Raw genomic sequence first — 115,343 nt, 5'->3', positions numbered from 1 at the left:
AACTTTCTCTAACAGCTCTAGCAGCATGTTCTGGTTCTAAGTAGCTATCAAAACTACAATTAGGCACATTTACCTTAGGTAAGGTAAACTTATTATCAATCCACATGGACAACTCTTGCGCCAACTTTCCAGCACTAAGCGCCGAATCTCTTTTTTGAGCACTCAGTTTTGTCATTGCGCGAAAACTCACAGCTTCTGTTGATAAAGAAGGGATATCTCTATCAAGAAAAAACTCTATGGGATAACCAAGAACAGCTGATATCCTCTCCATGCTATCACTTGCAATAGGCTCAAAAATACCTGCTTTTTCATAATTAGAAATTGTCTTACTAGTTAATCCTGCCTCCTCAGCTAACGCCCTTTGTGTCAAGCCTCTCCGCTCTCTGGCTATACGCAAACACTCTGAATTAAACATGGTACATACTTAACCTACTTTGGAAATATCAAGTTCAATATCCTGGGTAAACTGTGGTGTATCTCTACCTTGGATAATCGGTTCTGGTTGGTGAATATCTAATATCAAACGTGTAGAAAAACTATTTACTATATTCCTATCATTATAAGAAATTGGTCTCGAAAGTTCGGCTCGAATACCAACACGCCCATATTCGTCAGTCTTATCGAAATCATACAACAAAAACCATAAATCTAATCCAATTTTATTAGGTAAAGGTGGGGTAATGTCTTCATTCGAAAGGCCAAAATCTATTTTTAGTTGATTATCGTTCAGTTCTAATATGCCTTGACCAGGATTATTATTGCGAATAAGCCCCATTAAATCACAGGTAAAATCCCCTTTTTTCATACGGGATTCTGGATATCCATTAATAAGCCCCGTTTGATTACAGCCACGACAAATATAAATTGCGTGATTTTTATCAACCGTCAATTCAACATTTCTTAGAGATAATCCTTTATATCCCCTAGATGCAAGAATATCCCTAGCTCCACTCACTGCTTCTCCATAAAAATACTGCCCTCTAGAAATTAAAGGGTGATTTCGCGTTGTTGAATAACGCCCGGATAGACCCCGTTCAAAAATGCGGGTAAGATCGTGAAGACTAAGATTCATAGATTGTAAGTAAGATTCCACCACATCAGAATCTGACAACACTGTAGGTTTTGTAAGATTAAATGCTTGCATCAAATTAGCCTCGCTATAATTTTCTATTTTTTATACCTCATTTGAGGTTAAAAAACAAGAAAATAACTGGATAAATTCACAGAAAAGCATTTGTCTTGTAAAATAGAATTGAAATTTAGGAAGTCTTAATACAACCCCGTTATACTCACGAGGTTTTCAATAGATAAGTCATGTAACATTAAAATCATTATTAACACAATATATTGTGCTTTGTAATTACGCAAGACTATAAATGTTGTGTTTTCTAATTATTTTATCCATATCTAATTTTACGTTATCAACCGATAGACACCCCTCAATAAATCCTTCCGCTGTCTGCAATCGCTTAGCCACTTCATTATGAGAAATACCGAGTTTTGAAGCCATTGAGCGTAAAGGATAATTCTTCACATAGTACATAATAACCAGCTGAAATAAGTAACTATTATTTACCTTTAAATGTAATAGCGCTTTATTTATTTTTAAACCATCATCATCTGAACATTGCTCTCGGCTTCGTCTTGAACTTGGAATTAATCCTTTAAAACCTGCGGCAATTGATGAGTAATCGATACTATTTCCCTCATTAGCTGACCACGCTCCCCAACGTGATAAAACTTCCTGCATATCTCTCATACAGACTTCTCCAAACCATTTGTTACCTTGTTGCCTATTAATTAATCAATTACACCTTCATCTCTCTTTCTCGTTTTAATTGCCTGACCTTCTCTCTGTATTTATCTCGTATCTGGATATAATCTTCGCGTCGCCAATTCGGAAGCTCATGAGGCCCTCGTAGCCAATCAACTAATTCTTGACCAAATTTTTCGATAAGTTTTTCCTCATACTTTTGACTTACACTGGCATTTTTATGCGTAAACCGCCCTGCTCCACCATTACATGATTTACATTGCTTATATGCATTACGTTCATCAAATCTCAGCTCAGGGTGTGAACCCACAGATAAGAAATGGCCACAATCCCATTGTCCTCCATGTAAATCTGGAGGATTAGTTTCACCACAACTAATACAAGGCTCATCATGATCTCTGAGCCTGATATATTGATTAAACGCAGTTTGAGCTTGTTTGATAAAATATGAGGTAGGTTTTACTGCTAACTTGCGGGCTTTGAGTTTGTCTCTTGCTTTGATTTCCTTTTCTCTTTGTGCCTTTTTGAGTTTTACTAACGCTTTTTCTTTTTCCTTATTCCTTCGTTTTATTGCCAGTTCTGCGCCGTGTTCTGGGCAACACCACCAAATATTACTGTATTTAGGATGAAACCATTCTCTACATATTTTACAGCGCCGTCGCCTTAGCGACTTCATTATGTTTTCCTTTGATTTGTCCATCAGCAATTATTCCTCTTGATTTCTTTTCAAATTCATATATTCAGAATTGCTAGGAATGATGATCGGAATTCCCTTCTCAATGCACCATTGTTCATGTTTCTCCATCATGTAAAGCATCCTTGCCTTATCCATCTTGCTGGTTTTTTCACGCTCACCGTTTTCATTGCGCCCTAACCAATGTCCAACGAAATATTCATGCGTTTCCTCATTAGTAATGGGCTTTGATAAAACGATTTCACCGACACCATTTTTAATATCGATAACAACGCCACGTGCACGTAACCACTCGCCTGTGGTTTCCATCCACATACGCCATGTTTTATTCATTGGTATGGTTCTTAAATCACGCCACTCGGTGATTTTGATGCGATAGCGTTTACCTGTTGTCACGATTTCGGAGAGCACTTTGAAAATACTGTTGAGATTGGATTTATGGAGACAGATATCATCTGTCACGAGGTCTCCTTTTTACTTTCATGAGTTAAAACGATTTTTCACAATACCTTTTAGGCTCTCGTTTCGGTTGAGCGCGATAAGCAGCCATATATTGATCGACCGGTGTAATACTCAATCCTTGTTGGTCAACATACACGGTGCCTGTTTTACCGTGTCGATTAAGCCTTAAAATCATTTCGGTCAGCGTTTCATCCGCATTATCGTGGTACACCGCATCACGATAAATGCCTAACCAATAATCACAATCTTGCTCGATTTGTCCTGTGTCTCTTGAATCACTTGGTACGGGACGTTTATCTGCCCTGTTTTCTAATCCTCGATTCAGTTGCACAAGCAACACAACCACCGTATTGAGCTCTTTTGCCAATATTTTTAGCCCCTTAGTGATTTCACCATAGGCAATATCATTACGGTCAGCTTTTCCCGCTTGCATCAGAGTGAGGTAATCGACACCAATAAACCCAATATCACCGACTTTGCGTTTGATTTTCCGACTTTCAGAGCGAATATGCTGTAAGGACATGCCTGGTGTATCATCCACCCAAATATTCGGCTCATCTTTAAGGCGACCGATGGCACTGCAAAGCCTATCCCATTCATGCTCTTCTAACTTTTGGTAAAATTTATCTGAATTAATTTGGGTTTGTTGGGCTAGTGTCCGTTCAACAAGCTGTTTGTCTGTCATCTCCATGCTGAACAGCAATATAGGCTTACCTTATTGTGAAACATTTTTTGCCATTTCAGTGAGAACGGTTGTTTTTCCCATCTTAGGACGAGCACCAATCACGAACAGTGAACCGATGACAATCTGTTTCGGGCTTAATAGGCGGTCAAAATCTTTAAATCCCGTTTTTAATCCTCGATGTTTCTCTGGGTTATCTTGTCGGTCACAAATGTCGGTAAAAACATCATCCAACACATCATCAATTCGGCGTAATCCTGTTTTTCTCCCCATTTTTCCAAACGACGTAGCTTCATCAAGCAAGCGTTGTGCCTGTTCAATTTTATCCGTAAAACTTAACTCACTTGGCACCATCATGAGATTTTGAATTTCAACCGTCTTTTCGATAACAAAACGCTGTGCAGAACACTCTCGAATTTTTTTCGCATAAGCCATAATGTTAGCAATACTCGGTATTTCTCTTGCTATTTCAGCGAGATAGGCAAAACCACCTGATTGATTAATTCGCCCTTTTGACTCCAGACAATCCGTCACCGTCATAATGTCTATTGGCATACGTTGGGTATACATTTCTCGCAGGGTGAGATAAATAGTTTGATGGTGTTGGGCATAAAAATCTTCAGGTTTTAGCAGTGAGAAAATTGATTGAGCATTGTCACTTTGCGGGTCGAGCAGGAGTCCTCCAATAACATTTTGTTCCGCCATCAAATTATTCGGAACTTGGTTCATCACAGTGCTCCCTCCCTTGTTTTGAGTACCGTTTCTGGTCTGAGTAAATAATCAAAATTCGCTCGCCAACCCCGATTATTTTCTCCAAAGTACCAAGCACTCGCTGTTTCCATAAAATAATCAAAATAATTTTTAGCTGATTCGACTGTAGGCTCTTTAAGCTCTTTCAGGAATTTGGATATTGCTCGTTTGCGTTTGTCATTCAGTGATTCGGCATTGGGTAATCTATCCCCTGCTGATTCGTTGAAGGCTTGCATGATTTCCTGATAAGGAATGTTAGTTTGTCGATTAATTGAAATCTGCTTTGCAGGTTTCAAGTCGTCAGACGATAATTTTTTAGGGTTAATTGACTGGTTAAAAGACTGACTGGTTCTGGGTAAAAATTTTTGACTACCCCCTAGTCCAACCGTTTGACTACCGTGGTCAAATTCTTTGACTACCTCTGGTACAGAATTTTGACTAGGTGGTACTGTATTTTGACTACCGTCATCAAGAGATTTAGCCTCCAAATCCAGAATATATAAATTGGAAGTATGCCCCTTATCAGTTTTTCGCGTAACTTTACGAACAAACCCTTTTTTACATAAACTTTTAATGTGGTTTATCGCACTTTGACGGCTAATTTCGCAATGACGTGCAATAGTTTCATAAGAAGGAAAGCACTCACCTTTATCATTGGCATTATCGGCAAGTTTCAGCAGCACCATTTTTTGCGCTGTACTCCCTACCTGTAATTGCATGGCTTTTGCCATTAGAAGCATACTCATTTTCGCTCTCCTAATAACTTATCTCGATGTGCTTTCCTTAATTTTGCGTCTTTCAATGCTTCCTTTAAACGCTGACAACCGAGTGGAGTTATTTCTTGTAATAGCCTATTTCTCATGATGTTTTTATGCTCATCACAGCCATTAAATTCATGATTTATTCTTTGTCTCATGGTATAATTTCTCCATTCCAAAGCTGTATCAAAAAAGGGAAACCGAAGTTTCCCCTTGTGATAAAAACTGGATATTGATACAGTGTATTTGTACGTTAAATGGTGAATTCCATTGAACAACACGCCTCGTTTGTTGCCGCAATCGAGGCGTTTTCTTTTATTTTCATTTGAGAAAGTTCACCCATTTGTTTCCACAAAAATCGGTACTCTTCTTCTGAGATTTTTCGTTCTCCTTCCATCACAAAATCAATAATTCCCGATGCGACAAGTGTTTCGCATATTTCAGGATATTTTTCAGTTCGACGTAGGATTGTTGAATCATGGACACCTAACGTTCTAGCCACAGCAGATTGAGTTTTATTTCTCAATGCTTGCAATGCTTGCAATGCTGATGCGATTAGGTGATTAGAGATAAATTGATTAAATTGTTTGCGTGTATTTGCGCATTCCATTGTTTAAAGTCCTTATGAGTTAACTAAGGGACAATAATGATCCGTGGCTCATTCCGTATGAGTTGATATTGGGGGAAAAGTTGTCGCTTTATCAGCGACTCCGTAGCAGTCAAAAACTGCGATTGTTAAAGAGCGAATAAAACTATACAGTTTCTAATTCAGGCCAAATTTTATACCAATCGTCCGGCCTTAAATCTCTGCGTGTAACTGCACCATTTGTTGCTATTTCAATTTCAACACAACGTTTAGGAGAAATAGCACTAACACCAGATGCCATTTGAGAAAGGAAAGACTTCGAAACACCTAATTGGTCAGCTAATTCTTTAGCACCACCCCACTCAAGTGAATCTATATATTTTTTTAACTCCATATTTACTCTCCATTAGTTTCAAATATGGAGTTTATTAAACACTAAACAAAACGTCAAGTATTTGCTTGTTTAGTCATTACTAATCAAAATAAAGGTATGGAAATAAAAAAATTAAGACAAATAAAGCTCTCACAGTGGTTTAAAGGTAAAACCCTGCCCACTAAAGAGAAAAGCTATATATCTCAACTGATGAGTGGTAAATCATCGTTTGGAGAGAAGGCAGCTCGTCGTCTAGAAAGAGACTATGGGATGCCTATTGGTTATCTGGATACCCAAGATATTCAGGATGATGAGGTTGAATTCATAGGTAAAGTACCATCAGGTTTAGTCAAAGTACGTGGCGAAGCATTTCTAGGTGTCGATGGTGCTGTTGATATGATTGAAGCCCATAGTGGATGGTTAAAAATATACAGTGATGATGTTGATGCATACGGGCTTAAAGTTAAAGGTGACAGCATGTGGCCTCGCATTCAATCAGGTGAGTATGTTGTCGTTGAACCGAATACATCAGTAAAAACAGGTGACGAGGTATTTGTACGCACGATTGATGGTCACAACATGATAAAAATCTTTAATAAGACTAGAGATGGCGACTATCAGTTCACCAGTATCAACAACTCACATAAACCAATAACGTTATCACCAGATCAAGTAGATACAATTCATTATGTCGCAGCTATAGTTAAACCTATCAAGTTTATTGATATCTGTGAAAAAACAGGTAAAACACTTTTTTAGTAGCCTCATAGCATCTTTAGAAAGATGTTGTGATGTATAAGAAATAATAGGTATAACCAAATTGATATTTTATTCAGTTAAATACATACTCAAATAAAGAGAATAGCGTATAACATATCAAGGCATACAATGACACAGGCATTTATAAACAACAATATACTTACATGGGCGAGATGCAGAGCTTCTCTCTCTGTGGATTATATTGCTGAAAAATTCAAAAAGCCTGTTGATGTAATTATTGCATGGGAAGAAGGTAAAGAACCTATCTCTTTTGCACAAGCGCAACGATATGCAAATATAACAAAAATACCGTTTGGGTATTTATATCTCAATACGCCACCAGAAGAAAATCTACCAATCCCAGATAGGAGAACTGTGGGAAGTAGAAATAACGAGGTGAGTGTAGCACTAAAAGACACTATTAGTGATGTGTTAATTAAACAAGATTGGTATAGAGATTATGCCTTATCCAATGGGATACCTGAAGTTGAGCTAATTGGTAAGCTCCCACCTAATAGTCACCCTAAGCAAATTGTAGCTACAATAAAAGAATACATTGACCTTCAAATTCCGCCAACTAGAGGTAAATGGAGGGATTTTTTCTCCGTATTAGTAAAAAAAATAGAGTCTCTTGGAATTCTAGTCATGAGAAGTGGTGTTGTAAAAAGCAATAATACAAGACCTATTAGTGTTGATGATTTTCGAGGGTTCTGTATCGCAGATAAGATAGCACCAGTAATTTTTATTAACACTAACGATGCAAAAGCAGCACAAATATTTACTTTGGTTCATGAGTTATCTCATCTGATTCTCGGCCAGTCCGCAATATCTGATCTATCTATAAACTCTCGAGAAAAAGAAGAGATGATTTGCAATGCTGCTGCTGCTGAATATTTAACTCCAGAAATAATATTTTTAGAAAAATGGAATAATAGTATATCTCTTGAAGAAAATATTGATATGTTGAGAGATATTTTCAGAGTTAGTAGCTGGGTAATAGCTAGGCGAGCTGTAGATTTAAAACTGATAAGCAAACATGAATATACACAATACGTAAGTATAATAAATGAAAAAAGTACCTCTAGTGGTGGCGATTATAATCGCAACCAAAAAGTGAGAACTAGTGAGCGTCTTACTATTGCCGTGATTACTCAGGCGTTAGAAGGAAAAATACTTTTAAGAGAGGCTCAAAGTTTAACAGGAATACAGCCAAATAAACTATATGCATTTGCTCAGAAGGAGTTCGGGCTTTGAGCTATCTAATTGACGCAAATATATTTATTCAAGCTCAAAATGATTATTATTGTTTTGATTTATGTCCTGGTTTCTGGGAATTTATGGGTTCTAAATTCATAGATGGACAATTAATAAGTATTCGAAATGTCTTTGATGAATTACAAAAACGAGATGATGAAATATGTTCTTGGTCAAAAAACATAAGGCATTGTTTCCAAAGCATTGATGATCAGGAAACTCAAGTACATTTTCGTGCTATTGCAAATTATGTTCAAAAAGAATATACACCAAGACATAAAAATAGCTTACCCCATATACAAAACTTTTTATCCGTTGCAGATCCATGGATCATAGCAAAAGCAAAAGCAACAAACTCCATTGTGGTTACTCACGAAATTAGAGATAAAAACAATAGTTGTAAGCCAAAAATACCTGATATTTGTGATTATTTTAATGTTAAAACTATTAGAACTAATGAGCTTCTAAGGAATTTTCAAGTCCAATTCATTCTCTCGCAACAATAATATAGCCCTTTCAACTTAGGATAGGGCTTTTCTTTTTCATCTTCCATTCATCCAAAAGTGATCTGCGCTACAATCTAAGTTTTTTACAAATAAATTTGCTTAACATTCATGGTTTTGTTAACCATTAACTAAATAGTGTTTAGTAAATACTTGACCTGTATTTTAGTATTTAATAAACTAAGAACATCAACGGAACACAGCACGTTGATGTTCTTTAACAACGATGGTGGCGAGCTGTGTATTAGCTACCAGAACGGCGACGCTGATAAAGCGTCAACCTTCTCAGAAGGTTTTCGGATTGGTGTTTCATTATTTTATCACCAATCACTAAAGCCAACTGTTTGGAGGATATATGGCAACTATAAAAGTGAAGAAATCACGCAAACCAGACTTTTTACGTGGTAACTCTGCAAATAGACGTCATGCCAGACGGAAAGTCGAAGCCATTGCAATTAGAGATATTGAGATGCAACTAGACTCAATATTTCAACTAGAAACTAAAAAATTAAACCGCGTTGAAAAGACACTATCGCTAAGCCACATTCCTGTGACTAGAAGTATTGAACCTAAGTATCAATCATCACCTGATAACTGTTGTTTACCAAACATAGTTATGTTTTCGAGTGTTAGAACAAAAAAATCAAAGGACAAATTTTGTGTCACTGCAAGATAAATTAGAAACCACCTTATATTGGATGATCAGTATATCAAATTAATTGAATGATTGACTTTCATCTCATATTTTATATGAAGGAGATACTATAATCTAAGCTATTTTATTCTAACGATGTGGTTCAATAATGAAAAAAAATATTCTCGACATAATTAATAGTGCCAATAGGGTTTTAGAGCACACTACATCTATATTAGAATCATTAAATGAAAACTTAGCAAAACTTAATTCCTCAATTGAAGCATTCAGTTTGAAACGAGCTCATAACCGACCAATAGAATATGAGATAAAAAATATTAAATGTTTACTCAAATCAAATGAGTTTAACAAACAACAATTACCTCAATATATGAAAACATTGTCGGATATAAAATCCTTTAAAAAGGAATTTGAAGATTTGGATAAAGATGTAAAAAAAATATATTTAGAAATGATACCAAAAGCTAACTCAATAGATGATGAAATATTAATTATTGAAAAAGAAATTTCAATTTTGAGCAGTAACATCCTTACTGACTCTGAGGTAAATATACTTATTGATAAAATTATAGAATTAAAAAAATTACTTAAAGAGTAATATTTCCATAACTTTTATTATCTTAATTATCAAAACATCATAAATGGAAAATAAAAATGACTCAACAAGATACTTCTGTCGTTATTAACTTCAAATTAACTTTAAATCATATTGAAAATAAACCACATCGAGTAGAAGTAAACACTCAAATAAATGCTTCAGATGAAATCCCTGAGTTAGCTATATTACTAAGCGACTTCTCAGATAATTCGATTGGAGAAAATGCGATCAAAGCGGCATTAAAAAAAGCCGTTTTAAATACCTTAGTAAACAAAGTTAAACATTAATAAAAATATTTCCTCTCGTCTAAATCTTTTTTTCGCCAACACCAGAATATATTAATCACTATCACTTGATTAGTGAGGGTTTTGCACATCCAGAGGTAAACATGAACATTGATAAATACACACTTTGTTTAGCCCAAAGCCAAGCAAGGATCGCCCGTTTTCTCAAAAATAAACATGAATGGAATAAGGCCAATCAGACATTAAAACAGGCTTATAGCATAAAACATCAATACAACGCAAAGGTATGCAAAGAAATAAATATCCCAATGAATAGGCTCTATGGATAGAGGTAATTTTTTGTGAATAATTTTAATAATCAAATATACCCAAATGATAAATACCCTCGACTAAGTTCATCTACTCCGAAAAGGAATTTCAAGGAAGTTCTCGCTCATGCAATAGCTATTATTGAAGGAGAAATACCTAACAATTCGCCTAGCATAGCTGAACAGCGACTCGCTATGACGCTTTGGTATATGAATTTAGATGCATCCAAGAATCACCCTCCTCTTCCTGAGCATATTCGAGCCCAACGAGATTCAAAAAGGACATATGTACCTAGTAATAAATTTGAAGTCGATTACTACGGAAGTGATCGCCGTCAAGGTCAATATTTAGGGGATTAATATGACTGCTGTATACAAAGCTATTAGTAATGTTGCTAGAGAAATGGCTGAAACGGGCATTAAAAAAGGAAGTGTAAACCAACAACAAGGATTTATGTTCAGAGGAATTGACGCGGTATATAACGCCCTTGCCCCTGCTCTAGTTAAGCATGGATTGCTGATTCTTCCACGGATCATTGAACGTACCGTCACGGAAAGACAAACACAAAGAGGTGGCTTGTTATTCTATGTCGTAGTGAAAGCTGAGTTTGAATTTGTTTCTGTTGAAGACGGAAGTAAACACACGGTTGTGACTTATGGTGAAGCGATGGATAGCGGAGACAAAGCCACAAACAAAGCCATGTCTATTGCATATAAATACGCAGCTTTCCAAACATTTTGCATACCAACCGAAGAAACAGCAATCGATGCGGATGCAGAAGTTCACAATGTAGTACCGAGAACACCAGATCAAATATTGAAAAATTTTACTAATTCAGCAATGGCTATTACAGATCTCAATATTTTGAAAAAAGAATTTGGTGAAACATGGAAGTTACTCAGAAAAACGCCTGAACAATCAAAAGCAAAGGAAGTATATAACATCAGAAAATCAGAATTGGAGGTGATGTAATGGCAAGTAAAGGTGTAAATAAAGTCTTATTGGTAGGACATCTAGGTCAAGATCCTGAAATGCGTTATCTCCCAAATGGCGATGCGGTCACTAATATTACATTAGCCACCAGCGATTCATGGAAAGATAAACAATCAGGTGAAGCCAAGGAACGTGTTGAATGGCATAGAGTTGTGATATTCGGAAAACTTGCCGAAATCGCTGGTGAATATCTGCGTAAAGGTTTACAAATCTATATCGAAGGCCAATTACAAACACGTAAATGGCAAGATCAAAATGGACAAGACAGATACAGCACGGAAGTTGTAGTGAATATTAATGGCTCAATGCAAATTTTAGGTAACAACAATCAGGCAGGAAACCAGAAATCACAACCATCACCTCATCAACACGAATGGAGCCCACAACAATCTCCTAAACATAATGAACCCCGAATAGACTTTGATGATGATATTCCTTTTGCACCGATTGGATTACCTTATCCTCATATCGCTATTCATATTATTTAAAATACTGCTTAACAGATTACGCTAATTAATATTTATTTAAATTGAGTATAAATAACGTGGAGAGAAAATATGTCAAGAATGGTGACTCTTGAAGCGTGGGCAAGGTTGGAATTTGGAGATGCCTCTCCTTGCATGACGGTATTACAAAAATACGCAAAGAATAACCTTATTGCACCACCCGCAATGAAAGTTGGCCGCAAGTGGATGGTTGATAGAGAAGCTCGTTATGTGGGCTATCTGTCTCTCCCCCAAATTCCTACTAAATCAACGGAACGACTTAAGAGGATAATTACAGATGGCTGCCCGACCACGAACCCATAAAATTATTATCCCTAATCTATATCGAAAGCTAGATAAACGTAACGGCAAAATTTATTGGCAATATAAACATCCCATCACCGGTACATTTCATAGCTTAGGCACTGACGAACAAGAAGCGAGAGAAACTGCCATTCAGGCCAATACAATTATTGCTGAACAACATACTCGACAGTTATTAAGTATTAATGAACGGTTATCAAAAATCAAGACAAACAAGTCTGAAATATCTGTCGATATATGGATGGATAAATATTTAGATATTCAAAAAGAAAGATTAGATATCGGTGAATTAAAAATTAATTCTTATCGACAAAAAATGAAACCTATTAATTTATTCCGTCAATATTGTGGTACGAAAATATTAAAAGAGATAACCGCATTAGATATCGCTGAAATAATAGATTCCATCAAAGTATTAGGACATTCAAGAATGGCTCAAGTCGTTCGCATGGTGCTTATTGATGTATTTAAAGAAGCTCAGCATGCAGGCTATGTTCCGCCTGGTTACAATCCTGCGAAAGCAACTAAACAACCACGGAACAGAGTGAAAAGAGAACGCATGACATTGGACGAATGGCGCACTATTTACCAGCAAGCTAAGAACCACCCTCCTTACTTGCAATGTGGCATGTTGCTGGCCTTAACCACAGGTCAGCGGATCGGTGATATCTGTAAAATGAAATTCTCTGATATTTGGGATGACATGTTACATATACAGCAAGAGAAGACGGGCAGTAAGTTGGCCATCCCTCTCTCGCTAAAATGTGAGGCTATCAATCTCTCCTTACGGGATGTCGTTGCTCAATGTCGTGATGCTGTTGTAAGTAAATATCTCGTGCATTATCGGCATACCACCGCACAAGCAAAACGAGGCGAGCAAGTCACACCAAATACGTTAACCACAACATTTAAAAAAGCGCGAGATAAGTGTGGGTTAACTTGGGAAAAAGGTACGGCACCAACTTTCCATGAACAACGATCTTTATCCGAGCGGCTTTATCGTGAGCAAGGAATTAATACACAAAAATTATTGGGTCATAAAACACAAAATATGACTGATAAATACCACGATGATAGAGGCAAAGAATGGCAAATTATTGCTGTTTAATTGAACAGTTTTGGGGAAGAGTTTTGGGGATATTTTGGGGAAGAATTTTATAGTACAAAAAATAAACGGGAACCAATAAGCTCCCGTTAACTATTTATAAAATCAACAATTACATATGTTTGATAATCGCGTCACCAAACTCGCTACATTTCAGCAGCTTAGCGCCTTCTAACTGACGTTCGAAATCATAAGTGACAGTCTTAGCGGCAATCGCGCCTTCCATACCTTTAATGATTAAGTCAGCGGCTTCAGTCCAACCCATGTGGCGTAACATCATTTCCGCGGAAAGAATAATTGAGCCTGGGTTAACTTTATCTTGGCCTGCATATTTAGGTGCTGTGCCGTGTGTTGCTTCAAATAAAGCACACTCATCACCAATATTTGCACCTGGAGCGATACCTATACCACCAACTTGAGCCGCTAATGCATCAGAAATATAGTCACCATTTAGGTTCATACATGCGATAACATCATACTCTGCTGGGCGTAACAGGATTTGTTGTAAGAATGCGTCAGCGATAACGTCTTTAACGATGATCTCTTTACCTGATTTTGGATTCTTGATTTTAACCCAAGGACCACCATCCAATAATTCACCGCCAAACTCTTCGCGTGCTAGCTCATAACCCCAGTCTTTAAAGGCACCTTCGGTAAATTTCATAATATTACCTTTGTGTACCAGAGTCACTGAATCACGATCGTTATCAATCGCGTATTCAATCGCTGCACGAACTAAGCGCTTAGTCCCTTCTTCTGAACAAGGTTTGATACCAATACCGCAATCTTGTGGGAAGCGGATTTTGGTAACACCCATTTCATTTTGCAGGAATTTAATCACTTTATCGGCTTCTGCCGAGCCTGCTTTCCATTCAATACCCGCATAGATATCTTCTGAGTTCTCACGGAAGATAACCATATCAGTCAGTTCAGGTTGTTTTACTGGGCTTGGCGTACCTTTATAGTAACGCACTGGACGTAGACAAATATAAAGGTCAAGTTGTTGGCGTAATGCAACGTTTAATGAACGGATACCACCACCAACTGGGGTAGTAAGAGGACCTTTAATAGAAACACGATATTCACGGATAAGATCTAAAGTTTCTTCTGGTAACCAAACATCTTTACCATATACCTGCGTTGATTTCTCACCGGTGTAGACTTCCATCCACTCAATTTTACGTTCTTTGCCGTAAGCTTTCTCAACTGCTGCATCAACAACTTTTAACATTGCTGGCGTAACATCGATACCAATACCGTCCCCTTCGATATAAGGGATAACCGGATTATTTGGAACAACAAGCTTACCTTTAGCATCTAGTGTAATTTTAGCGCCATTAGCCGGAACAACTACTTTGCTTTCCATTTACCTCTCCTTTCATGTAAGCGCACGCTTTGTTAATTTTTTGTAAGAGACCTGTCAATACTACTTGATTATTCAGCTAACGCCAATCGCTTCTCTTTTAAGGTATAATCAATCTCCCATTTTTTACAAAAATTAACTATGCCAAATCAATTTAAAAACTCGACTAAGACAAGAAAACACCATGCACCTTCAACACAGAGAAAATCAGTACGCCCAAGAGGTGAGCGCAAAGTGGTTATCTTTAATAAACCCTTTGATGTGCTAGTGCAATTTACCGATGAAAGCGGTAGAAAAACGTTAAAAGATTTTATTCCTATTTGTGATATTTATGCAGCAGGACGCTTAGATAGAGACAGTGAAGGACTTTTAGTCTTAACAAATGATGGTAAATTACAAGCGAAATTAACACAACCAGGTAAAAAAACAGGGAAAATCTACTATGCTCAAGTAGAAGGCATTCCTAATAATATCGACTTACAACAATTTCGGGAAGGATTAGAACTTAAAGATGGCAAAACATTACCTGCACAAGTCGAATTAGCTGAACAACCCGACTGGTTATGGGAAAGAACCCCCCCGATTAGAGAACGCCAAACTATTCCGACATCTTGGCTAAAAATCACCTTATTTGAAGGTAAAAACCGCCAAGTTAGACGAATGACGGCTCATATTGGTTATCCAACGTTACGCCTGATCCGCTTTAGTATAGATAATATTACATTGGATAATCTATTACCTGGTGAATGGAAGGAGATTGATTTTGTTTAAACCCAATGTCACTGTCGCGTGCATTGTTCATGCAAAAAATAAATTTCTGGTTGTTGAAGAAACGGTCAATGGAAAAGCAACGTGGAATCAGCCTGCGGGCCATCTTGAAGCAGATGAAACCGTTATTCAGGCAGCTCAGCGTGAATTATGGGAAGAAACGGGATTAACACTCCCAGTTCAATACTTTCTTAAATTACATCAATGGATTGCTCCGGATAAAACCCCTTTCTTACGTTTTCTTTTTCTCATTGAAGCACGAGAACAATTTGAAACACAGCCCCATGATAGCGATATAAATTGTTGCCACTGGCTTAGCGCAGATGACATTATCCAAAGCCAACAATTAAGGTCGCCTTTAGTGAGAGAAAGCCTGTTATGTTATCAACAAGGCGAACGCTATCCTCTTTCTATTTTAAGTAGCTTTGGTGCGCCTTTTAACTAAATGACAGAAAAGCAAAAAAGAAAGCATCAAAAACAGAGTAACACTTGATGCACCTATGCTAGTGATATGGTAAAGTATGGCGCTTATTTTTCCGCAGTGAGATCCAGTCATGTCAGATAACAGCCAAAAAAAAGTCATCGTAGGAATGTCCGGTGGCGTAGATTCATCCGTCTCAGCCTATCTTCTTAAGGAACAGGGATATCAGGTCATTGGTCTGTTTATGAAGAACTGGGAAGAAGACGACGATACAGAATATTGCTCAGCCTCTACTGATCTTGCCGATGCGCAAGCTGTGTGCGATAAGCTTGGTATCGAACTTCATACCATCAATTTTGCTGCTGAATATTGGGATAATGTTTTTGAGCATTTTTTATCTGAATATAAAGCAGGTCGTACTCCTAACCCTGATATTCTATGCAATAAAGAAATAAAATTTAAAGCATTTTTGGAATATGCAGCAGAAGATTTGGGTGCTGATTATATCGCAACAGGCCATTATGTTCGCCGTCGTGATATCAATGGCAAAAGCCAATTACTTCGTGGTGTCGATAATAATAAAGACCAGAGCTATTTCTTATACACATTAAGCCATGAGCAAATCGCACAAAGCCTTTTCCCTGTTGGGGAAATGGAAAAACCTGAAGTGAGAAAAATTGCTGAAAAACTTGATTTAGCAACAGCAAAGAAAAAAGACTCAACCGGTATTTGTTTTATTGGTGAACGCAAATTTACCGATTTCTTATCGCGCTACCTTCCCGCTAAACCGGGTCCAATCGTCACCGTTGATGGTGAAACTATTGGTGAACATCAAGGACTGATGTACCACACATTAGGCCAACGTAAAGGTTTGGGTATTGGTGGAACAAAAGATGGCGGTGATGATCCATGGTATGTCGTTGATAAAGAACTTGAGAACAACATTCTTGTTGTAGCCCAAGGTCATGAGCATCCAAGACTAATGTCTGTGGGTTTAATTGCTCAACAGTTACATTGGGTATCAAGAGAGCCAATCACTGAGGCGTTTCGCTGCACTGTTAAAACACGATATCGCCAACCTGATATTGCGTGTACAGTAACGCCATTAGGTGAAGATAAAATTGAAGTCCGCTTTGATTATCCTGTTGCCGCTGTAACACCGGGGCAATCAGCCGTCTTTTATCAAGGCGAAGTCTGTTTAGGTGGCGGTATTATTGAAACTCGTATTCAGGAGTAGACGTGGCTAAAGATTTTCGTGATATAACCCTTGCTCTGGCAGGCATCTGCCAAGCAAGTCGTCTTGTTCAACAAATTGCTTACCAAGGCAATGCGAACGAGAATGATGTTGAAGTCATGGTTAACAGTATTTTTAATATCAATCCAACTTCAACACTAGATGTTTATGGTAATCAAATCAGCCATCTAAAGTTAGGGTTTCAGACATTAAAAGCCATTCATCAAGCAGTGAGACGAGAAAAATTAACGCTTGAGTTGATGACCTATCAGCAAGGTTTAATTAACTTAGAACGCTTAATCGGTCGAAATGATGATTATAGCTCGCGTTTATCACAAAAAATTTCTCAATTAGAGCGTCAAAAAAGCTATTTTGAGCCTATGTCTGAGGGAGTATTTAATGCCCTTGCTGGTGTTTATGTTGATGCCGTAAGTCCTGTTGGCCCTCGTATTCAGGTTCATGGCTCTATTGAACTGCTAAAAAACCCTATTATTCAAGCTAAAGTGAGAGCATTGTTACTGACAGGTATTCGTAGTGCTGTGCTCTGGCGTCAAGTGGGTGGTCGTCGTTTTGACTTTTTATTGCATCAAAAGACTATCCTACGACAAGCTGATGATTTTCTCGCTCAATGTTAATACTTTAATTCAACCTGGGAGTTGCCAACAATGGAATTATCTTCGCTGACAGCGATTTCACCGATTGACGGTCGTTACGGTAGTAAAACTTCGTCGTTACGTTCTATTTTTAGTGAATTCGGTCTTCTGAAATTCCGTGTACAGGTAGAAGTTCGCTGGCTGCAAAAGCTGGCATCTTGCGCCGACATTAAAGAAGTTCCCGCCTTTGAAAAAAACGCAAACGATTACCTTGATGCGATTGTCGCTAACTTCAATGAAGAAGATGCTGCACGTATTAAAACTATCGAACGCACCACTAACCACGACGTAAAAGCTGTAGAATATTTCTTAAAAGAAAAAGTGGCGACCATCCCTGCTTTACATCAGGTTTCTGAATTTATTCACTTTGCTTGTACTTCTGAAGATATTAATAATCTGTCTCATGCCATTATGCTAGAAACAGCCCGCCAAGAGATCCTGCTACCTGCATGGCGTGAACTTATTGATACAATTAGTAAAATGGCGCAAGAATACCGTGAGTTACCACTGCTTTCACGTACGCATGGTCAACCCGCGACACCTTCAACGGTTGGTAAAGAGTTCGCTAACGTGGCTTATCGTATGGAGCGCCAATATCGTCAACTTACCCAAGTTGAAATCTTAGGTAAAATCAATGGTGCTGTCGGTAACTATAATGCACATTTAGCGGCTTATCCTGAAATAAACTGGCATCAATTTAGTGAAGAATTTGTGACTTCATTAGGTATTACATGGAATCCATACACTACTCAAATTGAACCCCATGATTATATTGCAGAACTTTTTGATTGTATTAGCCGATTCAATACTATTTTGATCGATTTCGATCGTGATATTTGGGGCTATGTGGCACTGAACCACTTCAAACAAAAAACAATTGCAGGTGAAATTGGTTCATCAACCATGCCACATAAAGTGAACCCAATTGACTTTGAAAACTCTGAAGGCAACCTAGGGTTAGCCAATGCGGTAATGGGGCATCTGTCTAGTAAGTTACCCCTTTCTCGCTGGCAACGTGACTTAACAGACTCGACAGTGCTGCGTAATTTAGGTGTAGGTATGGGGTATGCGCTCATTGCTTACCAATCAACAATGAAAGGCTTAAATAAGCTTGAAGTAAATGAAAAACATCTCCGTGAAGAGCTAGACTGTAATTGGGAAGTATTAGCTGAACCAATTCAAACGGTAATGCGTCGTTATGGTATTGAGAAACCTTATGAAAAACTGAAAGAATTAACACGTGGTAAACGTATCACCGAACAAGATATGGCTATTTTCATTGATGGTTTAGAATTACCAGAAAACGAAAAAATACGCTTAAAAGCAATGAAACCTGAAAGCTATATTGGTTTCGCAACTCAGCTTGTTGACAAATTAAACTAATTAATTAGTTTCAAAAGGCAGATAATTTCTGCCTTTTTTTATCACAAAAAACAAAGAAAGCTATCTACAACCTAAACACTTTACAGGCTACAGTGTTTTTTAGGTGATAGATTGTCTATGATAACCTCATATTTTTATCTGATAGATTGACTATCATTTCCTATATTTATTTTACAACGGTATATTTTTACCGATTGTACTCAAGGTGGAATAATGCGGATCTTAATTATTGAAGACAATATCTTACTTCGCCATCACCTATCTGTGCAATTTCGAGATGCAGGCCATCAAGTTGATGCCGCAGAAGATGCCAAAGAAGCAGATAGTTTTATTACACAAGGTACACCTGATGTTGCCATTGTGGACTTAGGGTTACCTGATGAAGATGGTATTAGCCTGATCCGTAGATGGAGAGAAAATAATATTACGCTACCAATAATGGTCTTAACAGCGCGTGAAAGTTGGCAAGAAAAAGTTTCCGCCTTAAATGCGGGGGCGGATGATTATGTGACAAAACCCTTTCATTTTGAGGAAATTGTTGCGCGTATTCAGGCATTAATGCGAAGAAACATGGGAATTGCTTCACAAACTCTCTCGATTGCTCCTTTTGAGTTGGATTTATCACGGAAAGAGTTCATGATTTCAGGTGAGCAAATCAAATTGACTGCATTTGAATACACTATATTAGAAACATTAATGCGCAATCAAAATAAAGTGGTTAGCAAAGATGCATTAATGCGTCAGTTATATCCTGATGCCGAACTAAAAGAAAGCCATACTATTGACGTACTAATGGGGCGATTACGTAAAAAAATCTTAGAAAAATACCCAGACGATGTTGTGGTAACAGTGCGCGGGCAAGGCTACCGACTTGATATGAAACCTTAGTATGAAACCTTAGTATGCAAAAAAAACAGCGCTCTCCTTTTTCATTACGAACACGATTTTTACTTGCGACTAGTGCCATTATCTTGGCACTCACGCTCTCTTATGGGCTAGTGGCAATTGTTGGTTCCATTGTGAGCGTTGATAAAACAACCTTCATGTTGATGAGGAGTCAAAGTAACCTTTATTACAGCTTAGCTCAGTGGAATAAAGAAAAGCTGAGCATCGAGTTCCCCACGAATCTCAATAACAATAATACTTCATTGGTGGTCATTTTTGATGATAAAGGTAATGTATTATGGACACCTTCAGATTTACCTAACGCCATTCCAGATAGCATTAAACATAAGTGGCGCCATGAGGAGGGCTTATTTGAAATTTCAGTTGATGTAAGAACAACTCGTTTAATGTTACAACAGTTACCTCAATATCGTGTTTATCTTAAACGACTTGAAGAATATTCAAGTAATGAATTTTTAACTCACTCTGTCGTCATAAACCATTATCCTGCGGCTGATAATATGCCTTATATGGCAATCGCTGTTATTGACCCTATTCCTCAACGTATGCAAAAAGTCAGTCAGGTTTGGGACTGGTTTTTATATATTATTCTTGCAAATTTATTTTTAGTTGTACCTTTAATTTGGCTTGCTGCACACTGGAGCTTAAGGCCAATAAAACAAGTGATCGAACAAATCAGTGCATTAGAAAAAGGCACACGTAATGATTTGGATGAAAATCCGCCAACAGAATTAAAAGGTGTCGTCCGTAATTTAAATGTGTTATTACGCAATGAACGAAGCCGTTATAACAAATATCGCACGAGTTTATCTGATCTTACCCATAGTTTAAAAACCCCCCTTGCTGTGTTGCAATCAACATTACGCTCTTTACGTTCAGGTAAGCAGATGACGATAGAACAAGCAGAACCGATTATGCTTGATCAAATTGAGCGAATCTCACAACAAGTAGGATATTATTTACATCGAGCATCCATTCATGGTGATCATGATATTACCACACGTAAACTCCATTCATTATCAGGATTATTGGATAATCTTTGTAGTGCATTAAGCAAGGTTTATCAGTCAAAAGGTGTTGATTTAACGTTAAACGTCTCTCCTGAAATCATGTGGTTAGGTGAAAAGAATGACTTTATGGAAGTGATGGGGAACATTCTTGATAATGCTTGTAAATACTGCTTAGAATTTGTTGAAATCAATGTTAGCAATAATGAAAATAGTGTAACGATTATTATTGATGATGATGGCCCAGGTGTCAGCCTTGAAAAAAGAGAGGCTATTTTCCAACGAGGAACAAGAGCAGATACTCTGCGTCCGGGACAAGGTTTAGGCTTATCTATTGCGGTTGATATTATTGAACAATATAGTGGTGAGATTAGCATTACAGATAGCCCTCTAGGTGGTGCTCGTATTACCGCCATTTTTGCTGAACAACAACTCACCACTGAGCGCGAATAGCCTTATTTATTGAAAAAAAACTGTTTTCTTTTAAATTCCCCGCTTAATACACGACATTACGTATGATATCTGTTCAGTTATGATAGCGTTACTCGTGGTTACTCACATTGCTCAAAGGAATGTTTAGCAGGAAGTTAGAATTCATTATATTATGATTTTAGGCTTCCCGAATTCAGGATATACACAATGGACTATAAACTTAATTTAGATTGGCAATCATTTCTCGAAAGCCATTGGCAAAAGCGCCCTTTATTAATTAAAAACGGCTTCTCACGTTTTGTTGATCCTTTATCTCCTGACGAACTTGCTGGTCTTGCAATGGAAGATGAAGTAGATAGCCGTCTTGTTAGCTGTCAAGACGGACAATGGGGAGTCAAACACGGGCCTTTTGAGCACTTTGAAGGCCTTGGTGATAAAGACTGGTCTTTACTCGTACAAGCCGTCGATCACTGGCATTTTCCTAGTGCGGCATTAATGAAACCATTTCGTGTATTACCCGATTGGCGCATTGATGATTTAATGATCTCTTATTCTGTTCCTGGTGGTGGTGTAGGCCCACACCTTGATCAATACGATGTCTTTATTATTCAAGGACAAGGTCGTCGTCATTGGCGTGTGGGTGAAAAAATTCCGATGAAACAACACTGCCCTCACCCTGACTTACTTCAAGTTGACCCTTTTGATGCCATTATTGATGAAGAATTAGAGCCGGGTGATATTCTTTATATCCCACCTGGATTCCCACATGAAGGCTATGCAATTGAAGAATCGCTGAACTATTCAATAGGCTTCAGAGCACCTAATGCACGTGAACTTTTCAGTGGTTTTGCTGACTATGTATTAGCAAATGATTTAGGTAGCTACCGTTATAGCGATCCTGATTTAACACTGCGTGAAAATTCTGCATTAGTACAACATCAAGAGTTAAATAAACTTCATGACATGATGGAGGATTTACTTGCTCAACCAGAAGTATTTCGTCATTGGTTTGGTGAATTTATTTCTCAATCTCGTCATGAACTTGATCTTGCAGTTCCAGAACCTTTATATGAAAACGCAGAGATTTATGATTTACTGCAACAAGGTGAACAACTTCATCGTTTAAATGGTATTCGAGCTCTTCGTGTTGGTGATAACTGTTTTGTTAATGGTGAATTAATAGATACTAACCACATAGAAGCTGCAGATGCGCTTTGCCAATATGATTATATTGATAAACAACATTTGGGCGATGCATTATCTGATCCAAAATTTGTTCGTCTATTAACACAGTTGATCAACCAAGGTTATTGGTACTTTGAAGATTAATAACCAATAACTTTAAATTATAAAGCCCTATCATATTAATAATAGGGCTTTTTATTATAAATTTATTTTTAGTCAGTATATATCTATCATGCCCTTTTCTAACGTATTAAATAACTAACGGCTTCTTTTAAAAGCACTCTTGTATTATGAAAGAAAAAAGGAATTGCAATAAAAAAGGCACTTTGTAAGAAAAAGAGTAATAAAGTGTGCTTGCTGTTTGAAGTAAACAAAGAGAATAAAACTACAAAAGTAATAAATAAATAACTAGAAATAATAATGAACGATTGTTTTTCAGACCTTTGAATTAAAGTTTTACTTTCATTACTAATGATATTCTCTTTTTTGTTACTTATATTAATTTGTTTTTCAATTATGGGATTCACTAACTTCCCCGATGTCGCATCCATTCTACCATCCTTATATTATCATTTTACAATAATTATAGATGAAATTAACTTACTCTAATTTATCAATCTATTACAATAAAATAGCGTATATTTTAAGTTTGAAAAACTCATAATTAATATTCTTATTATTATGAAATAACTCTATTTTAGCTTAAGTAACTCCACTCGATTTATTTCAAATTATTTTTCAGCCATTTCCCCTATTTTATTTTACCAATCTCCCCTAAGATAAAATCAGATTTTACAGCATGACCTTTTTTCAACAATGGAGCTGGCTATGAAAAAAATTATTTTTTTAATTGTTGCCTTTGTTTTACCCACTGCTGTATTTGCAAAAACAGTTGAAACATCAGAAATGAAAGCACCACCAACACAAACGGATATTATTTTTGTACTAGATAAAAGTGGCTCGATGCAAGGGTATGAAAAAGATACTATTGGGGGATTTAATACTATTTTAGCAGAAAATAAGGATCGACCTGAAAAAGTCTATATCACCACTATTTTATTTGATAGCAATGCGTCGAAATTACATAATCGCGTTGATATTAATAAAGTCAAAGCATTAACCTCAAAAGAGTATTTTGCCAGTGGTAATACAGCCTTATTAGATGCTGTAGGCAGTGCCATTACAGAAGGAAATAAACCCAATTCGCCTTATAAAAATGTAATGATGGTTATTATTACTGATGGTGAAGAAAACAGTAGCCACGAATACTCGCTCGAAAAGGTAAAATCATTAATTAACTCAGCAGAAAAAGAGAAAGGTTGGGAGTTTATCTTTTTAGGTGCCAATATTGATGCAATCAGTGCAGCTGAAAGTATTGGCATAAAACCCTCTAACTCAACTCAATATATTCAAGATGCGAAAGGTTATGAAAATGCTTATGAATCTGTAAATAAAGCTGTTCAATCTAAAATTGAAGGTAAAGAATTAAATGAAGACTGGAAATCTTCTGTTGAGCAAGATTACAAAGATCGTAAATAAAAAAATATCACGGATGTCATCATACTAAAAAAATAATAGTCGATATATATCGACTATTATTTTTTCTTATTTAGCACGCTGTCATTAATTAGCTAATGACTTTTGCCTTTTCTCTTTCAGCGGTAATTTCAGCGATACGCATAATGACACTCACCGCAGCTTCCATTCCTTCTAAAGAGATAAATTCGTGTTTACCATGGAAATTATAGCCACCTGTAAAAATATTAGGGCAAGGTAAACCACGGTAAGAAAGCTGAGCACCATCTGTACCACCACGAATAGGCTTGATATTAGGCTCAATATCACAATCAATCATTGCTTGTTTCGCAATTTCAATAATGTGTGGAAATTGAACAACTTTATCATGCATATTGTAATAGCTATCATCAATAGTCAGCTCAATATAACAATCTGGGTGTAATCCTTTACCTACTTTTTCAGCAATCGCAATCATATTCTGTTTGCGTTTTTCAAATAAGTTACGATTAAAATCGCGGATAATATAATGCATCTCCGCTCTTTCTACCGTACCTTTAATTGTTTGCAAGTGGTAGAAACCTTCATAACCATCAGTATTTTCTGGTGTTTCATCAACAGGTAATTCTTGATGAATACGAGAAGCTAACCCTAATGCGTTTACCATTACCCCTTTTGCACTGCCAGGATGAACATTATTACCAACAATTTTGATATTCACGGATGCAGCATTGAAGTTTTCATACTCCAGTTCACCTACACCACCACCATCAACGGTATAAGCCCAGCTAGCACCAAATGCATCTAAATCAACATAGTGCGCACCACGACCAATTTCTTCATCCGGAGTGAACGCTATGCGAATTTCACCATGTGGTCGATTCGTTTCTTTTAACCGCACCATTGCAGTAATAATTTCAGCAATACCCGCTTTATCATCAGCACCCAGCAGTGTTTTTCCGTCTGTGGTAATTAATGTTTTACCAATCATAGAATGTAAGATTGGGAACATGACGGGTGACAACACTTCATCACCAATACCTAATGCAATATCACCACCGCGATAATCTTCAAGTACTTGTGGTTTTACATGCTTACCTGAAAAATCAGGCGATGTATCAAGATGCGAAATAAAGCCAATCACAGGCACTGGCCAAGAAACATTGGATGGTAAACTTGCCATTACACATCCTTTGTCACTGAGTGTTACATCAGTAAAACCCAGTTTTTTTAATTCATGAGCCAATGCCTTTGCAAGTTTTAGCTGGCCATCACTACTTGGCGACATTTTTGAAGATGGTTTCGATTGTGTATCAAAATTAATATATTCAAAAAAACGTTCTAATAATTTATCCATTTTGCCCCCTAAGATCTCTCTAAGAACAATAATAGGGAACTCTATAAAATAATTATTGCGTCAAATCAGCTTTAGGATCATTAATTAATTCAAACAATTTATGAACATATTCATCAACAACCTGACTGGCTGGTCCATAATGTTTTTCTTCAAACTGGCTTTCAACCAAACTTGGCTCAAGATTGAGCTCAACAGTATGTGCACCTGTTAATCTAGCTTCATGCACAAAACCCGCAGCGGGATATACATTGCCAGAAGTCCCAATAGAGATAAATATATCAGCTTCCGCTAATGCACGATAAATCTCTTCCATACCTATTGGCATTTCACCAAACCAGACAATATGTGGACGTAATGGTGAGGGAAATTGACAACAATGACAGTGATCGGTTGTTTCTAAGTCACCTTTCCATTCAAAAACTTGACGAGATTGAGGGCAACGTACTTTGAGTAACTCACCATGCATATGCAAAATATGCTGATTACCTGCTTTTTCATGTAAGTTATCAATATTTTGAGTTACTAATAGAAAATTTTCTTTACCGAGATATTGCTCAAGTTTCGCTAATGCATAATGCGCAGCATTGGGTTGAATTGAAGGTTGTTGCAATTGGCGACGGCGTTCATTATAAAATTGCTGAACTAACTGGGGATTGCGTTGATAACCTTCAGGTGTTGCAACATCTTCAACGCGATGCTCTTCCCATAATCCATCTTCTGAACGGAATGTTTTAATTCCTGATTCAGCAGAAATACCCGCCCCTGTTAATACGACAACTTTGGGTAAATTCATTTCATGTTCCGTTTTATCGGTTAAATGAAAATAACGACAACGTGAATGTTGTCTGCGTAAACTTTTAATCTTACGAAACTTCCTAAGCCGACGATGACGAAGTTTAAGTTTCATCATTACAATCCTTGGTTTTCAAGTTTAAATACCGCGTTTTTGATTTCTCTATTTTAAGTGTTTTTTCTTTTTTGTATGTCAATAAACTTATTGTCCACTTAAAATTCTTGCAGGATCTAGTTTAGTGGCTCGACGAGCAGGATACCAACTTGCTATCAGGCTTAAGATCACAGTGGTAATAAATACAGAGAAAACATCTATCAAATGTACTTCTGAAGGTAGAAAATCAACGAAATAGACATCGCCAGATAACACACTATGCCCTGTTAATGACTCAATAACAGAAACTAAAGGTGTTAAATTATAAGCCACTAAGACACCAAAAATAACGCCTGCAATACACCCAATCATACCTGACAATAAGCCGTACCATAAAAAGATATTACGTATATGGCTATCTCGTGCCCCTAATGTACGTAAAATAGCAATATCACTGCTTTTATCTCGCACTGCCATAATCAACGTTGAAACAATATTAAAACAGGCCACACCAATCACTAAGATCATGGATAAATACATAATGCTACGGATCATCTGGATATCGCTATACATATAGCCATAGTCACTTATCCAGCTTTTTGCATAAACATATTCTTTACTGTTTAAACCTGCGCTATGAATAATTTCATTAGCTAAAAAAGGATCAACTGTTTTGACTTCAATTCCCGTAATACCTTGCCCATAATCCATATATTGTTGAGCATCCGCTAAAGGAATCAACGCTAATTGATGATCGAGCATTCCACTCAATTTAAATATACCACTGACTTGTAGACGAATACGTTTCGGTTGTAATAGCTTAGTTGGATCATCATTATTGGGGATTAATACCGTTAACCAATCGCCCTGTTTAATCTTTAATGCCTCAGCAACACCTTGCCCAATAATAATTTGTTGCTTACCCGCATTAAAATTTTGCCATGCATTATTTTGCACATATCGAGGTAATAAACTGATATCACCCTGTTTTTCAGGTGAAACACCCATTACTTGTACCGCTTTTAGATCTGTGCCTTTCTCTAGCAACCCTGTTAATAAGATATAAGGGGCAGCCGCCACAACACCGGATGTATTTTCGATACGAGGTAATGCGGATTGCCATTGTACAAAAGGCTGTTCTACCGAATAAATTTGACCATGAGGTACGACAGATAAAATACGGTTTTTTAATTCACGTTCAAATCCATTCATGGCACTTAAGCCAATAATGAGCACAGCAACACCAAGCATAATGCCCAATGTGGAAATAACAGAGATTAGCGAAACCATTCCCGCACGTTTTCGTCCTCTTGAAAAACGTAAAGCGGTCACTAAAGTAAGTGGCAATTGCGCCATTATTTCACTCCTGAAATCACGTTTTGTGGCTCTAATTGACCATCTTTCATTTCAAGTTGTCGCTGAAAACGTGCCGCCAGTGACAAATCATGCGTAACGACCAGAAAAGCCGTTTGCTTCTCTTTATTTAACTTAATTAATAGCTCAAAAATTCCTTCTGCATTTTTCTGATCAAGATTACCAGTAGGTTCATCAGCAAGCACTAATGCAGGGTCGTTAACCAATGCCCTTGCTATTGCAACACGTTGTCTTTCCCCTCCAGAAAGCTCTGAAGGACGATGGTGAGCACGCTCTTTTAACCCAACCGCTTCAAGTAAAGACATCGCTTTCTCTTTCGCTGTTGCGACACTAACGCCCCCAATCATCAATGGCATTGCCACATTTTCAAGTGCGGTAAAATCAGGTAATAAGTGGTGAAATTGATAAATAAAGCCCAATTGTGTATTCCGTAAATCAGCTTTTTCTGAAGAGGAGAGTTTATTCAGTGATTGTCCTCTAAAAAAAACTTCACCTGATGTTGGAGAATCTAAGCCACCCAATAAATGCAATAAAGTACTTTTACCTGATCCTGAACTTCCTACAATTGCTAAAAAATCACCTTTCCCCATCTTAAAAGAAACTGATTTCAGTACCTGAGTTGAAATTGAACCATCTTGGTATTGTTTACAAAGGGAGTGACAATCCAATAAACAATCTTTGTCAATTTGCATTTGTTTTTCTGATGCCATTGGTTGTTTAAAAGAAAAATTACTCATAACGTAGCGCCTCTGCTGGCTGAATAGTCGCGGCCCGCCAAGACGGGTATAAAGTCGATAAAAGGGAAATAACAATGGCGGCAAAGCCAATCATAAATACTCTTCCCCATTCAAGGGTTGCAGGTAATTCCACACCTTGCGGAATAAGTCCCACTGCGGGCATAATGATGTTTAATTGGCTTGATAGCAGAGCCCCTAAAAGCCCACCAGCAACCGCACCTAGCATACCCGCACCTGCGCCTTGTAACATAAAGATAGACATAATCTGAGAACGCTTTAAGCCCATTGTTTGCAAAATAGCAACTTCTCCTTGCTTTTCCATAACCAACAATGAAAGCGAGGTAATAATATTAAACGCTGCTACAGCAATAATTAAGCTTAATAATAACCCCATCATATTTTTTTCCATTTTAACGGCTTGGAAAAATTCACCTTTACGCTCGCGCCAGTCTTTCCAGCTTAAATTGTTGGCTAAAGGCTGGGCACTGTATTTATCAATATTGAGGGGATCAGAAAAGAAAAGACGCCATCCTGTTATATTACCTGGTTGATAACGCATTAAACGCGCCGCATCTTGTTGATTGACTAAAATTTGAGAGGCGTCTGCATCGCCACCACTTTGGAAAACACCTTTAACCGTAAATAATCGTTGGCTGGGTAATCTTCCCATCGGCGTCAATTGGCTTACACTGGGCACAATAAGGCGGATATTATCGCCTTCTTTCGCCTTGAGTTGTTTGGCTAAACCACTTCCCAAAATCACACCATATTCACCCGCTTTAAGCATGGAAAAATCCCCATAACGAATATGTTTCGTTAATGGTTCATCTTGTGCTTTTTCCACACCTAACATAACACCCACACTGATGTTATCTTTACTTTGCAAAACAACATCACCTTCGACTAAAGGTACAACATTTATGATACCTTCTCGCGTCAATAGATTTTCAGCTATAGTAGATTGTCGGGGTAATTGCCCGTTAGGTGATGTCACTATTGCTTGTGGGATATAAGCAAGAATACTTTCTTGTAGTGAGCGTTCAAAGCCATTCATGACAGAAGTCACTGTGATCAGTGCCGCTACACCTAACATTATCCCTAAAGCAGATAGCCATGAGACGAAACGACCGAACTTATCGATCGCACGACCCCGCATATAACGGAGCCCTATATAAAATGAGACAGAATTGTACATGAAATCTGTGCTGTTCCTGTTGCTAATGCGAAGTGTTCAGGGATAATAAAGGGTAGTCTTACTGAATGGAACCACTCTATTCCCAAACTGTGGTTTTTCTTTTATCTTAACCTGCCCGCCAGTTTAAGCTTTAGCGATTACGCTGAAGATGTGTTGGGAGTTAACTACAACAAAGAGTTCACATTACACGCTTATGTCCTCAGAATATCGTTATCAACTTCCTGTAAAACAAGGGGATACTCGCCAGCTAGGTCAACTGACGGGTGCCGCTTGTGCTCTAGAATGTGCCGAGATCATCAAACGTCATTCTGGATTAGTCGTTCTTGTTACTCGTGACATGCAAAATGCATTACGTTTACAAGATGAAATCCGTCAGTTTTGTGATTATCCAGTAGAGACATTATCGGATTGGGAAACACTGCCTTATGACAGTTTTTCACCTCATCAAGAAATTATCTCAAACCGCCTTTCTACGCTATACCGTATCCCATCACTTCTCAAGGGAATTTTAATCTTACCCGTCAATACGTTAATGCAGAAAGTCTGCCCTACAGATTATCTCGCAGGTCATGCGCTGGTAATGCAGAAAGGAGAGGTACTTTCTCGTGATAATTTGCGTAAAACATTAGATGAAGCGGGATATCGCCATGTAGAGCAAGTATTAGAACATGGTGAATATGCCACACGAGGCGCATTGCTTGATTTATTTCCTATGGGAAGTGAATTTCCTTATCGTATTGATTTTTTTGATGATGAGATTGATAGCTTACGTACTTTTGATGTTGATACACAACGAACATTAATAGAAGTTGATCAAATCAATTTATTGCCTGCCCATGAATTTCCCACTGATGCTAATGCTATTGAACTCTTTCGTAGCCAGTGGCGAGAGCGCTTTGATGTAAGGCGTGATCCTGAACATATTTATCAACAAGTCAGCAAACACATTTTGCCCACAGGAATTGAATATTGGCAATCACTGTTTTTTGAACAACCTTTATCTCATTTATTTGCTTATTTTCCTAAAAACTCCCTGATCATTACGCAAGATCTACAAGATTGTGCCGATAAATTTTGGCAAGACATCAATCAGCGTTTTGAAAGCCGTCGCGTTGACCCAATGCGTCCTTTACTTCCCCCTGATGATATTTGGCTCAATGTTGATACTTTTAATAAAGAGCTTAAACAGTGGCCTCGTATTCAACTTAAAACTGAAACATTGCCAGAAAAAGCAGGTCAAACTAATTTAGGTTATCAACCACTTCCTGATTTATCGATTAATGCTCAAAGCAAGTCACCTTTAGATAACTTACGCCGATTCCAAGAGCAATTTTCAGGCAGTGTTATTTTCTCTGTTGAAAGTGAAGGCCGACGCGAAACTGTACAAGAGCTTTTATCACGAATAAAAATAGCACCTAAACAGATCATTGAATTATCTGATGCTAAAAAGAAAGGTTTTTACTTTATCATTGGCGCTGCTGAACATGGTTTTATTGATAGCCATCGTCAATTGGCGATGATCTGTGAAAGCGACATGTTGGGTGAACGTGTCAATCGCCGCCGCCAAGATAATCGCCGAGCCATTAATACTGATACCTTAATCCGTAACCTTGCTGAATTAAGCATTGGACAACCTGTTGTGCATCTTCAGCATGGCGTTGGTCGCTATCAAGGTATGACAACCTTAGAAGCAGGCGGTGTGAAAGCAGAATACCTAATGTTGAGTTACGCAGGTAATGACAAACTTTATGTTCCTGTTTCCTCACTTCATTTAATCAGTCGTTATTCAGGTGGTGCTGACGACAATGCCCCATTACATAAATTAGGGGGTGATGCCTGGGTAAGAGCTCGCCAAAAAGCCGCCGAAAAAGTCCGTGATGTCGCTGCTGAACTGTTAGATGTATATGCTCAACGTGAAGTAAAAACGGGCTTTGCCTTTAAAATGGATAAAGAGCAGTACCACGCTTTCCGTCAAAGTTTTCCTTTTGAAACCACACCAGATCAAGAAACGGCAATCAATGCCGTATTAAGTGATATGTGCCAAGCCATTTCAATGGACAGATTAGTCTGCGGTGACGTGGGTTTTGGTAAAACTGAAGTGGCAATGCGTGCTGCATTCCTCGCAGTGAACAATAATAAGCAAGTTGCCATTTTAGTCCCAACCACCCTGCTGGCTCAGCAACATTTTGATAATTTCCGTGATCGTTTTGCCAATTGGCCCGTTAATATTGAGATGATCTCACGGTTTCGTAGTGCAAAAGAACAGCAACTCATCACAGAAAAACTGGCAGAAGGTACGGTTGATATTGTCATTGGTACACATAAGCTACTTCAGCCGAGTATTCAATGGAAAGATTTAGGGTTATTAATTGTCGATGAAGAACACCGTTTTGGCGTTCGGCATAAAGAGCGTATTAAAGCGATGCGTGCTAATGTGGATATTTTAACACTAACAGCTACCCCTATCCCACGTACGCTAAATATGGCAATGAGTGGTATGCGCGATCTTTCCATTATTGCTACCCCTCCTGCGCGGCGCTTATCCGTCAAAACCTTCGTGCGTGAATACGATGATTTAGTGGTTCGTGAAGCCATCTTGCGTGAAACTCTGCGTGGCGGACAAGTTTATTACTTGTATAACGATGTTGAAAATATTGAAAAAGCCCGTGAAAGACTGGCTACTCTCGTTCCTGAAGCTCGTATTGGAATTGGGCATGGGCAAATGCGTGAACGTGACCTTGAACGTGTAATGAATGATTTTCATCATCAGCGTTTTAATGTCCTTCTTTGCACAACTATTATCGAAACAGGGATTGATATTCCCAGTGCAAATACCATTATTATTGAGCGTGCCGATCACTTTGGTTTAGCTCAATTACACCAATTACGAGGTCGTGTGGGACGTTCGCATCACCAAGCTTATGCTTATTTACTAACACCACATCCTAAAGCGATGACAAAAGATGCTCATAAGCGTTTAGAGGCTATCGCTTCACTTGAAGATCTGGGTGCAGGTTTTGCATTAGCCACTCACGACTTAGAAATTCGAGGTGCAGGAGAGCTATTAGGTGAAGAACAAAGTGGTCAAATGAATACCGTGGGTTTTTCACTTTATATGGAATTGCTAGAAAGCGCAGTAGAGGCGCTCAAAGAAGGCAGAGAGCCATCACTTGAAGATCTCACAAACCAGCAAACTGAAATTGAATTAAGAATGCCAGTCTTGTTACCTGATGATTATATTCCTGATGTAAATGTTAGACTCTCATTCTATAAACGAATTGCGAGTGCCATTGATTTAAATGAACTTAATGATTTAAGAGCTGAATTAATTGATAGATTTGGTAAGTTGCCTGATGCAGGCCGTTATTTACTGCGTAATGCCGCCATTCGCTTAAATGCGATGAACCTAGGTATCACTCGTATTGAAGCGCATGATAAAGGTGGATTTATTGAGTTTGGTGAGAAAAATAAGGTTGATCCAAGCTACTTAATTAGCTTACTTCAAGAACAACCTGCTATTTTTCGCTTAGATGGTCCATCAAAATTGAAGTTCGTCATTGATTTGATTGATCGAGAAAAACGACTCACTTTTATTGATGATATGCTAACTGCTTTTGATGATCATAAGGCTAAATAACCATACTTTAGTGGTTATTTAGCACAACAAAAAGGCGTAACTGAAGTGTGATTTTACTTCTTCATTACGCCTTTTTTATATTGCTAGAGTTAATCTTTACGACAAGGAATTTTTTCATTCATAGAACAATAAGGTTCTTGTTCTAAAATCAACCGACCATCCGCATCTAAAGCAATCACTTCACCCGGTTTAAATGTGGTGCGTACTTTGCCCGGTGTTCCATCAATTGTATAAAGCACATCATAACCAACAATTCTGCGCTCTTGACGATAAATCGGAATACACTCTTTGAATTGAGGGTAAGGGAAATTTGCAATATTGCTATTATTGAGCGCTTCAATCATATAAAACACGCGACATTCTTGTTCCGCGGGATGAAATCGTGATAATTTTTCTGGTGTAAAAGGCGTGGGTAAACCGATTCTATGGCAATACTCTTCTGTTACAAAAACTGTCGATTTAATCGGCGTAGCTGAAACGACATGAGCGAATTGAGGCTGGGGAAATACCCACCTCCATGCAATAAATGAAAGAATAGCTAATACAATGATTAGTCCTATCAGTGTGTACTTTCTGACATCAACACTCACTTTTACCCCTTTTTATTTGTTTTATCCTTAATTGCTACAGATACAGAACAAAGCCACTTTTTTACGATAACTGGCTAATATATTTGATATTCAATAAATGAATGCATTTATCTGATAGCTTAATTCAACGTCCTTGCTGATTAACATAATAAGTAAACTACGTATTTATGACATGTTAAATACACCACTTATTTCTGTTTTAATTACTTAATTAAATAAATACCTACCATATCCTTAAGATTTACCCATTATATTAAAAGTGATCTTAATTTATTTGGCTGACAAGTATAGACACCGTTATGCTATTTATAATACATCATTATGATAACACCAAGTTAACAATTGTCGCTTAAAAACTGTCAATATTTTATTTTTAAGTCATATTATAAAAATTACTTTCAAGATTTATGAAAACATTTTATCTCATTAAATTGGAATAAAAATAACACCTTAAGCTTATGCCTAATGGATTCTATTCATTATTTGTCTAATTCAAATCTGCGAAATACCATAACACTTTATTTGATAAATTAATGAATTAAACATCCTTTTTTATTTAAGAAAAGTCTTAAATAATTTACCGTAATAATAAAAAACAAATTCTATCTTTAATATTATTAGTTTAGCCTTAATAATAAAATTATATTTATCATTACCCTATTAAGCGTTAGAGTTATTGGTTATTTTCGGTATAAACAGATAAATCATCTAGTGCTTTATGCTAAGATTATTTATCTTATTTAGATATTCTCATTTAATTATTTAATTTAAAAGAAAAAATAGATAAAAAACCCTCATATAAGATGAGGGCTTTAAAAGATAACTTTTGTTTTATCACCAAAACAAAAGATAAATTAATGAAGTTTTAGCTTGGGCTTGATCACTCGATTGATTGATCCGACCAACATCATGAGCCCCGTTTTGATGTAACCATGCAACGCAATTTGATGCATACGATATAAAGAGATATAAACAATACGAGCAATTCGCCCCTCAATCATCATGTCACCTTTCATCAAATTACCCATTAAGCTTCCTACGGTACTAAATTTAGACAAGGAAACTAATGAGCCGTGATCGGTATACACATAATCTTTTAAAGGTTTATCTTTTAACATTGCTAAAATATTGCCATAACAACGACTTGCCATTTGATGTGCAGACTGTGCTCTAGGTGGAACAAAACCCCCTTCTTTTCGGGGGCAAGAAGCACAATCACCAATTGCAAAAATAGACTCATCTAATGTTGTTTGTAAGGTTGGTTTAACTACCAATTGATTTATACGGTTAGTTTCTAACCCTGCAATATCCTTCATAAAATCAGGCGCTTTAATACCCGCAGCCCATACCATCAAATCAGCATCAATATGCTCACCCTCTTTGGTATTTAATCCATCATCATCTGCACTAGTGACCATTGTTTTGGTCATGACTCTTACACCCAATTTCGTTAATTCATTGTGTGCTGCACTTGAAATACGTACAGGTAAGGCCGGTAAAATACGTTCTCCGGCTTCAACTAACGTAATATTGAGTGCAGAAGGTGCTAGTTTTTTTAATCCATAGCTATTGAGTTGACGTACAGCATTATGTAATTCAGCCGAAAGTTCAACGCCCGTAGCACCACCACCAACGATCGCAATATTAACTTTACGATCCTCTTCTTGAGCATGGGTATCTGCAGAATATTTTAAGAATAAATTCAGCATTTCATTATGGAAACGATGAGCTTGCTGAGGACTGTCTAAGAAAATACAATTTTCTTTAATACCCGGCGTACCAAAATCATTTGATTTACTGCCCAACGCCATGACTAAAATGTCATAATCAAGTGTACGTTCTGGTACGAGTAACGCTTGTGCTTCATCATATATAGCCGCTAGCGTAATATTTTTTTGCTCGCGATCAAGCCCAGTTAATGAACCTAATTGAAAGTTGAAATGATGGTTATAGCCATGCGCTAAATAACTTAATGCATCAACCCCATCATCTAAAGAGCCTGTTGCTACTTCATGTAAAAGTGGTTTCCACAAATGGCTATTATTGCGATCGACTAAGGTAATTTCTGCTTTTTTGCTGCGACCTAATTTATTGCCTAATTTAGTTGCAAGTTCTAAACCGCCTGCACCACCACCGACAATAACAATTTTTGTTAATGACATTTAGCGTCACTCCATAAAGATATTTACTGTTGTTATTTAAATAGCCTTGGTGAAATCTACTTATATAACGACAGTTAAATCGTTTCGGCTGTTATTTTGTTTTCAAACAAATTAATTGGGAAGATGGTCATACCAAAGTTGATTTATATCAAAAAAATTTGAATATTCATATCTCTTTTTTGAAGAACCGAGGGGTAACTCGCCTTTTTATGACGATAAAATAACTCTATTAAAGAGGTAAGTATCGATTTTATTCAAGATATACAATTAATTAAATATAAAGAAGGTATAAAGAAATAGGGATAGAACGTGATCATTTACGTGATAAAAGATCACACGTAAACAAATGGTAAAAAATGAAAGATCACACAAAAACAGGGGACTTTAGGCTTATAAGATAAAAAAATGGATGGAAAAATTCCACCCATTTTAAACTCACTTATTCAGTCTTAATTTTTGCTATTGAATGCTTTAATTTTAAACAAATGTTCAGAAAGGCTCTTAAATTTATGTGTCTGCACTTCATCCCAAATCACAGAATAATAAGGTGATAATTCATCAGCAGAACGCTGACTGTCTAAAACTTCATCATTTCGGGATAAAATGACTAACGCATTGTCTTTGTTCTTAGAGCGAAAATCTTTTATGCATTTCGTTGTAATATCTAAATATTCTTCAGGCCTGTCGATTTTATCTGTCATATTTTCGTAAGGAAAAAGATTAGGATTAACCATCACCTGACGAATATTACATAAGAAACCAATACGCTCAGCCCAATATCCACCTAATCCAACACCACAAATTAATACAGGATCTTTCGTGGATTTAATCACTTTATCCGTCTCTTTTAGTAAGTGTTGCATGTCATGTCGAGGATGCAACGTACTGTAACTAAGAAAACGAACATCAGGATCAATAAACTGTAGCTGTAAAACCTTCTCATGATTTCCAGGACTTGTGGAATCAAAACCATGTAAATATATAATCATGCGCGCTCCTGCCATTGCTCCTGTAATTGGGTCAGCAACTGATTCGCTTGTTTCCAACGATCAGAAGTTTGTAGCTCACTCAATGTGTAACGACCTCGGTGATGGTACAATGTGGAAATTCGTTCTGCTTTGACAGAGGACAGGTTATCTAACACACTCACCGCCCCTTTTCGGTTATTACACACTAAAAGCATATCACAGCCAGCATCCAGTGAACGTTGTGCTCTTTCTGCATAACTTCCCATAATAGCTGCGCCTTCCATCGATAAATCATCAGAAAAAATAACGCCTTGGAAGCCTAATTGTTCACGTAAAATGGATTTCAGCCAGTAGGATGAACCACTAGCAGGACGCTCATCAACCTGAGAATAAATAACATGCGCTGGCATAATGGCATCTAATAACTGGCGTTGAATAAAATCTTTAAAAATTGACATATCGCGTTGGCGAATATCATTTAAAGCGCGATCATCGCGAGGTGTTTCTTTATGAGAGTCCGCTCTTACCGCACCATGTCCAGGGAAATGTTTGCCTGTTGATTTCATACCCGCAGAACGCATACCTTTAATAAAGCTTTCTGCCATAGTCATTGCAATCTCAGGTGAATCATGGAAAGAACGTTCACCAATAGCAATACAGTTATGCCCTAAATCGAGAACAGGTGCGAAGCTGATATCAATATCCATAGCAATCATTTCTGACGCCATTAACCAGCCAGCTTCTTGTGCTAAATGGCTTGCTTGATAACTTTCATTTAATGCCGCGTAAGATTGTGCTGCTGGTATGCGCGTAAAACCGTCACGGAATCGTTGTACTCGACCCCCTTCTTGATCAACTGCAATGACAAGACGCTCATGAGACGCATCACGGATTTGGCGGACTAATTCATTTAATTGTTCAGCATTGTGGAAGTTGCGGGTAAAAAGGATTAATCCACCGACAAGAGGGTGCTTTAAAATTTCACGCTCTTCACTATCGAGTTCATACCCTTCAACATCAAGCATTACCGGACCCATAACATTCCTCTCTTTGTAATTTTGACAAGATAATGTCGTTAATTCATCAGACTAAAATAGTGACGTAAAGGTTCAGACATTATTAAAAATGATTCATCTTTTGTTTGCTGCCAACGGACTTCATACCACATTAGCATCATATAAAAAATGAATGGTTCTCTTGAAAGAATACGTTCTCTTAACTCTTCTATAGAATAAAAAGAAATCTCTTTTGACTGCGTATAATGACAATGATACGAACAATAATAATCCAAAAATGTATTTTGTTGGATTTCATTTAATTGATTTGTGGCAAAGAACGTCATTAACGAGTCTGCGGTATCAATATCGGCAGCATATTCCCAATCAATAAATTTTATACCTGAATTACCAAGAAGAATATTCTCAACGTGTAAATCCATGTGAGCTGGCGCGTACTTTATGAGATTACACCGAGGTTGGCGTAAAAAATACTGTTGTAAGCCTAACCATCTCGCTGATAACCGTTTTTTATCTATACCCTGCCAATAAACAGATAACTCGTGGTTTAAATTAAGAGGAAATCCTAGCGGTGTTTGTTGATGTAATGTGGCTATTTTTTCAGCAAGGGGCTTTAAATAAGTGCTAAAAAGTGATTGATGAGTAAGATGTTTGCCAGGCAACCAATAAAGAAAAAACCACTCTTTATAACGTGCAGCAACTTTAGGTGATAAATTAGAGCCGGCAAGCTGCTTTAAAATGACATACTCTTTTCTTCCATGTACATAAAGCGCTTTTTTTTCATCACCATAATAGCGAGCGACCCAATCAATATCTGCATATTGTACGCGAAAAGCGCCACCGCCAGATCCTTCTAATGCAGCAACTTTCCATTTACTTAATGCCATTGCAGGGAAAAGCGCTTGCAAGGCATTAAGCAAACTTAGGTAATGCGGATCACTCAACTTGATGACGCCCAGTCCAAAGAATTTCACCAGAAGAAACCGACATTAACTGCATGCTGATGACGCGATTATCTTTTTTACCATCAACCGTTGAGAATAAAATATAATCTGCTTTTAAATAGCGAGCTAAGCCAATTGCGGCACTACGAAGACCAAGGCTGTCTTCTCCTGATAGACCTAGCGCTTTTCGTGCTGACATCATTTGTGCATAAGGTACCGTTTGTAACGCGCTAATACTATTAACTGATTCGATAATCGTATTGGCGGCATTAACTGCTTGGATATTTCCACCTGAGTTATTTTTAACATTATCAACAACGATTAATTTACCCGGTTCTAAATCGTCAGTAACTGCCATCTCTCTTATTAAAGGTGTCACTGCCGCATTCCAATTAATGCTAGTGATTTTAGGGGGTGTTGGCACTACTTCAATTGGTGGTTCTATCGGTTTAGAGGGTTCCTCTACTGGCACTGTAGGCGTAACAGGCTCTATAGGGACAGGCGGTTGTTGTGGCAACATGGATGGACAACCTGCTAATAAAAATACAGACATCGCCACAAATAGAAGTCTTTTCATACTCGCGTTACCTTATCCTAAGTAAAGAGATAAACTCTGACATAACTAATGGTTTTATCTGGCACATCAGCGCTAATTTCCATATCACCATCACCCAGAATAGTTACATCATTTACATGCCCAGCAGGCGATATTTCAAGCCCTTGTTCGTTATACCAGTAAAAACGATAACGGATAGAGACAGGATAAGATTGTGTATTTGATAGCATTACTGTCGCTCTTGTACCATTAGCATGGTGGTCGAGTGTCGGTTGCCCAGCCACAATACCCACGACTAATACTGAGGGCTCCATAATAATGGCCTGCTGACGATTAAAATAGAGTTTATTATCTGAATGAGATGATAAACATCCAGAAAGCAATGTCGTCATACATACAGCAATAAGTAATGCGTAAATAGCCTTACCTTGTCTTATCATGTATTACTTCCTGTTATCTTACTTTTAGCATCATATTGATTATTGGCTTAATAATGGCCCCAATGATTTACCACCCAGTAAATGCATATGGATATGGAAAACTTCTTGTCCACCATGTTTATTGCAGTTCATCACTAAACGATAGCCATCTTCAGCAATACCTTCTTGTTGGGCAATTTTTGCAGCAACCACAAAAAGGTGTCCTAACACTTGCTCATCTTCCGCAGTCACATCATTTACGGTGGGGATCAATTTATTAGGAATAATCAAAATATGTGTGGGTGCTTGAGGCGAAATATCACGAAATGCGGTAACTGTATCATCTTGGAAAACGATGTTAGCCGGAATTTCGCCACGAATAATCTTACTGAAAATTGTTTCTTCTGCCATTTCTATCACCTTATTATCTATTTTAATTCCTGAACAACTTAATTAAGCGGATAAATTTTGAATATGAAAAAGAGTAGCAAAATTACGTGTTGTTTGTTGTGCTAACGCTTCAACACTCACGCCTTTTAATACAGCCATATATTCAGCGACATCACGGACATAAGCGGGTTGATTTTCTTTACCACGATGCGGCACGGGTGCTAAATATGGCGAATCTGTTTCAACTAAAATTCTATCCAGTGGCACAATGCGTGCGGCTTCTCTAATTTGTTCTGCATTTCTAAATGTCACAATGCCTGAAAAAGAGATGTACATTCCAAGATCAAGTAATTTAGTCGCGGTTTCTTTATCTTCAGTAAAGCAATGTAATACACCACCACAATCTTGTACTTTCTCTTCTTTTAAAATCGACAAGGTGTCTTCACGAGCACTGCGTGTATGTACGATAACGGGTTTGTTGACTTGTCGACCGATACGAATATGCTCACGAAAAATATCACGTTGTAATGCCGCATTTTCTTGTTGGTAATAGTAATCTAACCCTGTTTCACCTAAGGCAACCACGTCGGGGGCTGCCGCTAAGCGTGCTAACTCTTCAACGTCATGACCTTCGTCTAAATTTAAAGGATGGATACCGCAAGAGAATGCGATATTGTCACGTTTTCCGATAAGCTCACGCATATTTTTGAAACCGGGCAAAGTTGTTGCTACAGCTAACATATATTGAACATCACGCTGCTGTGCTTTTTCGACAACATCATCAATATTTTTATGTAAATTTTCATAATCTAAGCTGTCGAGATGGCAGTGTGAATCAACTAAAAACATAACGTACTCTCATTTATCTGATATGACTTATAGATGTTATTTATTACAGCTAAACCGCAATTAATTTTATATGACGGATTAATTTCGTGTTACTAACTGATTTTCCCAATCTAGCAGTTGTTCTGCCAGTAATAATTCTTTGTTTAAGGCAGGAATAGTCATTATTTGATAACGACACTGTTTCCAGCCATCAATTGTGGTTAACAATACAGATGAAGGCCATTGTGATAATGCCATAATTAAAGGCTGTTGATCTTGGTTAACACAATAGGCTTGTGCATTTGTTTGATATTTTAATGCATCAAGTAACAGTGATAATAACCAGTACAATCGGCGATCAATATTATCTTGATTTAATTGTGGTAAAAATACATATAAATCATGTTGTTGTAAGCTGGTTTGTAACGCTTGACAGAAGGTATTTCTTTCTTGCCATTCATCTTTTAATAATGACAACGCCAAAAGAGGAGCTTGTTGCGATAAATTAAGCGCTGTTACCCCATTGGCATAAGTCATATTCGGTAACTGTTGCTGTAACCAATGTATTGCCGGCTGAATATCTGGCGTTGATAAATGGTAACAGAAACAACGACTACGTAATGTCGCTAATAAAACTTCAGGCTGTTGGCAATTCATTAAAAAATAAGTATTTTTAGGTGGCTCTTCTAACGTTTTTAACAATGCATTTGCTGCAGCTTCAGTTAATGCTTCGACATTTTTTATCCAAACCACTCTGGCACCACTTTGTTGAGCATGGTGTTCTAGTTTTTCAGTGATTTTTCTGACCGCTTCAATACCCACTGATGACTTACCTTTTTCACTTTGTAAAATATGCCAATCAGGGTGTGTTTCAGCAAGCATCAAGCGACAGCTATGGCACTCGTTACAACTTTTTAATCCCTGTTTATTCTGACACATTAACCAACGACTTAAGCCATAAGAGAGTGCCTCTGCCCCCATCCCTTCTGTTGCATGTAAAAGCAGAGCGTGATGACCTCGCCCTTCTTGATACATACTAATAAGTTGCCGATATGCCTGATTTAACCAAGGATACCAATTCATGATACTTTATTTTCCTGCTGGACTAACCATGTGGTTAGCGTTTGGCGGATATCTGCTTGTACTTTTTCGATAACTTGTGATGCATCAATGGTGATAATAGTCTCATCACCTTTAGCTAAGGCCTGATAACGCTCACGAGTACGATAAAAGAAGTCCATCGATTCTTTTTCAATTCGGTCTAACTCACCACGAGCCCTTGCTCTCGCTAAACCAATAGCAGGATCTAAATCAAGGTATAACGTCAAATCAGGGCGAAAATCACCAAGAACCGTATTACGAAGTGACAGCATAAGATCTTTATCCAAACCTCGTCCCCCACCTTGATAGGCTTGCGAAGAGAGATCATGCCTATCACCAATCACCCATTTCCCCTCGGCAAGGGCAGGTTTTATCACATTTTCGATAAGCTGAACGCGTGCGGCATATAACATTAATAATTCGGCTTTATCTGTAACTTTTTCGCCTTCAATACCTTGTTTGATAAGTTCACGCAATTTTTCTGCGAGCGGTGTGCCACCAGGCTCACGAGTAAATGCTAAGTTAGTAATGTTTTTTTCTTTTAATGTATCAATAACGGTTTGAATTGCACTGGTTTTTCCAGCGCCTTCTAATCCTTCAATTACAATAAATTTACTGTTGTTCATAATTATCTTTGTTGTAAGCGTCGATATTGTGCGACGGCTTTATTGTGTTCATTAAGTGTGGTTGAAAATTTATGACCACCCGTTCCATCAGCAACAAAATAAAGATAACGCGTATCCGCCGGATGTGCAGCAGCTCTAATTGAAGCAACACCTGGCATTGCTATTGGTGTTGGCGGTAATCCATCAATTTGATACGTGTTATAAGGGGTATAACCATTTAAATCACTACGATAAATCGTGCCTCTATATTTATCACCTAAACCATAGATGACCGTTGGGTCGGTCTGTAATCGCATGTTAGTTTTTAATCGATTAACAAAAACAGACGCGACTTTTGTTCTTTCCGCATCAATGCCCGTCTCTTTTTCAATGATTGATGCCATGATAAGCATCTCATAAGCCGATTTATACGGTAAGTCACTATCGCGTTTAATCCACTCTTCTTCTAATGTTTTTTCCATTTGTTGATAGGCACGTTTTAAAATTGCGACGTCTGTCGTACCCGCTGTGTAATGGTATGTATCTGGTGCAAACCAGCCTTCTAAATTCACTATTTCAGACTTTATTCCTATTTCTTGACGCAATTTATCGCTATCCATCGTATGAGCGATAATACTCAATTGAGGTGCTTGTTCAAAGATAGATTGCCAGTCTTTTAAACGGCTACCTTCAATAAAGCGGATTGTAAATTGAGCCTCTTTACCACTCTTGATGAGTAACAAAATATCTCGCAGTGTCATACCTTTTGTTAAACGGTAGGTTCCTGCTTTAAATTGGCTTAGTTCTGGTTTCGCTTTTAATAACATCTGAAAATAATCGCTTTCATTAAGCAGATTATTTTTTATTAATAGTTGCTCCATGGCAACACGCCCTGTTCCTGCTGGCACAGTCAGTAGCATTTCATCTTGTTTTACAACAATATTTTCTTCTAGGCCTCGAATATGTTGCATCATATACAATGCAACTGCACCAAGGCTAATCAATAAGGCAAAAAAAACTATCCATACTATTTTTTTTATCTTCATTTATAACTCATCAAATTCTATTTAAGTGACAAACAGTGTTGTAAAACAACATGATAATACTCTCTACAAGGATACTGATAGCACTTATCATCTGAAAAAGTAATGCGTGAAACTGGGATCACTGGCATCAAGCTATTTGTTAACCAAATTTCATCCGCATGATAAAGGGTTTCCGGTTTCTCTCTCACAATATCAATTTTCCAATGATAATTTTGAGCTATTTGAAAAATCGATTGGCGCATAATGCCATTTACGCCTGAATCTGTAAGATCAGGCGTAAAAAGAGTCTTTCCTTTACGCCAAAAAAGATTAGCAGCATTCGCTTCAACTAAATATCCTTCATTATCACACACCAATACATCATCAAATTCTGTTTTTTCTAAATGATACTTGATAAGCACTTGTTCTAAGCGGTTTAGATGCTTAATACCGGCTAACATGGGATTTCTCCCTAGAGTAACAGGACTAAGACCGAGCGAAACACCTTTATTTTGCTGGTGGCGATAATGTTCAGGATATGATGATAAAGAAGTTATTACTGTTGGTGTAAACAACCCATTAGGAGAATAGCCTCGGCCGCCATAACCACGACTGATAATCACTTTAATAACACCTTTTACTTGGGTATCTGAGGCGATATCAATAATATGGCGTTCTAATTCAGACCAATTAGGATAAGGCAAAAAAAGTACATCACAGCCTTGTTTTAAGCGGTTGATATGTGTAGACAATAAGGTGGGCTTTCCTTTTTCAATAGCCAGTGTAGTAAAACAACCATCACCAAATTGTATTGCTCTGTCACTTGCATCAACATTTTGCTGCTGTTGTCCGTTTACCCAATGCATCTAACACACCTTACATCTATGTTATTGATATCAATCTGCACATGATAAAACAACTGGCAGTAAAAGGACAAAATAAAAGACCCAGAATAATCCTGGGCCTTTAGGCATTTTTCAATTTTCTACAAAAAACGGTTTATACGCGCTTAAAGAGAATTGAACCATTAGTCCCACCAAAGCCAAATGAGTTACACAGAGCATATTCCATGTTCTCAACTTTACGTGCTTTATTGGGAACGAAATCAAGATGACATTTTTCGTCTTGATTATCGAGGTTAATAGTTGGAGGGACGATTTGATCGCGTAGCGAAAGAATAGTAAAGATAGACTCAATCGCTCCAGCAGCACCTAATAAGTGACCTGTCATCGATTTTGTTGAGCTAACTAACACCTCAGTGCCTTTGCCAAATACGTTTTCAACCGCTTGTGCTTCAGCCACATCACCGGCATTTGTTGATGTTCCGTGTGCGTTGATATACCCCACGACTGATGAAGCAATACCTGCATCTTTCAGTGCGTTTGTCATCGCCAACGCACCACCTTCGCCATTTTCTGCTGGTGAAGTCATGTGATAAGCATCACTGCTCATACCAAAACCAACCACTTCAGCATAAATTTTAGCGCCACGGTTTTTAGCGTGTTCGTATTCTTCTAAAACGAGAACACCCGCACCATCACCTAACACGAAACCATCACGATCTTTATCCCATGGACGGCTAGCCGCTTGAGGGTTATCGTTACGTGTAGATAATGCACGAACTGCACCAAAGCCACCCAAACCTAATGGTGTGGTTGCTTTTTCAGCACCGCCTGCGAGCATTGCATCTGCATCACCATAAGCGATAATACGTGCAGCATGTCCAATATTATGAACACCTGATGTACATGCAGTTGCGATAGAGATTGTAGGGCCACGAAGACCATACATAATGCTTAGATGTCCTGCAACCATGTTAATAATAGTTGAAGGTACAAAGAATGGGCTAATTTTACGAGGTCCACCATTTGTCATTGACGTGTGGTTTTCTTCGATAAGGCCTAAGCCACCAATACCAGAACCAATAGCAGCTCCAATACGACTTGCATTGGCTTCTGTTACTTCAAGACCTGAATCCGCCATGGCTTGCACACCAGCTGCAATACCATATTGAATAAAAAGATCCATCTTGCGCGCGTCTTTACGCGAAAGATTATAATCTTCATGATTGAAATCTTTAACCAATCCTGCGAATTTAGTCGCATGATGACTGGTGTCAAAATCTTCGATAAGGCCGATACCACTCTGTCCGGCACACACCGCTTCCCAAGAAGCTTCTGCGTTATTACCGACAGGAGATAACATGCCTAGTCCGGTCACAACTACACGACGCTTAGACACGCTTATCCTCCAAGGAGGGAAAAAGTTTAGGATTAAAAATATAGGCGGTCGAGTGACCGCCTAGATTAGCAAGCTTATTTACCTGCGTTTTCAACGTAATCAATAGCAGCTTGAACTGTAGTAATTTTTTCTGCTTCTTCGTCTGGGATTTCGATATCGAATTCTTCTTCCAGAGCCATTACCAGCTCAACTGTGTCAAGAGAATCAGCGCCTAAGTCATCAACAAATGAAGCCGAATTTACAACTTCTTCCTCTTTAACACCCAGTTGTTCTACAATGATTTTCTTAACGCGTTCGTCGATAGTGCTCATACTATTAAATTTCCTATCAAAACTCGCTTGCGCGATGATTTTCTTAGTTTATAAATACAGGAAAAGATCTAACCAATCCCGACTGTGTGGACTACTTTATTCGCTATATTTTGCATTATATTGTACGCAAAAAGCAAATATAAAGACGTCCCCATAATTAGATCATGTACATGCCACCATTGACATGCAATGTTTCACCCGTGATATAGCTTGCTTCATCAGAAGCTAAGAAAGCTACAGCACTGGCAATCTCTTTGGCATCACCTAAACGGTTAGCAGGAACTTGAGATAAAATACCTGCTTTTTGGTCTTCTGTTAATGCTCTAGTCATATCAGTTTCGATAAAACCAGGTGCAACAACATTCACCGTAATGCCACGGGAAGCAACTTCGCGTGCTAATGATTTACTAAAACCAATCACACCCGCTTTTGCCGCCGCGTAGTTTGCCTGTCCTGCGTTACCCATGGTTCCAACAACAGAACCAATGGTAATTATACGACCATAACGTTTTTTCATCATAGCACGCATAACTGCTTTAGACAGACGGAAGACTGATGAAAGATTTGTGTCAATAATATCTTGCCACTCGTCATCTTTCATGCGCATCAACAGGTTATCACGAGTAATACCTGCATTATTGACCAAAATATCAATTTCGCCAAATTCAGCACGCACATCTGCTAAAAATTTTTCGATAGAGTCGTTTTCTGTGACATTTAACACAAAACCTTTACCTTTATCGCCTAAATATTCGCTGATAGCTTGCGCACCATTTTCACTCGTTGCGGTGCCAATTACGATTGCGCCACGTGCAACTAAATCTTCTGCAATCGCACGGCCGATACCACGGCTTGCACCAGTAACTAGCGCTATTTTTCCGTCAAATCCCATGAGATCCCTCAGTCATTTCTTAATGCAGCATCCAATGATGCGATATCATTAACTGCTGTAGCATTCATTTCTTTAGAAATTCGTTTTGTTAAACCCGTTAATACTTTTCCTGGGCCGATTTCTAATAGTTGTGTGATACCTTTTTCAGCAATAAGCTCAACCGTTTCAGTCCAACGAACGGGATTATAAAGCTGACGAACTAACGCATCACGGATAGCATTAGCCTCGGTTTGTGCTTTCACATCAACGTTGTTAACGACCTGAATTTCAGGCTGTTTAAATTCAATTTCTTGTAATGCAACTGCAAGTTTATCCGCTGCAGGTTTCATTAAAGCACAGTGAGAAGGTACGCTCACAGCTAATGGTAAAGCACGTTTAGCACCCGCTTCTTTACATAAAACACCTGCGCGCTCTACGGCGTCTTTGTTACCCGCGATAACAACTTGACCAGGAGAGTTAAAGTTTACAGGTGAAACAACTTGCCCTTGTGCCGCATCTTCGCATGCCTTTGCAATAGCATCATTATCCAGACCAATAATGGCATACATTGCGCCTGTACCTGCAGGTACAGCTTCTTGCATAAGCTGTCCGCGTAATTCTACTAGTTTAATTGCTGCTGCGAAATCAATAACACCCGCACAGACTAAAGCAGAATACTCGCCAAGACTGTGACCTGCCATCATTTGTGGCATTTTGCCTTGTTTTTCTTGCCATACACGCCAAACAGCAACGGATGCTGCTAATAATGCAGGCTGTGTTTTCCACGTTTTGTTTAATTCTTCTTCAGGGCCATTTTGGACGAGATCCCAAAGAGAGTAACCCAATACATCAGATGCTTGAGCAAATGTTTCAGTCACTATCGGATAGTGCTCTGCAAGTTCTGCTAGCATTCCAACAGCTTGCGATCCCTGTCCAGGGAAAACCATTGCAAAATCAGTCATGTTTATTTTCCTGATAATATTAAAAACGGATAAGTGCAGAACCCCAAGTAAAACCTCCACCAAACGCTTCTAGTAAAATTAACTGACCACGTTGGATACGATTATCTCTCACAGCTTCATCTAACGCTGTTGGGACTGATGCTGCTGACGTATTGCCGTGGCGATCTAATGTCACCACTACTTTATCCATTGTCATATCCAGCTTTTTCGCTGTCGCTGAAATAATTCTTAAATTTGCCTGATGAGGCACAAGCCAGTCCAGTTCAGATTTATCAATATTGTTAGCGTCAAGTGTCTCATCCACTATGTGGGCAAGTTCACGAACTGCGACTTTAAAAACTTCATTTCCTGCCATTGTAACGTAAGCAGGTAACTCTTCATTTTCTCTACTCTGGTAAGGCAATGCTAATAAATCGCCAAAACGTCCATCTGAATGTAAATGGGTAGAGATAATGCCGTTTTCTTCTGATGCACCCACTACTGCGGCACCGGCTGCATCACCAAATAAAATAATAGTACCGCGATCTTCAGGATCTAAAGCATGGGATAATCTGTCTGCACCGATAACAAGAGCATGCTTGACAGAACCTGCTTTAATAAATTGATCCGCAATACTTAATGCATAAACAAAACCTGAACATGCCGCAGCAACATCAAAGGCAATACAATCACGGATACCCAGTGTATTTTGAATTTGACATGCAGCACTCGGAAACGCATGTGAACCCGATGTTGTTGCAACGATAATCAAACCAATATCTTGTCTATCAATGCCTGACATTTCTAATGCATTTTCAGCGGCACCTGCCCCCATTACGGCAACGGTTTCTTCTTCTGTTGCAATCCGACGTTCATGAATACCTGTTCGGGTAACAATCCACTCATCAGATGTTTCAACCATTTTTTCTAAATCGGCATTAGTTCGCACTTGTACAGGCAAGTAACTACCAGTACCTAAGATTTTTGTATACATTCTATCAATCGCTCTTGGGTAATACTGTTGTCAGTCGTGAAGCGATCCGTTCTGGGATTTTTCGCTCGACGGCATGAACAGCCTGTTCTATTGCTGCTGTAAACGCGCGTTCATTTGCGCCACCATGGCTTTTAATGACGATACCGCGTAATCCTAACAGAGAAGCACCGTTATACTGGTCGGGGTTCATGTGTCCAAAACGCTTAATTAGCCGTTTTTGTAACCACTTCTTCAATATTTTCATCCACCACGACGTTTTTTTATTTTCGGTAGTAGAAGATTTAATCAATGAAAGGAAAACTCTAATAACCCCTTCCATTGTTTTAAGGGAGACATTACCTGCGAAGCCATCACACACCAGAACATCAGTTTTGCCTGTCAGTAACTCATTACCTTCAACATAACCAATATAATGAATATTAGGTGTCGATTTTAATACTGTAGCGGCTTCGCGGATATTATCTAATCCTTTACTCTCTTCTTCACCAATATTTAAAAGGGCAACTTTAGGTGAATCAATTCCTGCTATTTCTTCAGCCATCACTGCACCCATAATCGCAAACTGTACCAGCATTTTGCTATCACAGTTAACGTTGGCGCCTAAATCAAGAACAACTGTCTTACCTTTTTTCTGGTTAGGCAATATTGACACCAGCGCAGGACGTTCAATTCCATCAATTGCATTAAGCCGAAGTTTTGCTAATCCCATTAATACGCCAGTATTACCTGCACTTACACATGCTTGTGCTTCACCTGTTTTCACCAGATCAAGTGCCACTCGCATTGAAGTTCCTTTACTCGCCCTAATGGCTTGTGAAGGTTTAGCATCATTGGCGACAATATGCTCTGCGGGTATAACGTGTAAACGGGAGATTAGCTCGGCATTTTGATTTGCAAGCAGAGGAGAGATAGAGTCTGGTTGACCTACCAGCAATATTTTTAAATGAGGATTAGATGCCAGCGCCCGCAAACAAGCAGGCACTGTGATGCGAGGACCGAAGTCCCCGCCCATCGCATCTAACGCTATGGTTAGATTTGTCAAGGTATCAACGAGCTATAAAGCTAATTACTTGTTGATAACCTTGCGACCACGGTAGTAACCGTCAGCAGTTACATGGTGACGCAGGTGAGTTTCACCAGAAGTTTTGTCAACTGAAACTTGAGTTACTGTCAGCGCGTCATGAGAACGACGCATACCGCGTTTAGAACGAGTTGGTTTGTTTTGTTGTACGGCCATTGACCTTACTCCTTAGTACTTTTCTTTAAACTGGCTAATACGGCAAATGGGTTTGGTTTCTCTGATAATTCCTCAGGGAGTTCACCAAACACCATATCCGCGTCGGACACTTCACAGTGTTCAAAATCATGTACCGGAACTACCGGCAAGTTGAGGATTATTTCATCTTCAATCATCGCCAGCAAATCTATTTCACCAAATTCGTTTACACCGACTGGTTCATATCCTTCCGGTAATGCCTCGGCCCGTTCATCACTGACAACAGGGCTAAAACAATATGTTGCGTGAACATGATAGGGAAAATGGCCACCACAACGCTGACATTCTAAAGTAACATCCACATCGGAATGTCCTTTAATCACGGCAAGACGCTGATGGTCTATATCAAATGATAAAGCCACATCAATATTACTGTCCACACTGACCACTGATTCAGCTAAGCGGCTTACTTGCTCTGGAGAATAATGACCGTCATAGTCTAAACTCTTCTGAGCGGCTCGCAGCGCATCAATGGTCAGGGGTAATTTTACCTTTTGCATAAGGCGCGCATATTATCTTTGTAATGGAATATAGTCAAAGAAAAAGGCGGTTTATCTACACCTTTCCACCAAAATTCGCTTTATCAGCGGCGCATAGTTTAGAATGTCAGGCATCATTTTGCTACGGATTTTAAAAAAAATATGTTGCCACTCGTTCTTGCGTCTACTTCACCCTTTCGAGCTCAGTTGCTGAAAAAGCTTGGAATGCCTTTTATACAGGCGTCTCCAGAAATTAACGAAACCCCAATGCCCACAGAGTGTGCACACGATCTTGTTACTCGCTTATCCTATGAAAAAGCCAGCGCTTTACAAGCTAAATTTCCACATCACCTTATAATTGGTTCTGATCAAGTTTGTGTGCTGAATAAAAAAATCACGGGCAAGCCCCATAATTTTGATAATGCTTTTACACAATTAAAACAAGCATCAGGGCAATGTGTCTCGTTTTATACCGGATTAACAGTATATAATAGCTTAACTTTAGAGCATCAAACACATTGTGAATTATTTCAAGTCTACTTTCGCCATTTAACAGATGATGAAATTACCTGCTATTTAAATAAAGAAATGCCTTTCAATTGTGCCGGAAGTTTTAAATCAGAGGGGTTAGGTATCACCCTTTTTGATAAGTTCGAAGGGGATGATCCAAATTCTTTAATTGGTTTACCACTTATCCGATTGAATAAAATGTTACTCTCGCAAAGAATAAACCCATTATTTTTCTCTGATGATCAAAAATAATTTGCTCATCTTATTTTTAATCTTATGTAGCGATAAAGCGTATTATGAATAAACTAACATCAGTCTTAACAGCATTAGTGATGGCAGCAGCATTAGTAAGTTGTTCTGATGAAAAAGATACTGAGATATCCACAACTAAGACGGCTAGCACAGCAAGTATTCTTCAAGACAGTGTAGTTTCAGATAAAAAAGACGACAACGTGTCCTCATTTAAAAAGAATTTTGTCAGCAGCTGTCTATTAGGTTCAGGCATTACTGATGATGCACTGATGCCTCAAATTATCGAAGTGTGTGGATGTACTTACGATAGCATCATTAAAAATTACGGTATTACAGAGTTTATCCGTGTTGACATGGAAATGCGTAAAAACGGTTCTAAATCACTCCCTAAAGAGTGGGACATTGATAAAATTGTTGAGCAATGCATGACTAAAGTAGAGGGCTAATCGTGTTTTAGTTTGCCGTTTTTTTTCAGTCCATTTAAGCAATACGCCCAGCTAATTGGGCGCATTGAACTTTCGGATTTTCTGCCGCAATAAAAATGAGCGGCTTAAGATTTTTGACTACGTAATACTTGTAAACAATGACGTAATTGATTATCCATAGGCGCTTCAATTCGCATTTGTTCGCCCGTTGATGGGTGAGTAAACGTTAAAGAACTTGCATGTAAAAATAAACGATTAAGTTTTGTTCCTACCAATTGAGTATCAAAATTACGATCACCATAGCGATCATCAAATGCAATAGGATGACCTGCATGTAATGCATGAACACGAATTTGGTGTGTTCTTCCTGTCACAGGACTGGCTTTTACCAGCGTAGAAAACTCAAAACGTTCTTCCACTTTAAAACGTGTTTCTGAAGGCTTACCTTCATTACTTACTTTCACTATACGCTCACCACTTTGTAAAATATTTTTCAATAAAGGAGCTTGCACGACTTTAGCATGAGATTGCCACTCTCCGCGTACTAATGCTAAGTAATCTTTTTGCATCTGTTTTAAGCGTAATTGCTCATGTAATGCACGTAATGCCGAGCGTTTTTTCGCAATTAACAATACGCCAGAGGTATCTCTGTCAAGACGATGCACTAGCTCTAAAAACCGAGCTTCTGGGCGTAATGCACGTAATCCTTCAATAACACCAAAGCTTAATCCACTTCCACCGTGCACTGCCGTACCTGATGGCTTATTAATCAGCATTAGGTGATCATCTTCATATAAAATACAATTTGTGAGTGCTGCAACTTTATCTAATTTTGGTGAAACCGCAATTTCTTCTTTTTCAGCTACTCGTACCGGTGGAATGCGAAGGATATCACCCGCATTCAATTTATATTCTGGTTTAATTCGCCCTTTATTAACCCGAACCTCCCCTTTACGGATAATTCGGTAAATCATACTTTTTGGTACACCTTTTAAGCGTGCCAGTAAAAAATTGTCGATACGCTGGCCGGCTTCATCGCCATCAATGGTGACGAACTGAACTTGATTAAATGATTTCATAGTGGCGATTCTTGGGCTCTCTTAAAATAAAAATTACAAATAACTTAATGGTGCGCAAAATAACATCAATTCTGCCGTCTATTTTAACCTGAATAATGGGAAAAAGACGAAACATTAGCTAATCTCTCATATTTATACAGAAAAAGTCACCAAAGCGGAAAAGTCATCTTGCTATCACCCTAACACCAATGGAATAATGCAGACTCTCCTGATTATGTTTATCAGGTATATTTATGAAAATTTTGTTTGTTTGATTTTCAAAATGCAGCAATGGCGTAAGACATAGTCGAAAATCAAACAATTTAGTATGCCACAAATACATCGCTTATTGAGTTGAAACATCGTGTTCAATTAAAGAGTGCTGAATTTTTGAACTAAAAATCAGACTCACCGAGATATTGCACCTCTATACAATCGACAGCCGTGAGGTTGACGCATTTGTAAAAGACACGAGGTCATCGGTTATCAATAGTGTAATTACGTATGTTAGTGGCACATTATAAAACGTGAAAATAACGAGTAAGTCACAATATGAAAAGAATGTTAATTAACGCAACTCAGCAGGAAGAGTTGCGTGTTGCCCTTGTGGATGGGCAACGCTTGTACGATCTGGATATCGAAAGCCCCGGTCATGAACAGAAAAAAGCGAATATCTATAAAGGTAAAATCACTCGAATTGAACCCAGCCTAGAAGCCGCTTTTGTTGATTATGGTGCGGAACGTCACGGTTTCCTTCCTATTAAAGAAATAGCCCGCGAATATTTTCCTAGTAATTATCACTCCCATGGTCGTCCTAACATCAAAGATGTCTTAAAAGAAGGTCAGGAAGTCATTGTTCAAGTTGATAAAGAAGAGCGTGGTAATAAAGGTGCAGCATTAACGACCTTTATCAGCCTTGCCGGTAGTTATTTGGTATTAATGCCAAATAATCCTCGTGCAGGTGGTATTTCTCGTCGTATCGAAGGTGAAGACCGTACTGAACTCAAAGAAGCCTTATCAAGCCTTGAAATTCCGGATGGAATGGGCCTGATTGTGCGTACTGCGGGTGTGGGTAAATCAGCCGAATCACTACAACAAGACTTAAGTTATCGTTTAAGACACTGGGATGCCATTAAAAAAGCGGCAGAGAATCGCCCAGCACCTTTTTTAATTCATCAGGAAAGTAATGTTATTGTTCGCGCATTCCGTGACTATTTACGCCCTGACATTGGTGAAATCTTAATCGACAATGCTAAAGTTGTTGAAATGGCGCGTAGTCATATCGAAGCAATTGGCCGTGGTGATTTTGCCAGCAAAATTCGTCATTACACAGGTGCAGTTCCTCTGTTTAGTCATTACCAGATTGAATCACAAATTGAATCTGCGTTTCAGCGTGAAGTACGTTTACCTTCCGGTGGTGCATTAGTTATTGATACTACTGAAGCATTAACGGCTATTGATATAAACTCCTCGCGCTCTACTCGTGGTGGTGATATTGAAGAAACTGCCTTTAATACTAACCTAGAAGCCGCTGATGAAATTGCTCGTCAATTACGCTTGCGTGACCTAGGCGGATTAATTGTTATCGACTTTATTGATATGACGCCAGTGCGCCATCAACGTGAAGTTGAAAACAGGATGCGTGAGGCTGTACGCCAAGACCGTGCTCGTATTCAAATTGGACGTATTTCTCGCTTTGGTTTATTAGAGATGTCGCGCCAACGTTTAAGCCCTTCATTGGGTGAATCTAGCCATCATGTTTGTCCTCGTTGCTTAGGCACAGGAACCATCCGTGATAACGAATCACTGTCTCTTTCTGTGCTACGTCTGATTGAAGAAGAAGCGCTGAAAGAAAATACTCATGAAGTGCATGCTATTGTGCCCGTTCAAATCGCCTCTTATTTGCTTAACGAAAAACGTAAAGCCGTTACTGACATTGAACTGCGTCAATCTAACGTTAAAGTGATTATTGTCCCTAATGACCAAATGCAAACCCCTCATTTCTCTGTTGTTCGTGTACGTAAAGGCGAAGAGATTACGTCGCTTAGCTATAATTTAGCGCAATTCCACGAAAATCAGTCAAATGAAGCTGAAGATGATGTTGTTGCAGAGCGTAAAGCACCTGAACAACCGGCTATCTCAGCCTTTGGATTACAAGAAGAAGACACAACTGAAACGGCAAAAAACAAAAAAACGCTGCCTACCCAAGCTGCCCCTGTTAAATCAGAACAAGTACAAAGCGCAGGTTTCTTTGCTTCTATTGCAAAATTCTTCTCTAACTTATTTGGTAGTGAACCAGAACCAACTGTGACTAAAGAACAGCCACAGGAAAATAAGAAAGAGAGTAATGATAATCGTCGTGATCGTCGTAACAACAATAATCGACGTAACAACAATAATCGCCGTGATCGCGACAACGACCGTAATCGTGATAACGACCGCAATCGTGATAACGACCGCAATCGTGATAATGACCGCAATCGTGATAATACGAACAGCGAAGATAACCGTAAAAATCGCAATCAGAAACCGCAAAATGCAGTAACAACTGAAGCAAATAGCGAACAAGAGATTGCGGAACGCGAAGCTCGCCGTCAGCAACGTCGTGAACAGCGTGCAGAACAACGTCGTCGCCAAGAAGAAAAACGCCAACAACAACAAGAAGCCGCTAAAACACAAGTTGCTGTTGCTGAAAATGAAACAGATGCTAAAGACAGCGTAGAAGAGAAGAAGGAAGAACCTCGTCGCCCTGCCATGCAACGTCGGACTCGCCGCCAGTTAACGCAATCTATTCGTGTTACTGACAACGATAGTGCTTTACCTGTTGCACCTGTAACAACAGAAAAACCTGTTTCTGAGCCACCCGTTGCCACAACACCAACTAAAGCTGTTTCTACTGAAAAAGTAGCCCCTAAAGCCGTAGTTGTTGCAAATGTTGAAACAAATGAAACGCAAGCAGTAAAAGCGGTATCTGATACCTCAAAATCACACGATGACAGTAAAAATGAAGATAACAACGGGCAAGATAATGTGATGCCTCGCCGTTCTCGTCGTTCACCTCGTCATTTGCGTGTAAGTGGTCAACGTCGTCGCCGTTATCGTGATGAGCGTACCTTAACAGTATCACCAATGCCTCTAGCTATGGCGGTTGCCTCTCCTGAACTAGCTTCAGGTAAAGTGTTTATTCGTTATCCTGTGACACCAATAAGCGATGCGGCATTTGTTGAAAACACCAATGAATACTTTGGTGAAAAGAACATCATTACTCATGCTGATCCCCAGATGGTCGCTATTGCACCAGCTGTTTCAGAAGTCATTGTTGCTGATATTGCTCAGACAGAAACAGCTGAATCAACTTACTCTGTCACTGTGAGCACTGAGTCAACAACTGATGCTGATGCTGTTGCTGAGATTGTCGCTATAGCACCGCAATCAGCATCAACAGACGTCAATGAAAACACTGTTGATGAAAGTGTTGTCGATAATGTGATTAATGAAGTAAATACAGAAGATCACGTCACCCGTAAAGAAAATATTTCAGCCGTATTAAATACAACTGAAGCTTATATGCATGAAGCTTCACAACAAGCTGAAAACGTTGTTGAGACGAAAGAAGTTGCACAAATGGCCACTACAGCAGTAGAAAGTGATCAAAATGAAACATCGGCTCTTGAATCACAACCTGTTGTTACACCAATTGCAACTGAAGAAAACGCTGAACCGTGCAAAGAAAGTCATGTTGAAGACGTTGTTGAAGCTGTTATTGAAAATAAACCTGAAGAAAATGCAGAACCTGTAGTAGAAGCGGAACCAGTAAAAGAAAGCAAACCTGCTACTGTCGTTATTCGTCAAGAGCCTATTGTGCGCCAACTACGTGCAAGCTCACCAATGACAAAAGCACCAGCGTCTGATAATGCTCCTGCAGAAATCGAAATCAAAGCATGGGACGCTCGTCCTGCTTTTGATAAGAAAGGCCGTACAGGTGCGGGTGGACATAGTTCGACTAATCATGCTTCTTCGGTCATGACTAAAGCTGAAAGTCAAAAATGATAATAAAGTGTTATTAAGAATATCTTAATAATACTTCTAAATTGAGAACCCACTTTTTAGTGGGTTCTTTTTTTTGGGTAACTATTAGCAAATTAACTTAGTGCTTATTAAGCCAAAAATAAAAAAGCCCCTAAATATTCAATTTAGAGGCCTTCAATTTCTTATACTTAGTAAAGCAATTAGTCTTTTAGATCAGGAAGATTTTTAATTTCCCCCATCGCTTTTAATTGCTTAGATAATTCACGGCGCTCTTTAGACAGATCGGCATTTTTAATAATGTAATCGTCAACACGATCATCATAGTCACTACGCATATTTGCAATAATACCAAGTACATCTTCAATCGACATACCAGGCTTAATATATTCACTTAAGTTGTCTAATAAAAGAACACGCTTTTGGTTATCACGGATCTTTTTCTCATTGTCAGTGATCTCACGACGGATTTTGTTTTTACGACGATACATACGCACAAACTCCAGTACGTTTTGGAAAGACGGCTTGTTTGCGTTATCCATTTCCTACACCTTTACAATTGATATTTAAGATAAATAGCTCTGTTTAAGATTATCGCTTAATCGTGTCAATAAACAAGCAATGTTTACAAATTTAATTGATTTTGCTTAATTAACAATTAATTAGAATGACATGTATTAATAAATATAGTCAACATTGTTTAATGAGTAAATATACGTTCATTAATGATAAAAAAATGGCTACACATTTTTATCGGTAGCCAAAATTGACACTACAAAGGATAAATCAAAAAGCAATTAAACGGGTTGAGTTTTATTTTGATCTTCATGCTGCAATACATCAAATGGCAATAAAGCTTTTGAATCTGAGCATAAAAAGACAGCGGAAAGAAGTGTTGTTCCAGCCACAATACATCCCATCACCATATAGGTTGGTGCAAAACCATAATGATCGTATCCATAACCTGCTAATGGCGAAAGTAATGTCGCTACAATAGAACTTACACATTGGAAACCCACTAAATACAGTGTTGAAGATAAACGTTTATCAAAATGTTGACTGTTATATTTAAAAATTGAAATTAATAAAATCGGTAACTCAACGGCATGTAATAATTTCATACAAGAAATTAAGATTGGCCCTTCAACTAATCCCGAGCCAATAATACGTGCGGCCATAACACTACTTGCCAGCAATAAACCATTTTTAGCCCCTATTCTATTTACCAAGAAAGGGGCAAGAAACATGCCACCAGCCTCTAAGAATACCTGTAATGAATTCAGGTATCCGTACATTTCATTTCCCTGCTGTAATGTCGCAAATTGTGATGAAAAAAACACTGGAAACTGTTGGTCATACACACCATAAACACACGTTCCAATCACAAATAAAATAAGGGCCCAAAAACGAGGTAATGAAAGTAAATTGAGTGCGTCTTTTATTGTAATTGCCGACGTTTTACCATGTTCTAATTGATTAAAGGCGTCGGACTTACCTGTTTTTAACAAAGCTAAAAGAATTAAGAACACAACCCCAGAAATAGAGGCCATGACAAAATTGTAATTAGGGTCGATATTAATATTGTGTCCAGCAATAAATGTCGCGGATGCCCAACCTAGTGATCCCCACATTCTCGCCCTACCGTATTCAAAACCACGAATACGACTAACACGCTCTGTATATGACTCTAATACGCCAATCCCTGCATTAAAGGTCATACCGACATATAAGCCCCCTAAAATGGAACCCATAAAGATATTCCAGCGTAATATTGATGCAAAACTAAGAAAAAATGGCCCTGAAAGAATCAATAAGATGGCGATCACTAATAATAAATTTTTTCTTAATCCTAATTTATCTTGAATAAAGCCATATAAAGGTTGAGCACATAATGCAATCAGAGAAATAGCAGAAAATATTAATCCTGTGTCAGTCGCTCTTAACCCGACATACTGGTTTAGCCAAATAGAGACTAATGAAAATGATGAAGACCAGGTAAAAAAGAAGAAAAATAACAGTGCACTTAAGATCGCATAGTATTTTTTTGAGTCTTTGTTCATTGGTTAAGCGCCTTATAAAGTCATTCCACCCTTAAATGTTAACGTTAACTTTTAAGTTAACAAACAATTTTATCGCTTTAATGTGATATGAAGCACATAAGTTAACGTTAACAATTTGAGTTACGTGTTCTAGATCCACTTTTACTTTTATTACCGTTATTCACAATAAAACGCACAAATAGGTATCATATATTTCATTTTCTTTGGTTTCCTTTGCTAAAATAGCTGTATCTTTCATAACTATATTCAAGCCATGCTAACTGATTTAAACCACCTAACACTCGCCGTCAATAATGTGAATAAAAGCTTTGCCTTTTATACTGAAATATTAGGTTTTAAGCCCCTTGCTTTATGGGATAACGGCGCTTACCTACAACTAGGCTCCTTATGGTTATGTTTATCTCACGATAAACGCCATATTACTGAAGACAGTGATTACACCCATTATGCTTTCAGTTTATCTGCAAATAATTTTGAAGCCTTTAAACAACACCTTTTATCTCATGGTATTACTGCATGGAAAGAAAATAAAAGTGAAGGCGATTCATTCTATTTTTACGATCCTGACCATCATAAACTTGAAGTCCATGTGGGTGATTTAAAAAGTCGCTTAGAAGCTTGCCGTCAACATCCTTATTCCGGTATGCAATTTTTCGACGAAGACTAAAAAAGTATCAGGACTAATCAGCGAAGATAATACTATGGATATATTGGGTTTTATTATTACTTTACTGCCTATCATTATCTCGCCGGGTGCAAGTTTTACAATCGCTTTAGACAATACCCTAACCTATGGTGTAAAAGGGTTATTGATCACGATTATAGGCACTGCATTAGGCATTATTACTCACGGGATTTTAGTAGGATTGGGAATAACCAAACTCTTAGTTTCGTCCCCCTCTGCTTTTATAGTGTTAACTCTCCTTGGCAACTTATATTTAATTTATCTTGGCATTTCACTGATACGCTCTGGATTAAAAGCGGCTAAAAACACCACTATTATTCATCAAAAAGCCTCTATTAAAACCGCTTATATTGCTAATGTGCTTAACCCTAAAGCAATTATGTTATACCTCGTGGTTGTTTCCAGCTATGCAGGGTCAACACCAACATTAGTTAATTATCTTGCCTTATCTTCCATTCATATTTTAATGATGACCATCTGGCTGATTGCTTGCTGTGGTTTTATTTTATTGTCATCACAAAAAATCAATATTATTACCATGAAAAAAGTAATCAATATTAGTGGTGGCACACTCCTACTTATCCTTACTGCCACACCCTATATTAAACACTACATAAGTGTGCTTTGATCTGACATTTCACGTTTACCGCGTTATGGTTTACCATAGTCTTAATTAAGCCCAATACAACTCATTGAGTAATGATTTAAAAAATCATCAATAAACTTACGGTAGGAAACCTTGTCTAATTCAGCGAAAACGCCCACATTTTACGTTCATGACTACGAAACCTTTGGCACACGCCCCGCACTGGATCGTCCAGCACAATTTGCAGGTGTTAGAACTGATATGGATTTCAATATTATTGAAGATCCTCTCGTTATTTATTGCAAACCTAATGATGATTATCTACCCCATCCAGAAGCTGTGATGATCACAGGAATAACACCACAAATTGCGGCAAAAAATGGGATGGTTGAAGCAGAGTTTACTCGCCAGATCCATCAAGCTTTTAGCCAACCTAATAGTTGTATTATGGGTTATAACAACCTTCGTTTTGATGATGAAGTCACTCGTAATATCCTTTATCGTAATTTTTATGATCCTTATGCTTATAGCTGGCAAAAAGGAAATTCGCGTTGGGATTTACTTGATGTTTTACGTGCTTGCTATGCGCTGCGCCCTGAAGGTATTGTTTGGCCTGAAAATGAAGACGGTTTTCCAAGTTTCCGTTTAGAGTTATTAACCAAAGCCAACGGCATTTCTCATGAAAATGCGCATGATGCGATGTCTGATGTTTATGCCACCATTGCGATGGCAAAAAAATTAAAGCAAGCTCAACCAAGAATGTTTGATTATTTCTTTAATTTACGTGATAAACGCAAAGTGCAGGCGCTAATTGATATTCCCGCAATGACACCGATTGTGCATGTTTCAGGTATGTTTGGTGCCGCGCGTTCTAATTTAAGTCTTGTTGCCCCATTAGCGTGGCACCCTGATAATCGTAATGCGGTTATTGTTTGTGACTTAGCCGCAGATATATCTCCTCTATTAACTCTCGACTCAGACCAATTACGTGAGCGTTTATATACACCACGTAGTGAATTGTCAGTTGATGAGCCACCTGTTCCAATTAAATTACTGCATATTAATAAATGTCCAATTGTGGCACCACAAAATACATTGAGACAGCAAGATGCAGATAGAATTGGTTTAGATATTGATGCTTGTTTAACAAACCAAGCGATCTTGTTTTCTCATCCAGAAATACGCAATAAAGTCGTGGAAATATTTGCTCAACAAACGCCTTTTGCTGTATCCGATAATGTTGATTCACAAATTTATAATGGTTTTTTCAGTGAGAATGATCGTAGTGCGATGGAGATCATTCGCTCAACACAACCTCAGAATTTACCCGCTTTAGATTTAACGTTTGAAGATGCAAGAATGGAACCGCTATTTTTCCGTTATCGTGCAAGAAATTACCCTTCAACACTTAATTATGACGAACAACAACGTTGGTTGGCGCATAGAAAAGAGATGTTAACGCCAGAAAAACTCACCGAATATATTAATATTATTCAGTTATTAGCTGAAGAACATGCTGATAACGAGGAAAAATTAAAACAGCTACAAGAGCTTTATTTATATGCTCAAGAGATTGCAAGTTAATTGATAAAATAAAAGGCGGGTTTTAACCTGCCTTTCTTGTTGCTTAAATAAGCTCAGTATAAAACTATTATTCTTTATTCTCTGTATTAGCATCATTATGAGCATGTCCACAACCACACTCATCTCCCCAATATTTTAATTTTGAGGTTTTACCAATACCTGGGTTCATGCTATTGGTTGGATCGTTATGTTTATAAAATGCTTTTAATTGAGGCTTAGCATAATACATATGACCCACGTTATGCTCTGCGGGATATTCTGCTCCACGTTGATCTAATAACGCCAGCATTTCTGCTTTTAGCGCCTTCGCATCAACACCTTTTTTAATAATGTAATCTTGATGCATAACGTGGCACATAAAATGACCACAATAGAGTTTATAAAGTAATTTACTCTCTATTTCTGGTGGTAATTTTTCAAACCAATCTTTGTCATTACGACGCAATGCAATATCTAATGGCAATACATCTTCAACGTCATTCACATGAACAGCATGATAACGAACAGCAGCACCAGCGGCAGCAAAGCGATGTAAGAATGCTTTATTACCTTCCTCTTCTGTACATTCAAAATAATCACCTGAAGCTTGTTTAAAGTATTCTTTTAAATAGGTAGATGCCTCTTCAATACCCTCATCAGCCATTCTTAACATTAAATGATGTTCATATTTATCACGGAAATCTGTCATACGCTCAGGTAAATGAGCTGGCCATAATTTGCTCATAAACTGCATGATTCTATCGGCCATATTTTTAGGTAAAAAAGGCACTTTATTTAATACCGCATCAACTCGCCCTTTTACAGCAAATAGAGTTGGCATTTTATCTGTGCCTAATTTATCTATTACTAAAAACGTATCTTTCCCATACTCCTCAGCCATTTTATAATAGCTTCTGTGCATATATTCCCCTGCGACAGGAAGTGTTTTAAAATGACTTAAAATATGACGGCGAATATCTTCAAGTTCATCTGGATTATTAGTCCCAATATAGAAAACTTGGGTGTGATGATCTGCAGGAAATGTATCTAATCGTACTGCAAATACAGATAACTTACCTGCACTACCCGCCGCTTCATACAAACGACGTTCATCATTATTAAAACGAGAAGGTGTATTGGCATCAACATCACGTATACGTTCATGGTATTCATGATCAGACGCCAATTTTTCTGTCGCTTGTATTTGTTTCTCGTGATAATGACGATTATCTAAATTCGTTAAAATCTCTTCAGGTGTTTCACCTAAATCAATTCCTAAGTGATTAACTAATTCGGCCTCACCATTTTCATTAACACGAGCATACAGCGATAATTCTGTATAAGCAGGTCCTCGACGCACTAAAGCTCCGCCGGAGTTATTGCAGATCCCACCAATAACAGAAGCGCCAATACAAGACGAACCAATAACAGAATGAGGTTCACGTCCTAATGGCTTTAATACTTTTTCTAAATGCCACAGCGTACTACCAGGAAAGGCAATAACTTGATTATGCTCTGAGAGAACCTGTATTTTATCTTGACGTAATGTACTAATAATCACGATATCTCTATCATAATCATCGCCATTAGGTGTCGAACCTTCTGTTAATCCCGTATTCGCCGCTTGCATAATAATAATTTTATCAGCTTCAACACAGATTTTAAAAACACGCCACTGCTCTAATAGATTAGCAGGAAATACAACCGCTAATGCCTTACCTTGTCCTGAACGAAACCCTTTACGATAGCGTTCCGTTTTATGTGCTTGTGTTAATACCTGCTTTTTACCAACAATACTTTCAAGCTTACGAATAAAGTGTTGATTTACAGAGCTATTACTCTCATTCATATTCCCTATCCTATTCCTGTCTTGTCTGATTTATTTTTACTTTGCTCGTTTTTATTATTTCTTATAAGACTACGTGCAAAACATCAACTTATCATTTATACAAGTATTTTTGTACTGCTATCCACATTTGCTAAAAAAATAATATTTTCTTATCTTTAATCACTTTCATTATTTAAAGATAATTTTAGTATTACGTATCAAATTAGAGTGCAGATAAACTTTAATTTATTCTTTTAGCATCAATTTTTCACTTCCTAACTAACTCCACACTTGGAGATTTCGATTTTTATCACTATTTTTCTTGTAAACATGATTAAATCACACTCCCAAAACTTCACCATCACAATAATTAAATCCAAATAATTATTACATACAGAAACAATACTTCTCGCATTATAAACCCCACGGTAATTATAAATAAAATCATTAATGAGAAATCATTAAAAAAGAATAAAACAAAACCAATCAAACAGTTATGAATATTAACAGAATAATAAAATATCAAAAATCGATAAATTAATTCTATTTAATTACATTATCAATAATAAACTATCCCCTCTTATATTATTTTCATAATAAAACATTAAGCACAATCTAAAAGTATAACTATTATTTAATTGATTATTATTTTAAATATTTGGAGATAACGTGAAGAAGACTGTCGTTGAATATATTTTAAACCGTTTATATGATTTAGGAATCAGTGATATTTTCGGTGTTGCGGGCGATTATGCTTTTCCTATTGAAGACACTATTTGTAATAGTAGCCATATGCGTTGGATTGGTAACTGTAACGAATTAAATGCAGCTTATGCGGCTGATGGCTATGCTCGAATTAAAGGTATGGCCGCGCTATCAACAACATTTGGTGTCGGTGAATTAAGCGCAATTAATGCTATAGCGGGTTCTTATGCAGAAAATCTACCGATCTTTCATTTAGTCGGTATGCCAACAAGTGGTGTACAAAAAAGTAAGCGTCTCGTTCACCATACATTAGGTAATGGCGACTTTGATATTTTTTATCAATTAGGCCAACGTCTTGCTTGTGCTCATGCAATATTAACACCTGAAAATTGTATCGCTGAAATAGAGCGTTTAATTACCACAGCATTAAAAGAACGTCGCCCTGTTTATATTGGTTTACCGTCTGATTATGCCATGATGCCAGTGATAGAGAATACATCAGTTACAATACCTAAAAAGCCAACAAGCGACAAAAAGGCACTAGAAAAAGTCGTATCAACCATTATTGAAAAGCTTATACACAGCAATAGTATTTGTGTATTGCCTGGTATTTTATCCTCACGTTTAGGCTTATCAGATAATGTTCAACTGTTTATTAATAAAACAGGCTTACCTTATGCCACTATGTTTATGGATAAAAGTATATTAAGTGAGTCTAATCATCAATATATTGGTATGTATGATGGTAAATTAATGACACCTGATGTCAGAGAATTTGTCGAAAATAGCGAATATGTAGTAGGAATTGGTGCAATAATGACTGATTTTAATACAGGCAGCTTTACTGCTGATATTAAACCAGAACAATTTATCAGTATCATGCCAGAATATGTTGTCATTGATTCTGTTATCTACTCTTCTATTTACATGGAGGATATTCTCTCAGAGCTAACAAAACGACTACCAAATAAAACTTATCATCAGATAAAAGCCAAGGGATTAGGTGACGCTATTTTCTCTAATAATGGTGAAATTACAGCTCAATATCTCTATCCTCGATTAGAAAAATTCTTTAAGCCTAACGATATTATTATCGCTGAAACAGGCACTTTCTCAATGGGATTAGGTTTCGCCTTATTACCAGCAGCTGCACAATTTCATAATCAAACATTATGGGGTTCTATTGGTTGGGCAACACCTGCATCCTTTGGTGCCGCCCTTGCAGCACCTGAAAAACGGATTATCTTAATTACGGGTGAAGGTTCACATCAACTCACAGTACAAGAAATTAGCCAATTCGTTCGGTTTGGATTAAAACCAATCATTCTTGTTTTAAATAATGATGGTTATTTAATCGAACGATTATTATGTGATTATCCAGAAGCCTATTATAACGATCTGGCACAATGGAATTATCACTTATTACCTAAAGCCTTTGGTGCAAAAGATTGGCATTGTGAAAAAGTCACAACAATTAATGAGTTAAATAAAGCACTTGAAGTTGCTGAATCGACAGAAAGTGCATCTTATATAGAAATAGTAACAGAACGATATGAAGCCTCTGAATTAGCACAAAAATTAAAAGAGTCTAAAGATTCTCTCTATTCATTCTAAATTATGCTAAGCATAATACATTAATATAAATAAAAACCTAACGGATAAATTGAGTTAGGTTTTTACACTATTTTCTCATACCAACATTCTTAATATGATAAAACAAAAATGTTCAATATTTTCACACTACATCATAAAATAATAATATTCTTTTTTTACATCATCCCTATCCAAAAAAAATATATTTATCCATAAATATTTATTTTTTGACACTTTAAAACAAAATTTTATTTTTATAGTCTCAATAAAGTCATCTATTTTGAGATATGCTAATATAAACCACTTTATTATTTAATAAACTCAAAAAAACATGTATTTACACTAGAAAATTAGATTTATATTTTAAAATTAACAAGGATGACTTATGTTAAAAAAAATAGCCTTTTTAAGCATTATATTGGTTCTCAGTGGGTGTGACTTATTTGCAAAGAAAATAGCCTTTACTATCGATAACCCTACTGATGAAGCCATTACAGTTCAAGTCGATAATAATACTTATACCTTATCTCCTCGAACATACGAAAAAATTGAATTAATAAAAGGAACACACGCGGTCACCTACCAAAATGAAACTGCTCATTTTTACCTTTATGAAAATAGTCGAGGTGGGATGATCAATCCTACAATGTCACCTTATTACATTAACTACGTTTTCTATAAAGTTGAAAATGACGGTTTAGATTATGAAAAAACAGCTAAAGAGATGCTATTTTCATATAAAAACACAGACACCATACAAGGTGTTTTATATTCCGGATATTTTCTTAAATTTGATAACCTTATTGTCGAAAAAATAGGTGATACCTATGAATGGGTTGTTGACGTTAATGAAGATTATTTAGATGGTTATCGTGCAAAATCAGCATTACTTATTACTGGTAAACTTTTCCGTGAAGATGATTATATTAAATATATCAAGGCTAATGACGGTATTACGATAACACCAGCTACAGATTACCAACAAACAAACAGAACAGTAAAAGATGCCTATCTTTTTTATCCTGCGATTCAATTAACGACAGATTGCCAACAACTGAATGATTTTATTAAAATATTTAATAATGATTTAATCAAATATCAAGGTGTTAATACAACTGATGATGAAAGAAAAGTATTAGCAGAAAAACTACGCTATTACTCTATTAATTATTTTTCAGCAAAAAAAGAGTGTAAATCTGATTCTTATAAAATGGATCGCGCTTTTGATAATCAACTTAAATTTATTTTAAGTCGTTTTGTATTGGTTTTAAAATAGTCAATTAAGTAAAGATGGTCCTATTCGAGTTAAGACATATCACCGAACTCACTCTAGTGCGCCTAAATTTGCCAATAATAAAATTGACGGTTACAGCGCTGAGGTTCCGATTGATATTCCTGACGATCGTTTTATTTCCGTGCGTGTACAGATGCCAGAACAATCAATCTATAAAGTGAGCATGTGCAGATGGAAGAAGCGCAGAAAGCGGAAGAGGAACGCAGGCAAAAAGAAGAAATACTTTCTATTGATTGTTAATTTTATACGTGAATCGTGAATATAGAGGAGTTTGACTCCTCTATATTAATATAATAACTATTTATATTGCAGAGTATAAACAACACTACTACTTACTTTACCTGCGGTAGTTTCACCGATTGCATAGTATTCGACAGCATAAGGTAGTGTTGCTTTCTTATCTTTTATATTCACATAAGTAGTATCAGTGACTTGTTTAGTATTACCTACTTTTATAGGAGTAAAACCATTACTACCATCCAATAACTGCAATTGAACAAACGTTGCACCAGTTGGTGATGTATCCATATTTTTTAAGCGACCAACTGCTTGGTCAACAGTAGCGCCTGTCTCAAAGAAAGCAGAAACTTTTCCATGAACAAATGCATTGACAGCCGCTCGAGTGACGACAGCATTCTCCTCAAAATTACAATCATAAAGGTTCATATTAAAAGAGGTACGACCCGTTACTTGTCCTGCTTGAGATAAGGTATTTGTACTCACTGTTGGCAATATAATGAGAGCATTAGGACCTTGACCTTCTATATCAACCTTACAACTTGTGTCGGTCAATTCGCCATTGAAATTTACAGTACCCGTATTGTCAGCAGAAAAGACGGTGCATGTCGTTAAACTTAATACAACTATTAATGATGTATTTAGAAACGTTTTATTCATGAAATACCTCTGTGTTTATAATTAAATATAGCCATGCGATAGCATATAAACTCTTATTAATTAAAGAAAATTGGTTATTCCAATATAATATTATTAAGCGATAGTTTATTTCTATAAAAGTGTAATTTAAAAAAACATCAATAAATACAGCCTGATACAATTATCATCTGCAAGTTAAAAACAAATTAATTATATTACTAACTTAACACTCTAATTTATATTTACATATCAATATAAAAACCCAAATATTATCTTTATAAGACTATTTGTATAATTTCAAATTACGTAAACTACCCTTAAAAAGAGTTATTTTTTCTTATAAATGGTCATTTGATATATAAGATCACATTAAATTAAGATGATTCTTAAGTTAATTTACCAACTCCAGTGCATTAACCTTCAATATTGCCCATCACACCTTGCGTAAATGTGGTGATAGCTTGGATTGCACGGGTGTATTTACCCCCCGTGCCAAAGTCGGATCGGTTGGTATAATCCTGTAAGGCTTGTTGAAAGAGGTGATTCTGAATCGGCTTTCGCTTGGTTCGTGCCACGAAGAGTATCAACCGTAGTTGCTAAGTCGATAACTAACCACCAGTGCTTGATGATTTATGAGTTGAAACTAAAAGTTACTCCCTCACTCGCCAAGCCGGACAGTGGATTATCCGGCTAACTGAGGGGAGATAAATAGAACCTACAATTTATTTTTTTGATAGAACGTCAAAGATGGCCCGTAATCTGATTCTGAGTTATAAAGTTCAATTACAAATTCTTTTGTTGGAAATACTTTTTTGAGCGACATTTCCCAAGAACACTGCATTACTTTGTATAACTGCAAAAAAACCGAATCCGATATATCATCTAAATTACCAGTGAATAGGTCATATAAGTACACATGATTTAGCATCTTTTCTATTGCTGCTCGATGCTCTTATCTAATCAACGTTCCCCATTTTATGGATATAAACGGTTTTACTCTTATCTCAACTTTTGTTCTTATATCTTCTAAGACTATTTCAGAATATAAATATTCACCAGCCATATCTTCTTTTATCATAAATTTATTTACACTTTCACTGAGGTGCCTTGCGATTTCATTCCCATTAAATTCTAATACTGTTTGTATCCATCCTTCTAATATACTAAAAGAAAATACTAGGTGAACTCCATTATTATCTGTAAATTCATATGCAAAATGCCGATCCAAATGATCAACTAATGTCGGTTCACTTTCAAAAAACGAAAGTAGAGCTAAATCATCAGGATGAGATTCAATAAACATTATTTTCTTCCTTCTTTTGGTATTGTTGTTACAAACCGTCGAGTTCCATCAGGCATGATTTCAAATGATGTTTCTAATTTTGTTACTTTACCTGACGGACCAAATAATAATGATTCCCTAACTTCATATTTACCATAATTATCACTATATACTTTTATAATGTTTCCTTGTGTCTTAGGTACATTTGAGAGGTGAACCATTAAAAATTTAGCACCTTTTTCATCTGTTGAAATACCTAAACGCCTCATAGATTGTTCTAATTGAGTCGAACGAGCTGCATTGGCAACGCCTGCGCTATTATCGCTGATTAAACCGCCGATAATCCCTGAAGTTAACGTTGCCCATGCACTTATATTCTGCTTTTCAGTCTCAGTGAGTTCTTCGGGAGTTTTGCCATAAAGTGAGTGCGATAAAATACCCACTGTTTCCCCTGTCATTGCGCCAGAGGCCTGTACTACTGCATTCTCACCTTTTGCCAGTGCAAGGCCTGCATTCAGTAAGCCGTGCGCTATCGTGCGCTGAATATCACTTTCAACACTGTTACCTTGAATTTGGTTTTTCACTTCATTAGCAAGATAAGGCGCGGAACCATTAGCAATCGCGGTAACAATATTGTTGCCCATTACACCTTGCGTAAATGCGGTGATGGCTTGGATTGCACGGGTGTATTTACCCCCAGTACCAAAGTCAGATTGGTTGGTATAATCCTGTAATGCTTGCTGGAAGAGGTGATTTTGAATATCACGCTCAGTAACGTTATCGTTAGTTTCTGAAAGAGCTTGATAGAGATTGTCGTAAGCCGTATCACAAAGATTATCGAGTTTTGAATCGGCTTTCGCTTGGTTCGTACCACGAATAGTATCAACCGTGGTGGCTAAGTCGATAACTTGCGCAACTAACGAAGGTAGTCCCTATTGCTAAGCGCGATTTTAGTGTAAAAACACAGACAGCTAAAGTATAGGAGGTTAAAACCAGACACTATACAGTGGGTTATACCCCTAACCGAGGTACCCGCCCCAACCCGAAACTGGCTTTCAGTGGTAAGTGGTTGAGTGAGCTAGGGTTTGAGGTAGGTAGCCACTACCCCCTCACCCGCCAAGCTGGGAAGTTGATTATCCGATTGGCAAAGAAGTAAGGGGTTAAGGGAGATCCCTGTGAATGCAGGGATCTATTATCAATAAAAATTATCGTCTAACTGACCTTCTGATTTTAATATCTCTAAAAATCTTTTATAGGCGGTTTCATCTAATTCAAGCAAGTCATCTAATAATGATTCTTCGATTAAAGCCCAATGATATACGCCAGAACCAGCACCATCATTTTGGAAGTAAATTAATGTACCAATAAGTTTCGATTCTATTAGATCAACCTCTGATAAATCATAAACAGACAATCCACCATAACCTTTAGGCAAACCAAGACATAATGATTTATTGTTTATCCAATAAATAGCAAACACATCAATCAGTTCACCGCTCGATTCTTGTATTCTCATTTAATATTATCCTTTATTGTATCTACAACTTGTTTCGGATCTTGTTGAACCCTCTGAGGTGTAGTAATTTTCATATCGTAAGCTTTACCAGTCGTTGAGTTATACTGGTAATGCATTGTTATAGTTTGACCATCTGGGAGTCTATGTTTCGCTTCCATTTTTTGGAATCCAGCTGATGTAGGAAAACGAGGATCATTATTAAGCCCAGGTAACTCTTTACCTTGTAGTGGCTTAGATTGAACTGATTTCCAAAATGTTTGCTCATTCAGATCTCGGGGAATAGCAGTTTGCAGACCAGGCTTCGCAGTTGATATTTTTTCTGCATTTATAATCAGCTGTTTATTATAAACTGAGTTAACTTCTTTCTGACCAAGATTTTTAGTATTGTTTGAATTCTCACCAATTCTATTTAGCGCATTTTTTTCTGATTCTAACTTGGTGTTATTGATTCGTTTATCTGTTGTTCCACGATTACCTTTACCACTTCCACCATTAATCATTCCGGGAAGTGCCATCGCTATCAAACCGGCTGCTTCTGGTTCAAGCCCCATTGCCTCAAATCGTTTAGCCCACTGATGTTCGACTGTGATCCCTGTCGCATCCATACTCAACATATACACTGCAGGCAGATAATCACGAAATTCATCAGGTAACGATTTGTCTGCTGCAAGATGTTTTATTGCTGTATCGAAAGCATTCCATTGCTCAACTAAATAGCCATACTTTTGCCGACACTGCTCTGGCGAGGTTGAACAAATCTGCTTTATTTCTTCCTGTTGCTTGACATTGGTATCTACCATATCACGAATAATTTTCTGACATTCATCACCAACACAATTTCTTGCCTGATGGGCAAAATTTTCTAATTGATTCGTACTCAAAAAGTTATTCTCAACCACCACCTTCCCTGCTTGAGCAGCATTGGCAACGCCTGCACTATTATCGCTGATTAAACCGCCGACAATACCGGAAGCTAACGTTGCCCATCCACTTATATTCTGCTTTTCAGTTTCGGTGAGTTTTTCGGGGGTTTTGCCATAAAATGAGTGCGATAAAATACCCACTGTTTCCCCTGTCATTGCGCCAGAAGCTTGCACTACTGCATTCTCACCTTTTGCCAGTGCAAGGCCTGCATTCAGTAAGCCGTGCGCTATCGTGCGCTGAATATCACTTTCAACACTGTTACCTTGAATTTGGTTTTTTACTTCGTTAGCAAGATAAGGCGCGGAACCATTAGCAATCGCGGTAACAATATTATTGCCCATTACACCTTGCGTAAATGCGGTAATAGCTTGAATTGCACGGGTGTATTTACCGCCCGTACCAAAGTCGGATTGGTTGGTATAATCCTGTAAGGCTTGTTGAAAGAGGTGATTCTGAATATCACGCTCAGTAACGTTATCGTTGGTTTCTGAAAGGGCTTGATAGAGATTGTCGTAGGCCGTATCAGAAAGATTATTGAGTTTTGAATCAGCTTTCGCTTGGTTCGTACCACGAATAGTATCAACCGTGGTGGCTAAGTCGATAACTTGCGCCCCAATTTCGCCCACTAATTGTTGTTTTTGTTGACGATTTTGCTCTTTTTCTTTATCGAAAATCTTATTTAACGTGCTGTGAGCATTATCCGTATCTTGGCTTAATTGCGCGATATCTTGCTGTTGATTGTCGCTATCACGCACTGTCCATGTCCCTTGTGATACCGCAGATTGAGTGGTGTTTTCAGCGCTGTCACTATGGTTGCCTGCCATCGCTAATGCATGCCCCATATTCGCCAGCATATTCCCTTCAACGCCACCTGAAGTACTTACACCACCAGATTGATGCTCAACTTTATATTCTGCATAGTTATGGATATCACTAAAGCCTAATGTACCTGTATCTAACTGATTATTTTAGCTTCTGCTGTAACTGCACTTAAAAGATAAGGACTAAGGTATTAGTGAAAATATCGACTTCCCCCGTGGTGGTATTGGTGGTGCAGTTTTTGATTGCGGTAACCAAGGTAATGGAAGGCTCCGCTTGCAGTGCGCCAGAAAGGTTATTGCCAGATAATACGGTTAATGCATTTATTACAAATGAAGATAAATCCAACTTAGTCCATAACTGACTATCAGTGATAAGAGTATGAATAGGTTAGGGTTATAGGTTAGAACACACTACACCCTCTCTTACAAAACTGGACCGTTGTGAAGTGGTCAACTAAATCTGGGCATCAGAAAGTGTGTAAGGTAAATACACCGAATTATTTACAATACCTGTAAGTTGACGATTAAAAAAGAAATCCCAACACTTTGAAATACTTTCCACCGTTGGGATTTTCTTTAAAACTCATCAATAAGGCATTCCATACGAACCTTCTAGTGATTCATATAACTTTACCGCCACGTCACCTTCCGCAATATATTCAACATCAATGGGTTCTAGCTGAATTTGAGGATTAGTATAATCTGCTTCTAAAAATTGACGATACTGTTCCAGCACATAAAGAATTTGTTCAATTGTGAGTATAACCTGCTGTTCAATTACATACTCACAACCGATAAAAACTTTATCTTGTACAGCTAAAACCCAATGGGCGTTCCCCATACCGAAGCAACCATCTGCTAATTTTCCTTCAATAAAATCAGAAAAATTTCTTATCCAAATATCAATTGAGTTAATAGAATATTGGATATCATCGGACAACCAAGCAGCTATTTCACAAACTCCATAACCTTGTTTTGGTATTCTTCTAATATCTTCATTAGTGTTCATACCAGATGGAGCATAATGTTGATGGAATTGGCTCCATCTTAAGTATATTTTTCTGCTATACATATCATTGTTTCCTACCATTATATACTGGCCAAGCAGTTGCACCTGTTCCATCGGGTTTTCCATAATACCCTTCAATTTTAACTCCCGAGGACGATACCCCTTGCCATACTTCCTTTCTAAGAGAATCTGGTGATGAATTTTTAAATGCACTCTCTATTTCCTGAGCGGTTTGTCGCTTAGACCAATGTTCAGGGAAAAATGTTGTTTCACTTTGCTTTTTTATCCATTTTCCTGTTACTTCATTTCTTACTGATATATACCCTTTTGAGACACCATTTATATCTGGTATAGCTGTCCATTTATCAACCCTTACATTTGGATCTCTTAAATAATGGCCTCCACCTGCTTTTTGAAAACCATTTTTATATACTTTTACTTCTCCATTAAGAATATGATCCATTCGTATATAGGCTGTTTTGAAGCCATTGCCACCTTGCTCCTGAATTAATTCTAAAGGCGTAGATGATGGTTTAAAATCATGTAGATATTCACCGCCTTCCCACTTCGGAATTGACTGCCCACCTTTAACAAATGCCAAATAGGTTTTTGCTGCTATAAATTGAAGAGCTTTCGCTGTTGTAGTCGGTGGAGTACTTCCCACTATTTCAGCTGCTTTTTCTAGTGTCATCTCTTGTTGTGTTAAAAACACATCAAGCGGTATACCCGTAATATTTCCCCATGCAATCATTATCCCCAAAGCCGGATCTTGCCCCTCAGGGTGAACTCCTTTCGTCGCTCTTGTTAACGCAGTATTGATGTCCTCTATACTATTATCATTTTGTGCCATCGAAATAGCCAGTGATGACATGGCTTGCCCATAATCGGCCATTCCTGAAGGCAGATCTTTAGGACCAAATACATTATTCTCAACCACCACTTTCCCAGCTTGAGCTGCATTGGCAACGCCTGCACTATTATCGCTGATTAAACCGCCGACAACCCCTGAAGTTAACGTTGCCCATGCACTTATATTCTGCTTTTCAGTCTCGGTGAGTTCTTCGGGAGTTTTGCCATAAAGTGAGTGCGATAAAATACCCACTGTTTCCCCTGTCATTGCGCCAGAGGCTTGCACTAAGGCATTCTCACCTTTTGCTAGAGCAAGACCGGCATTCAATAATCCATGCGCTATCGTGCGCTGAATATCACTTTCAACACTATTACCTTGGATTTGGTTTTTCACTTCGTTGGCAAGATAAGGCGCGGAACCATTAGCAATCGCGGTAACAATATTGTTGCCCATTACACCTTGCGTAAATGCGGTGATGGCTTGGATGGCACGGGTATATTTACCGCCCGTACCAAAGTCGGATTGGTTGGTATAATCCTGTAATGCTTGCTGAAAGAGGTGATTTTGAATATCACGTTCAGTAACGTTATCGTGGGTTTCTGAAAGGGCTTGATAGAGATTGATCGTAATTTAGATTTGAAAAACTAGCACCAGAGAATTAGTCCATAATTGCAAGTCCAAAACTGACTATCAGAGGTAATTGGCTGAGTGAGTTAGGGTTTACGGTGGGTAGCAACATCACTCTCACCCGTCAAACCAGACGGGTGATTATCCGAACGGCTAAGAGGAAGTGATAACATTAACGAAGATCCCATTGTAAGTTGGGATCTTTAGCAATTAAATAATGATAAGCTCACCATGTCGATCAAAAGGCACATTCAGATCATAGTGACGAGTATAAGCATTAACTATATGCCTTAAATAACTATTTAGATCCCATTCAGTAGCTTCTATAATTTCTTCATTCTCATCATATTGATAAATGATATTAGGTGTAACTGATGCTGTTAAAACAAAAAAATATTGAGTATAACTTTCCACTGCAATAAAAAATGGTTTTTTATCTAATAAATCATATTGTTGAATAGCAGAGAGTTCCTCTCTCATTCCTGATTGCATCAATATACTTCCTCTTATTGTTTTTTGATTTCTATAAAAAAGAAGAGGATCATCGCCAAAAAGACCACCACTACAACGCCCTATACTCGTTAAAAAATCATATAACTGATCTTTCACTTCGATATCATATAAACGTTCGATTTTTTTTATTTCATCATCAGAATAACCTCGCATATAGCTAACATCAATAGGTAATTCTGGATAAACTGAATGTAAAAATTCGATTAATTTTATATTCATAGTATTATTAATTTCGTCCAAAGCTAAACTCAAGGTGATATATTAAAAATAAAACTTTTACCAAATAGTGTAAAATCATTATATTTTATTTTCCTTTATATAGAGAATTCCAAAGCCAATCCCTGCGGGTATACCTCCGCCTATGCTAATTCTTAACGCTCGTTTAAATTCAATTAAACTAAGTGAAATAGGTCTTTCTGCATAAAAATAAAAGAATAAATCTATGCTAATATAAGTAACTATTGCAACAATCAATAATGATAAAGTAAATAAAATCATTAATGCTATAATAAGTACAACAATATGAAATATTCTTTTCATTGTTATTCTCCAGTTTCATTAATTATGTCTTGCATATAACTTGCACTAACTTCCGCAGCCCCGCTATCACCAATATTACCTACTCAAGAAAAAATTCTAATTTCGGATACTTCCTGCATAATATAAGACTTTCCCTTAACTGCTGGCTCTGAATATTTTATCAATACTTCATTCAACTCAGGATCATTATCTTTTGTTATTATTTTACCAATCCAATTAGTTACAGGTTTTACTATAAAATTACCTAATCTGTCCACTTTCCCTGTTATATTGGTTTTTCCATAATATCCTTCAATTTTAATTTCAGGAGTTAAGGATTGATGTACTCTGTGGGGCTTAATAGTTATATCTATCAATACCCCCTGTAATTTAAGAATTAATTTTATTAGCCATTCTGTAAAATCACATTAGTGCCTTTTATATTCTAAATAGTTAACTAAACAAATTACGGCTCCTAAAAACAATCCCATTACTCCTCCTATTTTTAATGCATCAATAAAATCATTTAATTCCCAAACAAACGAGTTTTTTTCAAAATATAACATTAGTTTAACTAGAAGTTTAATTAATATTATTGTCAAAAAAACAGTTACACACATACTCAAAGACCAAAGTAAAAAGTATATAAATATTTTCATTTCTCATCCTTTGATTTTAACTCTTCTGTAATTATTTTATTCGCACCTTCGGAACCAATAGCTCCAATTGTACTTCCAACAATACTTGGTACTACTGATACACTCGGCGGAGCTGTAATTGATGGCATTACAACTAATGGGCGATCTTTAAGCCCACTAGACCAAGGATTAAATTTATTATCAAAATGATGAGTTAACCATTTTGTACTTCCATACCCTCACTCGCCAAGCTGGACAACTGATCATCCAGCTGGCTGAGAACGAGTAAACTGATTGAGGTAAAAGATTAAAACTTGTCGGCATAGTCACTGTTTAAATAGCCACTATGCCATTATTTTTATAGATCTTTGTACCTATCTGGAAGGTATCTTCTATTCTCCATTGATTTTATTAGATTTTTTAGATCTGCTAAGTAATGTGATAACTCTTGTTTATTTGAGCATTCCGTTTTTTCATATATTTGCTCATCAGATAAATGAGTTAAAACGTAATTTAAGCAATCTGTATAAATTACAACTTCCGATTCAGATAAACGAATATCAAATAAAGTTACATCTGCTTCTGGTATGTAATTAATTTTTAGTGTATCCATCTTACCACCTCACATAATCAGAAAATTTTTCTTTAAATTCATCTAGTTTTTCATTACTAGGTCTATTCCATCGACCATCTCTAATACGTTGAGCCGTATTTTTGTCGCTATTTTTAAATGACGTGACCACTTCGCCATCAGGCTCAATTAGATGTATTCTTCCATCATTACCTTTTACAACCCAACGACCATCATCTTGTATTAATATATCGGAAGGTCTCGATTTCTGAACATCATTAATGACGGAACCAACTGGCCGACCCTCTTTATTTCTGATCCCCGCATGTTCACCTTGCGTAATTTTGTCCAGATAAGCAAGATCATCTAACGTTGGTTTTTCAGGTACTGGTGTTTCTGTAAAGTTATCTCTTGGCTTAGGTATCTGGTCACCACCAGTATCTGTCCAAATTTGGACTGATATTTGCTCTCCTCCAGTATCAGTCTGCCCTTGGTCTGGTATCTGATTGCCACCCGTATCAATCCTATCTTGATCTGGTATTTGATTACCACCAGTATGTGATGGTATACCAAGCCTACCACCCCAAGGTTCAGAGCCAAATATTAACCTTGCGAGCCCTTTGTTATGAATTATTTGTTCATCAATATAAGCAACCTGTTCCGGTGAAAGGTTCCTCATGGCTTTTATATCACCATTTCTGGCAGCAGCTCCAGCATCCATGGCTTCTTGAATTTGCGCTGATGTTAAACCAAAATTTACCCCTAATTGCATAAGACCATTTCGACAGGTCGCATTTTTCATGCACCATTCATAACCCTTTTCTAGGCCTTTAATGATTGGCTTAGCAGCACCTATCGCATTATTCTCAACCACCACCTTCCCTGCTTGAGCTGCATTGGCAACGCCTGCACTATTATCGCTGATTAAACCGCCGACAACCCCTGAAGTTAACGTTGCCCATGCACTTATATTCTGCTTTTCAGTCTCGGTGAGTTCTTCGGGGGTTTTGCCATAAAGTGAGTGCGATAAAATACCCACTGTTTCCCCTGCCATTGCGCCAGAGGCTTGCACTACTGCATTCTCGCCTTTTGCCAATGCAAGGCCTGCATTCAGTAAGCCGTGCGCTATCGTGCGCTGAATATCACTTTCAACACTATTACCTTGGATTTGGTTTTTCACTTCATTAGCAAGATAAGGTGCTGAACCATTAGCAATCGCGGTAACAATATTATTGCCCATTATACCTTGCGTAAATGCGGTGATGGCTTGGATTGCACGGGTATATTTACCGCCCGTACCAAAGTCGGATTGGTTGGTATAATCCTGTAATGCTTGCTGGAAGAGGTGATTTTGAATATCACGCTCAGCAACGTTATCGTTGGTTTCTGAAAGGGCTTGATAAAGATTGTCGTATCAAAAACATCCCATTGCTCAAACAGATAAGGAGTGAGTAGGTATAAAAACTTAAGGAGATCTCGGCATTACGCTAAAATCTCCTCCGTTATATTATTACTTTGTGTACATTTTCGGGAAATACTTGTTGATTTTATCGTTATCCAATACTTTATCGAGAGTAAAATCTACTGTATCAGAAACGGCTATTCCATGACGTAATTCTTCAGGAAAGTCATAGATTGAAGCGTATATCGTTGGTACTAAGTACCTAAAATAATCACCCATTTTAGTTTTTCCAGTAAAACCAACAGGATAATCTTCCCCTTCCACATTCCCTTCTATACCGTGATATATAAAAAAGCCTTTTCTAGATGGCATATTAATTTCATTAAGTTCTCCACTAAGATGCCTATTTACCCAATATTCAATATCTTCTCTATATTTGAAATCTCGATATACAAGAGATGAGTATAAATCAAGAATAGTTTTTCCATTTTTATTTTCAGGATATGTAGTGTATTTTTCTGATTCTTCCCACTTAAATTCATTAAGTTCATCTAATAAATTTTCAAAGTTATTAATTGATAAAAGAGAGTTAGGTAACCAACCCCAGCAATTATTAACCATTACAGCTATCTTTCCATTTTTATCCATTGCAAACCAAGTATAAATAGTACCAAAACCGGGTTCCCAATGACTGTTTGATGTATTCATTATTTTATTTCCTTTGGCCATGTGACTTTACAATTATCACATGTTTCAATAATTATCTTTTCTGAGTTTAAATTTCCATTCTCTTGACTAGATGCTTGCCTAAATGCTTTAGGTCTTAATGCATCAGTAAATTTAATATTTCCAGGTTTAGCACCTTGGCGAACCAATGAATCTGCCGCCGATACCTCAGCACATGCACCAACTTTATTTTTACAAAAATGAGTAAACTCACCTATTTCGACTCCTAACTGTTTCTTAATATAGTCTACTGTTGTTGGATGTAGCGAATCTGCAGTAATTTCTTTATTGCTATATCCTACGGCTGTTTTACCTGTTTTAGAATCGTAAGCACCAATCATTGTTGCAATTTTTTCAGCTTGAGTATTAGATTTAAACTTACCTATTTCATTGATAAGTTCTTGATGAGCCTTAGTCGCAAATATTTGTTCTTCTTTGGTTAAATAATTACCAAACTTCGAAGATTCATTTCCTTTCTGACTTGCTTCTAAATTCTTTTTCAGAGCATCTTCTATTTCATGTTCACTCTGAGTGATCTTATCCAGATAAACAACATCATCTAACGTTGGTTTTTCAGGTAGTGGTGTTTCTGTCAAGTTATCTCTTGGTTTAGGTATCTGGTCACCACCAGTATCAGTCCAAATTTGGACTGATATTTGATCTCCTCCAGTATCAGTCTGCCCTTGGTCTGGTATCTGATTGCCACCCGTATCAATCCTATCTTGATCTGGCATTTGATTACCACCAGTATGTGATGGTATACCAAGCCTACCACCCCAAGGTTCAGAGCCAAATATTAACCTTGCGAGCCCTTTGTTATGAATTATTTGTTCATCAATATAAGCAACCTGTTCCGGTGAAAGGTTCCTCATGGCTTTTATATCACCATTTCTGGCAGCAGCTCCAGCATCCATGGCTTCTTGAATTTGCGCTGATGTTAAACCAAAATTTACCCCTAATTGCATAAGACCATTTCGACAGGTCGCATTTTTCATGCACCATTCGTAACCCTTTTCTAGGCCTTTAATGATTGGCTTAGCAGCACCTATCGCATTATTCTCAACCACCACTTTCCCGGCTTGGGCGGCATTAGCAACGCCTGTGCTATTATCGCTGATTAAACCGCCGACAATACCGGAAGTTAACGTTGCCCACGCACTTATATTCTGCTTTTCAGTTTCGGTGAGTTCTTCGGGGGTTTTGCCATAAAATGAGTGCGATAAAATACCCACCGTTTCGCCTGTCATTGCGCCAGAAGCTTGCACCAGCGCATTCTCACCTTTTGCTAGAGCAAGGCCGGCATTCAGTAATCCATGAGCTATCGTGCGCTGAATATCACTTTCAACACTATTACCTTGGATTTGGTTTTTCACTTCGTTGGCAAGGTAAGGCGCGGAACCATTAGCAATCGCGGTAACAATATTGTTGCCCATTACACCTTGCGTAAATGCGGTGATGGCTTGGATGGCACGGGTATATTTACCGCCCGTACCAAAGTCGGATTGGTTGGTATAATCCTGTAATGCTTGCTGAAAGAGGTGATTTTGAATATCACGTTCAGTAACGTTATCGTGGGTTTCTGAAAGGGCTTGATAGAAATTGTCGTAAGCCGTATCAGAAAGATTATCGAGTTTTGAATCAGCTTTCGCTTGGTTCGTGCCACGAATAGTGTCCACCGTGGTGGCTAAGTCGATAACTTGCGCCCCAATTTCGCCCACTAATTGTTGTTTTTGTTGGCGATTTTGCTCTTTTTCTTTGTCAAAGATTTTATTTAACGTGCTGTGAGCATTATCGGTATCTTGGCTTAATTGCGCGATATCTTGCTGTTGATTGTCGCTATCACGCACTGTCCATGTCCCTTGTGATACCGCAGATTGAGTGGTGTTTTCAGCGCTGTCACTATGGTTGCCTGCCATCGCTAATGCATGCCCCATATTCGCCAGCATATTCCCTTCAACGCCACCTGAAGTACTTACACCACCAGATTGATGCTCAACTTTATATTCTGCATAGTTATGGATATCACTAAAGCCTAATGTACCTGTATCTAACTGATTATTTTTTGCATCGGCTTTACTGCTGATCACCGCACCATCAAGCTGGGTATGTTTACCCACGGTAAGATCAAATCCTTGATTGCCTGCAAATAAGCCGGTTTGTTCTTCCACTGAACGGTATTTACTGTCCATTTTATCGCGACTAAACGAGATATTGGCTGAACCTCCCGGTGTGCCCATCACATTGACACTACCACCCACACTTTCACTCGATTGCTTCGATTTGTAGTCATCAATGGATTGCTGGCTTTCAAGGTGTAAATCCCCACCCACTTTCGCAATAACTTTATCACCTTGAGCTTGTGCGCCTTTTAGGGTTGTATCTTGACCGCTTTGTAAGGTGAGTGTTTGCCCTGCATTCAACGTGGTATTGGTGTAATAAGTATGATCCCCCTCTTCAAACCCCTTACCTCGGCTACCATTGGCATTAATATTAACGCCAACACCGCCAGAGCCCACCGTCACACCAACGCCAACAGACGCACTTTTACTTTCGTTTTTACTATCTGTTGTTTCTTGATTTTTTGCCGACTGTAAGGTGATATCACGGGTAGCAATCAACGAGAGATCGTTGCCAGCTTGCAGTTCACTGCCCGTAACAGTGATATTACCGGTTTCTTTACCTGTTGCGGTGATAGCGAGGTTTTCACCTGCACTTAAACTACTGCCTTGAGCAATATTTCGTTGGTGTATGGTTTCTGATCCAGAAGAACTTTTACCATAAGCAACATTAGCGCCAATTAACGTTGTGCTTTCATTATCTGTACCTGATTGGGCATTATCTAACGCCACAGCACCCACTGCTTGAGCACCAGAAAGCCCAGCTTTGATACTTTGTAAGGTACTAATTTGGCTATCGTCAGTTTCTTTGGCAGCTTTGTATCCCGCAATAGCGCCATTGATAGCACTTCCTGCCGTACCGCTTAGGGCAACCGTCACACCACTTTGTTTACTTTTAGTTCGACTTAATTCGGTATAGCTATTTTCAGAAGAAGAAATATCAACAGAATCCCCAGTAAGAGATATCTCCTTTTTGGCAATCATTTCACTGCCATCTATAGTGAGATTATCACCCGAATTTATACGAATATTACCCTCAGTACTGCCGATTACACTGCCTTTATAGGTAATCGCATCACTGTTATTCAGCTGTTCAAAGGTTGATTTCCCGACAGTAAAACCAATCCCCCCAGTACCGCCAATTCCTGATTTTTTGATCTTTTCTTCATAAGATTGAAACTCTAATTCTTGTGCCGTTGTTAGTGATAATTGATGACCGGCATCAAGATTAATATCTTGTGTCGCAATAATTTCACTACCTTGTGCCGTTAAATTATTGCCCGCAGAAACCGAAATTTCATTCCCTTTTAATAGAGAGCCTGTTGCTTGTTTATGATGAATTTCAGCATGTGTAGTGCGTGTTTCCGATGAACCAAACGATTTATCTTTTGTGACACTATGGGCAATTTGATCAATTGAGGAGTACCCGCTTTTTAGCGAAATATCATTTCCTGCATGTAATCCTAACAGTCCCGTGGCTTGAATATCTGTTGCTGTAAGATGAATATCTTCACCCGATTGCAATGCAATATCCCCCCCATAAAGGCGAGAGCCTACCTCTTCTTGCGTGGTTTTATGCAGATAGTTTTTACTATCCCAATCTATATTTTCTTGGCGAACCGTATTGATAGTTCCTAACTCAATATTTTCACCTGCATTTAATAAAACTTGGCTATGACCACCGGCTAAAATATCTGTTGCCGTCAGTTCTAAGTTACGTGTTGCCTTTAATGCAATCTCACCATCAGGCTCTGTTAAATAAATGGCAGCACCACGATTTATCCATTGATTAACTTCGTCACCCTTTGTTGTTGCGGTACTAATAAGAGAATGACCCGCTTGCAAATTAACACGACTTTGCCCTGCAATTTGACCACCTTCATTTTTAATATCGTGTAACGCGGTTAAATCAACGGTTTTTCCTTTTATAAGGCCTTGGTTTATTAAATTATCTGTTGATGCCTGTAATCCATTTTTACTTAAAATAGTTCCTTGGTTTTTCAGCTCTGGAATATTATTTAAAATAACTTCGCTACCTGAAAGCAATGCACCACTATTTTGTAAATCACCCGGTAATACTCTGGCATAAACTTGTGGTACCAACACTTTTTCAACAGAACCATTGGGTAGAGTGATTTCCCTACTGCTTAATAGCACCATATCAGCCGTGATCATGGCCATTTGCTCTGCTGTTAGCGTTACACCCGGTTTAATACCAAACTCTTCACTAAAGCGAATACCTGCATCCATCAATGCATGATATTGCTGTTCATTATCATTGTGCCCGTCTAAATATTGATTTCCGGTCAATTGGATAATTTGATCGCGGACTATGCGTTGCTCATAAAATCCATCACCAATGCGTTTATGCGTATTATTATGATCAATCGAGAGCGCATTTTGCATATAATCTGAACTTAACCACGCTCTTTTATTGGTGAAACGAGAGTCTGTTTCAACAATATATTGGCTATCGGTTCCTTTATTTAAGTTAAATAAACGATTTTCAGGTAATTTCAATATTGGCGCTATTGTTTGAATATTAACCTCAATATTTTTATTTTCTATCGGTTTATCCAATTGAGGTACTGTAATAATTTTACCAATAGGCTGTTGCACTAAAGGCTGTTTATCTACCTGTTTTATTTCAGGTAGGGTTAAATTTGGCTGATTAATTTCAGTCTGTTTAATTTCAGTAATAGATACGTCATCACCTACTTTTAAAACTTTATTTTCAGCCGTTTTTTGCTCAATAGTTCCATCTAGTTTTTTGGTTTCTGTCTGCCCTGATAAGATAAAATCATTCTGTTCAGATAATAAATCATCTTGATGTTGTGTTAACGACAATTCATTAACTAATTTTTCGGTGCCTTTATCTAATGTAATAGAGGCAATATTTTCAGTATGAACATCAACACTTTTTTCTTTAATACTTAAAAGACCAAACTTTGGTTTAGTCGATATAATAACTTCATTAGTTTCACTTGCCTCAGGACGTTTATCTGACGTTTGATTGCTGTTTTCTTTATATTCTAATAAGCCCAATGGCAAATCAGTCACTACCTCAAATGGCCCATATTGAGTACTTGAAGTCGAACTGCTTTTTTTCTTACGTCCAGCCTTACGCTTACCTGGACGTTTATGCTGTATTGCTGTTCCTTCGTGGTATTCAATATGTTGCCCAGCTGTTTCCTGATTATTAATATGCATTCCATCAATAATCAGTTTTCCACCTGCAATAATATGACTGTCTATATTGTTTAAATTATCACCTTTTAGTGTAATATCCTTACCCGCTAATATTAATGCAGGATCACGGTGTAATAATTTAGATTCTTCGGTAATGATATTATATTTAAATTCATAAAAATCTTTATATTGTCTACCATTAACATGTAATAAATGTTCACGAGTGTTTATGTTGTACCCGATTTTTTCATCATCAGCGTCAAATTTATCACTACTGTAATCAACACCAAATTGATACATTGGAACTTCAGACACTTTTTCGGGATCACTTATTTTTAAATAGAGATCACGGTTATTAATTTCTGAAATATGAGCAAATAAATTGCCACTGGCTTCAATTGAAGCACTTTCATTATTAAGAACATCAGCCGCGATACTTTTTTGCGGATTTTCGGTATCAAACCCAGCAATTACCATGTCATCGCCACTATAAATCAAAGCATGATTACGATTATTTATCGTATTACTGAAAAGTTGTAAATTTTCACGAGAGGCTAATACAGGTGCAATTTCATCAAATTCTGCATTATTATCTAATCGTTGGCTTTTTATATAAATATTATCGCCATATATACGGCCACCAACTTGGTTATAGATTGTCGTTGCAGTTAAGGAAAGTTTACCTCCAAAGGCATCAATCAACCCTGTATTGTACAGATTATCTGAAACAGTAATTGTTAAATGCTTGGCACTAATTTCACCATTATACTTGTCATTATTATCAGGGCTTCTTGCAATACGAGTCGGTATTACCTCATTATTTTTTATAGGCTCATGATTGGTAAAGTTCATTGCTTGAAGTGAAAGTTGATTACCAGCATAAATAAATCCACGGTTATCAATTTCTTGTTCTGAAGAAAGTATTAATGAGTCCTGAGCTTTAATTGTGGCATTTTTATCTAATACAAACGCACTTTTGAGCTGAATTTCACTTTTACCTGCCGAAATAACATCACCATCACCCGTTAAATTTTCAGCCCATAAACGAAGCTGTGTCGTTGCTGCTAATAACCCTTTTTTATTATCAATAGCTAAATTATTTTTTGATGATCCCGCAATGGTCAATTCATTAGCGGAAATCAAACCACTTTGATTATTTAGTTTTTCCGTTGGTGTTAATGTTAATAATTCACTCGCCTGAATAATACCTTGATGATTAAGAAGTTCATCAGTTGAAATACGAATATTACTTGCCTTTAGCCCTAACTCATCATTTTGAGTTTGTTGGTTATCCAACTTCTGAGTATTGAGGACTAACAAGCCTTGAGATTGAACTTGTCCTAATTGGTTATTAAAACTTTGCGCTAACGTAATATTGGCATTATTTCCAGTGACAATATGCCCTTTCTTGTTATTGACGCTATCACCCTTAATAACCAGATCTTTTTTAGATAACAATGTGCCTTGTTGATTATCTAACGCTTGTTGATTTAATTGAATATCAAGTTTTTCAATTGATTGAATATGCCCTTTTTGATTATTTAAGGTACCAATATCTAATTGTGTTTCAGTACCACTAATCACACTACCTTTAGTATTGATTAATGTTTTTTTATTTGTATTTACTGATAGCTGATTATCAGATTGTAATAATCCTTCCGTATTATCCAGTTTTTGAGCATCAATTTTTAAAATTGATTTTGCGTATAATGTCCCTTTATGATTTTGTAAATCAGCACTGTTAATTGTTACAGCATCGCCTGCTGTAATATATCCTTGTTGATTATCTAATATGCCACTTTTTAGCCAAATATTATCAGAAGAAACTAAACTACCTTCGCGATTATTAAGCAGAGAATCCGCATGATTTATTTTTAACAAACCAATTGATGAAATTTTTCCTTGGAAATTATTTAATTGGGAGGTGGTTAGCTCTACTTTTTGCCCAACGGTGATTAATCCCAATAGATTATTGATTTTTTCAGGACTCGTTAGGTCTAGATTAGCGGCTACTGAAATTAATCCTGCCTGATTATCAAGTTGTTTAATTTTCAGATTAAGATTATCTTTAGCAATAATACCTGCTGTTGCTTTGTTATCAGTGTTAGTTAACGCGCCATCCGCATGAATTGTTAATGCTTTCTCAGCATAAATTAATCCTTGATGATTATTAACATCTTTTGCTTGTAATTTGAGCGTGTCATTATTACTCGCTATTGTACCTTTTGTATTATCAAGTTGCTTTGCGGTAATATCAGCATGTTGATTAGATGCAATTTTTCCAAATTGATTGAACAAACTTCCACTATTAATGACTAATTTTGCTAATGTGCTTATTGTTCCATTTTGGTTATTAATTTTTTGTTGTTGGGTTTTAATCACTAAATCATGTTCAGCAGTAATAACACCTTTTATATTTTCAATTTCTGTTGTGATAAGATTTAATTCACCCTGTTTACTGCCTAGCTGTGCTTGGTTATTAATCAGTTTACCACTTGTGATATTGACGTTATCATCCGAAACCAATCGTCCTTGGGTATTAATGATATCACCCGTTTTTAATATCAATGTACCTTTACTAATAATACCTTTGGTCAAGGTTTGGCTATTATCTAATTGATTTCCTTGAGTATCTAATGTGAAAGAAGCCGCCGAATAGAGTGTCCCTTTTTGATTATTTAGTGCTTGTGTTACTAATTTAAGGCCATTAGATTGACTGGCAATTTCACCATTTTGATTATTTAGTCCAAGGCTGTTAAGTAATAGTGATTTTGCAGAAAATAGATATCCAGATTGATTATTTAATTTTCCCGTAAATAAATTAAGTGAACCTTGGCTAATCACCCCAGCATTAGATAAGGTATGACTATTATCAAACTCATTACCTTGAGTCTCAATCGTTAAATCATTTTTAGCACTAATTAATCCGCTTTGATTATTAACAGCCAGACTGTCAATAGAAACATCGTCTTGTAGGCTCCCAATTTTCCCTTTTTTGTTATTAATATTTTGAGCAAAAAGAGATTGTTTTGTCGTCGATATTATCTTTCCATCTTCATTAATAAGATCACCAACATGAATTGTTAATTCTCCTTTACTAACAATACCGCCACTCTCTTTAGTATGGCTATTATCAAGATATTGCTCATGGGTGTTGATATCTAGATTACTTATTCCCGTAATTAAGCCCGCATCATTAACTATTTCACCACTTTTAATCGTAATATTATCAGACTGACTCACTATTACGCCTTGATGGTTATTTATTTTCTGTTTATGGGTATTAATATCCAATAAGGAAAAAGCACTTATTAACCCTGAAGAATTAAATAATGATTGGCTGTTTACTATTAGTTTCCCAGCTTGGCTCGCTATTGTGCCTTGTTGATTATCAATTTCATTAAAAGATAATTGATTATCTTTCTTGGCGATCAAACGCCCCTGTTGATTATCAAAATTTTTCGCGGTAATTTCAATATCACCATGACTAACAATACCTAGTTCACCAACGGTTTCGTTATTATTTAGCGTCTTTTCTAGTGTTATTTTTAATTTTTCTGATGAGTAGACTAACCCTTTGTTATTATTAAGCTGATTTCCTGTTACGGTTAGCTCTTTTTGCAGACTCGCCAATTTTCCTTGTTCATTATTTAACTCATTAAAAGTGATCTTTGCTAAACCCTCAGCACTTAAATTACCTTGAAGATTAAGAATATTACCTGAATTTAATAATAAGTTACCTTTAGTTAGAATACCTTTATTATTTTTAGTATCACTGTTATCAATATCATGACCTTGAGTATTAATAAGCATATTCTTAAAAGAATAAATCAATCCAGATACATTATTTATAGCATTTGAATTTATTGTTAATAGGCCATTGTCAGCAGAAACAACCCCATCATGATTAATTATTTTTTGCTGTTGAGTATCAATAATCAGATCAGTTTTAGCAATTAAATGCCCTTTTTCATTATTGAATTTACCACTTTTTAAGGTAATATTCTTTTGGCTAACAATGCCACCGCTTTGGCTAGTGTCAGCATTATTAATACCATATTTATTCGTATCTAATGCTAAAGTGTCTTGTGCTGAAATAACGCCATAACGATTATCAATTTGATAGGTATTTAGAATTACGGATGATTTTTCACTCCCTAAACGCCCTTTGTAGTTAATTAAATCACCCTTTGATAAAAGACTAACACTATTTTTCCCAATAACTTGACCTAATGTATTATTAAATTGGCCATTATTTTCGATCGTAACACTATCGTGCCCTTCGATTTTTCCTTTTGTATTATCGATATGATTACCCGAGGTCACTGTGATCGCTTTATTTGCAGAAATCTGTCCTTGAGCATTATTTAAGTTTTTTGTTGTTATCTCTAAAGAGTGAGCACTTGATATTTGACCTTGTAAGTTATTTAGATTTTCATTATTTGTAATACTAATTGTATTTTGACCAATCAATTTACCTTTAGTGTTATCTATCGCACCACTTTCAATTGTAAGATTATGCTTACTAAAAATTTGACTACTGCCTTGCTGGCTCTGATTACTTAAACGTGCGCCTTGTGTATTAATGGTAATATCATGAGCAGTAATAGAACCATCATTATTGTTTATTGCTTTACTGGTAATAGATAAATGATTATTTAAACTACCTAAAATTCCTTGTTGATTGATAATTTCATTACTTTCTAATATGAATTTTTCACCAGAAACAATACGCCCGTTAGTGCTGTCAATATTTCCACTCGTGATGGTTAATGAACCTTGGGCTTCAATACCTTGGTTACTTTCTTTGGTATAACCATTAGTCAGTTTATCACTTAATGTTAATAGTAAATTTTGAGGAGAAAAAAGATGACCTCGAGTATTATCTAGCAATAATCCTTTAAGTGTTAAACTCGATAACTCACTAGCAATTTTGCCTGCATTATTTTTTACGACTTGGGTTGTTAAATTTATTGCTTGCTTAGCAAGAATTTGCCCTTGTAGATTATCAAGTTCTCCACTTTCTAGTGTCAATTTACCTTGACTAACAATACCACCACTCTTTTTTGTCTCACGATTATCAATTATTTGCTGATGGCTATTAATCGTTAAATCTTTACCTGTAATAATCAAACCTTGTTGATTATTAATTTCACCCGTTTTTAAATCTGCACCTTCAGTTAAGCTTATTTTTCCAGCTTGGTTAATTAAGGTAAATTTACCTGTATTCAGATCTAACGTTTTTCCATCAATAATACCTTGCCCGTTATCTAATCCGTCTGTTGTTAACAATACAGTTGTTCCGCTAATATCACCTTTATAGTTATCTAAAGCCCCTGTATTTAATTCTAGTTTTTGACTCGCCTGAATACCTTGATTATCTTGTGTATCTCGGTTAATAAGCTTTTGTTTATGAGTATTAATTGCAACATTTAACGCATTAATTAACCCTGAAGTATTATCCCAACCTTGGGTCTTAGCCGTAAAATTCTCCTCAGTTACTATTTGACCTTTTAGGTTATTGACTGTTTTAGCCCGTAAATCAATGGTTTTTCTAGCATTAATAAAACCTTGCGTATTATTGATATTTCCCGTTAGTAAATTCAATGCAGTACGGCTATTTATACCACCTGAGTGCTGGGTATTTTGATTATTTAATACATTCCCTCTGGTATCAATCCACATGTTGCTTTCAGATTGAATACTGCCTTCGCTATTATCAATACCTTTTGCTGTAAAATGGAGCGTATCTTGGGCAACAATAATGCCTTTCTTATTATTCGCCTCATTACTTAAGGTTATACTTAATGTATTAGCCCCCATTTCACCTTGCTGATTGTTCAATCGATCTGCTTGAATTTGGCTGTTATCAAGCGTAATAATCTTACCTGTTTGATTATTCAATTCATTCTTTGAGGTTAATGAAATATTTTTTTCAGCCTGTATAAGACCTTTTGAATTATCTAATTGACCCACTTCTATTTTATTGTCGGTAGCTGCAATTAACTTACCTTCAGTATTAATCAAATTTTGTTGTGTTGTTATAACAAGATCATTATTTAATGTTCTGATTTCACCTTGATTATTATTGATTATATTCGCTTCAAGCGTTAATTGGTTTTGAGTTTGAATTTTACCACGTTGATTACTGAGTGTTTCTTCAACTGTAATCACTGTTGCTTTATCACCGGTTTGCTTTAAGGTCGCATCGTCATGATTCAAATTGATCGCAGTAATAGTAATATTCTCAGCCTGCGTTGTTGCTTCTTCTAAATCAAGCTGTTGGCTTTGTAGAGATAAGTGACCTGCTGATAATAATGTTCCGTCTTTACCAGAAAGATGATTAGTTTCTATTACTATTTGCCCTTGTTTAGGTAAAGAAATTATCCCTTTTTGATTATTAAGTTCTGTTGTATTTATTATTAACTGGTTACCTAAACTTTGAATATTTCCTTCTTTATTATTCAACGTTTTGTGTTTAAAGTTCAGCACACCTTCTGTATTAATTTCACCCTGTTGGTTATTTAACACATTCGTATTGAAAGATAATTCACGAGAGCCTGTTTGTGTAATTTTCCCCTTGGCATTATCAATCAATTGAGGTGCCGTAAGTGAAATAGTATCACCTTTAATTTCACCGTGGCGATTTGAGATATAAGTACCCGCATCAAGCACTATTTTTTCAGCATTAACTTGAGCTGAATCAGAAATAACGTGGCCTTCTGTCGCTTTTACTTGCAACGATTTACTTTGAGTATGACTCTTTGAAAGATCAATACTCTTAGCATTAAATGTAATATCGCGACCACTTAAATGTTGACCCGCAGAATTTAATTCATTATTTATATTTAATGTCATCGTTGCGGGTTTTAAAATATCACCTTGATGATTAACGCCAGCACCTAACTGGCTTTTTTTCTCTGCTAAATAATTTTCAGCCTCAAGTTGAATATTTTCTTGTGCAAGGAATTTACCTGTTGTAGTTTGAGAAACCGTTCCTTTTGCATCGATTTGAATATTATTTTTAGCTTGTAAAGTCCCACTATTTGCTAAATGGCTTTCGACAGTAACCGTTAAATCTTGCTGACCAACGAGAGATCCCTGATTATTAAGGCTCACTGTTTTTATGTCTAATGCTGAATGAGATTGGATCTTTCCACTATTCACCAATTGCCCATTATTATTAAGTGTTAAACCACCAATATCGGCACCAATTTCCCCTGCATTATGTACACCCACACCATGTTCCGTACCAATAAGTTTTATTTTATTGGCATACATCCCCCCAACCAGTGCAACATCAATGGCATAGTCAGTTTGTTTTTCAGCTTTATCATCTTGATTAATAATATTGCCTTCATTATCTAATCTATTTTTACCTGTGGTAATTTCTAATTTATTAGCTTGAAGTCGTGAGTTAATTTCTACTGCTCGCGCTAAAATACGTGTGTAATCACTCGCTGTATCATTTAATCCATTTCCTGAAATAACAATTTTACCATTATTAATTTCATATCCTGTGATTGCACCATCTTGCGTTAATGCATTTCCCGCAACTAATGTGGTATTTACTGCATTAATAAAGCCACAACCTTGGCAACTGATCCCTGCTGGGTTCGCAATAATAATTTCAGCACGTTGACCTGCGACCTCAATAAAGCCATTTAATTGACTCGGATTTTGGCTATTAATTTCATTTAAAATAACCTTAGCTTCACCTTTAACTAACCAAGGATTACCCGTTACCATGCCCGCTAATTGAGTTTGTGTATCTTGCAGACTGTTATTTAAAATTGCACCTTTATTATCAACATCAAACTGCGTAAATTGATTACGTGAAACACCATGTTGATTCGGTTGCTGAATATTAACTTGAGCAAGCCCATTACTTGTCTGTAATACTGTTGCTTGTTGATTTTGAGGCGCGTGTTGATCAGCAATAATTTGACTCGCTTGTGCTGAAAAACTCACTAATCCCTGCATCACCAATAGAATAAAAGCGACACTATTAAGTGATGTTCGAATAGGTGATGAAAAAATACTATTTCGTTTACTGTTTTCACCGCTAGATTTTGTTAATTCAGAAACGACAACCATTAATTGTCGAGTACGATTATAAATAATACGATAACATAATTTATTCATGTGTAAGTTCCTTGTCAAAAAGACAATAAAATTTCATTTAATTATTATTTTTTATTTAATATTTGAGTTAATTCTGTATTTTAATAATTAAAATTAATACTAAATCCTAAATTAACATGATCCGTTTTAAAGCCATCAGGTTTAGATAATGGCGTGCCAATAAACGAATCATATTTTATTGTGGATGAAAATAACGAGCCTTTTATACCGATAACACCACCTGCAAGATGTTTACCTAATAAGCGAGGATTATCCGTATTTGTTTTTAACTCACCATAATCTGCACCAAGATAAATAAATTGCTCTGACATAGGATATCGCCAACTTAATGTATTTTGTAAATACCAACCTTCATTCGCACTAAGTGTTCTTTCACCATCAAATCCGCGAATAGTCCAACGATTTCCAATTGCGAGTTGATCAATGGGTGTTAATGCATTATGCGTCATTTGTTTACGATAACTTGCTTGGTATTTAAATTGCTGTTGAGCAATAGATATGGGGATATCTAATTCTGCACGCCATGTCAAAATACCCGCTTTATCTGTTGCATAGTCATTATCAAAATACGCTTCCTCATAAGCGGCAACAGAGCCAAACCAACGAGTTCCTTTTTGATAATTCACACTACCTTCAAAAGTGCCAAAGCTAAAATATTGGCGATGTGAAAAATTCATTAACCAATGGCTAACCCGTCGGCGTTGAATTTCAATTTCAGTGTTATCAACATAATTTCGTAATACTTTAGCTTGAACACCATAACGTAATGTCGTTTTACTACTTTGATTACGAAAAAGTGTGTATGACACACCTGCATTAACACTGTCACTTTCTCCTGAATAGAGAATATCTTTAATATGGCCTGCAACTGTTTGGGAATAATCATATTTAGAGGCATTAATATCAAATAGCCAATATCCATAAGGTACTGAATAATGGACCATTATATTTTGATTATTTTTACTACCAACAAAATCTAAATCACGTTCTGTTGATAAATAGAATAGATCACTTAATGCAAAAGGATTATCTAATGCTAGCATCAAGCCACCTTGATAACGTCCTGTTGCTGGCGATCCTGCGTCATTTACCCATAATGAAGCGTGCCAAAAACGTGATTGTTTTCGCTTTATCACTATATCGCTTTCACCTACATTTTCACTTGGCCTAATTTCCATTTCAGCACTCACAACGGGTAATCGTTGCAGGTTCTCTAACCCTTGTTCAATATCACGCAAATCAAGTAATTGTTCTTTATGTGCAGGCATACTGGTATAAAGTAACGCGTATTTATCAGAATCATCGGTAAATTTAACATGACGAATAATACCGGGTACTATCGTTAAATATAATGTTCCACGACTAATATCTTGTTCAGGTACAACAATACGCGTGGTGATCCACCCATGCATTAATAACCGATTTTGCATACGAGTCACTAAGGTATTTATTCCTTTTATACCTAAACATTGCCCTATAAATTCCACTTTAAATAGAGATAAATTAACCCAGTGAGGGATAACTTCTTTATTTGTTATTTCAATATGTTCAATACTAAAACAGAGTTTATCCTCTGTATTATTTTCTCGTCCTGTGTATTGGCTCATATCAAAATGTATATTAGGTGTTTCAGGCGTGAGTTGTTGATAAAGTGCCTCTTGCTGGCTTTGATTATGCTGTTGTTGCTGATTAAATATTTCAGTCGCTTTTTCAGAAGCATCCGCTGAAGATATGGGAGTATTAAATAGTGTAAAAAACACCCATAAATTTAAAAAGAGTATAATTTTTTTCATATTGTAAAATAAACAGAGTGTGTGATTTTAATTGTATTTAGGATACATCTAATCTTTAACATTATTGATATTAAAGTATATAAAGTAAATATCAAAAAATGAATAACAAATAAAATACCGTAACTTTGACAATATAAAGATTAAAAAAATCAACCTATGTTAAAATATTAGCCTTATATAATCACAAAAATTACTTAATAAATTAATTAATGTTAATCTTAATTAATTATAAAAATTAAAATAAATTTCACTTTGAATTAAAACATAGCCATTTATTTAGTTTAAATAACTTGAATTAAAATAATTTATTTATTATTGAAATATTTATTCGAGTTAAAATAAAATCTTAAATTAAATCAATAGAAATAAAAATATCTTCCATAAAAAAATGGATCCTAAGATCCATTTTTTCTTTTTTAAACCTCTATCTTTATCCACGGACAAAAATATTCACATCCACTTTACCGCGATATTCACCTGCTTTTGTACCTTCTGGTTTGCAAAGAGCCCATTTGATACCAAATATATCAGGTTGATTATTCCCCATATTGGTTCCACTTAACTCAATATCTGTATTATTGAACTTTAATAAGTTGTTATTATTTTCATCAGCACACGTTAAATTCGGTGTTGAAGTTTGCTTATAAGGCAATCCTATAACCCAAGGCTTTTTGTTAGATACAGTGCCATTAATAGGTGCTAAGACTAATTTATTTACATTACTTGGGTCTAAACTTCCCTCTTTAATCACCGCTGACATATTTACAGGGTTACCTGTCCCCCCACAGGATAATGTAAATACAGAGTCTTTAATGACTTCATTTGTAAATGTCATATTTTCATTAATTTGTTGATTAGATACGCCAGTAACAGCACAAGAACGTTTTACTGTTACATCAGCAATTACGTTAACTTGTGAAAAAAAGTCACCACTAGCACTCCGACCAAAACTACCTACATAAAAAGGAGTGCCTTTATACGTTAACTTACCTGGCGTTAAATTAGCATCAATATAAACAGGAAATGAACTTGGTGTTGTAACACTAACAACTTTTGAGCCACCACCAGGAACTGTTGTCGTTGCATAATTATGTGGCACAAAACATACATTAATGCTAGATGATTCTTTATCAACGAGACTACTATTCACCTGAAAAAATTGCCCCGAATAAGCACTTTGATAATTAGAACTAAAATTAGATAAACTGACATTGAAGTTAAATTGTGGTGTTACATATACTGCCGTACTTGTATTATTGGAATGCGTTAATTTTAGACCGTATTTATTAGTTTGCCCTGGAATTTTAGAAACAAATGTAGAATCACATCTCGTTTTTGACTGACTTAATGAAATAATCGCATACTTAGTATCCCAAGAAGAGTTACTGCTATTATCATAAACAGGACTCCCAGGAAAACTACTATTCCCAGTCAATGTACCATTTATATATTGAACTTGTGTAGGGCTAATATTCATATCAATCACCCCAGTTAAGCTTAATGTCATAGCCCCCCTATCTGTTCCAGCTAAAACATTAAATGACGAAGTCATTAATACTGAAGTTAGTGATGCCATCATTAAATTACGCATTTTCATTGTTATGCATCCACCTATAAAATAAGGATTATTTTTTATTGGCAAGAAAGAGATAAAATTCTTATTGGTTGCTTGCTATTGACTTCAATATTACTTAAGCCAGTATATGAAACGCTGCAACTTTGCTGATTTTTATTACCCCATTTCACTAACAACTTGCCATTATCAGGAAGTCCACTCATATAAAGCTGGCCATTTTCACCAACAATACCTGTATTCAAATCATTAGGATTATCAGCATCAATTAACGTAGCAATAGCGCCAAATGGGATAACACTTTTATTCTGAGAAAGATTTAAAATAGCCTGGAAACCAATCTTTGTTTTAAAGGTAACCTTAACAATAGCGCCTTTTGTCGGAACTACATTTTGAGATGTGGATTGTAGAGTCGTATTATCAGGCAATGTATTTACATTTAATGCAATTGTGTTTTGGCGATATTCTGTAAGATACGGTGATAACGCATATCCCTGTCCATTAATCGCACCATTTCCTGAACTTAATTCAGTACCTTTTGCTCCAGGCGCTTCAACAATGGCCATACTATTGCCCATACTTCTACCTAGCAATAAACCACCTGAATGTAAAAGCAAACCACCATTCATGCTGCCATTAACATTATAGTAGTCACTTGAATAATTATAATTTAGAGAGGATGTACCGTAGTTACCTGAATAATTAGCATATACTGAGCCATTATTAGATTGGCCTTGGTTAGCCCAAGATTGAGAAATACCATAAGATAAGGAGTTATCAAATGCACTACCAGATAATCCGACTTGCTGGTTAGTTCTTCCATTATTATCATGGTTTATCATGTAAGTACTATTAAAATTGCTGAGCGCAGGCGAATGACTAAACACACTAAATGGAACACTCACATTAAAACTAATTTGCCTATTTTCAGGCCAGCTATCATCTGATTTTATTCTATCAATACTGTAATTAACGCCAAAGTTAATACCACGAATATTGCCATTATATCCTGTCGTAAGTTGAGTAACATTCTTATCTTGTTCCCAATAATTATAACGGCTACCAGATAAATAAATACTACCGTACTGACCTAATGATTGTGATAATGACGTTGTAAAACGACTTTTTTCTCGTTCACCTAACCACGGTGAAGTACCATCTTTTAACCGATAATCTTCAGTATTAAATTGATTAAAATCGTAATAATCTTTAGTTGAAAAACGTAATGCAGTTAAGTCAACAGAGGTTCCTGTCGTGGTCATATTCTTAGAATAGCGGAATCGATAAGATTGCCCATTTTGGGAGCCTATTGTATTAAAGTCAGCATGAGCATGTGTGATATCTGTAGACAGAGCCCCCCAATTACCTAATGAAATTCCTATCCCAGAAGAAATAGCATAATAATCTTTCGCACCTAATAACCCACCATAAAGAGTGACATCATGAGGTAAACCATAAATACCACTAGCAAGCAGAAAATCTGCTTTTTTAGAACCAACCGTTGTGCCACCATCAAATCGCCCAGTACTAATTTCATATTTCCAACCACCCGGTCTTAACATTACGGGTAATGATGAAAAAGCAACTGTAAATGTCCTTTCTGAACCATCTTCTTCTTTCACTGTGACATCCAAGTTCCCTCCTGAACCACTCGCGTAAAGATCGGTTATTTTAAATGCGCCGGGTGCAACATAAGTTTGATAAATGACATTCCCATTTTGTCGGATAGTAATTTGCGCATTAGATTGAGCAATCCCACTCACATCTGGAGCAAAACCTTGTTGACTCGCTGGCAACATCTGTTCGTTAGAAACTAAACGCATACCTTTCATTGGTATACTATCAAAGACATCATTTCCGGTTGTAGTTTCACCAATAATAAATTCCGACCGTAAAGAATAAAGATTACGAGAAAGATAGGTATTAGAAAATTTATTACTATTATTACTTTGAGTCTCTACATTATTTGAATTTCTGGTATACGTCTGTGTCATTGTCGAACGTAAACGCCAATCATAAAGATTAAAACCGGTTCTTAGTTGAGCAAAGAAATTATCATTTTTTTGTTTTCCATTATTATTAATTTTATCAAAATGGCTATCGTTAGAAGAATGCCCTCCACTAAACATATAATTTATAAACATGGCAGAAACACCACTATCAAAAGAGGCGGGATCAATATAGCCAACGGCATCATTAGACATAACAATTTGAGGAAAACTAGTAATTAGTTTTAATTCTGATAAATTTACTTTTATTAATGCATCAGGAATATATTCATTAATATCATAAATCACCTGATCGCTTTTTAACATATTTAACTTAGGTATCACCTTAGTATTAACACCTAACTTATCTAATAATCCTCGAGTTATTTCAGGTACTACTTTATTATTAGGCCCTTTTACCAAATTAATGATGAACTCACCATTGTTATTATTATTGACATAAACTAACAAAGATATTTCACCTTCAGGTAACGCATCTTTTTGTGAAAATTGGCTTAAATCAATTTCATTTGCAGATGCACCTAATTGTCCATCCAGTAATGCAGGATCAAAATAATCCTCTGCAAAAGAGTTAAATGAGAACAAAATAAGTGATGTAAAAAAACTGTATCTAAACATTGCCATTGATTTATTCATTTTTACACTCTTAATATTTATCTTTATAAAAATAGATATTTTTATAAATTTTTTAATTTACTGTTTTCATTTTTTCATCTAATGGGAACATAAACTCATCTAATACCTGCCAATGAATAGATGTAATATTTTCTTTATTCAAAAATAAGTATTCTTGCGTACCAAATGGAGGTACATTTTTCGATAACTCTTGCAACTCGATCTCTTTTCCATTTATCTTTATCGTGTTAAAAGCTAGATAAATAGGTGAATTATTTTTAGCAATTATTTTATTACCATCAATTAAAAATGATAATTTTTTTTCTGCATCTTTTATTTTTATACCTTCAAGAGATTTTGGCCGATAATATATTTTAAAATTTAATGCCCTAATAAAGTTCATCTGCACATTTGAAGTTTCTTCAGATGTGGATGGTATTAATCGAAATTGAGAAATATAAACACTCTCTCTATCTGTTAGTAATGCACTTTCTGAGCCAGTAAACTTAATTACCCACTCATAGTATTCTTCAGGTTCTATTTTTTGTAATAGCGGAGTTAAAATAAAAGGAGGACTCTCTTTTTTATCAATTAATTGTAACCCCGTAGATTCATCTAACCATCTCATACTCGCTTGAACGAGATACGCTTTTTTTTCATTATTTCTTAAGCCAATAGAAATGCTTTTACTACTTTCATTATATGTCATTCTTTGTAATGAAAATTCAAATGCATTATTAGCAGACCATACTAATTGGCAATAAAAAAAAACCAATATCAAAGTAGTAATAGAAAAAACACGACTATTTAAAACCTTCATTTCATTAGTCCTTATATTTGAATTCTTTTGATAATTCACCATAGTCGTTAATGATATGCCAACTAGCTTCTTTTATTGATATTTCTACCAATTCAGTTTTGCTATAAGGTGCTAATAAGAAAGTTTTATTATATTTTTCATTATTAACTTTAATTGATGTCAATGTCATATAATATGGAGTTGGATTATCTAAAAACCACTTTCCTTCCTGTTCTTTAATAAAGATTTTTTTGTAATCTTTTTCTGAAGGCCTTGCTATATTTTCAGATCGATAAATGACTTTAATCACAAAATTAGTTATTAATACTAATTTTGATTCCTGTGATTCACTTTCATCAGGTCGTTTAGTAGAGGGTATAATTTTTGTATTCAAATAAAAGAGTGACTCTTTGTCATTGGGTAAATCTTGAGTATCTTTTAATAAAATACGTAAAGATGATACACTCTTGTTTTCTAAACGAAACACAGGAGGAGTAACAATAAAATTAGATGACAAATTTCCATCAATTCTTTCAGTAACGCCAGCTTGTATTAAATAAGGTTGATTATCATCATTAGAAATAGTTACACTTTCACTTGAACTACCTTCCGAAAAAATAACGCGTGTTTTGCCTAAACTAACTCCTTGAGCGTTAGCATTAAAATAACTAAAAGCTAATATTAAAATAACGGAAATTTTTATAATAAAATTATTCATATAATATCTTAATCAACGATATACGAAAAAGTTAACGTTGCCGAAAACTCTCCAGATTCGGGATCACAAACTGTGGGATCTTTGCATTTAACATAGGTATAAAGTGTTTTTTCTAATTTATCTTTACTTATGTTATTCCAAACCGTATCTTCAGATTTAAAAAAGTCTGCATTAGTATTAGATTGAGCAACGTTATTTTTACTTGATACTCTGATACCAAAACTTTTATTGAGATCATCATTAAAAGTAATCGTATTTAAAGTGCTTTTTGCCTTCATCGTCACATAAGTATCAAAAAAGTCATTCGTTTTACAGTCACTCAGTAATACCTTTATCGGAATAGGTTCTATAAGATTATTTTTAATTTTATTCGACTGAATACTGCCAAAATCAACTTCATTGTTACTTGTTCCTAATACTGAGAGCTTGCAGGTCTGTTTATCAATGGTCACTTTAAAGTCAAATTCAATACTTTGAGCACTAAAACTAATAAATAGTGCTAGTGTAATAAATAAACTTAACAAACTCCTTTTCAATAGAAATATATTCATATTTACTTTCTCAAGGTTGTACAAGCGTTAATGCTAATATTGCTTTTAGCGTACCGGGGTTAACCGCAGAACTGTCTTTCTTAACGAGCTCGACTTCAAAATCTTTATTTTTATTACCATTTCCTGTTGTAATATAAACAGAACTTGTTCCAGCATTAAAATTAACTAAAGAACAATGATCATCTTTACAATCGTATAGAGCAAAACTCGCATTAGTTAGATTATTCACCGGTGATATTTTGTTATTTACAATTTGTGTTCCTGATCCCGCTTTTATAACAACTTCCATATCAGGTGTTTCATCAACATAATCTTGGCAAAGATAATTAACTGAAAAAGGTATTTTATTTTCCTTTTTTACACCTATTTCATCAATATTTTGCATTAATGTTGATTGAGAAAACTTCACCGTTTGATCGGATAAAGTAAAAGCGCACGTTCCTTTTGTTACTGAGCCTTTTACGATAACAACCGCAGAATCATCAATAGCGCTATATCCATAAAAAGAGATACAAGTTAATAATGCGCCCAATACAATTGGTTTAAAATGTGGCTTTATGTTCATTAAATCCACCTAAATCATCTATTGTACGCCATTGAACACTTCCTTTAGTTACACCTGTAGGTAAGGCATATTTTATCGAACTATAAGGCGCGATCATGGCATTATTATTGGCCAAACTAACATCTAGCTTTATATTGTTGACAAAAAAACCAGCAAAATTGACGTAATAAGGAGAATTATTGACTACCTTTAACTGTTTTCCTTCCACACTAAATCCTAATTTCTTTTGCGCGTCCTCTGATGTCATCGGCAAATTTTTAGGTCGGTAGAAAAGTTTTATGACATTATCAAATCCCACACTTAGACCCGCTGTGTCAGTATTGTTGTTTTGTCCAGGGATCATCTTTGCATGAAAATAAAAAATACTTTCTCTATCTTTCGGTAAAGAATTACTCATGGCATAAATTTTTACTTCATGCCTTGATAAACTATTAATTCTAAAAAGAGGTGGAGTGACTTGAAATACAATTGGGTTTTCATCAGAGGAAATATAGGCTTGTACCAAATAATTTATTTTTGGTTCTTCATTACGAACGATGACCCCTACACTATTCTCACCTTCAGGATAAATAATACGTGTAGCGTTTAAACCCACACCTTTGGAATAAGCAAGTGGAGATATAATCATTAGTAAAATAACAAAAAATTTTTTTATTCTATTTGTAATTTTAATCATTATATTTCTTCTTTAATGAGAGGCTCTATTAGATAGAGCCTCTAAAAATTAAGTAATATTAGTTATAAGCAACAGTAAAAGTAACTGGTACTTTTAATTCATCACTTGTTACTGCACCGTTTGTTAAATACAGACCAGCAGTCATCGGAATACGACCAGTGCCGTCTTTAATGATCTCTTGTCCTAATGTCAGACCTGTTTCAACATTTGGTTTAACTAAAGTATTACTTGCTGTTGCTAACAATTTTACCGCTAAAGAAGCTGCTGTTGCATTAGCAAACATTTCAGAATCAAAGTTTGATTTATTACCACGAGCATAAAGATTGATTGTTCCATCAGCTGCTAATGCTGCTGTACAATTAGAAAGCTCTAAATTAAACGTCTTGTTATCTCCTAATTGATCACCGACGTTTTTGCCAGTAACTTCATCACTTGTGAAAGTTCCCCAATCAATTCTAGAACCTTCTGTTGTTGAAGAAACATCACAACTTGCGGCACGAATTAATGCTTCGAATGACACAGTTGTACCCTGTGTTGCAGCAAAAGCATTACCTGCAACCATAAATCCAGACAACACAATAAACGGAGCAACTTTCTTAATTAAAGACATATTGTTACCTTTCGTTTTTAAATAAATCGCCTATTGAAATTAGTTATATTCCCTTAATTATCTTATCAGATAAATTTCAAGGAAATATATTTACTAACTCCTTCAAAGAATAGCACAACAATCAAAGTTTACTCATAGAGTAAGTTTAAATCGCATAAGGATAATTATTTAAAAAACTTTATTTATAAAGTATTTTCTTTATTTTTAGGATATTTGACTAATCTTTAATTGAGTATCAATATAATACTTAAAATTTTATTTTAAATATATATTCTTTATTTTTCATATGTATATTCACATTTAAACAAATCTAGAAAAATATTTTATCGCACATGAAATACGTTATTTTACCTAATTATCATTACCTAGGAAAATACTTAGATTCAATATAAAATTATTTTTAATTTTTTATTCAATAAGTAGATATATTTAATTTCATTGTACACAAACCAGCCAATTTATTATTTATCACTCTCTATTCTTTTTTCAATACAAAAAAATGGCCTCAATAATGAGGCCATTTTATGTTTATTATTACAATTTTTATAATATCATTTTTCTGGCATTTGTGGCATTGGTCGACGGAACCGGCGTGTGAGCCACACCATATAAAGTAGACCAATTGCCCCCCAAACCAAGCCTAATTTCATTGAACCTGGTTCAAGATTTATCCATAAAACACCTATCGTTGCCGCCCCTATAATGGGCAGTATTAAATAGTTAATATTATCCATTAACCCTTTATTACGACGCTCACGAATATAAAATTGCGAAATAACAGATAAGTTAACAAAAGTAAAAGCAACCAATGCACCAAAATTAATCAATGCTGTTGCTGTCACTAAATCAAAGAACACTGCACCTAACGCTAAGAAACCGACAAGCAAGACGTTAAACGCTGGCGTACGCCATTTTGGATGTACATAACCAAACGTTTTTTCAGGGAAAACACCATCTCGCCCCATAACATAAAGTAGACGAGAAACACCCGCATGGGCAGCCATACCCGATGCTAAAACAGTCACACAAGAGAATACTAAAATAATTGACTGAAAAAGGGCACCAGCAACATACAGCATAATTTCTGGTTGTGATTCATCTGGTTTTTCAAAGCGTGAAATATCAGGGAAATATAACTGTAAAAAGTAAGATACAATAATAAAGATTAGTCCACCGATCAGCGCCGTTAAGAAAATCGCTTTCGGAATAACTTTACCCGCATTTGGCGTTTCTTCAGATAATGTGCTGATACCATCAAAACCTAAGAATGAGAAACAAAGAATGGTTGCTCCCGTTATCATCGGTATTAATTCAGCATCAACTGATGCGAACGGACGAATTGTCCATAACTCCCCTGCACCTTCTCCATTATATACACCGTGGATAAGTAGCCCGACAAAGACAATCATCACGGCAACTTGAACAATAACAATAATTGTATTTAAGTTAGCAACAACATTAATGCCACGTAAGTTAAAAAATGTCATTATTGCTACTAAAGAAAATACAAAGATCCACGGATCAACACTTGGGAATATGGCTTCTAAATAGATTTTTGCCAGCAATATATTAATCATTGGCATAAATAAATAATCTAATAATGAAGACCAACCCACCATAAAGCCAACATAGGGACTCATGGATTTTTGAGCATAAGTATAGGCAGAACCGGCCGATGGAAAACGTTTAACTAGTTTCCCGTAGCTGATTGCTGTAAATAAAATAGCAATGAGTGCAATTGCATAAGATGTCGCAACATGCCCATCGGTAATGCCAGAAACGATACCAAAGGTATCGAAAATAGTCATAGGCTGTAAAAAAGCGAGCCCCATCATGACTACCTGCATTAGGGTCAATGTTTTACGGAGTTGAACTCGATTGTTAGCACCGGTTTGGTTGGTGCCGATAGAGGAAATGACGTTATCTGACATTCGCGAATCCTCCCATAACTTCGGTTTGAGTATTCAATAAACTCAACCGACAGTTACTGGGAAGACTTCGCATCTGCCTATAAACAGAATAGAATGAAGTTTTTAGGGATGTGTATGTATTTAGGAGACGCCGTGCTCCGTAGTCATCATTACCGCAGGTGCCGTTCGGCCCAACTGCGAAAGAGAATAATTGTACCATATTAGCATTCCTCTATCATGACAACCCTTTCTCTAAGGGGCTGGCTGCTAATCAAATTATATTATCTATTCAGATTCAAACGAATCTGACCTCTTGGTGTAGTAATAAGTAAAAATGCAAAAAAAAACCGATGCACATTAAACGCATCAGTCATATTTTTAGTGGGCGCATTTTGCACGTCTCAGACTTAAATAGCAATACATTTTCATCAAAAAAACCTCTTTTTTTACGATCTTTTTAAATCGCAAACTAAGTCAATATATAATGCCACATTTAATTAACAACTATTGTGCTTTTATTACAAACACTAAGATGTAAACATTTAGAAAAATAGAATTTTAATTAAAAACACACACACGTAACCAATTAATAAATAAAGACTAAGAGCTAAATTAAATTTATTTTCAATACCAAAGCATCAAAATAAAGCATTTGAAATGCATTAATAAGATTAATGCTATGGTTTTGTTAAAATCCATTTCCATTTTTCAAAAAAACATTTTTTAATAAAAAACACCTATTTTTTATAGGTCTATTTCGCACAATAAAAATGTTAGTAAATAAATTAAGGAAAAAACGATAAATAACACGTAGAAATAACAATTTAATAGTCAGAATAAAGTGATTGATAAGATGATTTATTGAGCTAAATATAAACCTCAATATTTAAATTTTCCAGTATTAATTTTGAACAAATAAAACGAAATGAGTGATAAAAAAAGACTCCACAAATGGAGTCTTAATGACACAAACTGAGGGGGAATAAATTAGAAGTTGTAGTTCAAACCAAGGTTATAACGACGACCTTCTAATGTAGTATTAAAGTTTTCATAATTAATACGACGATCAAACACATTATAGACGCCACCAATCACATTAAGCTGTTTGGTTAAGCTGTAGCTGGTCCCAATATCAACAAACGCATAAGAAGGTGTTCCTGTTGCCATGCTGGTACGCGATAAATAATCCGATGTTTTGCCACGGAAGTTAATACGCGCCCACGTTTCCATTTCTGGCGTTGTTTCCCAGTTTAAGGTCGCATTAGCCATATGACGAGGCTGTTTATTCAGTGGCTTACCACTAAATGCACCACTCTTCTGCTCTGAATCCGTAAAGGTATAGTTAGCGGCTAAATTCCACTCTGGTGAAATTGTCCAGTTACCTGTAACCTCGATACCGCGCATATTGGCTTTATCTACATTTTCGCGCGTACTGATAAAGTCATATTGGTGACCATATCCTTGCTCTTTGGTACATGTCGGTAACACGCCTTTATCATCACAAATGCGACGTTCAGTAATTTTATCTTTAAAGTCAGTATTATAAATAGTAACACTTGCCGTTAAGTTGTCACGGTTGTCCCAAATAATACCAATTTCTTCAGTTACTGATTTTTCAGGTTTCAGATCTGGATTACCGTAAATCACAGCATTACCACCAGAGCCACCCGTTGCTTGTCCCCAAGTTTTGGTTGCTTGGCGTAGATCTGGTGAACGATAGCCAGTAGAAACGCCCCCTTTTAACGTCCATTCATCAGCCATATGCCAAACACCGTAAACACGAGGTGTCCAATGCGTACCGTAGTTTTCGTCTTTATCCATACGTAAACCGCCGGTTAAAGCGAAATCATTTGTAAGCGCCCATTCGTCTTCAGCAAACAGTGCCCAACTATAACGATCGAGTTTGCTGCCTTTATCTAAATGATTGTTGCTATCTTTTAACTCTTCAAAGCGATATTGAGCACCGACACTTAATGTATGTGCATCTAACATAAATACCGTTTGATTACGTATAGTCGTATCATTGTATTCCATTTTACGACTTGGATTATTATTCTCGTCACGTTGAATATATGTATTCATCGTACCAAAATCATAAACACCGTCATGAGTCAGTGCATATTGCGTTAACTCATATTTACTGAAGTCACTATTTTTAGATTTACGAGAACGCTCAGATGCTGAATATTCCCAACGTGCATCTCGATGTTGGCTGTCCTTTTTAAATTCAAATTCAACCGTGTTTTTGTCATCTGGTGTCCAGCTTAATGTCCCACCACCGCTTGCGGTAATTTGACGATTATAGCCATTCATAAATTTATCTTCACTACGATGTGAATATTGACCTTGGACTTTTAATCCTAGAAGGTTATCAATTAATGGACCTGCTGCATAAAAACTACCTTGTTCAGTATTTCCTGAGTTTTGACGTTCTGTCAGCGTGCTATCAGCACGCAAACTTACATTCCACTCTTTTTGTGCTTTACGAGTAATAATATTGATAACCCCACCCATTGCATCAGATCCATATAGAGAAGACATAGGACCACGTACAACTTCAATACGTTCAATGGCAGGTAAAGGCGGTAACCAACCTTGTTCAATACCCGAGTTATCACTATTAGGACGCGTCTCACGCGATGCAACACGCTTACCATCAACCAAGATCATGGTATATTTTGGATCCATACCACGAATACTGATATCAGAACTACTCCCACCGCCAGTTACTAATACGCCAGGTACATCTTTTAGCGCATCAGTCACGTCACGATAAGATTTAGTTTCTAGTTGTTCACGCGTAACAACAGAAACTGACGCAGGCGCATCTTCAATGGTTTGTTTAAACCCTGAAGCGGTTGTTACAAGCAGTTTTTCAACATTTTCTGCTGATGCAGTCATAATAAAACTTGATGCAATTGCTGCAACAACGCCAAGTGCGATTTTATTTTTATTTAACACTACCATTCCCGAATCTCCAAGAATATATATTCTTTATGTTTTATATAGATGGATATATCGACAATTGCTCAGAAATTAGGGTAATAAATAAATTTAATTACCCTTAGTTATTTTAATATTATTTTTATATCCTTATTTACTTCATTCCTATATTAACTTCTTTTTATCTTTCTTTTTTACTTCTCTATTTTATCCACTAAACCATCAATAATAATTTGAGGTATTCCTTGTGAACAATATTCCAATCTACCTTGAACACCGTAAACATCAGCAAGGCTTTGTGCCGTGATAACCTTATCTGGCGCGCCCTGTGCAATTAATTGTCCTTGCTTCAACATTAATACATGTTCGCCATGTCGTAAGGCGATATTAATATCGTGAACCACCACAACAGTAATAATATTTCTACGGTGTGTTTCTTTAGCGACTAAATCCATTACATGATATTGGTAATTAAGATCCAACGCACTTAATGGCTCGTCCAATAATAATAAAGAGGGTTGTCTAATTAATGATTGAGCAAGCCCTACTAATTGTTTTTGACCACCCGACAATTCATCTAAATAACGTAACGCTAAATGCTCAATACCTAATTGACGTAATAAGTGCATTACCTGAGCTTCGCTATGTTCATTATGTAATCCACCAGAAGCACGCTGTGCCACAATAATGGATTCTAAAACATGTAAATGAACACCTGCGGGTAATGTTTGTGGCAAATAAACCACATTTTGAGCGCGTTGTGCAAAATTCATCGATGTAAGATTATTCCCATCTAAACTGACAACACCTGATGATTTATTTAATCCTGCTAACGCTCTTAATAATGTTGATTTCCCACTGCCATTTGGCCCTAATAATACGGTGACTTTACCTTTAGGTAAGGGCGCGACATCAAGTGCTTTAATAATCAAGTGTTTAGCATATCCTGTGCTAAAATCTTGGATCTTTAATCCTTCCATCATTATATATTCCCTCTATGACGTAAAATCATACTGAGGAAAAACGGTACTCCCACCAGCGATGTCACAATACCCACAGGAATAATGACACCAGGTATTAAATTTTTAGAGGCAATAGACGCCAAAGATAAAACTAATGCGCCAATCAATGCACTTGCAGGTAAATAGAATCGGTGATCTTCACCAAACATCATGCGGGCAATATGAGGTGCCACTAAACCAATAAAAGCAATAGGCCCAACAAAGGCAACTGCTAGTGCCGTTAAAATACTGATGCGCACTAATGAGCCTAATCTCAATTTTTTTACATCAATACCAAAACTAATTGCTCTATCTTCGCCTAATCGCAATGCGGTTAGTTTCCATGCACTCATCCATGAAATTATCATGATCACAGCAAAGACAGCAGCCATAACACCTAGTTTTACCCATGTCGCGCGCGCTAAGCTTCCCATCGTCCAGAAAACCAATCCTTGGAGGGTATCTTCTGTCGCAATAAATTGCATCATTGAAACTAAGGCATTAAAGGTGAATACCATCGCAATACCAAATAGCACAACCCCTGATGTAGGTACCCGGGTCCAACGGGTTATACCATCTAATAACAACGCTGATAGCAAAGCAAAAAGAAATGCGTTCGCCGAAATAAACCATTGATCAGGGATGCCCGGAATACCAATACCTAGCACAATAGCTAATGCCGCACCAAATGAAGCTGCATTTGATAAACCTAGTGTAAATGGACTTGCTAATGGGTTATTTAAAATAGTTTGCATTTCTGCACCCGCTAATCCTAGCGACATGCCAACCACAACTGCCATTAAGGCGTAAGGTAAACGAATATCCCATACAATCACCCGAGAACCTACATCAACAAGCTCAGGCTGAAAAAGTGTTGTAAGTAATTTATCAAGAGACAAACCTGAAGGCCCCATGGTGAAATCTAACACCACTGAACCACAGATAATAAAAATGATAACACCTAGCCATAACATGCGTTTATTCATCATATTACGATAATGTGCTTTAACATTATCTGATGTGTTTTTTGCATGCTCTTCTGTGGCAAGTTGTTCCGACATAATGCTCATATCAATTGTTGTACCTAGTCTTTTTTTTACGTTGTTCTGTTTTTACTCGTTGTTCAATAAAGTAAAAACATATCGTACAACTCATCAAGTACTTTTTATATTCAAGTATCCAATGACTAATCTGGAGCAATTTATTTAATAAATAAGTGAGTTGCCAAATTATTATACGGTGAATTATATTGGCTGTGTAAATTATTATATGACGGTGAGCTATTTGATTGTGGTATTGAACAACAGAAGGATTAACTGTTATCAGACTTATTACATTAAGCATATTATTTACAACCAATAGCACTGTCATTTTATTTATCATCAAATAAATTGTGCGCTAACAATAAAGCAAATAATAATAATTATCAATGCGATTGCTAATATAATTGGAATTTTTGTATATCTTTTATAATCTTTGGATTATAGAAATAAAAAATGCCCGTTTTATAGTGATTAAGATCACAAAACGGGCATTTTACTATCTTGTTTTATTGGCTATTTTTTATTCTCAATATGCGTTGGAAATTCCATTTCGTTATAACGAATAAAGCGGGTTTTCTTCACAATCTTATAAGAAAACCAGATTAATAAAAATAATGGGATACCAATGTACGTTGCAATTGCGCCATACCAATCAATTGTATCTTCTAAAAATGCTTGGTAGTTTTGCCCCAATGTAATAATTAAACACAGTATAAAGGCAAAAATTGGGCCAATTGGGAAGAATCCTGAGCGATAAGGTAAATCATTTAAATCGCGGCCTTGTGCAACATAACCTTTACGAAAACGATAATGACTAATCGCAATACCTAACCATGCAATAAAACCGGTCATTCCTGATGTGTTTAATAGCCACAAATAGACCGTTTGGTTACCGTACATTGAACTTAAGAAACACAGACCCGCAACAACCGTTGTTGCATAAAGTGCATTACGTGGTACACCGTTTTTCGATAATTTACCAAAGCATTTCGGTGCTTTACCTTCTCTTGCTAAAGTAAATAGCATACGTGTTGATGCGTACATACCTGAGTTACCCGCAGAAAGTACTGCAGTCAAGATAACAGCGTTCATGATGGCAGCCGCAGATAATAGTCCTGCATTCTTAAAGACTAACGTGAATGGGCTAACACTAATATCGCCAACATCATTACGTAATAAGCTAGGATCGGTATAAGGGATAATTAAGCTAATAATTAAAATAGCAAAGATATAGAACAGTAAGATACGCCAGAAGACTTTACGCACTGCTTTTGGAATATTTTTAGCCGGATCCTTGGATTCACCCGCCGCAATACCGATTAGTTCAGTACCCTGAAATGAGAAGCCGACAATCATTGCCACACCAATCATAGCAGCAAATCCACCCGCAAAAGGTGCATCACCAATTTCCCAGTTGTGCCAACCTGCGTTTTCAGCACCTCTCATTATGCCAGTGATCATCGCAATCCCGACAATAATGAAGATAATAACGGTAGTAACTTTAATTAAAGAGAACCAGTATTCTGCCTCGCCAAATCCTTTTACAGAAATATAGTTAAGCAAGAAAATAACACCTAGGAATAATGCACTCCAAATCCAACCGTCAATATCAGGGAACCAATAAAGCATGACTAATTGTGCAGCAACAAGGTCAACAGCAATAGTCACAGCCCAGTTATACCAATAGTTCCAACCTAATGCGAAACCAAATCCTTCTTCTACATATTTAGAACCATACGTAGAAAAAGAACCAGATACAGGCATAAAGGCAGCTAATTCACCAAGGCTTGTCATTAGGAAATAGACCATCAACCCAATTAAAGCATAAGAGAGTAATGCTCCACCTGGCCCTGCTTGAGCAACAGTAGCACCTGATGCGACAAAAAGTCCTGTACCAATTGAACCACCAATAGCGATCATCGCTAAATGTCGCGCCTTTAATTCTCGGCGCAAAGTCGGCTGTACTGCACCCGAATTCGCAGTACTTTTTTGTTGTTCTGACATAACATTCCACTTTTATATTCACTTTCCTGACAAGGATTGTAGCAAATTTGTCGTTTGTGAATAGCAAGGATCAAGGATTATAAGATACCTTCATAATCGGGCGTCAATTATTAGCAATTTATGAAAGATTGCCGATTAAATGCTCGGCATTACAATAAGTCAGTAGTTTTTTCAGCGCATCAGAGACGTGTTTTTGGCGATGATAGACAAGATATAAGGTACGTTGTAATGCCAAACCTTCTACTTTTATCTCTTTTAATGCACCATTATTAATCTGTTCATCAATAACTCGGCGAGATAAACAGCTGATCCCCATTTCATACATCACAGCATGTTTTATTGCTTCTGAATTACCTAGCTCCATTTCAATACGATAGCCGGGTAAAGAAGCAAAAAGGAGGTGATTAAGGACATCTCGGGTTCCTGATCCATTTTCTCGTAAGATCCAAGGCGCTGATTGTAAATCGGTTAAAGTCACCTTTGAAGCCTTGGCTAATGGGTGGTCGGGAGAGCAAAAAATAACCATTTCATCTAAAAGCCATTTTTGACTAATTAGCTCAGAACTTTGACACGCGCCTTCAATTAAACCTAAATCGACACGAAACTCACTGACTAGCTTTACTACTTCTTCAGTATTACCAATGCTCATTTCTAGTGGGATATCTGGATAATTACGGTGAAAATTACCTAGCATTTTCGGAAGAATATAATTTCCTATTGTAGTACTTGCAGCAATACGTAAGGCACCATTTCCGGCTTGGAATAACTGCTCAATTTCTGTGGCGCGTTCAAGTAAAGATAATGCTTTAGGATAAAGTAACCGCCCATGTTCATTAGTAACTAAGCGTTTCCCTACTCTATCGAAAAGCTGTACACCTAATTGGCTTTCGAGATCAGTTAAAGATGCACTAACAGCAGATTGTGATAAAGCAAGCTGTTGTGATGCTTGCGTTGTAGAACCACTCTTGAGAACTTCAGTAAAGACTTCCAGTTGCCGCAACGTAATTCGCATATCCATTCCACCTTTGAACTGTCATTGTAATAACATACTATCCACAAACCAGTAACATACCAAGCACATTTAAGAAAATACACATATATTAGTTTTAGTGGTTATTATTATAAAAATAATGAATTTAATAAATAAGATTACTTGTTATATGCTTATGCAAAATTCATATAAGCAGGTTTTTTCTATGTCAGAGCAAAGTCAACCTATTACATTAGCGAAAAGATGCTTCACCCCCATCTATCGCTGGCTTCCTGGTTTACTACTAACCGGTGTATTAACTGCACTTGCTATTTATATTGGTGATATCCCTTGGTTTTCGAGTATGGGATTAGGTGCATTAACGCTAGCGATTTTATTCGGTATTATCGTGGGCAATACCTTTTACCCTGTTGCAAAGCCTTATAGTGATGAAGGTGTTAAATTCGCTAAACACTATTTATTACGTACAGGTATTATCCTATATGGCTTTAGACTGACGTTTCAGCAAATTGCTGATGTAGGGGCTACGGGCTTAATTATAGATGCCATTATGCTAACATCGACTTTTCTTATTGCGATGTGGGTTGGCCGAAAATATTTCGGTTTAGATGAACAAACGGTGATCTTAATTGGGGCGGGTAGCAGTATTTGTGGTGCAGCTGCCGTGATGGCCACAGAGCCCGTAGTTAAAGCACAAGCAAGCCAAGTTGCGGTTGCTGTTTCTACTGTAGTGATTTTCGGGACTATTGGTATTTTCCTTTATCCTTGGTTTTATCATTTAAATGCATTTGCAGGTTGGTTACCATTTACGGAAGAAACCTTTGGTATTTTCTCAGGCTCGACTATTCACGAAGTCGCACAAGTGGTTGCCGTAGGCCATTCTATTAGTCCTGATGCTGAAAATGCAGCGGTGATCAGTAAGATGATCCGTGTAATGATGCTAGCGCCTTTCTTAATTATTCTTTCAACATATTTAAGTAAAAAGAAAAGCAAAGCAAACAATGGCGCACAAGATACTGAGAAAAGCCCAATTACTATTCCTTGGTTTGCTGTGTTTTTTATATTGATGGCTGGTTTTAACTCTTTTAATTTAATTCCAGCGTCTATTGTTAGTTACATTGTAACCATTGATACTGTTTTATTAGCAATGGCGATGGTGGCCTTAGGTTTAACAACGCATATTAGTGCAATCCGTCAAGCGGGGGTTAAGCCACTATTATTAGCATTATTCCTTTTCTTCTGGTTAACACTGGGAGGTGCTGTTATTAATATCTTTATTCAATCTGTGTTAATGTCTTAAGTTAACAATTAACAGCCATTATTTCCGCCTTGAGATGTATGTTTAATTATTGCGCAACTTTTTCAGTTGCGCTTTTTTGCTTTTATGACCTCAATATGATGTTATAAGTCTGTATGTTTGTTATCGTGGTGTGAAATAAATCTAAGGAGAGAAGTAATGAAATTTGTTGGCGCACATGTCAGTGCTGCGGGTGGTGTCGATCAGGCGGTATTACGCGCACATGAAATCAAAGCCACTGCGTTTGCCCTTTTTACTAAAAATCAGCGCCAGTGGAAAGCCGCACCATTATCCACAGAAGTAATTGATAACTTCAAAAAAAATTGTGAAACTTATGGATACGCCCCTTCTCAAATTTTACCCCATGACAGTTATCTTATTAATTTAGGCCATCCTGAAGAAGAGGCTCTTGAAAAATCAAGAAATGCTTTTTTAGATGAGCTTCAACGATGCGAACAACTGGGTATCGAATTACTCAATTTTCATCCAGGTAGCCACTTAAATAAGATTGATGTTGATAAATGCCTACAAAAGATTGCCCAATCCATTAATATCGCCTTAGATAAAACACACAACGTCACCGCAGTGATTGAAAATACCGCAGGACAAGGCACAAATCTAGGTTATCGTTTTGAACACCTTGCTGCCATTATTGAAGGTGTCGAAGATAAATCTCGTGTTGGTGTTTGTATTGATACTTGTCACACCTTTGCCGCAGGTTATGATCTAAGAACTGTTGAAGAATGTGAAAAAACATTTGCTGAGTTTGAAAAGATTGTAGGCTTTCAATACTTAAAAGCCATGCATCTGAATGATGCAAAAAGCGAATTAGCCAGTCGTGTAGACCGCCATCATA

Annotated in this window: 105 protein-coding genes and 2 pseudogenes (2 of these 107 running past the window's edge); 35 read left to right on the top strand and 72 right to left on the bottom strand. The window is 36.8% G+C overall.

The features are described from left to right. From INT04_RS01645 to INT04_RS01600, 10 genes and pseudogenes are all read right to left on the bottom strand, one after another. Positions 1-415: the 5' end (the start) of a helix-turn-helix domain-containing protein gene (locus tag INT04_RS01645; protein WP_193014407.1), read on the bottom strand. Its footprint begins 698 nt before the window's first position; only the first 415 of its 1,113 coding nucleotides appear in the window; it begins with the start codon at positions 413-415; its stop codon lies off the left edge, out of view. Between the two features lie 9 nt (positions 416-424). After that, a complete protein-coding gene (locus INT04_RS01640; RefSeq protein WP_193014406.1) occupies positions 425-1,144 on the bottom strand; it encodes a hypothetical protein in 720 nt (239 codons plus the stop codon). A 216-nt stretch (positions 1,145-1,360) separates the two neighbouring features. Beyond that, positions 1,361-1,759, bottom strand: a complete 399-nt coding sequence (locus INT04_RS01635; RefSeq protein ID WP_193014405.1) for an antiterminator Q family protein — start codon at positions 1,757-1,759, stop codon at positions 1,361-1,363. A gap of 49 nt (positions 1,760-1,808) precedes the next feature. After that, positions 1,809-2,450, bottom strand: a complete 642-nt coding sequence (locus tag INT04_RS01630) for a recombination protein NinG (RefSeq protein ID WP_193014597.1) — start codon at positions 2,448-2,450, stop codon at positions 1,809-1,811. A gap of 30 nt (positions 2,451-2,480) precedes the next feature. Continuing rightward, positions 2,481-2,930, bottom strand: coding sequence for a hypothetical protein (locus INT04_RS01625; protein ID WP_193014404.1), 450 nt, complete (start codon positions 2,928-2,930; stop codon positions 2,481-2,483). A gap of 25 nt (positions 2,931-2,955) precedes the next feature. After that, positions 2,956-4,317 (bottom strand): annotated as a pseudogene (locus INT04_RS01620) (replicative DNA helicase). Positions 4,318-4,340: 23 nt separating this feature from the next. Continuing rightward, positions 4,341-5,108 carry a helix-turn-helix domain-containing protein gene (locus tag INT04_RS01615; protein ID WP_193014403.1) on the bottom strand — a complete coding sequence of 256 codons (768 nt, stop codon included), beginning with the start codon at positions 5,106-5,108 and terminating at the stop codon, positions 4,341-4,343. Further along, positions 5,105-5,278, bottom strand: a complete 174-nt coding sequence (locus tag INT04_RS01610; protein WP_004251793.1) for a hypothetical protein — start codon at positions 5,276-5,278, stop codon at positions 5,105-5,107. The genes INT04_RS01615 and INT04_RS01610 overlap by 4 nt, the downstream gene beginning before the upstream one ends. 95 nt (positions 5,279-5,373) lie before the next feature. Next, positions 5,374-5,730, bottom strand: a complete 357-nt coding sequence (locus INT04_RS01605; RefSeq protein WP_193014402.1) for a transposase family protein — start codon at positions 5,728-5,730, stop codon at positions 5,374-5,376. Between the two features lie 142 nt (positions 5,731-5,872). Further along, positions 5,873-6,100: a transcriptional regulator gene (locus INT04_RS01600; protein ID WP_004244717.1), complete on the bottom strand. Its 228-nt coding sequence runs from the start codon at positions 6,098-6,100 to the stop codon at positions 5,873-5,875. Positions 6,101-6,196: 96 nt separating this feature from the next. On the opposite strand from INT04_RS01600, the gene INT04_RS01595 reads away from it, so the two are divergent. The 11 genes from INT04_RS01595 (at position 6,197) to INT04_RS01540 (ending at position 13,312) form a co-directional block, all read left to right on the top strand. Next, positions 6,197-6,838 carry a helix-turn-helix transcriptional regulator gene (locus INT04_RS01595; protein ID WP_193014401.1) on the top strand — a complete coding sequence of 214 codons (642 nt, stop codon included), beginning with the start codon at positions 6,197-6,199 and terminating at the stop codon, positions 6,836-6,838. A 129-nt stretch (positions 6,839-6,967) separates the two neighbouring features. After that, on the top strand, positions 6,968-8,092 hold the full coding sequence (locus INT04_RS01590; protein WP_004244715.1) for an ImmA/IrrE family metallo-endopeptidase: 1,125 nt from the start codon (positions 6,968-6,970) through the stop codon (positions 8,090-8,092). Next, positions 8,089-8,598 (top strand): DUF4411 family protein, encoded by a 510-nt coding sequence (locus INT04_RS01585; protein WP_004244714.1) that lies wholly within the window; start codon positions 8,089-8,091, stop codon positions 8,596-8,598. Before INT04_RS01590 ends, INT04_RS01585 begins: the two co-directional genes overlap by 4 nt. Positions 8,599-8,950: 352 nt before the next feature. Next, positions 8,951-9,271, top strand: coding sequence for a hypothetical protein (locus tag INT04_RS01580; protein ID WP_193014400.1), 321 nt, complete (start codon positions 8,951-8,953; stop codon positions 9,269-9,271). Positions 9,272-9,398: 127 nt separating this feature from the next. Then, positions 9,399-9,848 (top strand): hypothetical protein, encoded by a 450-nt coding sequence (locus INT04_RS01575; protein ID WP_193014399.1) that lies wholly within the window; start codon positions 9,399-9,401, stop codon positions 9,846-9,848. A 56-nt stretch (positions 9,849-9,904) separates the two neighbouring features. After that, the gene (locus INT04_RS01570; RefSeq protein WP_193014398.1) at positions 9,905-10,135 is read left to right on the top strand and encodes a hypothetical protein; all 231 of its coding nucleotides are present in this window, start codon (positions 9,905-9,907) and stop codon (positions 10,133-10,135) included. Positions 10,136-10,596: 461 nt separating this feature from the next. After that, positions 10,597-10,761 (top strand): hypothetical protein, encoded by a 165-nt coding sequence (locus INT04_RS19280; protein ID WP_226893910.1) that lies wholly within the window; start codon positions 10,597-10,599, stop codon positions 10,759-10,761. Position 10,762: 1 nt separating this feature from the next. Continuing rightward, the gene (locus INT04_RS01555; RefSeq protein ID WP_193014396.1) at positions 10,763-11,374 is read left to right on the top strand and encodes an ERF family protein; all 612 of its coding nucleotides are present in this window, start codon (positions 10,763-10,765) and stop codon (positions 11,372-11,374) included. Beyond that, positions 11,374-11,883 carry a single-stranded DNA-binding protein gene (ssb, locus tag INT04_RS01550; RefSeq protein WP_193014395.1) on the top strand — a complete coding sequence of 170 codons (510 nt, stop codon included), beginning with the start codon at positions 11,374-11,376 and terminating at the stop codon, positions 11,881-11,883. Before INT04_RS01555 ends, ssb begins: the two co-directional genes overlap by 1 nt. Before the next feature lie 69 nt (positions 11,884-11,952). Further along, positions 11,953-12,204, top strand: coding sequence for an excisionase (locus INT04_RS01545; protein WP_017628380.1), 252 nt, complete (start codon positions 11,953-11,955; stop codon positions 12,202-12,204). Next, entirely contained in the window at positions 12,179-13,312 is a 1,134-nt protein-coding gene (locus INT04_RS01540; protein WP_104836382.1) for a site-specific integrase, read from the top strand. The genes INT04_RS01545 and INT04_RS01540 overlap by 26 nt, the downstream gene beginning before the upstream one ends. A gap of 109 nt (positions 13,313-13,421) precedes the next feature. On the opposite strand, the gene icd is transcribed toward INT04_RS01540, so the two are convergent. Beyond that, entirely contained in the window at positions 13,422-14,675 is a 1,254-nt protein-coding gene (gene icd, locus INT04_RS01535; protein ID WP_006537208.1) for an NADP-dependent isocitrate dehydrogenase, read from the bottom strand. Positions 14,676-14,813: 138 nt separating this feature from the next. On the opposite strand from icd, the gene rluE reads away from it, so the two are divergent. The 8 genes from rluE to INT04_RS01495 all read left to right on the top strand — a co-directional run bounded on the left by rluE (position 14,814) and on the right by INT04_RS01495 (position 22,805). After that, positions 14,814-15,443, top strand: a complete 630-nt coding sequence (gene rluE / locus INT04_RS01530; protein ID WP_193014394.1) for a 23S rRNA pseudouridine(2457) synthase RluE — start codon at positions 14,814-14,816, stop codon at positions 15,441-15,443. Next, the gene (locus tag INT04_RS01525; RefSeq protein ID WP_193014393.1) at positions 15,436-15,885 is read left to right on the top strand and encodes an NUDIX hydrolase; all 450 of its coding nucleotides are present in this window, start codon (positions 15,436-15,438) and stop codon (positions 15,883-15,885) included. The genes rluE and INT04_RS01525 overlap by 8 nt, the downstream gene beginning before the upstream one ends. Before the next feature lie 109 nt (positions 15,886-15,994). Continuing rightward, complete coding sequence (mnmA, locus tag INT04_RS01520) at positions 15,995-17,098, top strand: tRNA 2-thiouridine(34) synthase MnmA (RefSeq protein ID WP_193014392.1); 1,104 nt, start codon at positions 15,995-15,997, stop codon at positions 17,096-17,098. Positions 17,099-17,100: 2 nt separating this feature from the next. Further along, positions 17,101-17,730, top strand: a complete 630-nt coding sequence (gene hflD / locus INT04_RS01515; protein WP_193014391.1) for a high frequency lysogenization protein HflD — start codon at positions 17,101-17,103, stop codon at positions 17,728-17,730. A 30-nt stretch (positions 17,731-17,760) separates the two neighbouring features. Further along, positions 17,761-19,131 (top strand): adenylosuccinate lyase, encoded by a 1,371-nt coding sequence (gene purB / locus INT04_RS01510; protein ID WP_193014390.1) that lies wholly within the window; start codon positions 17,761-17,763, stop codon positions 19,129-19,131. Positions 19,132-19,344: 213 nt separating this feature from the next. Next, positions 19,345-20,019, top strand: a complete 675-nt coding sequence (phoP, locus tag INT04_RS01505; RefSeq protein ID WP_193014389.1) for a two-component system response regulator PhoP — start codon at positions 19,345-19,347, stop codon at positions 20,017-20,019. Between the two features lie 14 nt (positions 20,020-20,033). Continuing rightward, complete coding sequence (gene phoQ, locus INT04_RS01500; protein WP_193014388.1) at positions 20,034-21,497, top strand: two-component system sensor histidine kinase PhoQ; 1,464 nt, start codon at positions 20,034-20,036, stop codon at positions 21,495-21,497. Positions 21,498-21,683: 186 nt separating this feature from the next. After that, positions 21,684-22,805 carry a cupin domain-containing protein gene (locus INT04_RS01495; RefSeq protein ID WP_193014387.1) on the top strand — a complete coding sequence of 374 codons (1,122 nt, stop codon included), beginning with the start codon at positions 21,684-21,686 and terminating at the stop codon, positions 22,803-22,805. Between the two features lie 98 nt (positions 22,806-22,903). On the opposite strand, the gene INT04_RS01490 is transcribed toward INT04_RS01495, so the two are convergent. After that, positions 22,904-23,212: a hypothetical protein gene (locus INT04_RS01490; RefSeq protein ID WP_193014386.1), complete on the bottom strand. Its 309-nt coding sequence runs from the start codon at positions 23,210-23,212 to the stop codon at positions 22,904-22,906. Positions 23,213-23,489: 277 nt separating this feature from the next. On the opposite strand from INT04_RS01490, the gene INT04_RS01485 reads away from it, so the two are divergent. After that, positions 23,490-24,200: a vWA domain-containing protein gene (locus INT04_RS01485; protein WP_193014385.1), complete on the top strand. Its 711-nt coding sequence runs from the start codon at positions 23,490-23,492 to the stop codon at positions 24,198-24,200. A gap of 88 nt (positions 24,201-24,288) precedes the next feature. Here INT04_RS01485 and pepT read toward each other — a convergent pair whose 3' ends face one another. The 5 genes from pepT to lolC all read right to left on the bottom strand — a co-directional run bounded on the left by pepT (position 24,289) and on the right by lolC (position 29,725). Beyond that, entirely contained in the window at positions 24,289-25,533 is a 1,245-nt protein-coding gene (pepT, locus tag INT04_RS01480; RefSeq protein WP_193014384.1) for a peptidase T, read from the bottom strand. Between the two features lie 52 nt (positions 25,534-25,585). Further along, the gene (gene cobB, locus INT04_RS01475) at positions 25,586-26,443 is read right to left on the bottom strand and encodes a Sir2 family NAD+-dependent deacetylase (protein WP_193014383.1); all 858 of its coding nucleotides are present in this window, start codon (positions 26,441-26,443) and stop codon (positions 25,586-25,588) included. Between the two features lie 84 nt (positions 26,444-26,527). Continuing rightward, positions 26,528-27,775 (bottom strand): lipoprotein-releasing ABC transporter permease subunit LolE, encoded by a 1,248-nt coding sequence (gene lolE / locus INT04_RS01470; RefSeq protein ID WP_193014382.1) that lies wholly within the window; start codon positions 27,773-27,775, stop codon positions 26,528-26,530. Then, positions 27,775-28,485, bottom strand: coding sequence for a lipoprotein-releasing ABC transporter ATP-binding protein LolD (gene lolD / locus INT04_RS01465; RefSeq protein WP_193014596.1), 711 nt, complete (start codon positions 28,483-28,485; stop codon positions 27,775-27,777). The genes lolE and lolD overlap by 1 nt, the downstream gene beginning before the upstream one ends. A 37-nt stretch (positions 28,486-28,522) precedes the next feature. Next, entirely contained in the window at positions 28,523-29,725 is a 1,203-nt protein-coding gene (lolC, locus tag INT04_RS01460; RefSeq protein ID WP_193014381.1) for a lipoprotein-releasing ABC transporter permease subunit LolC, read from the bottom strand. A 193-nt stretch (positions 29,726-29,918) separates the two neighbouring features. Between lolC and mfd the strand changes: the two genes are divergently transcribed. Continuing rightward, positions 29,919-33,362 (top strand): transcription-repair coupling factor, encoded by a 3,444-nt coding sequence (gene mfd, locus INT04_RS01455; RefSeq protein WP_193014380.1) that lies wholly within the window; start codon positions 29,919-29,921, stop codon positions 33,360-33,362. 89 nt (positions 33,363-33,451) lie between these two features. Here the strand turns inward: mfd and umoD are convergent, their stop codons facing one another. The 21 genes from umoD to yceD form a co-directional block, all read right to left on the bottom strand. Continuing rightward, a complete protein-coding gene (gene umoD, locus INT04_RS01450; protein WP_193014379.1) occupies positions 33,452-33,952 on the bottom strand; it encodes a flagellar biogenesis regulator UmoD in 501 nt (166 codons plus the stop codon). Between the two features lie 854 nt (positions 33,953-34,806). Next, on the bottom strand, positions 34,807-36,114 hold the full coding sequence (locus INT04_RS01445) for an NAD(P)/FAD-dependent oxidoreductase (protein WP_193014378.1): 1,308 nt from the start codon (positions 36,112-36,114) through the stop codon (positions 34,807-34,809). A 449-nt stretch (positions 36,115-36,563) separates the two neighbouring features. Continuing rightward, complete coding sequence (ycfP, locus tag INT04_RS01440) at positions 36,564-37,103, bottom strand: alpha/beta hydrolase YcfP (RefSeq protein ID WP_193014377.1); 540 nt, start codon at positions 37,101-37,103, stop codon at positions 36,564-36,566. Further along, positions 37,100-38,119, bottom strand: coding sequence for a beta-N-acetylhexosaminidase (gene nagZ, locus INT04_RS01435; RefSeq protein ID WP_193014376.1), 1,020 nt, complete (start codon positions 38,117-38,119; stop codon positions 37,100-37,102). Before nagZ ends, ycfP begins: the two co-directional genes overlap by 4 nt. A gap of 38 nt (positions 38,120-38,157) precedes the next feature. Next, entirely contained in the window at positions 38,158-39,042 is an 885-nt protein-coding gene (locus INT04_RS01430) for a phosphotransferase (RefSeq protein WP_226893909.1), read from the bottom strand. Further along, complete coding sequence (locus INT04_RS01425) at positions 39,035-39,619, bottom strand: penicillin-binding protein activator LpoB (RefSeq protein ID WP_193014375.1); 585 nt, start codon at positions 39,617-39,619, stop codon at positions 39,035-39,037. Before INT04_RS01425 ends, INT04_RS01430 begins: the two co-directional genes overlap by 8 nt. 17 nt (positions 39,620-39,636) lie before the next feature. Then, positions 39,637-40,038, bottom strand: coding sequence for a YcfL family protein (locus INT04_RS01420; protein ID WP_193014374.1), 402 nt, complete (start codon positions 40,036-40,038; stop codon positions 39,637-39,639). Between the two features lie 39 nt (positions 40,039-40,077). Continuing rightward, entirely contained in the window at positions 40,078-40,428 is a 351-nt protein-coding gene (gene hinT / locus INT04_RS01415) for a purine nucleoside phosphoramidase (RefSeq protein ID WP_193014373.1), read from the bottom strand. A gap of 42 nt (positions 40,429-40,470) precedes the next feature. Beyond that, entirely contained in the window at positions 40,471-41,256 is a 786-nt protein-coding gene (locus INT04_RS01410) for a metal-dependent hydrolase (RefSeq protein ID WP_193014372.1), read from the bottom strand. 78 nt (positions 41,257-41,334) lie between these two features. Further along, on the bottom strand, positions 41,335-42,318 hold the full coding sequence (gene holB / locus INT04_RS01405; RefSeq protein WP_193014371.1) for a DNA polymerase III subunit delta': 984 nt from the start codon (positions 42,316-42,318) through the stop codon (positions 41,335-41,337). Beyond that, entirely contained in the window at positions 42,315-42,962 is a 648-nt protein-coding gene (gene tmk / locus INT04_RS01400; protein ID WP_193014370.1) for a dTMP kinase, read from the bottom strand. The genes holB and tmk overlap by 4 nt, the downstream gene beginning before the upstream one ends. A 2-nt stretch (positions 42,963-42,964) precedes the next feature. Then, entirely contained in the window at positions 42,965-43,987 is a 1,023-nt protein-coding gene (mltG, locus tag INT04_RS01395; RefSeq protein WP_193014369.1) for an endolytic transglycosylase MltG, read from the bottom strand. Between the two features lie 17 nt (positions 43,988-44,004). Then, positions 44,005-44,832: an aminodeoxychorismate lyase gene (gene pabC, locus INT04_RS01390; RefSeq protein ID WP_193014368.1), complete on the bottom strand. Its 828-nt coding sequence runs from the start codon at positions 44,830-44,832 to the stop codon at positions 44,005-44,007. A 133-nt stretch (positions 44,833-44,965) separates the two neighbouring features. Then, on the bottom strand, positions 44,966-46,207 hold the full coding sequence (gene fabF, locus INT04_RS01385) for a beta-ketoacyl-ACP synthase II (RefSeq protein WP_193014367.1): 1,242 nt from the start codon (positions 46,205-46,207) through the stop codon (positions 44,966-44,968). A gap of 74 nt (positions 46,208-46,281) precedes the next feature. Further along, on the bottom strand, positions 46,282-46,518 hold the full coding sequence (acpP, locus tag INT04_RS01380; RefSeq protein WP_004247087.1) for an acyl carrier protein: 237 nt from the start codon (positions 46,516-46,518) through the stop codon (positions 46,282-46,284). A 157-nt stretch (positions 46,519-46,675) separates the two neighbouring features. Beyond that, complete coding sequence (gene fabG, locus INT04_RS01375; RefSeq protein WP_193014366.1) at positions 46,676-47,410, bottom strand: 3-oxoacyl-ACP reductase FabG; 735 nt, start codon at positions 47,408-47,410, stop codon at positions 46,676-46,678. Between the two features lie 8 nt (positions 47,411-47,418). Continuing rightward, positions 47,419-48,351: an ACP S-malonyltransferase gene (gene fabD / locus INT04_RS01370; protein ID WP_193014365.1), complete on the bottom strand. Its 933-nt coding sequence runs from the start codon at positions 48,349-48,351 to the stop codon at positions 47,419-47,421. Between the two features lie 19 nt (positions 48,352-48,370). Then, the gene (locus tag INT04_RS01365) at positions 48,371-49,324 is read right to left on the bottom strand and encodes a beta-ketoacyl-ACP synthase III (RefSeq protein ID WP_193014364.1); all 954 of its coding nucleotides are present in this window, start codon (positions 49,322-49,324) and stop codon (positions 48,371-48,373) included. Between the two features lie 4 nt (positions 49,325-49,328). Further along, positions 49,329-50,366 (bottom strand): phosphate acyltransferase PlsX, encoded by a 1,038-nt coding sequence (gene plsX / locus INT04_RS01360; RefSeq protein ID WP_193014363.1) that lies wholly within the window; start codon positions 50,364-50,366, stop codon positions 49,329-49,331. A gap of 24 nt (positions 50,367-50,390) precedes the next feature. After that, positions 50,391-50,561: a 50S ribosomal protein L32 gene (gene rpmF / locus INT04_RS01355; RefSeq protein WP_006537252.1), complete on the bottom strand. Its 171-nt coding sequence runs from the start codon at positions 50,559-50,561 to the stop codon at positions 50,391-50,393. A gap of 5 nt (positions 50,562-50,566) precedes the next feature. Continuing rightward, entirely contained in the window at positions 50,567-51,100 is a 534-nt protein-coding gene (yceD, locus tag INT04_RS01350) for a 23S rRNA accumulation protein YceD (protein ID WP_193014362.1), read from the bottom strand. Between the two features lie 141 nt (positions 51,101-51,241). On the opposite strand from yceD, the gene INT04_RS01345 reads away from it, so the two are divergent. Together INT04_RS01345 and INT04_RS01340 are read left to right on the top strand one after the other, a co-directional pair. After that, on the top strand, positions 51,242-51,841 hold the full coding sequence (locus tag INT04_RS01345; protein WP_193014361.1) for a Maf family protein: 600 nt from the start codon (positions 51,242-51,244) through the stop codon (positions 51,839-51,841). A 44-nt stretch (positions 51,842-51,885) separates the two neighbouring features. Continuing rightward, on the top strand, positions 51,886-52,287 hold the full coding sequence (locus tag INT04_RS01340) for a hypothetical protein (protein WP_193014360.1): 402 nt from the start codon (positions 51,886-51,888) through the stop codon (positions 52,285-52,287). 104 nt (positions 52,288-52,391) lie between these two features. Here the strand turns inward: INT04_RS01340 and rluC are convergent, their stop codons facing one another. Beyond that, positions 52,392-53,345 (bottom strand): 23S rRNA pseudouridine(955/2504/2580) synthase RluC, encoded by a 954-nt coding sequence (gene rluC / locus INT04_RS01335; RefSeq protein WP_193014359.1) that lies wholly within the window; start codon positions 53,343-53,345, stop codon positions 52,392-52,394. A 531-nt stretch (positions 53,346-53,876) separates the two neighbouring features. Here rluC and rne point away from each other — a divergent pair. Beyond that, positions 53,877-57,374, top strand: a complete 3,498-nt coding sequence (gene rne, locus INT04_RS01330) for a ribonuclease E (protein WP_193014358.1) — start codon at positions 53,877-53,879, stop codon at positions 57,372-57,374. A gap of 179 nt (positions 57,375-57,553) precedes the next feature. Here the strand turns inward: rne and tmaR are convergent, their stop codons facing one another. Beyond that, positions 57,554-57,892 (bottom strand): PTS system regulator TmaR, encoded by a 339-nt coding sequence (gene tmaR, locus INT04_RS01325; protein WP_036937771.1) that lies wholly within the window; start codon positions 57,890-57,892, stop codon positions 57,554-57,556. Between the two features lie 255 nt (positions 57,893-58,147). After that, on the bottom strand, positions 58,148-59,410 hold the full coding sequence (locus INT04_RS01320; RefSeq protein ID WP_193014357.1) for an MFS transporter: 1,263 nt from the start codon (positions 59,408-59,410) through the stop codon (positions 58,148-58,150). Between the two features lie 253 nt (positions 59,411-59,663). Here INT04_RS01320 and INT04_RS01315 point away from each other — a divergent pair, with 253 nt between their 5' ends. The 3 genes from INT04_RS01315 (at position 59,664) to sbcB (ending at position 62,265) form a co-directional block, all read left to right on the top strand. Continuing rightward, positions 59,664-60,077 (top strand): VOC family protein, encoded by a 414-nt coding sequence (locus tag INT04_RS01315; RefSeq protein WP_193014356.1) that lies wholly within the window; start codon positions 59,664-59,666, stop codon positions 60,075-60,077. A 34-nt stretch (positions 60,078-60,111) separates the two neighbouring features. Continuing rightward, on the top strand, positions 60,112-60,723 hold the full coding sequence (locus INT04_RS01310; protein ID WP_193014355.1) for a LysE family translocator: 612 nt from the start codon (positions 60,112-60,114) through the stop codon (positions 60,721-60,723). A gap of 111 nt (positions 60,724-60,834) precedes the next feature. Then, the gene (sbcB, locus tag INT04_RS01305; RefSeq protein ID WP_193014354.1) at positions 60,835-62,265 is read left to right on the top strand and encodes an exodeoxyribonuclease I; all 1,431 of its coding nucleotides are present in this window, start codon (positions 60,835-60,837) and stop codon (positions 62,263-62,265) included. Between the two features lie 67 nt (positions 62,266-62,332). Here the strand turns inward: sbcB and dld are convergent, their stop codons facing one another. After that, positions 62,333-64,093, bottom strand: coding sequence for a D-lactate dehydrogenase (gene dld / locus INT04_RS01300; RefSeq protein WP_193014353.1), 1,761 nt, complete (start codon positions 64,091-64,093; stop codon positions 62,333-62,335). Between the two features lie 648 nt (positions 64,094-64,741). Here dld and INT04_RS01295 point away from each other — a divergent pair. Both INT04_RS01295 and INT04_RS01290 read left to right on the top strand, forming a co-directional pair. After that, complete coding sequence (locus INT04_RS01295) at positions 64,742-66,391, top strand: alpha-keto acid decarboxylase family protein (RefSeq protein WP_193014352.1); 1,650 nt, start codon at positions 64,742-64,744, stop codon at positions 66,389-66,391. Between the two features lie 364 nt (positions 66,392-66,755). After that, the gene (locus tag INT04_RS01290; protein ID WP_193014351.1) at positions 66,756-67,646 is read left to right on the top strand and encodes a hypothetical protein; all 891 of its coding nucleotides are present in this window, start codon (positions 66,756-66,758) and stop codon (positions 67,644-67,646) included. Between the two features lie 315 nt (positions 67,647-67,961). On the opposite strand, the gene INT04_RS01285 is transcribed toward INT04_RS01290, so the two are convergent. From INT04_RS01285 to INT04_RS01275, 3 genes are all read right to left on the bottom strand, one after another. Continuing rightward, complete coding sequence (locus tag INT04_RS01285; RefSeq protein WP_226893908.1) at positions 67,962-68,456, bottom strand: fimbrial protein; 495 nt, start codon at positions 68,454-68,456, stop codon at positions 67,962-67,964. 1,036 nt (positions 68,457-69,492) lie between these two features. Next, on the bottom strand, positions 69,493-69,843 hold the full coding sequence (locus INT04_RS01280) for a hypothetical protein (protein WP_166539417.1): 351 nt from the start codon (positions 69,841-69,843) through the stop codon (positions 69,493-69,495). Beyond that, a complete protein-coding gene (locus tag INT04_RS01275; RefSeq protein ID WP_193014349.1) occupies positions 69,843-70,466 on the bottom strand; it encodes a VENN motif pre-toxin domain-containing protein in 624 nt (207 codons plus the stop codon). Before INT04_RS01275 ends, INT04_RS01280 begins: the two co-directional genes overlap by 1 nt. Before the next feature lie 359 nt (positions 70,467-70,825). Between INT04_RS01275 and INT04_RS01270 the strand changes: the two are divergent. Next, positions 70,826-70,978 (top strand): annotated as a pseudogene (locus tag INT04_RS01270) (SymE family type I addiction module toxin); the annotation flags it as partial. A gap of 39 nt (positions 70,979-71,017) precedes the next feature. Here the strand turns inward: INT04_RS01270 and INT04_RS01265 are convergent. After that, the gene (locus tag INT04_RS01265) at positions 71,018-71,338 is read right to left on the bottom strand and encodes a hypothetical protein (protein WP_193014347.1); all 321 of its coding nucleotides are present in this window, start codon (positions 71,336-71,338) and stop codon (positions 71,018-71,020) included. After that, complete coding sequence (locus INT04_RS01260; protein WP_193014346.1) at positions 71,335-73,116, bottom strand: VENN motif pre-toxin domain-containing protein; 1,782 nt, start codon at positions 73,114-73,116, stop codon at positions 71,335-71,337. The genes INT04_RS01265 and INT04_RS01260 overlap by 4 nt, the downstream gene beginning before the upstream one ends. Positions 73,117-73,277: 161 nt before the next feature. On the opposite strand from INT04_RS01260, the gene INT04_RS01255 reads away from it, so the two are divergent. Further along, complete coding sequence (locus INT04_RS01255) at positions 73,278-73,445, top strand: hypothetical protein (RefSeq protein ID WP_193014345.1); 168 nt, start codon at positions 73,278-73,280, stop codon at positions 73,443-73,445. Between the two features lie 224 nt (positions 73,446-73,669). Here INT04_RS01255 and INT04_RS01250 read toward each other — a convergent pair whose 3' ends face one another. Together INT04_RS01250 and INT04_RS01245 are read right to left on the bottom strand one after the other, a co-directional pair. Continuing rightward, positions 73,670-74,206, bottom strand: coding sequence for a hypothetical protein (locus INT04_RS01250; protein WP_226893907.1), 537 nt, complete (start codon positions 74,204-74,206; stop codon positions 73,670-73,672). Further along, the gene (locus INT04_RS01245; RefSeq protein WP_193014344.1) at positions 74,157-75,395 is read right to left on the bottom strand and encodes an EndoU domain-containing protein; all 1,239 of its coding nucleotides are present in this window, start codon (positions 75,393-75,395) and stop codon (positions 74,157-74,159) included. The genes INT04_RS01250 and INT04_RS01245 overlap by 50 nt, the downstream gene beginning before the upstream one ends. Before the next feature lie 212 nt (positions 75,396-75,607). Here INT04_RS01245 and INT04_RS01240 point away from each other — a divergent pair, with 212 nt between their 5' ends. After that, positions 75,608-75,736: a SymE family type I addiction module toxin gene (locus INT04_RS01240; RefSeq protein WP_193014594.1), complete on the top strand. Its 129-nt coding sequence runs from the start codon at positions 75,608-75,610 to the stop codon at positions 75,734-75,736. Between the two features lie 43 nt (positions 75,737-75,779). On the opposite strand, the gene INT04_RS01235 is transcribed toward INT04_RS01240, so the two are convergent. The 5 genes from INT04_RS01235 to INT04_RS01215 all read right to left on the bottom strand — a co-directional run bounded on the left by INT04_RS01235 (position 75,780) and on the right by INT04_RS01215 (position 79,050). Next, on the bottom strand, positions 75,780-76,322 hold the full coding sequence (locus tag INT04_RS01235; protein ID WP_226893906.1) for a hypothetical protein: 543 nt from the start codon (positions 76,320-76,322) through the stop codon (positions 75,780-75,782). Positions 76,323-76,379: 57 nt separating this feature from the next. Then, entirely contained in the window at positions 76,380-76,622 is a 243-nt protein-coding gene (locus tag INT04_RS01230; protein WP_193014343.1) for a hypothetical protein, read from the bottom strand. An 83-nt stretch (positions 76,623-76,705) separates the two neighbouring features. Then, positions 76,706-76,978: a hypothetical protein gene (locus INT04_RS01225; protein ID WP_193014342.1), complete on the bottom strand. Its 273-nt coding sequence runs from the start codon at positions 76,976-76,978 to the stop codon at positions 76,706-76,708. A gap of 619 nt (positions 76,979-77,597) precedes the next feature. Next, positions 77,598-77,852, bottom strand: a complete 255-nt coding sequence (locus INT04_RS01220) for a hypothetical protein (RefSeq protein WP_166541448.1) — start codon at positions 77,850-77,852, stop codon at positions 77,598-77,600. Between the two features lies 1 nt (position 77,853). Further along, positions 77,854-79,050, bottom strand: a complete 1,197-nt coding sequence (locus tag INT04_RS01215) for a VENN motif pre-toxin domain-containing protein (protein ID WP_193014341.1) — start codon at positions 79,048-79,050, stop codon at positions 77,854-77,856. 32 nt (positions 79,051-79,082) lie between these two features. Here INT04_RS01215 and INT04_RS01210 point away from each other — a divergent pair, with 32 nt between their 5' ends. Then, the gene (locus INT04_RS01210; protein WP_193014340.1) at positions 79,083-79,265 is read left to right on the top strand and encodes a hypothetical protein; all 183 of its coding nucleotides are present in this window, start codon (positions 79,083-79,085) and stop codon (positions 79,263-79,265) included. A gap of 55 nt (positions 79,266-79,320) precedes the next feature. Here INT04_RS01210 and INT04_RS01205 read toward each other — a convergent pair whose 3' ends face one another. The 18 genes from INT04_RS01205 to yieE all read right to left on the bottom strand — a co-directional run bounded on the left by INT04_RS01205 (position 79,321) and on the right by yieE (position 113,211). Further along, positions 79,321-79,920, bottom strand: coding sequence for a hypothetical protein (locus INT04_RS01205; RefSeq protein WP_193014339.1), 600 nt, complete (start codon positions 79,918-79,920; stop codon positions 79,321-79,323). Further along, positions 79,920-93,389 (bottom strand): hemagglutinin repeat-containing protein, encoded by a 13,470-nt coding sequence (locus INT04_RS01200; RefSeq protein WP_193014338.1) that lies wholly within the window; start codon positions 93,387-93,389, stop codon positions 79,920-79,922. Before INT04_RS01200 ends, INT04_RS01205 begins: the two co-directional genes overlap by 1 nt. Positions 93,390-93,469: 80 nt before the next feature. Beyond that, on the bottom strand, positions 93,470-95,182 hold the full coding sequence (locus INT04_RS01195; RefSeq protein ID WP_193014337.1) for a ShlB/FhaC/HecB family hemolysin secretion/activation protein: 1,713 nt from the start codon (positions 95,180-95,182) through the stop codon (positions 93,470-93,472). A 430-nt stretch (positions 95,183-95,612) separates the two neighbouring features. After that, positions 95,613-96,779, bottom strand: coding sequence for a hypothetical protein (locus tag INT04_RS01190; RefSeq protein WP_193014336.1), 1,167 nt, complete (start codon positions 96,777-96,779; stop codon positions 95,613-95,615). A gap of 35 nt (positions 96,780-96,814) precedes the next feature. Beyond that, on the bottom strand, positions 96,815-99,400 hold the full coding sequence (locus INT04_RS01185) for a fimbria/pilus outer membrane usher protein (RefSeq protein ID WP_226893905.1): 2,586 nt from the start codon (positions 99,398-99,400) through the stop codon (positions 96,815-96,817). A gap of 52 nt (positions 99,401-99,452) precedes the next feature. Beyond that, entirely contained in the window at positions 99,453-100,199 is a 747-nt protein-coding gene (locus INT04_RS01180) for a molecular chaperone (protein ID WP_193014335.1), read from the bottom strand. 4 nt (positions 100,200-100,203) lie between these two features. Continuing rightward, on the bottom strand, positions 100,204-100,896 hold the full coding sequence (locus INT04_RS01175; RefSeq protein ID WP_193014334.1) for a molecular chaperone: 693 nt from the start codon (positions 100,894-100,896) through the stop codon (positions 100,204-100,206). 8 nt (positions 100,897-100,904) lie between these two features. Then, positions 100,905-101,447 (bottom strand): fimbrial protein, encoded by a 543-nt coding sequence (locus tag INT04_RS01170; protein WP_193014333.1) that lies wholly within the window; start codon positions 101,445-101,447, stop codon positions 100,905-100,907. Between the two features lie 10 nt (positions 101,448-101,457). Beyond that, complete coding sequence (locus INT04_RS01165) at positions 101,458-102,012, bottom strand: fimbrial protein (RefSeq protein WP_193014332.1); 555 nt, start codon at positions 102,010-102,012, stop codon at positions 101,458-101,460. Continuing rightward, positions 101,990-102,688 (bottom strand): molecular chaperone, encoded by a 699-nt coding sequence (locus tag INT04_RS01160; protein ID WP_193014331.1) that lies wholly within the window; start codon positions 102,686-102,688, stop codon positions 101,990-101,992. Before INT04_RS01160 ends, INT04_RS01165 begins: the two co-directional genes overlap by 23 nt. A gap of 58 nt (positions 102,689-102,746) precedes the next feature. Continuing rightward, the gene (locus tag INT04_RS01155; RefSeq protein ID WP_075674306.1) at positions 102,747-103,298 is read right to left on the bottom strand and encodes a fimbrial protein; all 552 of its coding nucleotides are present in this window, start codon (positions 103,296-103,298) and stop codon (positions 102,747-102,749) included. Positions 103,299-103,849: 551 nt separating this feature from the next. Next, on the bottom strand, positions 103,850-105,229 hold the full coding sequence (locus tag INT04_RS01150) for an APC family permease (protein WP_193014330.1): 1,380 nt from the start codon (positions 105,227-105,229) through the stop codon (positions 103,850-103,852). Further along, positions 105,219-105,428, bottom strand: coding sequence for a hypothetical protein (locus INT04_RS19525; RefSeq protein ID WP_071788546.1), 210 nt, complete (start codon positions 105,426-105,428; stop codon positions 105,219-105,221). The genes INT04_RS01150 and INT04_RS19525 overlap by 11 nt, the downstream gene beginning before the upstream one ends. Positions 105,429-106,195: 767 nt before the next feature. After that, complete coding sequence (locus tag INT04_RS01145) at positions 106,196-108,175, bottom strand: ligand-gated channel protein (protein WP_193014329.1); 1,980 nt, start codon at positions 108,173-108,175, stop codon at positions 106,196-106,198. Between the two features lie 170 nt (positions 108,176-108,345). Continuing rightward, positions 108,346-109,134, bottom strand: a complete 789-nt coding sequence (locus INT04_RS01140; protein ID WP_193014328.1) for an ABC transporter ATP-binding protein — start codon at positions 109,132-109,134, stop codon at positions 108,346-108,348. Next, positions 109,134-110,126 carry a FecCD family ABC transporter permease gene (locus tag INT04_RS01135; RefSeq protein ID WP_413465691.1) on the bottom strand — a complete coding sequence of 331 codons (993 nt, stop codon included), beginning with the start codon at positions 110,124-110,126 and terminating at the stop codon, positions 109,134-109,136. The genes INT04_RS01140 and INT04_RS01135 overlap by 1 nt, the downstream gene beginning before the upstream one ends. Positions 110,127-110,708: 582 nt before the next feature. After that, positions 110,709-112,199, bottom strand: a complete 1,491-nt coding sequence (locus tag INT04_RS01130; RefSeq protein ID WP_193014326.1) for an amino acid permease — start codon at positions 112,197-112,199, stop codon at positions 110,709-110,711. Between the two features lie 118 nt (positions 112,200-112,317). Beyond that, positions 112,318-113,211, bottom strand: coding sequence for a DNA-binding transcriptional regulator YeiE (gene yieE, locus INT04_RS01125; RefSeq protein ID WP_193014325.1), 894 nt, complete (start codon positions 113,209-113,211; stop codon positions 112,318-112,320). A gap of 184 nt (positions 113,212-113,395) precedes the next feature. Between yieE and INT04_RS01120 the strand changes: the two genes are divergently transcribed. Continuing rightward, positions 113,396-114,490 (top strand): YeiH family protein, encoded by a 1,095-nt coding sequence (locus tag INT04_RS01120; protein ID WP_193014324.1) that lies wholly within the window; start codon positions 113,396-113,398, stop codon positions 114,488-114,490. 156 nt (positions 114,491-114,646) lie between these two features. Beyond that, positions 114,647-115,343: the 5' portion of a deoxyribonuclease IV gene (nfo, locus tag INT04_RS01115; RefSeq protein ID WP_193014323.1), read on the top strand. Its footprint extends 146 nt past the window's final position; the window shows 697 of its 843 coding nt (coding positions 1-697); its start codon is at positions 114,647-114,649; its stop codon lies beyond the right edge, outside the window.

Origin of the sequence: Proteus sp. FME41 (assembly GCF_014897315.1) — a bacterium.
Classification (GTDB): domain Bacteria; phylum Pseudomonadota; class Gammaproteobacteria; order Enterobacterales; family Enterobacteriaceae; genus Proteus.
Note: the sequence above shows the minus strand (reverse complement) of the source record. Positions and strands in the feature narration are given on the sequence as shown.

What these genes read in the sequence shown, in the direction of transcription:
- INT04_RS01180 (WP_193014335.1), bottom strand. Translation starts at nt 100,199, where the DNA reads ATGAAGGTTTTAAATAGTCGTGTTTTTTCTATTACTACTTTGATATTG.
- INT04_RS01605 (WP_193014402.1), bottom strand. Translation starts at nt 5,730, where the DNA reads ATGGAATGCGCAAATACACGCAAACAATTTAATCAATTTATCTCTAAT.
- INT04_RS01590 (WP_004244715.1), top strand. Translation starts at nt 6,968, where the DNA reads ATGACACAGGCATTTATAAACAACAATATACTTACATGGGCGAGATGC.
- INT04_RS01280 (WP_166539417.1), bottom strand. Translation starts at nt 69,843, where the DNA reads ATGTTTATTGAATCTCATCCTGATGATTTAGCTCTACTTTCGTTTTTT.
- INT04_RS01340 (WP_193014360.1), top strand. Translation starts at nt 51,886, where the DNA reads ATGAATAAACTAACATCAGTCTTAACAGCATTAGTGATGGCAGCAGCA.
- INT04_RS01190 (WP_193014336.1), bottom strand. Translation starts at nt 96,779, where the DNA reads ATGAAAATGCGTAATTTAATGATGGCATCACTAACTTCAGTATTAATG.
- fabG (WP_193014366.1), bottom strand. Translation starts at nt 47,410, where the DNA reads ATGGGATTTGACGGAAAAATAGCGCTAGTTACTGGTGCAAGCCGTGGT.
- INT04_RS01600 (WP_004244717.1), bottom strand. Translation starts at nt 6,100, where the DNA reads ATGGAGTTAAAAAAATATATAGATTCACTTGAGTGGGGTGGTGCTAAA.
- INT04_RS01595 (WP_193014401.1), top strand. Translation starts at nt 6,197, where the DNA reads ATGGAAATAAAAAAATTAAGACAAATAAAGCTCTCACAGTGGTTTAAA.
- INT04_RS01175 (WP_193014334.1), bottom strand. Translation starts at nt 100,896, where the DNA reads ATGAATAATTTTATTATAAAAATTTCCGTTATTTTAATATTAGCTTTT.
- INT04_RS01230 (WP_193014343.1), bottom strand. Translation starts at nt 76,622, where the DNA reads ATGAAAAGAATATTTCATATTGTTGTACTTATTATAGCATTAATGATT.
- INT04_RS01215 (WP_193014341.1), bottom strand. Translation starts at nt 79,050, where the DNA reads ATGGGCAATAATATTGTTACCGCGATTGCTAATGGTTCAGCACCTTAT.
- INT04_RS01310 (WP_193014355.1), top strand. Translation starts at nt 60,112, where the DNA reads ATGGATATATTGGGTTTTATTATTACTTTACTGCCTATCATTATCTCG.
- INT04_RS01365 (WP_193014364.1), bottom strand. Translation starts at nt 49,324, where the DNA reads ATGTATACAAAAATCTTAGGTACTGGTAGTTACTTGCCTGTACAAGTG.
- INT04_RS01220 (WP_166541448.1), bottom strand. Translation starts at nt 77,852, where the DNA reads ATGGATACACTAAAAATTAATTACATACCAGAAGCAGATGTAACTTTA.
- tmaR (WP_036937771.1), bottom strand. Translation starts at nt 57,892, where the DNA reads ATGGATAACGCAAACAAGCCGTCTTTCCAAAACGTACTGGAGTTTGTG.
- INT04_RS01170 (WP_193014333.1), bottom strand. Translation starts at nt 101,447, where the DNA reads ATGAATATATTTCTATTGAAAAGGAGTTTGTTAAGTTTATTTATTACA.
- mltG (WP_193014369.1), bottom strand. Translation starts at nt 43,987, where the DNA reads ATGAAGATAAAAAAAATAGTATGGATAGTTTTTTTTGCCTTATTGATT.
- INT04_RS01485 (WP_193014385.1), top strand. Translation starts at nt 23,490, where the DNA reads ATGAAAAAAATTATTTTTTTAATTGTTGCCTTTGTTTTACCCACTGCT.
- INT04_RS01135 (WP_413465691.1), bottom strand. Translation starts at nt 110,126, where the DNA reads ATGTTATGGCTAGGTGTTATCATTTTTATTATCTGTGGTTCAGTGGTG.
- acpP (WP_004247087.1), bottom strand. Translation starts at nt 46,518, where the DNA reads ATGAGCACTATCGACGAACGCGTTAAGAAAATCATTGTAGAACAACTG.
- lolE (WP_193014382.1), bottom strand. Translation starts at nt 27,775, where the DNA reads ATGGCGCAATTGCCACTTACTTTAGTGACCGCTTTACGTTTTTCAAGA.
- ycfP (WP_193014377.1), bottom strand. Translation starts at nt 37,103, where the DNA reads ATGATTATATATTTACATGGTTTTGATTCCACAAGTCCTGGAAATCAT.
- INT04_RS01250 (WP_226893907.1), bottom strand. Translation starts at nt 74,206, where the DNA reads ATGGAACAGGTGCAACTGCTTGGCCAGTATATAATGGTAGGAAACAAT.
- INT04_RS01275 (WP_193014349.1), bottom strand. Translation starts at nt 70,466, where the DNA reads ATGGGCAACAATATTGTTACCGCGATTGCTAATGGTTCCGCGCCTTAT.
- yieE (WP_193014325.1), bottom strand. Translation starts at nt 113,211, where the DNA reads ATGCGAATTACGTTGCGGCAACTGGAAGTCTTTACTGAAGTTCTCAAG.
- INT04_RS01315 (WP_193014356.1), top strand. Translation starts at nt 59,664, where the DNA reads ATGCTAACTGATTTAAACCACCTAACACTCGCCGTCAATAATGTGAAT.
- INT04_RS01345 (WP_193014361.1), top strand. Translation starts at nt 51,242, where the DNA reads ATGTTGCCACTCGTTCTTGCGTCTACTTCACCCTTTCGAGCTCAGTTG.
- INT04_RS01570 (WP_193014398.1), top strand. Translation starts at nt 9,905, where the DNA reads ATGACTCAACAAGATACTTCTGTCGTTATTAACTTCAAATTAACTTTA.
- INT04_RS01290 (WP_193014351.1), top strand. Translation starts at nt 66,756, where the DNA reads ATGTTAAAAAAAATAGCCTTTTTAAGCATTATATTGGTTCTCAGTGGG.
- hinT (WP_193014373.1), bottom strand. Translation starts at nt 40,428, where the DNA reads ATGGCAGAAGAAACAATTTTCAGTAAGATTATTCGTGGCGAAATTCCG.
- INT04_RS01245 (WP_193014344.1), bottom strand. Translation starts at nt 75,395, where the DNA reads ATGGGCAACAATATTGTTACCGCGATTGCTAATGGTTCCGCGCCTTAT.
- INT04_RS01630 (WP_193014597.1), bottom strand. Translation starts at nt 2,450, where the DNA reads ATGAAGTCGCTAAGGCGACGGCGCTGTAAAATATGTAGAGAATGGTTT.
- purB (WP_193014390.1), top strand. Translation starts at nt 17,761, where the DNA reads ATGGAATTATCTTCGCTGACAGCGATTTCACCGATTGACGGTCGTTAC.
- INT04_RS01160 (WP_193014331.1), bottom strand. Translation starts at nt 102,688, where the DNA reads ATGATTAAAATTACAAATAGAATAAAAAAATTTTTTGTTATTTTACTA.
- cobB (WP_193014383.1), bottom strand. Translation starts at nt 26,443, where the DNA reads ATGATGAAACTTAAACTTCGTCATCGTCGGCTTAGGAAGTTTCGTAAG.
- INT04_RS01205 (WP_193014339.1), bottom strand. Translation starts at nt 79,920, where the DNA reads ATGAATACATCAAACAGTCATTGGGAACCCGGTTTTGGTACTATTTAT.
- pepT (WP_193014384.1), bottom strand. Translation starts at nt 25,533, where the DNA reads ATGGATAAATTATTAGAACGTTTTTTTGAATATATTAATTTTGATACA.
- INT04_RS19280 (WP_226893910.1), top strand. Translation starts at nt 10,597, where the DNA reads ATGACGCTTTGGTATATGAATTTAGATGCATCCAAGAATCACCCTCCT.
- INT04_RS01185 (WP_226893905.1), bottom strand. Translation starts at nt 99,400, where the DNA reads ATGAATAAATCAATGGCAATGTTTAGATACAGTTTTTTTACATCACTT.
- mfd (WP_193014380.1), top strand. Translation starts at nt 29,919, where the DNA reads ATGTCCTCAGAATATCGTTATCAACTTCCTGTAAAACAAGGGGATACT.
- INT04_RS01260 (WP_193014346.1), bottom strand. Translation starts at nt 73,116, where the DNA reads ATGCTGGCGAATATGGGGCATGCATTAGCGATGGCAGGCAACCATAGT.
- INT04_RS01155 (WP_075674306.1), bottom strand. Translation starts at nt 103,298, where the DNA reads ATGTCTTTAATTAAGAAAGTTGCTCCGTTTATTGTGTTGTCTGGATTT.
- INT04_RS01120 (WP_193014324.1), top strand. Translation starts at nt 113,396, where the DNA reads ATGTCAGAGCAAAGTCAACCTATTACATTAGCGAAAAGATGCTTCACC.
- nagZ (WP_193014376.1), bottom strand. Translation starts at nt 38,119, where the DNA reads ATGGGTCCGGTAATGCTTGATGTTGAAGGGTATGAACTCGATAGTGAA.
- dld (WP_193014353.1), bottom strand. Translation starts at nt 64,093, where the DNA reads ATGAATGAGAGTAATAGCTCTGTAAATCAACACTTTATTCGTAAGCTT.
- INT04_RS01445 (WP_193014378.1), bottom strand. Translation starts at nt 36,114, where the DNA reads ATGTCATTAACAAAAATTGTTATTGTCGGTGGTGGTGCAGGCGGTTTA.
- lolC (WP_193014381.1), bottom strand. Translation starts at nt 29,725, where the DNA reads ATGTACAATTCTGTCTCATTTTATATAGGGCTCCGTTATATGCGGGGT.
- INT04_RS19525 (WP_071788546.1), bottom strand. Translation starts at nt 105,428, where the DNA reads ATGGTACAATTATTCTCTTTCGCAGTTGGGCCGAACGGCACCTGCGGT.
- INT04_RS01490 (WP_193014386.1), bottom strand. Translation starts at nt 23,212, where the DNA reads ATGGATGCGACATCGGGGAAGTTAGTGAATCCCATAATTGAAAAACAA.
- INT04_RS01265 (WP_193014347.1), bottom strand. Translation starts at nt 71,338, where the DNA reads ATGAGAATACAAGAATCGAGCGGTGAACTGATTGATGTGTTTGCTATT.
- INT04_RS01555 (WP_193014396.1), top strand. Translation starts at nt 10,763, where the DNA reads ATGACTGCTGTATACAAAGCTATTAGTAATGTTGCTAGAGAAATGGCT.
- INT04_RS01165 (WP_193014332.1), bottom strand. Translation starts at nt 102,012, where the DNA reads ATGAACATAAAGCCACATTTTAAACCAATTGTATTGGGCGCATTATTA.
- rluE (WP_193014394.1), top strand. Translation starts at nt 14,814, where the DNA reads ATGCCAAATCAATTTAAAAACTCGACTAAGACAAGAAAACACCATGCA.
- INT04_RS01195 (WP_193014337.1), bottom strand. Translation starts at nt 95,182, where the DNA reads ATGAAAAAAATTATACTCTTTTTAAATTTATGGGTGTTTTTTACACTA.
- INT04_RS01615 (WP_193014403.1), bottom strand. Translation starts at nt 5,108, where the DNA reads ATGAGTATGCTTCTAATGGCAAAAGCCATGCAATTACAGGTAGGGAGT.
- INT04_RS01130 (WP_193014326.1), bottom strand. Translation starts at nt 112,199, where the DNA reads ATGTCAGAACAACAAAAAAGTACTGCGAATTCGGGTGCAGTACAGCCG.
- INT04_RS01580 (WP_193014400.1), top strand. Translation starts at nt 8,951, where the DNA reads ATGGCAACTATAAAAGTGAAGAAATCACGCAAACCAGACTTTTTACGT.
- phoP (WP_193014389.1), top strand. Translation starts at nt 19,345, where the DNA reads ATGCGGATCTTAATTATTGAAGACAATATCTTACTTCGCCATCACCTA.
- rne (WP_193014358.1), top strand. Translation starts at nt 53,877, where the DNA reads ATGAAAAGAATGTTAATTAACGCAACTCAGCAGGAAGAGTTGCGTGTT.
- ssb (WP_193014395.1), top strand. Translation starts at nt 11,374, where the DNA reads ATGGCAAGTAAAGGTGTAAATAAAGTCTTATTGGTAGGACATCTAGGT.
- INT04_RS01635 (WP_193014405.1), bottom strand. Translation starts at nt 1,759, where the DNA reads ATGAGAGATATGCAGGAAGTTTTATCACGTTGGGGAGCGTGGTCAGCT.
- INT04_RS01640 (WP_193014406.1), bottom strand. Translation starts at nt 1,144, where the DNA reads ATGCAAGCATTTAATCTTACAAAACCTACAGTGTTGTCAGATTCTGAT.
- phoQ (WP_193014388.1), top strand. Translation starts at nt 20,034, where the DNA reads ATGCAAAAAAAACAGCGCTCTCCTTTTTCATTACGAACACGATTTTTA.
- INT04_RS01140 (WP_193014328.1), bottom strand. Translation starts at nt 109,134, where the DNA reads ATGATGGAAGGATTAAAGATCCAAGATTTTAGCACAGGATATGCTAAA.
- fabD (WP_193014365.1), bottom strand. Translation starts at nt 48,351, where the DNA reads ATGACTGATTTTGCAATGGTTTTCCCTGGACAGGGATCGCAAGCTGTT.
- INT04_RS01200 (WP_193014338.1), bottom strand. Translation starts at nt 93,389, where the DNA reads ATGAATAAATTATGTTATCGTATTATTTATAATCGTACTCGACAATTA.
- tmk (WP_193014370.1), bottom strand. Translation starts at nt 42,962, where the DNA reads ATGAACAACAGTAAATTTATTGTAATTGAAGGATTAGAAGGCGCTGGA.
- INT04_RS01540 (WP_104836382.1), top strand. Translation starts at nt 12,179, where the DNA reads ATGGCTGCCCGACCACGAACCCATAAAATTATTATCCCTAATCTATAT.
- INT04_RS01425 (WP_193014375.1), bottom strand. Translation starts at nt 39,619, where the DNA reads ATGAAAAGACTTCTATTTGTGGCGATGTCTGTATTTTTATTAGCAGGT.
- rluC (WP_193014359.1), bottom strand. Translation starts at nt 53,345, where the DNA reads ATGAAATCATTTAATCAAGTTCAGTTCGTCACCATTGATGGCGATGAA.
- INT04_RS01575 (WP_193014399.1), top strand. Translation starts at nt 9,399, where the DNA reads ATGAAAAAAAATATTCTCGACATAATTAATAGTGCCAATAGGGTTTTA.
- pabC (WP_193014368.1), bottom strand. Translation starts at nt 44,832, where the DNA reads ATGCATTGGGTAAACGGACAACAGCAGCAAAATGTTGATGCAAGTGAC.
- holB (WP_193014371.1), bottom strand. Translation starts at nt 42,318, where the DNA reads ATGAATTGGTATCCTTGGTTAAATCAGGCATATCGGCAACTTATTAGT.
- INT04_RS01545 (WP_017628380.1), top strand. Translation starts at nt 11,953, where the DNA reads ATGTCAAGAATGGTGACTCTTGAAGCGTGGGCAAGGTTGGAATTTGGA.
- INT04_RS01420 (WP_193014374.1), bottom strand. Translation starts at nt 40,038, where the DNA reads ATGATAAGACAAGGTAAGGCTATTTACGCATTACTTATTGCTGTATGT.
- lolD (WP_193014596.1), bottom strand. Translation starts at nt 28,485, where the DNA reads ATGCAAATTGACAAAGATTGTTTATTGGATTGTCACTCCCTTTGTAAA.
- yceD (WP_193014362.1), bottom strand. Translation starts at nt 51,100, where the DNA reads ATGCAAAAGGTAAAATTACCCCTGACCATTGATGCGCTGCGAGCCGCT.
- INT04_RS01610 (WP_004251793.1), bottom strand. Translation starts at nt 5,278, where the DNA reads ATGAGACAAAGAATAAATCATGAATTTAATGGCTGTGATGAGCATAAA.
- INT04_RS01495 (WP_193014387.1), top strand. Translation starts at nt 21,684, where the DNA reads ATGGACTATAAACTTAATTTAGATTGGCAATCATTTCTCGAAAGCCAT.
- mnmA (WP_193014392.1), top strand. Translation starts at nt 15,995, where the DNA reads ATGTCAGATAACAGCCAAAAAAAAGTCATCGTAGGAATGTCCGGTGGC.
- INT04_RS01150 (WP_193014330.1), bottom strand. Translation starts at nt 105,229, where the DNA reads ATGTCAGATAACGTCATTTCCTCTATCGGCACCAACCAAACCGGTGCT.
- INT04_RS01410 (WP_193014372.1), bottom strand. Translation starts at nt 41,256, where the DNA reads ATGTTTTTAGTTGATTCACACTGCCATCTCGACAGCTTAGATTATGAA.
- INT04_RS01320 (WP_193014357.1), bottom strand. Translation starts at nt 59,410, where the DNA reads ATGAACAAAGACTCAAAAAAATACTATGCGATCTTAAGTGCACTGTTA.
- rpmF (WP_006537252.1), bottom strand. Translation starts at nt 50,561, where the DNA reads ATGGCCGTACAACAAAACAAACCAACTCGTTCTAAACGCGGTATGCGT.
- icd (WP_006537208.1), bottom strand. Translation starts at nt 14,675, where the DNA reads ATGGAAAGCAAAGTAGTTGTTCCGGCTAATGGCGCTAAAATTACACTA.
- INT04_RS01145 (WP_193014329.1), bottom strand. Translation starts at nt 108,175, where the DNA reads ATGGTAGTGTTAAATAAAAATAAAATCGCACTTGGCGTTGTTGCAGCA.